Source organism: Mucilaginibacter flavidus (assembly GCF_024055575.1).
Classification (GTDB): domain Bacteria; phylum Bacteroidota; class Bacteroidia; order Sphingobacteriales; family Sphingobacteriaceae; genus Mucilaginibacter; species Mucilaginibacter flavidus.
In genome coordinates this window covers 461,371-576,713 of sequence record NZ_JAMXOE010000001.1, presented here as the reverse complement: position 1 = coordinate 576,713, position 115,343 = coordinate 461,371, and the positions used below count along the sequence as shown (strand labels likewise).

General features: G+C 41.9%; 107 protein-coding genes, 3 tRNA genes and 2 pseudogenes (2 of these 112 only partly in view). 80 read left to right on the top strand and 32 right to left on the bottom strand.

The genetic code is table 11. From position 1 onward, the window contains the following. The 13 genes from NAF19_RS02630 to NAF19_RS02570 form a co-directional block, all read left to right on the top strand. A protein-coding gene (locus NAF19_RS02630) for a glycoside hydrolase family 2 TIM barrel-domain containing protein (protein WP_252788191.1) crosses the window boundary here: on the top strand, positions 1-2,025 show its 3' portion. The gene continues 735 nt to the left of window position 1, outside the view; only the last 2,025 of its 2,760 coding nucleotides appear in the window; the start codon falls outside the window, past its left edge; the stop codon is at positions 2,023-2,025. Positions 2,026-2,150: 125 nt separating this feature from the next. Continuing rightward, entirely contained in the window at positions 2,151-4,280 is a 2,130-nt protein-coding gene (locus NAF19_RS02625) for a GH92 family glycosyl hydrolase (RefSeq protein ID WP_252788190.1), read from the top strand. Positions 4,281-4,637: 357 nt separating this feature from the next. Continuing rightward, positions 4,638-5,228: an RNA polymerase sigma-70 factor gene (locus NAF19_RS02620; protein ID WP_252788189.1), complete on the top strand. Its 591-nt coding sequence runs from the start codon at positions 4,638-4,640 to the stop codon at positions 5,226-5,228. A 206-nt stretch (positions 5,229-5,434) separates the two neighbouring features. Next, the gene (locus tag NAF19_RS02615) at positions 5,435-6,571 is read left to right on the top strand and encodes a FecR family protein (protein ID WP_252788188.1); all 1,137 of its coding nucleotides are present in this window, start codon (positions 5,435-5,437) and stop codon (positions 6,569-6,571) included. A gap of 198 nt (positions 6,572-6,769) precedes the next feature. After that, the gene (locus NAF19_RS02610; protein ID WP_252788187.1) at positions 6,770-10,081 is read left to right on the top strand and encodes a TonB-dependent receptor; all 3,312 of its coding nucleotides are present in this window, start codon (positions 6,770-6,772) and stop codon (positions 10,079-10,081) included. A gap of 11 nt (positions 10,082-10,092) precedes the next feature. After that, positions 10,093-11,889 (top strand): RagB/SusD family nutrient uptake outer membrane protein, encoded by a 1,797-nt coding sequence (locus tag NAF19_RS02605; protein WP_252788186.1) that lies wholly within the window; start codon positions 10,093-10,095, stop codon positions 11,887-11,889. Positions 11,890-12,182: 293 nt separating this feature from the next. Further along, positions 12,183-13,364, top strand: a complete 1,182-nt coding sequence (locus tag NAF19_RS02600; RefSeq protein WP_252788185.1) for a glycosyltransferase WbsX family protein — start codon at positions 12,183-12,185, stop codon at positions 13,362-13,364. 27 nt (positions 13,365-13,391) lie between these two features. After that, positions 13,392-14,597 carry a glycosyltransferase WbsX family protein gene (locus tag NAF19_RS02595; protein ID WP_252788184.1) on the top strand — a complete coding sequence of 402 codons (1,206 nt, stop codon included), beginning with the start codon at positions 13,392-13,394 and terminating at the stop codon, positions 14,595-14,597. Positions 14,598-14,984: 387 nt separating this feature from the next. Next, positions 14,985-16,163, top strand: a complete 1,179-nt coding sequence (locus tag NAF19_RS02590) for a DJ-1/PfpI family protein (RefSeq protein ID WP_252788183.1) — start codon at positions 14,985-14,987, stop codon at positions 16,161-16,163. Positions 16,164-16,191: 28 nt separating this feature from the next. Then, the gene (locus NAF19_RS02585; protein ID WP_252788182.1) at positions 16,192-16,542 is read left to right on the top strand and encodes a hypothetical protein; all 351 of its coding nucleotides are present in this window, start codon (positions 16,192-16,194) and stop codon (positions 16,540-16,542) included. A gap of 47 nt (positions 16,543-16,589) precedes the next feature. Next, a complete protein-coding gene (locus NAF19_RS02580; protein WP_252788181.1) occupies positions 16,590-17,024 on the top strand; it encodes a DUF2147 domain-containing protein in 435 nt (144 codons plus the stop codon). Between the two features lie 11 nt (positions 17,025-17,035). Next, complete coding sequence (locus NAF19_RS02575; RefSeq protein ID WP_252788180.1) at positions 17,036-17,437, top strand: DUF6010 family protein; 402 nt, start codon at positions 17,036-17,038, stop codon at positions 17,435-17,437. A gap of 258 nt (positions 17,438-17,695) precedes the next feature. Further along, positions 17,696-18,610, top strand: a complete 915-nt coding sequence (locus NAF19_RS02570) for a GlxA family transcriptional regulator (protein ID WP_252788179.1) — start codon at positions 17,696-17,698, stop codon at positions 18,608-18,610. A gap of 502 nt (positions 18,611-19,112) precedes the next feature. Here NAF19_RS02570 and NAF19_RS02565 read toward each other — a convergent pair. Genes NAF19_RS02565 through NAF19_RS02555 form a run of 3 tightly spaced genes read right to left on the bottom strand, consistent with a single transcriptional unit; the run spans position 19,113 to position 20,639 of the window. Beyond that, positions 19,113-20,099: a type II toxin-antitoxin system HipA family toxin gene (locus tag NAF19_RS02565; RefSeq protein WP_252788178.1), complete on the bottom strand. Its 987-nt coding sequence runs from the start codon at positions 20,097-20,099 to the stop codon at positions 19,113-19,115. Then, positions 20,096-20,425, bottom strand: a complete 330-nt coding sequence (locus NAF19_RS02560) for a HipA N-terminal domain-containing protein (protein WP_252788177.1) — start codon at positions 20,423-20,425, stop codon at positions 20,096-20,098. The genes NAF19_RS02565 and NAF19_RS02560 overlap by 4 nt, the downstream gene beginning before the upstream one ends. After that, positions 20,400-20,639 carry a helix-turn-helix domain-containing protein gene (locus NAF19_RS02555; RefSeq protein WP_252788176.1) on the bottom strand — a complete coding sequence of 80 codons (240 nt, stop codon included), beginning with the start codon at positions 20,637-20,639 and terminating at the stop codon, positions 20,400-20,402. Before NAF19_RS02555 ends, NAF19_RS02560 begins: the two co-directional genes overlap by 26 nt. Positions 20,640-21,138: 499 nt before the next feature. Between NAF19_RS02555 and NAF19_RS02550 the strand changes: the two genes are divergently transcribed. The 13 genes from NAF19_RS02550 to NAF19_RS02490 all read left to right on the top strand — a co-directional run bounded on the left by NAF19_RS02550 (position 21,139) and on the right by NAF19_RS02490 (position 45,831). Next, complete coding sequence (locus tag NAF19_RS02550) at positions 21,139-21,726, top strand: RNA polymerase sigma factor (RefSeq protein ID WP_252788175.1); 588 nt, start codon at positions 21,139-21,141, stop codon at positions 21,724-21,726. 98 nt (positions 21,727-21,824) lie between these two features. After that, positions 21,825-22,817, top strand: coding sequence for a FecR family protein (locus NAF19_RS02545; protein ID WP_252788174.1), 993 nt, complete (start codon positions 21,825-21,827; stop codon positions 22,815-22,817). 315 nt (positions 22,818-23,132) lie between these two features. Then, entirely contained in the window at positions 23,133-26,411 is a 3,279-nt protein-coding gene (locus NAF19_RS02540; RefSeq protein ID WP_252788173.1) for a SusC/RagA family TonB-linked outer membrane protein, read from the top strand. 37 nt (positions 26,412-26,448) lie between these two features. Then, entirely contained in the window at positions 26,449-28,050 is a 1,602-nt protein-coding gene (locus NAF19_RS02535) for a RagB/SusD family nutrient uptake outer membrane protein (RefSeq protein ID WP_252788172.1), read from the top strand. A 265-nt stretch (positions 28,051-28,315) separates the two neighbouring features. Continuing rightward, on the top strand, positions 28,316-31,645 hold the full coding sequence (locus tag NAF19_RS02530) for a VCBS repeat-containing protein (RefSeq protein ID WP_252788171.1): 3,330 nt from the start codon (positions 28,316-28,318) through the stop codon (positions 31,643-31,645). A gap of 14 nt (positions 31,646-31,659) precedes the next feature. Further along, a complete protein-coding gene (locus NAF19_RS02525) occupies positions 31,660-32,232 on the top strand; it encodes a hypothetical protein (RefSeq protein WP_252788170.1) in 573 nt (190 codons plus the stop codon). After that, on the top strand, positions 32,213-35,605 hold the full coding sequence (locus NAF19_RS02520; RefSeq protein ID WP_252788169.1) for a VCBS repeat-containing protein: 3,393 nt from the start codon (positions 32,213-32,215) through the stop codon (positions 35,603-35,605). The genes NAF19_RS02525 and NAF19_RS02520 overlap by 20 nt, the downstream gene beginning before the upstream one ends. A gap of 31 nt (positions 35,606-35,636) precedes the next feature. Next, on the top strand, positions 35,637-36,314 hold the full coding sequence (locus NAF19_RS02515) for a 3-keto-disaccharide hydrolase (RefSeq protein ID WP_252788168.1): 678 nt from the start codon (positions 35,637-35,639) through the stop codon (positions 36,312-36,314). A gap of 33 nt (positions 36,315-36,347) precedes the next feature. After that, positions 36,348-38,078, top strand: coding sequence for a GMC oxidoreductase (locus NAF19_RS02510; protein ID WP_252788167.1), 1,731 nt, complete (start codon positions 36,348-36,350; stop codon positions 38,076-38,078). A 50-nt stretch (positions 38,079-38,128) separates the two neighbouring features. Further along, on the top strand, positions 38,129-38,899 hold the full coding sequence (locus NAF19_RS02505; protein WP_252788166.1) for a 3-keto-disaccharide hydrolase: 771 nt from the start codon (positions 38,129-38,131) through the stop codon (positions 38,897-38,899). A 32-nt stretch (positions 38,900-38,931) separates the two neighbouring features. Continuing rightward, positions 38,932-42,282 (top strand): FG-GAP repeat domain-containing protein, encoded by a 3,351-nt coding sequence (locus NAF19_RS02500; protein ID WP_252788165.1) that lies wholly within the window; start codon positions 38,932-38,934, stop codon positions 42,280-42,282. 119 nt (positions 42,283-42,401) lie between these two features. After that, positions 42,402-43,736: a vanadium-dependent haloperoxidase gene (locus NAF19_RS02495; RefSeq protein ID WP_252788164.1), complete on the top strand. Its 1,335-nt coding sequence runs from the start codon at positions 42,402-42,404 to the stop codon at positions 43,734-43,736. A gap of 103 nt (positions 43,737-43,839) precedes the next feature. Further along, positions 43,840-45,831, top strand: a complete 1,992-nt coding sequence (locus tag NAF19_RS02490; protein ID WP_252788163.1) for a glycoside hydrolase family 127 protein — start codon at positions 43,840-43,842, stop codon at positions 45,829-45,831. A 420-nt stretch (positions 45,832-46,251) separates the two neighbouring features. Here the strand turns inward: NAF19_RS02490 and NAF19_RS02480 are convergent. Together NAF19_RS02480 and NAF19_RS02475 are read right to left on the bottom strand one after the other, a co-directional pair. Beyond that, positions 46,252-46,324 (bottom strand) — tRNA-Lys (locus NAF19_RS02480). 112 nt (positions 46,325-46,436) lie between these two features. Beyond that, positions 46,437-47,453 carry a WD40/YVTN/BNR-like repeat-containing protein gene (locus tag NAF19_RS02475; protein ID WP_252788162.1) on the bottom strand — a complete coding sequence of 339 codons (1,017 nt, stop codon included), beginning with the start codon at positions 47,451-47,453 and terminating at the stop codon, positions 46,437-46,439. A 191-nt stretch (positions 47,454-47,644) separates the two neighbouring features. Between NAF19_RS02475 and NAF19_RS02470 the strand changes: the two genes are divergently transcribed. From NAF19_RS02470 to NAF19_RS02455, 4 genes are all read left to right on the top strand, one after another. After that, positions 47,645-47,728, top strand: a tRNA-Leu gene (locus NAF19_RS02470). 92 nt (positions 47,729-47,820) lie between these two features. After that, positions 47,821-47,904, top strand: a tRNA-Leu gene (locus NAF19_RS02465). Between the two features lie 69 nt (positions 47,905-47,973). Then, a complete protein-coding gene (locus NAF19_RS02460; protein ID WP_252788161.1) occupies positions 47,974-48,273 on the top strand; it encodes an acyltransferase family protein in 300 nt (99 codons plus the stop codon). A gap of 220 nt (positions 48,274-48,493) precedes the next feature. Then, complete coding sequence (locus NAF19_RS02455; protein ID WP_252788160.1) at positions 48,494-48,955, top strand: lipocalin family protein; 462 nt, start codon at positions 48,494-48,496, stop codon at positions 48,953-48,955. Between the two features lie 89 nt (positions 48,956-49,044). Here the strand turns inward: NAF19_RS02455 and NAF19_RS02450 are convergent, their stop codons facing one another. Further along, positions 49,045-49,509: a terminase small subunit gene (locus NAF19_RS02450; RefSeq protein ID WP_252788159.1), complete on the bottom strand. Its 465-nt coding sequence runs from the start codon at positions 49,507-49,509 to the stop codon at positions 49,045-49,047. A gap of 487 nt (positions 49,510-49,996) precedes the next feature. On the opposite strand from NAF19_RS02450, the gene NAF19_RS02445 reads away from it, so the two are divergent. The 8 genes from NAF19_RS02445 to NAF19_RS02410 all read left to right on the top strand — a co-directional run bounded on the left by NAF19_RS02445 (position 49,997) and on the right by NAF19_RS02410 (position 54,248). Further along, entirely contained in the window at positions 49,997-50,584 is a 588-nt protein-coding gene (locus tag NAF19_RS02445; protein WP_252788158.1) for a hypothetical protein, read from the top strand. A 209-nt stretch (positions 50,585-50,793) separates the two neighbouring features. After that, positions 50,794-51,090 (top strand): RNA recognition motif domain-containing protein, encoded by a 297-nt coding sequence (locus tag NAF19_RS02440; protein ID WP_252788157.1) that lies wholly within the window; start codon positions 50,794-50,796, stop codon positions 51,088-51,090. Positions 51,091-51,226: 136 nt separating this feature from the next. Continuing rightward, positions 51,227-51,700, top strand: a complete 474-nt coding sequence (locus tag NAF19_RS02435) for a hypothetical protein (RefSeq protein ID WP_252788156.1) — start codon at positions 51,227-51,229, stop codon at positions 51,698-51,700. 61 nt (positions 51,701-51,761) lie between these two features. Beyond that, complete coding sequence (locus NAF19_RS02430) at positions 51,762-52,457, top strand: CPBP family intramembrane glutamic endopeptidase (protein WP_252788155.1); 696 nt, start codon at positions 51,762-51,764, stop codon at positions 52,455-52,457. Between the two features lie 91 nt (positions 52,458-52,548). Continuing rightward, on the top strand, positions 52,549-52,956 hold the full coding sequence (locus NAF19_RS02425) for a hypothetical protein (RefSeq protein ID WP_252788154.1): 408 nt from the start codon (positions 52,549-52,551) through the stop codon (positions 52,954-52,956). Between the two features lie 51 nt (positions 52,957-53,007). Further along, on the top strand, positions 53,008-53,340 hold the full coding sequence (locus NAF19_RS02420; protein WP_252788153.1) for a hypothetical protein: 333 nt from the start codon (positions 53,008-53,010) through the stop codon (positions 53,338-53,340). An 11-nt stretch (positions 53,341-53,351) separates the two neighbouring features. Then, complete coding sequence (locus NAF19_RS02415) at positions 53,352-53,567, top strand: YodC family protein (RefSeq protein WP_252788152.1); 216 nt, start codon at positions 53,352-53,354, stop codon at positions 53,565-53,567. 111 nt (positions 53,568-53,678) lie between these two features. Continuing rightward, positions 53,679-54,248 (top strand): pentapeptide repeat-containing protein, encoded by a 570-nt coding sequence (locus NAF19_RS02410; RefSeq protein ID WP_252788151.1) that lies wholly within the window; start codon positions 53,679-53,681, stop codon positions 54,246-54,248. A gap of 9 nt (positions 54,249-54,257) precedes the next feature. Here the strand turns inward: NAF19_RS02410 and NAF19_RS02405 are convergent, their stop codons facing one another. Next, entirely contained in the window at positions 54,258-54,992 is a 735-nt protein-coding gene (locus tag NAF19_RS02405) for a hypothetical protein (protein WP_252788150.1), read from the bottom strand. A gap of 604 nt (positions 54,993-55,596) precedes the next feature. Between NAF19_RS02405 and NAF19_RS02400 the strand changes: the two genes are divergently transcribed. Next, on the top strand, positions 55,597-56,127 hold the full coding sequence (locus tag NAF19_RS02400) for a hypothetical protein (protein WP_252788149.1): 531 nt from the start codon (positions 55,597-55,599) through the stop codon (positions 56,125-56,127). 685 nt (positions 56,128-56,812) lie between these two features. On the opposite strand, the gene NAF19_RS02395 is transcribed toward NAF19_RS02400, so the two are convergent. The 4 genes from NAF19_RS02395 to NAF19_RS02380 all read right to left on the bottom strand — a co-directional run bounded on the left by NAF19_RS02395 (position 56,813) and on the right by NAF19_RS02380 (position 59,243). Next, entirely contained in the window at positions 56,813-57,736 is a 924-nt protein-coding gene (locus NAF19_RS02395; protein WP_252788148.1) for a hypothetical protein, read from the bottom strand. Further along, the gene (locus NAF19_RS02390; protein ID WP_252788147.1) at positions 57,733-58,488 is read right to left on the bottom strand and encodes a hypothetical protein; all 756 of its coding nucleotides are present in this window, start codon (positions 58,486-58,488) and stop codon (positions 57,733-57,735) included. Before NAF19_RS02390 ends, NAF19_RS02395 begins: the two co-directional genes overlap by 4 nt. Before the next feature lie 49 nt (positions 58,489-58,537). Beyond that, positions 58,538-58,960, bottom strand: a complete 423-nt coding sequence (locus NAF19_RS02385; RefSeq protein WP_252788146.1) for a hypothetical protein — start codon at positions 58,958-58,960, stop codon at positions 58,538-58,540. Between the two features lie 91 nt (positions 58,961-59,051). Further along, positions 59,052-59,243, bottom strand: a complete 192-nt coding sequence (locus NAF19_RS02380) for a hypothetical protein (RefSeq protein ID WP_252788145.1) — start codon at positions 59,241-59,243, stop codon at positions 59,052-59,054. Between the two features lie 258 nt (positions 59,244-59,501). Between NAF19_RS02380 and NAF19_RS02375 the strand changes: the two genes are divergently transcribed. From NAF19_RS02375 to NAF19_RS02345, 7 genes are all read left to right on the top strand, one after another. Beyond that, a complete protein-coding gene (locus NAF19_RS02375) occupies positions 59,502-60,206 on the top strand; it encodes a S24 family peptidase (protein ID WP_252788144.1) in 705 nt (234 codons plus the stop codon). Between the two features lie 164 nt (positions 60,207-60,370). Beyond that, the gene (locus tag NAF19_RS02370) at positions 60,371-60,826 is read left to right on the top strand and encodes a hypothetical protein (protein ID WP_252788143.1); all 456 of its coding nucleotides are present in this window, start codon (positions 60,371-60,373) and stop codon (positions 60,824-60,826) included. A 290-nt stretch (positions 60,827-61,116) separates the two neighbouring features. After that, the gene (locus tag NAF19_RS02365; protein WP_252788142.1) at positions 61,117-61,452 is read left to right on the top strand and encodes a DUF6616 family protein; all 336 of its coding nucleotides are present in this window, start codon (positions 61,117-61,119) and stop codon (positions 61,450-61,452) included. A gap of 222 nt (positions 61,453-61,674) precedes the next feature. Continuing rightward, positions 61,675-62,133: a hypothetical protein gene (locus NAF19_RS02360; protein ID WP_252788141.1), complete on the top strand. Its 459-nt coding sequence runs from the start codon at positions 61,675-61,677 to the stop codon at positions 62,131-62,133. A 61-nt stretch (positions 62,134-62,194) separates the two neighbouring features. Beyond that, positions 62,195-62,968: a DUF5995 family protein gene (locus tag NAF19_RS02355; protein WP_252788140.1), complete on the top strand. Its 774-nt coding sequence runs from the start codon at positions 62,195-62,197 to the stop codon at positions 62,966-62,968. 385 nt (positions 62,969-63,353) lie between these two features. After that, the gene (locus NAF19_RS02350) at positions 63,354-63,791 is read left to right on the top strand and encodes a hypothetical protein (RefSeq protein WP_252788139.1); all 438 of its coding nucleotides are present in this window, start codon (positions 63,354-63,356) and stop codon (positions 63,789-63,791) included. Next, positions 63,792-64,148 carry a type II toxin-antitoxin system PemK/MazF family toxin gene (locus NAF19_RS02345; RefSeq protein ID WP_252788138.1) on the top strand — a complete coding sequence of 119 codons (357 nt, stop codon included), beginning with the start codon at positions 63,792-63,794 and terminating at the stop codon, positions 64,146-64,148. A gap of 415 nt (positions 64,149-64,563) precedes the next feature. On the opposite strand, the gene NAF19_RS02340 is transcribed toward NAF19_RS02345, so the two are convergent. Both NAF19_RS02340 and NAF19_RS02335 read right to left on the bottom strand, forming a co-directional pair. Then, entirely contained in the window at positions 64,564-64,776 is a 213-nt protein-coding gene (locus tag NAF19_RS02340; RefSeq protein ID WP_252788137.1) for a hypothetical protein, read from the bottom strand. A 12-nt stretch (positions 64,777-64,788) separates the two neighbouring features. Beyond that, positions 64,789-65,025 (bottom strand): hypothetical protein, encoded by a 237-nt coding sequence (locus NAF19_RS02335; protein WP_252788136.1) that lies wholly within the window; start codon positions 65,023-65,025, stop codon positions 64,789-64,791. A 298-nt stretch (positions 65,026-65,323) separates the two neighbouring features. Between NAF19_RS02335 and NAF19_RS02330 the strand changes: the two genes are divergently transcribed. The 3 genes from NAF19_RS02330 to NAF19_RS02320 all read left to right on the top strand — a co-directional run bounded on the left by NAF19_RS02330 (position 65,324) and on the right by NAF19_RS02320 (position 67,024). Further along, complete coding sequence (locus tag NAF19_RS02330; RefSeq protein ID WP_252788135.1) at positions 65,324-65,824, top strand: GNAT family N-acetyltransferase; 501 nt, start codon at positions 65,324-65,326, stop codon at positions 65,822-65,824. A gap of 240 nt (positions 65,825-66,064) precedes the next feature. After that, complete coding sequence (locus tag NAF19_RS02325) at positions 66,065-66,463, top strand: hypothetical protein (protein WP_252788134.1); 399 nt, start codon at positions 66,065-66,067, stop codon at positions 66,461-66,463. Positions 66,464-66,661: 198 nt separating this feature from the next. Beyond that, a complete protein-coding gene (locus tag NAF19_RS02320; protein WP_252788133.1) occupies positions 66,662-67,024 on the top strand; it encodes a helix-turn-helix domain-containing protein in 363 nt (120 codons plus the stop codon). A 177-nt stretch (positions 67,025-67,201) separates the two neighbouring features. On the opposite strand, the gene NAF19_RS02315 is transcribed toward NAF19_RS02320, so the two are convergent. Then, on the bottom strand, positions 67,202-67,840 hold the full coding sequence (locus NAF19_RS02315) for a DUF47 domain-containing protein (RefSeq protein ID WP_252788132.1): 639 nt from the start codon (positions 67,838-67,840) through the stop codon (positions 67,202-67,204). 316 nt (positions 67,841-68,156) lie between these two features. Between NAF19_RS02315 and NAF19_RS02310 the strand changes: the two genes are divergently transcribed. The 6 genes from NAF19_RS02310 to phoU all read left to right on the top strand — a co-directional run bounded on the left by NAF19_RS02310 (position 68,157) and on the right by phoU (position 74,026). Then, positions 68,157-69,512, top strand: coding sequence for a hypothetical protein (locus NAF19_RS02310; RefSeq protein ID WP_252788131.1), 1,356 nt, complete (start codon positions 68,157-68,159; stop codon positions 69,510-69,512). 45 nt (positions 69,513-69,557) lie between these two features. After that, positions 69,558-70,607: a phosphate ABC transporter substrate-binding protein PstS gene (pstS, locus tag NAF19_RS02305; protein ID WP_252788130.1), complete on the top strand. Its 1,050-nt coding sequence runs from the start codon at positions 69,558-69,560 to the stop codon at positions 70,605-70,607. A 117-nt stretch (positions 70,608-70,724) separates the two neighbouring features. Beyond that, complete coding sequence (pstC, locus tag NAF19_RS02300) at positions 70,725-71,639, top strand: phosphate ABC transporter permease subunit PstC (protein WP_252788129.1); 915 nt, start codon at positions 70,725-70,727, stop codon at positions 71,637-71,639. Positions 71,640-71,643: 4 nt separating this feature from the next. Next, the gene (gene pstA / locus NAF19_RS02295; RefSeq protein ID WP_252788128.1) at positions 71,644-72,489 is read left to right on the top strand and encodes a phosphate ABC transporter permease PstA; all 846 of its coding nucleotides are present in this window, start codon (positions 71,644-71,646) and stop codon (positions 72,487-72,489) included. Beyond that, positions 72,471-73,229 carry a phosphate ABC transporter ATP-binding protein PstB gene (gene pstB / locus NAF19_RS02290; protein ID WP_252788127.1) on the top strand — a complete coding sequence of 253 codons (759 nt, stop codon included), beginning with the start codon at positions 72,471-72,473 and terminating at the stop codon, positions 73,227-73,229. The genes pstA and pstB overlap by 19 nt, the downstream gene beginning before the upstream one ends. A gap of 107 nt (positions 73,230-73,336) precedes the next feature. Then, positions 73,337-74,026 carry a phosphate signaling complex protein PhoU gene (gene phoU / locus NAF19_RS02285; protein ID WP_252788126.1) on the top strand — a complete coding sequence of 230 codons (690 nt, stop codon included), beginning with the start codon at positions 73,337-73,339 and terminating at the stop codon, positions 74,024-74,026. A gap of 317 nt (positions 74,027-74,343) precedes the next feature. On the opposite strand, the gene NAF19_RS02280 is transcribed toward phoU, so the two are convergent. Then, a complete protein-coding gene (locus NAF19_RS02280; protein WP_252788125.1) occupies positions 74,344-75,639 on the bottom strand; it encodes a hypothetical protein in 1,296 nt (431 codons plus the stop codon). A 109-nt stretch (positions 75,640-75,748) separates the two neighbouring features. Here NAF19_RS02280 and NAF19_RS02275 point away from each other — a divergent pair, with 109 nt between their 5' ends. Continuing rightward, positions 75,749-76,264, top strand: a complete 516-nt coding sequence (locus NAF19_RS02275) for a hypothetical protein (RefSeq protein ID WP_252788124.1) — start codon at positions 75,749-75,751, stop codon at positions 76,262-76,264. 137 nt (positions 76,265-76,401) lie between these two features. After that, the gene (locus NAF19_RS02270) at positions 76,402-76,932 is read left to right on the top strand and encodes a hypothetical protein (protein WP_252788123.1); all 531 of its coding nucleotides are present in this window, start codon (positions 76,402-76,404) and stop codon (positions 76,930-76,932) included. Positions 76,933-76,940: 8 nt separating this feature from the next. Here the strand turns inward: NAF19_RS02270 and NAF19_RS02265 are convergent, their stop codons facing one another. The 6 genes from NAF19_RS02265 to NAF19_RS02240 are packed head-to-tail and all read right to left on the bottom strand — an operon-like array spanning position 76,941 to position 80,336. Beyond that, positions 76,941-77,363 (bottom strand): arsenate reductase ArsC, encoded by a 423-nt coding sequence (locus NAF19_RS02265; protein WP_252788122.1) that lies wholly within the window; start codon positions 77,361-77,363, stop codon positions 76,941-76,943. Next, a complete protein-coding gene (gene arsB / locus NAF19_RS02260) occupies positions 77,363-78,442 on the bottom strand; it encodes an ACR3 family arsenite efflux transporter (protein WP_252788121.1) in 1,080 nt (359 codons plus the stop codon). Before arsB ends, NAF19_RS02265 begins: the two co-directional genes overlap by 1 nt. Next, positions 78,439-78,927, bottom strand: a complete 489-nt coding sequence (locus tag NAF19_RS02255; protein ID WP_252788120.1) for an arsenate reductase ArsC — start codon at positions 78,925-78,927, stop codon at positions 78,439-78,441. Before NAF19_RS02255 ends, arsB begins: the two co-directional genes overlap by 4 nt. 31 nt (positions 78,928-78,958) lie before the next feature. Continuing rightward, positions 78,959-79,384, bottom strand: a complete 426-nt coding sequence (gene arsN2 / locus NAF19_RS02250; protein ID WP_252788119.1) for an arsenic resistance N-acetyltransferase ArsN2 — start codon at positions 79,382-79,384, stop codon at positions 78,959-78,961. A gap of 8 nt (positions 79,385-79,392) precedes the next feature. Next, complete coding sequence (locus NAF19_RS02245) at positions 79,393-79,959, bottom strand: DUF6428 family protein (RefSeq protein WP_252788118.1); 567 nt, start codon at positions 79,957-79,959, stop codon at positions 79,393-79,395. Between the two features lie 47 nt (positions 79,960-80,006). Next, the gene (locus NAF19_RS02240) at positions 80,007-80,336 is read right to left on the bottom strand and encodes an ArsR/SmtB family transcription factor (RefSeq protein WP_252788117.1); all 330 of its coding nucleotides are present in this window, start codon (positions 80,334-80,336) and stop codon (positions 80,007-80,009) included. A gap of 367 nt (positions 80,337-80,703) precedes the next feature. Between NAF19_RS02240 and NAF19_RS02235 the strand changes: the two genes are divergently transcribed. After that, entirely contained in the window at positions 80,704-81,783 is a 1,080-nt protein-coding gene (locus NAF19_RS02235; RefSeq protein WP_252788116.1) for an acyltransferase family protein, read from the top strand. A gap of 352 nt (positions 81,784-82,135) precedes the next feature. On the opposite strand, the pseudogene NAF19_RS02230 reads toward NAF19_RS02235, so the two are convergent. From NAF19_RS02230 to NAF19_RS02220, 3 genes and pseudogenes are all read right to left on the bottom strand, one after another. After that, positions 82,136-82,251, bottom strand: a pseudogene (locus NAF19_RS02230) (transcriptional regulator); the annotation flags it as partial. A gap of 161 nt (positions 82,252-82,412) precedes the next feature. Continuing rightward, a complete protein-coding gene (locus tag NAF19_RS02225; protein WP_252788115.1) occupies positions 82,413-83,246 on the bottom strand; it encodes a CPBP family intramembrane glutamic endopeptidase in 834 nt (277 codons plus the stop codon). A 529-nt stretch (positions 83,247-83,775) separates the two neighbouring features. Beyond that, complete coding sequence (locus tag NAF19_RS02220; protein ID WP_252788114.1) at positions 83,776-84,141, bottom strand: nuclear transport factor 2 family protein; 366 nt, start codon at positions 84,139-84,141, stop codon at positions 83,776-83,778. Positions 84,142-84,238: 97 nt separating this feature from the next. Here NAF19_RS02220 and NAF19_RS02215 point away from each other — a divergent pair, with 97 nt between their 5' ends. After that, the gene (locus NAF19_RS02215) at positions 84,239-85,159 is read left to right on the top strand and encodes an AraC family transcriptional regulator (protein ID WP_252788113.1); all 921 of its coding nucleotides are present in this window, start codon (positions 84,239-84,241) and stop codon (positions 85,157-85,159) included. Between the two features lie 102 nt (positions 85,160-85,261). Here NAF19_RS02215 and NAF19_RS30905 read toward each other — a convergent pair. Next, positions 85,262-85,911, bottom strand: a pseudogene (locus NAF19_RS30905) (NAD(P)-dependent oxidoreductase). Between the two features lie 81 nt (positions 85,912-85,992). Next, positions 85,993-89,079 carry a glycosyltransferase family 117 protein gene (locus tag NAF19_RS02205; RefSeq protein ID WP_252788112.1) on the bottom strand — a complete coding sequence of 1,029 codons (3,087 nt, stop codon included), beginning with the start codon at positions 89,077-89,079 and terminating at the stop codon, positions 85,993-85,995. A gap of 425 nt (positions 89,080-89,504) precedes the next feature. Here NAF19_RS02205 and NAF19_RS02200 point away from each other — a divergent pair, with 425 nt between their 5' ends. Continuing rightward, on the top strand, positions 89,505-91,001 hold the full coding sequence (locus NAF19_RS02200) for a Fic family protein (RefSeq protein WP_252788111.1): 1,497 nt from the start codon (positions 89,505-89,507) through the stop codon (positions 90,999-91,001). Positions 91,002-91,113: 112 nt separating this feature from the next. Beyond that, complete coding sequence (locus NAF19_RS02195; RefSeq protein ID WP_252788110.1) at positions 91,114-92,673, top strand: capsule assembly Wzi family protein; 1,560 nt, start codon at positions 91,114-91,116, stop codon at positions 92,671-92,673. Between the two features lie 27 nt (positions 92,674-92,700). Here NAF19_RS02195 and NAF19_RS02190 read toward each other — a convergent pair whose 3' ends face one another. Further along, complete coding sequence (locus NAF19_RS02190) at positions 92,701-93,612, bottom strand: hypothetical protein (protein ID WP_252788109.1); 912 nt, start codon at positions 93,610-93,612, stop codon at positions 92,701-92,703. Between the two features lie 149 nt (positions 93,613-93,761). Between NAF19_RS02190 and NAF19_RS02185 the strand changes: the two genes are divergently transcribed. Then, a complete protein-coding gene (locus tag NAF19_RS02185) occupies positions 93,762-94,277 on the top strand; it encodes a hypothetical protein (protein ID WP_252788108.1) in 516 nt (171 codons plus the stop codon). 71 nt (positions 94,278-94,348) lie between these two features. On the opposite strand, the gene NAF19_RS02180 is transcribed toward NAF19_RS02185, so the two are convergent. After that, complete coding sequence (locus NAF19_RS02180) at positions 94,349-94,498, bottom strand: hypothetical protein (RefSeq protein ID WP_252788107.1); 150 nt, start codon at positions 94,496-94,498, stop codon at positions 94,349-94,351. 175 nt (positions 94,499-94,673) lie between these two features. Here NAF19_RS02180 and NAF19_RS02175 point away from each other — a divergent pair, with 175 nt between their 5' ends. The 4 genes from NAF19_RS02175 to NAF19_RS02160 all read left to right on the top strand — a co-directional run bounded on the left by NAF19_RS02175 (position 94,674) and on the right by NAF19_RS02160 (position 98,014). Further along, positions 94,674-95,057 carry a response regulator transcription factor gene (locus tag NAF19_RS02175; RefSeq protein ID WP_252788106.1) on the top strand — a complete coding sequence of 128 codons (384 nt, stop codon included), beginning with the start codon at positions 94,674-94,676 and terminating at the stop codon, positions 95,055-95,057. A 109-nt stretch (positions 95,058-95,166) separates the two neighbouring features. After that, the gene (locus NAF19_RS02170; protein WP_252788105.1) at positions 95,167-96,036 is read left to right on the top strand and encodes a carbon-nitrogen hydrolase; all 870 of its coding nucleotides are present in this window, start codon (positions 95,167-95,169) and stop codon (positions 96,034-96,036) included. Between the two features lie 136 nt (positions 96,037-96,172). Continuing rightward, positions 96,173-97,210, top strand: coding sequence for an agmatine deiminase family protein (locus NAF19_RS02165; RefSeq protein WP_252788104.1), 1,038 nt, complete (start codon positions 96,173-96,175; stop codon positions 97,208-97,210). 438 nt (positions 97,211-97,648) lie between these two features. After that, a complete protein-coding gene (locus tag NAF19_RS02160) occupies positions 97,649-98,014 on the top strand; it encodes a LiaF transmembrane domain-containing protein (protein ID WP_252788103.1) in 366 nt (121 codons plus the stop codon). Positions 98,015-98,070: 56 nt separating this feature from the next. On the opposite strand, the gene NAF19_RS02155 is transcribed toward NAF19_RS02160, so the two are convergent. Next, positions 98,071-99,216, bottom strand: a complete 1,146-nt coding sequence (locus NAF19_RS02155) for a hypothetical protein (protein WP_252788102.1) — start codon at positions 99,214-99,216, stop codon at positions 98,071-98,073. Positions 99,217-99,287: 71 nt separating this feature from the next. Between NAF19_RS02155 and NAF19_RS02150 the strand changes: the two genes are divergently transcribed. The 12 genes from NAF19_RS02150 (at position 99,288) to NAF19_RS02095 (ending at position 111,782) form a co-directional block, all read left to right on the top strand. After that, positions 99,288-100,193 carry an SAM hydrolase/SAM-dependent halogenase family protein gene (locus tag NAF19_RS02150; protein WP_252788101.1) on the top strand — a complete coding sequence of 302 codons (906 nt, stop codon included), beginning with the start codon at positions 99,288-99,290 and terminating at the stop codon, positions 100,191-100,193. Between the two features lie 195 nt (positions 100,194-100,388). Next, a complete protein-coding gene (locus tag NAF19_RS02145) occupies positions 100,389-101,228 on the top strand; it encodes a LiaF transmembrane domain-containing protein (protein WP_252788100.1) in 840 nt (279 codons plus the stop codon). A gap of 169 nt (positions 101,229-101,397) precedes the next feature. Further along, positions 101,398-102,435: a sensor histidine kinase gene (locus tag NAF19_RS02140; protein ID WP_252788099.1), complete on the top strand. Its 1,038-nt coding sequence runs from the start codon at positions 101,398-101,400 to the stop codon at positions 102,433-102,435. Between the two features lie 2 nt (positions 102,436-102,437). Beyond that, positions 102,438-103,187 carry a LytR/AlgR family response regulator transcription factor gene (locus tag NAF19_RS02135; protein ID WP_252788098.1) on the top strand — a complete coding sequence of 250 codons (750 nt, stop codon included), beginning with the start codon at positions 102,438-102,440 and terminating at the stop codon, positions 103,185-103,187. 1 nt (position 103,188) lies between these two features. Continuing rightward, positions 103,189-104,367 carry a DUF6794 domain-containing protein gene (locus NAF19_RS02130; RefSeq protein ID WP_252788097.1) on the top strand — a complete coding sequence of 393 codons (1,179 nt, stop codon included), beginning with the start codon at positions 103,189-103,191 and terminating at the stop codon, positions 104,365-104,367. 195 nt (positions 104,368-104,562) lie between these two features. Beyond that, positions 104,563-105,264 (top strand): L,D-transpeptidase family protein, encoded by a 702-nt coding sequence (locus tag NAF19_RS02125; protein WP_252788096.1) that lies wholly within the window; start codon positions 104,563-104,565, stop codon positions 105,262-105,264. 198 nt (positions 105,265-105,462) lie between these two features. Next, entirely contained in the window at positions 105,463-106,527 is a 1,065-nt protein-coding gene (gene namA, locus NAF19_RS02120) for an NADPH dehydrogenase NamA (protein WP_252788095.1), read from the top strand. Between the two features lie 138 nt (positions 106,528-106,665). Next, the gene (locus NAF19_RS02115; protein WP_252788094.1) at positions 106,666-107,526 is read left to right on the top strand and encodes a UbiA-like polyprenyltransferase; all 861 of its coding nucleotides are present in this window, start codon (positions 106,666-106,668) and stop codon (positions 107,524-107,526) included. A gap of 186 nt (positions 107,527-107,712) precedes the next feature. Then, the gene (locus NAF19_RS02110; protein WP_252788093.1) at positions 107,713-108,324 is read left to right on the top strand and encodes a Crp/Fnr family transcriptional regulator; all 612 of its coding nucleotides are present in this window, start codon (positions 107,713-107,715) and stop codon (positions 108,322-108,324) included. A gap of 178 nt (positions 108,325-108,502) precedes the next feature. Next, complete coding sequence (locus tag NAF19_RS02105; protein ID WP_252788092.1) at positions 108,503-109,432, top strand: NAD-dependent epimerase/dehydratase family protein; 930 nt, start codon at positions 108,503-108,505, stop codon at positions 109,430-109,432. Positions 109,433-109,506: 74 nt separating this feature from the next. Beyond that, positions 109,507-109,986: a hypothetical protein gene (locus NAF19_RS02100; protein ID WP_252788091.1), complete on the top strand. Its 480-nt coding sequence runs from the start codon at positions 109,507-109,509 to the stop codon at positions 109,984-109,986. 95 nt (positions 109,987-110,081) lie between these two features. Beyond that, complete coding sequence (locus NAF19_RS02095) at positions 110,082-111,782, top strand: M3 family oligoendopeptidase (RefSeq protein WP_252788090.1); 1,701 nt, start codon at positions 110,082-110,084, stop codon at positions 111,780-111,782. Between the two features lie 62 nt (positions 111,783-111,844). Here NAF19_RS02095 and NAF19_RS02090 read toward each other — a convergent pair whose 3' ends face one another. Further along, on the bottom strand, positions 111,845-112,249 hold the full coding sequence (locus tag NAF19_RS02090) for a DUF2251 domain-containing protein (protein ID WP_252788089.1): 405 nt from the start codon (positions 112,247-112,249) through the stop codon (positions 111,845-111,847). 28 nt (positions 112,250-112,277) lie between these two features. Then, complete coding sequence (locus NAF19_RS02085; protein ID WP_252788088.1) at positions 112,278-112,610, bottom strand: hypothetical protein; 333 nt, start codon at positions 112,608-112,610, stop codon at positions 112,278-112,280. A gap of 256 nt (positions 112,611-112,866) precedes the next feature. On the opposite strand from NAF19_RS02085, the gene NAF19_RS02080 reads away from it, so the two are divergent. After that, positions 112,867-113,529 (top strand): hypothetical protein, encoded by a 663-nt coding sequence (locus tag NAF19_RS02080; RefSeq protein WP_252788087.1) that lies wholly within the window; start codon positions 112,867-112,869, stop codon positions 113,527-113,529. A gap of 119 nt (positions 113,530-113,648) precedes the next feature. On the opposite strand, the gene NAF19_RS02075 is transcribed toward NAF19_RS02080, so the two are convergent. Further along, positions 113,649-114,308 (bottom strand): phosphatase PAP2 family protein, encoded by a 660-nt coding sequence (locus NAF19_RS02075; RefSeq protein WP_252788086.1) that lies wholly within the window; start codon positions 114,306-114,308, stop codon positions 113,649-113,651. A gap of 79 nt (positions 114,309-114,387) precedes the next feature. On the opposite strand from NAF19_RS02075, the gene NAF19_RS02070 reads away from it, so the two are divergent. After that, positions 114,388-115,343: the 5' portion of an amino acid permease gene (locus NAF19_RS02070; RefSeq protein WP_252788085.1), read on the top strand. Its footprint extends 748 nt past the window's final position; 956 of the gene's 1,704 nt are visible here — the first part of the coding sequence; the start codon lies at positions 114,388-114,390; the stop codon falls past the right edge of the window.

Genomic DNA, 115,343 nt, shown 5'->3' with positions numbered 1-115,343 from the left:
AGCAGTGTTCAAAAACCATTATTATGGAGCGCCGAATTCCCCAATTTATACCAGATAGTTGTTACCATTAAAAACAAACAGCAGGTTATCCATCGGGTTAAACAAAAATTTGGTTTCCGCACGGTCGAACTGCGGGCTAATGACGGATTTTATGTAAACGGTGCGCGGGTTATAATGAAAGGCAGCAATCGGCATAGTTTCTGGCCGGAAACAGGTCGCACGTTAAGCCATAACGTCCATTTGCTTGATGTCAGCTTGATGAAGCAAATGAATATGAATGCCGTGCGCATGTCGCACTATCCGCCAGATCGCGATTTCCTGGCTGTTTGCGATTCGCTGGGTTTATATGTGTTGGACGAACTAACCGGCTGGCAGGCAAAGTATGATACGATAGTAGGCCACAAACTGGTTAAGGAATTGGTGGTACGCGATGTAAACCACCCATCAATAGTATTTTGGGATAATGGTAATGAAGGCGGCTTTAATAGGGCATTAGATAATGACTACGCTTTGTACGACCCGCAAAAACGTACCGTAATACATCCCTGGGAAAAGTTTAACGGTACCAATACCAAACACTACCCTGATTATAACTATATCGTAAATGAAGTAGCGAACGGCCAGGAAGTTTTTTTCCCGACAGAATTTATGCACGGCTTGTACGATGGCGGTGCAGGGGCGGCACTTGACGATTTTTGGAGCCAAATGCTTAAGAACCCGCATGGAGCAGGTGGTTTTATATGGGCGTTTTTGGACGAAGCGGTTATTCGCACCGATAAAAACGGCGCATACGATTCTGACGGCAATCACGCTCCCGATGGCATTGTAGGCCCGCACCGTGAAAAGGAGGGGAGCTTTTACACGATAAAGGAAATTTGGTCGCCTGTTTATATCGACCCAAAGCCGATTGACAACAATTTCGACGGTAAAATAATAGTCGAAAACCGGTATTCGTTTACAAATTTGAACCAATGCACATTTTCATGGAAACTAGTTAATTTCCCATCGGCGAATGAAAATACCACAGCCGCAATTGTAAAAGCTTCCGGCAGCACGGCTGCTCCGAACCTTAAACCGGGAAGCGCCGGCATGTTGAAACTAGCCTTGCCTGCATCCTGGCGTAATAGCAATGCGCTTTATCTAACTGCATATGGTCCCGACAAAAAAGAGGTATTCACCTGGAGTTGGGCGATTAAATCTCCTGAAGCAATCCGTAAAACAATAAAGCCGTCGCCAACTTCTCTGGCGATAAAAGCTGAAGAGCAAAATCAATCGCTTGTGGTCAATTGCGATGGTATAAAGTATTATTTTGATAAAACTACCGGGTATATTCAACATGTAGCAAAGCCCGGGAAGGATATTTCACTATCAGGCGGACCTGTTTTGGCCGGGGTTAATACCACCTTGAAGAGTTTTGTTTATAAAGATGTTGAACGGCAATACGTTGTGGAAGCCGAGTACCAGGGCGCAGCAACGCTGCATGTAAAATGGACGTTTGCGCCAGGCCAGCCGGTTAAGCTGGAATATAACTATGCCCAACAGGGCGACGCGGATTTTATGGGCATTACTTTTAATTATCCCGAAGAAAAAATAACCGGCATGAAATGGCTGGGCCGCGGCCCGTATCGTGTTTGGAAAAACAGGATGCGCGGACAACAATTTGGTCTGTGGCACAAAACGTACAACAACGCCATTACCGGCGAAACATGGGGATACCCCGAATTTAAAGGCTACCATGCGGAAGTTAACTGGGTAACAATTGAGAATAACGAATCACCCTTTACTGTTTATACCGACGATAAAAATATTTTTTTGCAAATGTTACGGCCGGCCAAAGAGAAAGATGCGCTGCAAAATAACAATGTTGAACCGTCTTTTCCCGATGGCAACATCGGTTTTTTAAATGCGATTAGTCCCATTGGCACCAAGTTCCAGGCCGCCAAAGTGATGGGGCCGCAAAGCCAAACAAATCACGCCAACGGGGAACAAATAAATGGCACCCTTTGGTTTGATTTTACTCATTAAGCCTTGATTTTTTCTTCAATTCATGATAATTCAACCGGGTTTTTCCCAGAGAGATTATTGCAGGCAAAACCGGGTGACAAACGGCCCCAAGAAGACTAATAATACGCAAAATCAGATCCTATACTATGAAAAAAAATATTTTTTTAATAGCAATACTTTTGCTGACAATTAGTTATTCCAAAGCACAAAAGTCACCTGTTAATTATGTCAATCCTTTATTGGGTACAGCCACCTTATGGGACCCTAAGGATCTTGGTTTTGTGCCCACCCGCCGGTCGTGGGGGGGCGAGGTGTTCCCGGGTTCATCACTTCCAAATGCTATGGTGCAGTTAAGCCCGGTAACCAAGTTTCATAGTGGGTCGGGTTACCAATATGAAGATACTGTGATTTATGGCTTTATCCATACCAGCAAAGGGCACTGGAATTTGTGCAATGTTCCATTAATGCCCGCTACCGGTACTTTTACTCCTGATGACTACAAATCCGCTTTCAGCCACAAAAACGAATCAGCGCACCCTGGTTATTACCAGGTTTACCTTGAGCGTTACGCTATCAACGCCGAATTAACGACGACATTGAGGTGCGCATTTCATAAATACACCTTTAAACCAGATGAACACAAGAAACTGATAGCCGACCTGTCGATGGCTAACGAGAGGATAAAAAGCTGGAACATCCAACAGGAAGGCGATCATGTTTTTACCGGTTTTCAGCAAGGCGGAGAAAAAATATACTTCTACGCAGTTAGCAATCATCAAATAAAAAATATCGATTCACTGAAAAGTGATAAAAGTATACTGCCGGTTATCAATTTTACTGATGCCAATAAACCGCTTGAGCTACAAATAGGTTTCTCGTTTGTGAGCGTTAAAAATGCAAAGGAGAACCTGGAAAAGGAAATGCTGGGAAAAACTTTTACGCAGGTAAGAAACGAGGCTACCCAGACATGGGAACGGTTGTTATCGAAAATTACAGTAACCGGTGGCTCGGAGCGTAAAAAGGGTTTGTTTTACTCATGTTTGTACCGTTCGTTTTTATGGCCGGCACTGCGCAGCGATATCAACGGCGATTTTACCGATATGAGCGGCAAAGTGGTAAATAAAGGTTTTAACTATTACACCGAGCCATCTTTATGGGACGATTATCGGAACAAGCTTATCCTGCTGGGGTTGCTTACACCAAAAGTTACCAACGATGTAATTAAATCACTGATAGACAAAGGCGAGATAAATGGATTTATGCCAACCTTTTTTCACGGTGACCACGCATCTGTGTTTATTACAGGTTCGTATCTAAGAGGGTTAAGAGGTTATAATGTGGATAGCGCCTATAAACTGATGTTAAAAAACGCGACAGTTGAAGGAACCCGGCGGTATGTTGCCGAATACAACGACAAGGGCTACATATCAGAACTTGATGTGGAACATCCCGTGACTACTACAGTAACAAAAGCTGCAGTGACAAAAACCTTAGAATATGCTTACGATGATTATGCTGTGGCCTTGCTAGCTAAAGAATTAAAAGATACAACCAGCTACAAAATGCTGATGAAAAGAACGGGCAATTATAAAAATGTATTTGACCCTTCCACACAGTTTATGCGCGGGCGTTTGGCCAATGGCGAATGGGTAAAGAATTTCGACCCCTATTATCCTTATTTCGAATACATGTACCGCGAAGCCAATGCCTGGCAATCTACCTTTTTCGCACCTCATGATCCTTATGGTTTGGTTGCATTATTCCCGAACAAAGCAGCCTTCGAAAAAAAGCTGGACGATATGTTCACCATACCATGGAAAGGCTATGAGGCCGAGAATTTCTCGGGTTTTATAGGGCAATATTGCCAGGGAAACCAGCCTGACCATAGCACACCTTTTATGTATTACTTTGTCAACAAACAGGAAAAATCGCAAAAAATACTCGATACTATCATGAACCATTACTATGGTATGGGGAAAGATAAACTGGCCTATGCAGGCATGGATGATGCAGGCGAAATGTCATCGTGGTTTGTGTTTAATGCGATGGGGTTTTATCCATTCTCTCCAGCTGATCCTAAGTATATTGTTTCGGTACCGCTTTTTGATAAAGTGAATTTTAAGTTCAGCGGTAATCGGGGCTTTACTATCATCAAAAAAAACAAGGGTAAAAAAATCAGCAGCATCACTTATGGCGGTAAAAAAGTTAAGGGCTATTTTATTGCCGATGCCGATTTGAAAAAGGGTAAGGTATTGGTTATTGACACTAAAGAGTAACGAGAGCAATCAAAAGGGATGTTTTTCCCTTTTTAACTGCCTGATAATATTTAAATACTACCGGAACTAACTAAACCAACTGGGAATCACAGTTGGTTTTTTCCCGCAAAAGAAATGGCGTTGCAAGTGTCTAAGACAGTGCAGGATGGTCATTCAAGATGAAAAAAATACTTTCGTTATAACCAATTATAATTATTTGTAAAGCGCGCCGACTTAGCCATTTGAAGCTTTTGGTTTCATGGTATTTATAAACACTATTGTTTGCGAAGTTTTTGCAGGAAAAGTATCACGATTGATGCAGATAATTGGAGCAATATAACTACCACACATGATAAATTAATTTTACTCCTTACAGGCATGACATCTTCTAATGTTTTTTCCGACCAGGAATTGATGAACCTTTTACAAGAAGGCGATCATGCGGCATTTACCGAAATTTACAAAAGGTATTGGGAGAACATGTTGCTGATAGCGTGGAATAATACCCATGATAAATACCTGGCCGAAGATATTGTTCACGAAGTTTTTATTTCACTTTGGAAAGAAAAGAATAATTTTCAAATCTTAAATGTGGGCGGTTTCCTCGCCACTAAAATTAAGTTCGCTGTATTTAAACATTACAGGAAAGAGCAACGCAGAAGTAAGTTGGCCGAAATGAACTTTAGTTTTTCCGAACTGAGTTTTGATGAAGAAAAACTAGATGCGTTGTTTTTACAGGAGTATATTAACGGAATAGTTGAGGAGTTGCCTGAAAAGTGTAAGCTGGTATTTAAATATAGCCGTCAGTTAGGTATGAAAAACGTGGAGATAGCCACCCAAATGGGTATTTCCGAAAAAGGGGTTGAAGCCAACCTAACCCGCGCTTTAAAAATTATCAGGAACAACCTTGAAACTGCCGGTGTTGTGCTGTTAATTTCGCATGAGCTGCTAAAGTCGTTCAGATTGTAGTTGCAAATTCAATCGTCTCCTAAAAAATCTTAGACCATTTCCATTTCTTTGGCGGATAGCTTTTTGCGATCCGGCGACGATCCGTATTCAGTTAAGCACTCCATCCCGACCCGCTTTTGAGCGCTAATTTAAAATAATAAAAAATCGATATAGGGTAACCGCCTTTTCATGGTCACATGTAGTTATAAACCAATTATATCTGCATTGTGGACAAACAAAGACTTGACTATTTACTGGAGAAATATTTAGACGGCTCTATCACCGATGCTGAAAAACAGGAGCTGGGGGATTTGTATAAAGACGCAAATTTTAAAGATGCTGTGTACCCGGATGATAGGGAAAGCGTAAGCGAACGCATGCTTTCGCGCCTGAAGAATGAAATACAGCAGGAAAAACCAAGTGGAAGTTTTTTTAAGTCGTGGCGGATAGGCGTGGCTGCCGCGGCCGTTATTGCTGTATTTGGCATATATATAATTAACCGGCCGGTTGCTCCTAAAATGATGGCGAAACAATTGCCTGGCGAGCAAGCGATATTACCGGGAACCAACGTAGCAGTACTAACCCTTGGAAACGGAAAAAGTATTTTGCTGAACGGTGGTAATATTGGAAAGCTGGCCGTGCAGGGTGGCACAACCATAACAAAAAATGCAGCTGGCCAAATTTCCTACCAGGCAGCTGTCATTGACCAAAACAATAACGAAACAGTATTCAATACCATTACCACACCAATGGGAGGCCAATTCAGGGTTACATTGCCAGATGGAAGTAACGTGTGGCTCAACGCGGCATCCTCGCTAACATATCCCAGCAGGTTTAAGGGGAACGAACGGCATGTTGAATTACATGGGGAAGCCTATTTTGAGATATTTAAGGATAAAAATTCACCCTTTACCGTTACAGCAGAAGATGCAAATATTAAAGTGCTGGGGACGCATTTTAACGTAATGGCTTACAAAAATGAACCTTCCATTAATACTACTTTACTGGAGGGATCTGTTTCCTTATCCTCCAAAAATGCCCATGCCCTTTTAGTTCCCGGGCAACAGGGCGCCGTGGACAATAAAGCCCCAAATATTACTCTTCAGGAGGTTAACGTTGAAGATGCCGTTGCCTGGAAAAACGGATACTTTTCATTCAGGAAACAGAATCTCCCGGCTGCTATGAATAAAATAGCCAGGTGGTACAACGTGGAAGTAGAATACAGCGGAAATGTAAACAACAAATTTTTAGGGGGCACAGTATCACGTTCTGAAAATATACAGGAACTATTAAATTATTTGGAGTTAACGGGCATTGCGAAATTTAAAATAGACGGAAGGAGGATAAAAGTAATATGTAAATAAGACTACCCGGGAGTGTCTGATAAAACCAGGAACGTTGCACCGCCCCTGGTTCTGCAGCAATGAGAGCTGCATCAGGAGAATTGAAAAGATCGCCAAAAACAATCAATTACCAATAAACCTAACATTCAAATGTATAAAAATTTTACAAACTTTTTTTGTAGGGCTCTCTCCTGCAATAAACCTAACATAATCTTAAAAATGAAACTAACGTTTGTGTTTTGTATATGTGCGTTTATGCACGTTACAGCAGCTACTTACGGGCAAAATATAACGTTGAAAATGAAGAACGTTTCATTTGAGCAGTTGCTGGAAGATTTAAGCCGCCAAAGCGGCTACCATTTTCTTTACGACGAACAATTGATACAAAAGGGTAACCCGGTAAGTATCAACGTAAAAAACAAGCCCTTAGACAAAGTGCTGGTTGAATGTTTTACAGATCAGCCTTTTACTTACGTCGTAAAAAATGATAATATTATTATTACGGGTAAAAATAAGACAACCATTGCTGGCCCACAGGTTGTCAGCCCAATTGCAATTACCGTAACGGGTTTGGTTAAAGATGAAAAGGACCTGCCATTGCCCGGCGTAAGTATCAGGGTAAAAGGTACCAGCCTGGGCACAGTTACCAATGTCGATGGGAAATATTCCATTTCGGGAATAAATAATGATGCGGTGTTGGTTTTTAGTTTTATTGGCTATGCCACTAAAGAAATACCTGTTGCCGGGCAAACCGTAATAAATTTATCGCTTTCGCCCCAGGCCGGTACGCTTAACGATGTTGTAGTAGTTGGTTATGGCACGCAAAAGAAAGCGACCCTTACCGGCTCCGTATCAGCTGTTAAGGGCGACGATTTGGCCCAGGCTCCCGTTGCAAGTACCATAAATACACTGGCGGGAAGGTTGCCCGGGTTAGTGTCATTGCAATCAAGCGGGCAACCGGGCGCCGACCAGGCTGCGATTAGCATCCGTGGTTTTGGCCAGGCACTGTGGATTGTCGACGGTGTTGAATCAAACTTTAATAATATTGATCCAAACCAGATAGAATCGTTAAGTATTCTTAAAGACGGCGCGGCCTCCATATACGGTGCGCGTGCGGGTAATGGTGTTATTTTAGTGACAACCAAACACGGTAAAGAAGGCAAACCTGATATTACTTTTAATTCATCATATATCTTACAAGGCAATACGCTGATGGCAAAACCGGTTAATTCCGCGCAGTATGCTGAAATAACCAACCTGTTTTACACCAACCAGGGGAAACCTGCGCCTTATACGCCGGAGCAAATCCAGAAATTTTCTGTAGGTGGTGACCCTGTTTATCCAAACACAGATTGGCAAAAAGTTGCAACACGCAACTGGGCCCCACAAACGCAACAAAATTTATCTGTACGCGGTGGGACTGACCAAATAAAATATTTTGGTTTTTTTGGTTACGTAAACCAGGACCCCATGTGGAAAAAAAATGGCGGCGATTACAACAGGTATAACCTCCAATCCAATTTGGATGCCAAAGTAAATAATAATTTGTCCATTCAATTGCTGCTTTCGGCGGTAAGCGAGTCAAATTCTCAACCGGTACGCGGCCAGGGCGCAGGAATCAACACATTATGGCAGGATTTATGGAACTCTTTACCTATCTATCCCGCCACATTGCCCGATCCAACTAAATATTCATATGCCAACGGACAGGGAGTGGGCAGTATCGCACTCGTATCAAACGAAGACATTGCCGGTTACGACAAGGTTAATACCCAGAATATGAAGGGGACTTTTATTGCCCTTTACAAAATACCCGGTATTGATGGTTTAAGCGCCAAGGCATTTGTAAATTATGACAAGACTTACGTTACTGATAAAAATTTCTCCAAACCTTATAGCTTTTATACCTACGACTATTCAACCAAGGCCTACACTGTTGCGGGGGCGCTTGGTTCGCAGGCTAAATTAACTTACCAGGAATCGCAGTCGAGAAATGTAACCGGCCAATTCTCATTGAATTACGATCATGTATTTCATAACGACCATCACATTTCGGCGCTTGCGCTTTACGAGGTTATCGATTACAGCTCCAACTATATACTTGCCGGTCGCGATAATTTTTTAACGCCAGCTATAGAAGAGTTACACGCAGGTTCAGTTACAACAGCTATAGCTAACAGCTCGGCAGCTGAAATGGGACGCGCCAGTTATGTTGGTCGATTCAACTACACATACAAAGATAAATACCTGCTCGAATCAACTATCAGGGCAGATGCGTCTGCAAAGTTTCAGTCGAATAAGCGTTGGGGATACTTTCCAAGTGTTTCATTGGGCTGGCGGCTGGACCAGGAAAATTTCATCAAAAACATAAAAAGTATCGACGATCTGAAGCTTAGGGCAAGTTACGGAAGCTCAGGTATCGATAACGTAGGCGATTTTCAGTATCTAACCGGATACCAGTTCGCCGGGCAGTGGCTTATAGGCAATAATACACAAGCGGGCATCGCATCAACAGGCCTGGCTAACCCAAACCTCACCTGGGAAAGAATAAATATTTATAACCTGGGTGCCGACTTTTCATTTTTTAACAGGAAGCTGTTCGGTACCGCAGAGGTATTTTACCGGACCTTATCGGGCATCCCTGCTACCAGGGTATTGTCATTGCCAAATACATTTGGCGCAGTGCTGCCTTCCGAAAACCTGAACAGCCAAAACAACCGTGGCTTTGATTTAAGTTTGGGTACCAGCGGAAGTGTAGGTGGATTAACCTACCAGGTAAGTGCAAATGTATCGTGGACACGCGCAAAATGGAAACATTTTGAGCAGCAGGACTTTACTGACCCTGACCAAAAGAGACTTTATCAGCAGTCGGGACAATGGACTGACAGGACTTTTGGTTACGAAGCTACAGGGCTGTTTACCAGCCAGCAGCAAATTGACAACCTGAAGTTTACGTATCCGGGTGGCAATGCTGCGTTGAGGCCGGGTGATATTGAATACGTGGATGTTAATGGCGATGGGAAGTTGGATTGTCGTGATCAGAAGCAAATAGGTACAGGTACTGTGCCGGAATGGATGACCGGGGCCACCATAAACCTTAAGTACAAAAACTTCGACCTGCAATCGCTTTTACAAGGAGCGTTTAACTATTACAGCACCGTTACTTTATACCATGGCGGGTTAAATTATTCCGATGCATTTTATAAAAATATGTGGACTGAACAGAATAATTCGGCCGATGCAAGCCCACGTATTTCGGGAGCCAGTACCAACGGGTTGTTTAATAATTTGTACTTTAAAAAGGCAAGCTATATGCGTTTAAAAAGCCTTGCTATTGGTTACAACTTGCCAAAGAATATGTTGAGCAAAGCAAGTATCCGCAATGCAAGGATTTATGTTGCAGGCACCAATTTACTCACCATTAATCCGCTTCGAAAATATGAAATTGATCCGGAAGCGCCGGACGGCCAGGCAGGGTACTATTATCCGCAACAGCGAACTATTTCATTGGGATTAAATATTACATTATAAATCAAAATATTATGAAAAAGATTATTTCACTGATCGTTCTGATCAGCTTTGTTACGTGCTATTCTTGTAATAAGGAAGTTTTAAATAAAAAGCCGCTGAATATCATTTCAGATGCCGACGTTTTCAAAGATCCGGCGTTGATAAACGCATACCTTACCCAGGTATATTACGATATGCCCATTTTGGGAAATGATTGTAACGCAAGCGGGTCTTTTGATGGCGACGGAAGCTGGCATGCCTTTGATATCAACGACGTTTCTGACGAGAGTTTTCCTCAGTTCCGGGATTGGAACCCAAGTAACGCGTTTACCTATAAATATGGCAATTTAAATATTAACGGTGGTTTACTTGATTGGTGGGGATACAATACCGTGCGCGAAATCAACCAGTTTCTTGAAAAGCTACCCGCTTCCCCGCTTCCGGCTGATCAAATAAAAGCTAAGTTAGCCGAAGCGAGATTCCTGAGGGCATTCTGTTACTTTTCGATGGTTAAGCGATATGGCGGCATACCGTTGATTACCAAAGTTCAGGATATAACAGAACCCCAGTCGGCGCTTTTTCCGGCAAGGGATACCGAACAGAAAGTTTATGACTTTATTATTTCGGAAATAGATGCCTGTGCAAATGATTTGCCAGAGGTGGCAAGCGGCGACAATTTGGGAAGGCCATCAAAGTACGCGGCTCTTGCTTTAAAAAGCCGCGCAGCGTTGTATGCAGGCAGTATAGCTCAGTTTGGTTCAGTCCAGTTAAATGGAGTTGTCGGGATAGCTGCATCAGCCGCCAAAACCTACTACCAGGAGTCGTACGATGCTTCCCAGGTCATTATAAAGAGCGGCAAATTTGCCCTTTATAATCTCGACGCAAATAAATCAACCAACTTTAGAAATATCTTTTTGGTCAAAAATAACAGCGAGGTAATCTTCGCCAAGCGCCACGACAATGTTAACGAGGCTACCGGCGGAAACGGCTGGGGCGTTGATTTTTTCAATTGTCCAAGGCCGCAAGCCTGGGGCCGCGGTCTGTACGAGCAGGCTTATCTTGAACTGGCCGAGTCGTTCGAGCATGTCGACGGGACTTCGGGAACATTAGACCGCACTGCTGTTGAAAGTAAAATAATGACGACCGATGAGCTGTGGGCCAACAAAGACCCTCGTTTCTATGCAACCTTTTATACGCAGAATACAAGCTGGAAAGGGAATAAGCTCGATTTTCACGCCGGTATCCGCCGTCCCGATGGATCTATCATAACCAATGGCGCCTATAATGGCATTGCTGCAACCGGCGACCAGGATTACCAGGGAACCGGTTTAGGGGTTTTGAAATACCTGGATGAAAGCCACGATAACATGGCCGGCGCCAACAGCGGCTGGGCAACCTCCGCCCAGGATTGGTTGATTTTCAGGTATGCGGAAATACTCTTAAACAGTGCCGAAGCCGCGTTCGAATTGGGAAATACAGCCGATGCCCTCACTGCAATTAACCAAATCAGGAGCCGGGCAGGTATCGCTCTCTTAGGCAGTGTAACACGTGACCAAATCCATCACGAACGCAAGGTTGAGCTGGCTTTTGAAGGGCAGCGCTATTGGGATGTACGGAGATGGCGCAGTGCCGTTCATGATTTGTCAGTTCGCTGGTCGGGTATACGTTATATTCTTGACGGGGAATCAGGAAAATATCAAATACAGATCATCAATAACGTTGATGGGGCGTCAAATATCCCGCAATTCAGGGCCGAAAATTATTATTTGCCATTAACCGTTGGCAGAACATCTAACAATAAAAATTTAGTGGAAAACCCGGGCTACTAAATTCAACAAGGCCAGGTTATGGGTTTGAAAATGTACTTGCAGCGCAAGCTGCTAAGCTAAATTAGAGTTCAAAGCTGGTTTAGTAACAAGAGCAGGTTAATAAGTGAATATTAATACTGGTTAATTGGCGAAAAGCGTTGGGCCGCTATCCAAATAGCGCCCACGCTTTTATTTTAGAATGATCGGCGTGACGGCAAGAATTAGTATTTGATGAGCATTTTATATCTATGGCGATGCAAGACTTTAAGATTTTTAATTTTTTAATTCTACAACCGGGCGCTAATAAAAAAGGAGTGCTTTTTTTATTAGCTGGCGTACTGTTATTATTTGCCGGAAATGGCGTTGCTCAAAACAGCCTGGTAAACCGCAAAAAATACGATGTGGCGGCATTCCTTTATCCCGCCTACGCCAGCGGCGATCCGCGATTACGGCCATTCTGGACTGAGGGCAATGGCGAATGGGAAACCGTTACCACCATGCAGCAACGTAATCCCGGCCATTACTGGAACCGTAAACCGTTTTGGGGCCCGGTGAACGAGGCCGATCCTGCGGTAATGGACATGGAGATTAGCGAAGCCACCAAACATGGGGTGAATGTTTTTATTTTCGACTGGTATTGGTATGATGGCCGCCCTTTTATGGAAACTACCCTTGACAGTGGTTTCCTGAAAGCTGCCAACGTTAACAAAATGAAATTTTACCTGATGTGGGCCAATCATGATGTGCAGAACGCCTGGGATACACGCTTAAATAAATACCACGAAAACAACGTGATCTGGACCGGCAAAGTAAGCCGGGATGAGTTTGAAAAGATCTGCAAACGTAATATTGAAAAGTATTTTAAGCTGCCGCAATATTATAAGATAGATGGCAAACCGGTGTTTATGATTTACGATGTGCCGCAGTTAATAGCCGGGCTTGGAGGAATAGAACAAACTGCCGCTGCGCTGCAATGGTTTAAAGACGAAACAAAACGCGCCGGCTTCCCTGGGTTGGAATTACAGTTAACCATGTGGGCTATCAATACTAATTATAGCGGTTTTGATGGCGGCAAAACTAAAAATGTTGAAAATGCCTTTGTGAAGAAGCTGGGCTTTACCAGCGCCACGCATTACCAGTTTGTTCATTTTACCAATCCTGATGACGACTATATGAATATACTTGCACGCGTAAAAAAGGAATGGGCACGAATTGATACTACATTTGAGTTTAAGTACTACCCACACGTTAGTATAGGCTGGGATAACAGCCCGCGCATGGGCCAGAGCCCGGTTATGCGTAACAACACGCCGGATAACTTTGCTAAAGGTCTCCGGATGGCGAAGGATTATATAGACGCGCATCCTAAACAGGCGCCCCTGATCACCATAAACAGCTGGAACGAATGGACTGAAACCAGCTATCTTGAGCCCGACAATGTTAACGGCTATGGGTACCTTGATGCCGTAAAGAAGGTGTTTTTGGATAATAAATAAACTTACAATTAACTAACAACTAGCAAGATGATAAAAATAAACGGACGCTTTTCTTTAACATTTCTATACACAGTCGTTGCATTTGCGATGGCTATACCGGCATTACACGCCCAATCTGTAAAACATCAGCATTACGATATTGCAGCTTACGTATGGCCGGCATACCAGCCTGAAGCACGGTTTAAAGACATTGGCGTTTTTAAAGATGGCAAAGGCGAGTGGGAAGCTATTTATAATGCAAAGCCAAAGTTTCCGGGCCATAATCAGCCTCATGTACCTTTGTGGGGGTATACTAACGAAGCCGACCCGAAAGTGATGGAGAAGAAAATTGATGCGGCAGTATCACATGGCGTAAACGTGTTTATATACGACTGGTATTGGTATGATGGAAAGCCTTTCCTGGAAAACGGCATAAGTAAAGGCTTTTTAGGCGCACGCAACAGCAACAAAATGAAATTTTATTTGATGTGGGCCAACCACGACCACAACAGTTATCTTGATTATACTGCCACTGATAAGAGTAAGATATACTGGCGCGGCGGCGTGGACAGGGCTACATTTGACACCATGATAGCCCATGTTATTAAAGATTTTTTCAGCAAGCCTAATTACTACAAAATTAATGGTGAGCCGGTATTCAGTATTTATGAGCTGTCCACCTTTATTAAAGGTTTGGGCGGTATAAAAGAGGCTAAGGAAGCGCTGGATTATTTCACCCAAAAAACAAAAGAGGCGGGCTTCCCGGGTTTACATTTGCAGGGCGTTTTATGGGGGGCGATACCCGCCGGGCTATCTGCAACTCCTGGTGATACAACGCAAACACAAAACAACACTGTTTTAGATTTAGGCATTAAAAGCCTTACTAACTACCAGTGGTGCCATTATGTACCTATGGACAGGTATGACAGGTGGGGCGATAAAGCTATTGAAGGCTGGTTCAAATTCAGCAAAGATTTCACAGTTCCGTTCTTCCCGCATGTATCCATCAGCTGGGACCCTAACCCACGTTACCCCGGAAAGAAAGTACAAGGCATGGTCACAAATGCAAACCCTGTCGATTTTAAACGCTTTTTAATAGAGGCTAAAAAGTACTTAGACGGCCATCCAAACCAACCCAGGCTAATTACCATAAACGCCTGGAATGAATGGGCGGAGGGAAGTTACCTGGAGCCGGATAAACAACATGGCTACGCCTATCTTGATGCTGTAAAAGAGGTGTTCGGTAAAAAATAGCTGGAAAATCATTTTAAAAAGGAAAGGCGCAAGAGATTGCGCCTTTCCTTTTTAAATAGTCGGCTACCTTTCGGGCCTTGGTGATCCACCTGGTACACGATTATAATTTAGTGTTGGTTATTTAAAACAATATGAAGTTTTTTCAATTTCCAAAAGATTGTTTGAATAAAATCGCTACAGATGACGGCGGCAAACGGGCTGTGTTTTTTTCAGCGGGGTAATAATAATGTTCGGGCAGCGCCCTGTACGGATACGCAACCAAATAGGAAATAACCTGTTAACTTCCAAGTCCTTAAAGTCATTTATTTCTGTCCGTATCTGACATGTGCTTGTCTGAATAGATGTGTTGATTCACCACATCTTTGTGATGTAAATTATTTAATCACAATGAAAAAATTTAAGAAAGTATTGATCATCTCGATATCGACTATTATTGTAGTCTGTGGCGGTATTGTATTGTTTCTTCAGCCGGTTATTGCATTCGGGCAGTTCTCTCCATATGCGGGTGACAATCGATTTGAATGGAAGAAACCGTTGTACGATGCTACTAAGAAAACAGTGTTCATTATCGCGGACAATAAAGTAACAGAAATGTTCGATATGCTGGCCCCTTATTACATATTTAACGCAACCGGTAAGTTAAATGTTTACATCGTAGCAAAGGAGAAAGCCCCGGTACTGATCAGGAAGGACCTATTTATCCTTCCGCAGTTAACCCTCAAAGAAGCCGATTCGCTGAAATTAGTTGCCGAGGTAATTGTCATTCCGGCTTTATCAAAACGGGATGAAAAACAGGACCCTGATATTATTTCGTTTATCAAGAACCATTTCACGCCGGCTACAAAGCTCCTTGCTGTATGTGACGGTGCCGCAACAGCTGCGGCTACCGGGCTTTTTGACGGCAAGCCTATTACCTGCCATGCCTCTGACTTTAAGATGGTGAAATCGCATTTTAGTAAGCCGGAATGGGTTCAGGACGTGAGCGTTGCTCATAGTGGTAATTTATACAGCACCGCAGGCGTATCAAATGCAGTGGAGGGTAGCCTGATGGTAATCAACGACCTGTTTGGCGACCAGTCAATGCGGGAGGTGGCTGCAAACATCCATTATCCGCACCCTGAAATATTAACAGGCCATCAAAGTATAGCAATAACGTTCGGAAACGAGTTTACCATCGCTACCAAAGTAATTATTCAGCAAAATCGCAAATTAGGAATGCTGCTCCAGGAAGGAATGAATGAATTTCAAATGGTAAGTGTTCTGGATACTTACGTGCGTACATTCCCAAAATCCTTCAAATTTTTTACACTGGCTGGGTCGACAGTCCAAACAAAATATGGACTAACGCTGATACATACCGACGACAACGATCCAAAAAATGTAGACGAGCTGCATATCCTCATGCCTGGAGACCATGCCTCTGTTAACTCGCTTAATGGCGACACCAAAATCATCAGGTATGACCTGAAAAACCAATACCCGATAGACGTTTGCCTTGCGAGAATCAATGAACTATATGGCGAAAAATTTAAAACTGTTGTAAAACTTATGCTTGACTATAATTGATCAGCCCGGCATCTTTAACAATAAAATCATGAAAAAGATATTCATAATAACGCTCCTCATTCTTGGCTCACTGCATTCATTTGCGCAAACAGATTCAGTTAAAGTCGAACAATTTTGCCAGGTAATAGCCACACCCCGGCTGCTAAGCAACAGGGTAACTATTGATATTGATTTTGGGGACGAGAAAAAATTCTGGAGTGATACCAGGCTCAGAACCTGGGAAGGCAAGGTCAAAAAGTTCAATACCATTATTGATGCGATGAATTATATGGGCAAAGAGGGGTGGTCGTTTATCAACGCATACCCTGTTAAATATGGCGACAGCGAGATATTTCATTTCGCTTTTAGAAAACTATTCTATCGAACAGACATCCAATAAACACACAGTTCACCATCAATAATCAAAATATATTAAAACAAAAGATCATGAAAAAATTAATAATATGCTTTCTTTCTGCCTTTATTTTATGTTATCTTTCTTCACGTGTTTCTGCACAGGTAAACCAGAAAACGGCAGATCAGATAACCGGACTTTACTGGTCGCCTAAGAAAGATGCCAAAATTGAAATTTATAAAAAAGGCGAACACTATTTTGGGAGGTCTATTTGGGTAGCTAATCCCCGGAAAGATAACAAAAACCCAAGCGAAGCTTTAAAAACAAGAGAAGTGCTGGGCATAGAATTGCTCACTGATTTTTCGTACGACGACGGCGTTTATGACTCGGGGCGGATATACGATCCAGAAAGCGGGAAGACCTACGATTGCAAGATGAGTCTTAACGGAGACCTGTTGAAGGTAAGGGGTTACATCGGCATCTCTCTATTTGGCCGTACAGAATTTTTTCAACGCATTAAACAATAAAAAATAAGATCATGACTGCAATTATAATAGGTGTTGGTTCGGGCATTTTGACTATTTTAATCATTGCCCTATTGAGATTTTTAGACAAGCAGACATTTTATGGTTTGATATTGACCGGTATCGGCTACCTTTATGTGGGCTTTACCTGGAGGGATACCGGTTCTTTAGTTCTTTGCGCAGGGCAGGCGATACTTTTCAGCCTGATTGCTTATTACGGGGTAAAAAAAAGTATGCTGTTGCTGGCTGCAGGATATTTCCTGCATGGCCTTTGGGACCTGGCTTTTGACCTGTTCCCATACACAAAATTAATCCCACCCCACTATGACCTGTTTTGCTTATCTATTGATTTTACCATGGGATTTTATTTGATTGTTTTAAACTATCGAAATGCAAAGTCTGCTCCTTTGGAATAAATTATCCGGATGAGGGACGATGTTCATCTATCCCAATGGTTCCGTATAAATTTCATGGTCAATACTGGCAGAGAATATATGGCCGGTTTAAGGTATAGGCTACCAAATGCTTTTCGGTATCTTCCTATTATGATGGCGACATAGGGATGGGCGCAGGGATAATTAAACTATTGATTCATCTGTCTGTATCCGACAGGTAACTGTCCTTAGCCGCTGCCGTTTTAGGTAGTACCTTTATGAAAATTGTTTTTTAAAGTTATGAGGAAAATTGCTTTTATAATTCCACCATCCGTCGAACTACTTGACCTGGCCGGCCCCGTACAGGTCTTTACTGAAGCCAAATTTTATGGGTTTGAGGCAGAAATGGAATTTTATACTTACGGGAAAGACCCGGTTTCTACCTCCGGGCTTGGTTTTGGGGAACTCAGGCATTTCAACGAAGCTTCGTTAAAAGAAGGGGACTTTGTTTTTATGCCGGGCATGGATTATGATTATGTCAGCAGCATCGCCTTCGGTGCTGAATTTGCGTTTTTTAAGTGGTTGAAAAAATGCTCAGACAACAAGGTAACGGTTTGTTCGGTATGTAATGGCGCGTTTGCATTAGGTAAAGCGGGATTACTAAAAGATACCCAATGTACTACACATTGGAGAAGGGTAAAGGATTTACAGGAACAATTTCCCCAGGCCAAAGTAGTAGCAGATATACTGTTTATTAAGAGCAACAATGTTTATACCAGTGCCGGGATTAGCGCAGGAATTGACTTGGCGCTTGCTATTCTTGAAGATCTTAGGGGGCCGTTATTTACCCATAAAGTTGCCAGGGGGCTTGTTGTCTATCATCGCAGGAGCGGAACACACAAACAACAAAGTATTTACCTGGATTACAGGAACCATATTAACCCACAAGTACACGAAGTGCAGGATTATTTAATCGATAACCTTGCTGCCGAAAATAATATTGAAACACTCGCTACTTTGGTGAATATGAGCCCCAGGAACCTGAGCAGAGTTTTTAAAGAAAAAACGGGCTCCACCGTATTAGAATATCATACGCTTTTGCGAAAAGAATATGCCAATACCATGCTTAACAATCCGGAATACACCATCGAATATATCGCTGCTAAATGCGGATTTAAAACAGCAAGACAATTACAGCGGATATTGAAAGCTTAATATTGCCCGGTTCAATCTGCGTTGTTTTATGGCGCTATATCTGCCTGTTTTCTAAGGGATTCACGATAAAAAAAGACCCCTCTGAAACTAAAAAATCAGACATTTAGTTAGCCTTATTGTACAGGTAAACCGGAGATGATTCGGAATGGTTTGGTTATTTTTTAGCAGAACTGCCAAAAATGCTTTTTAAACAGAAAAGGCGCAAGAAATTGCGCCTTTTCTGTTTAAATCATCGGTCGGCTTTTGGATCTCTGTGATCCCGCTGGGATTCGAATCAGCAGAGACAAAGCTATTATTGTCAATATATTAGGTCATTAAATTTAAGGCGTATACCGCGAAGTATACCGAATTCTTTAGATCAATTTGATGTTGTTTAATAACGTTATTATTTAATAATACGAGTTATTCTACATACATCAAAGGATAATTAAAATGAAAACTACGTAAAGACGAAAGGTCATAGGTTTACTTCCCAGGCTGTGCCTGGTTCAGATCCTTTTCCCTATATTTTCTGCAATTGCATAAGCCGCGCTTGGTAAGACTGCCAATAGTGCCGCCGGGTCGTTTCATCCAGGAACGACGAAAATGTAAAACGCTCTATTGCTTCGGATTGCGAAAGCATGAATTCCATCATTTCACCAAATACTTTTTCCGAGATACCCGCATGTTCTGCCAACACTCCAAATTGCAGGCCTAACTTACCTTGAGCCATTTTTTTTGGTAATAGACCGTCATCAAGTGCTAAGTCCCGGTCGTTTATATGGACACGACTATTCAATAGGTCATAAGCAGGGCTGAGACGGTAATCGCCCAGGGGCGTTTCCAATAATGAAAAATTCTTGAAGTGCGCATCGCCATTCGAGAACAAATAATTGAAAATTAATAGTTTCAGTAGCTTGGGCGCTTCGAGTTTATATGCCGGCACGAATTTTTCCATCAGCTGGAATAGCTCAAGGTAATTTCCTTCGTATTTATAATGTTCGCCGTGCGTTTGAGGTGTCCTGCCTGCGAGCGAAGCAAAATCATCTTGCGCTAGTTTAGTGCCATCCGGCTTAACGTCGAACCGCTTGGTAATATAGGCAGGCTTGCCATTTTTAAAAAAAATCAGGGCATTTTCGGCGGTTTCAATACCGTAGACCTGGCGGGCGATTTGCATCGTTACATGCTCATTTGCTGGCATCTGATGGGGTTTTCGACCAGCATTTGGAATCGGTTTAAGAATATATTTTCCGCGCTCCCCTTCGCTAATCAGCCTGAGTTTGTTCTTTTCCAGCAAGACCGAGAATTTTTCCTGTACGCCTGAGATGGACATTCGTTTCCTGTTTTCTTCAAATAATTCATCGGTTTCCGGATTAGAAGCGGGTGAATCGTAAGGCAGAATGTGGCTGACCTTTTTGCCATTGAAAACGCGGACGAGGCAAGTACGGCTATAAGTATCGTAACCGGGCGCTAATGTGCCTGGGCAATATTCAATTTCTGGTATACTCATTCGTTTTTAATTTTATGTATGGTTACCGCGCCGATGGTATCGTTTTTTGCTGTAGTGATCAATAACCCGAAATAGTCATCCCGGTCCAGGCGGTTGAGTTTACACACGACCTGCTTGTTGGAGCCTTCCGGCAGCATATTACAAAAAAAAGGGAAAAGAAATTCGGAATGATATGCTTTGTGTCTTTTTGGTAAAGTAAGGCTAATGGCCGCTTTGCCCGGATCGTCGACCCAAGAAGGATCATACGTAAATGAGAACGATCCATCGTCATGTTGGGTTAGTGTACCGGCTGCTTCATCTTTAAATAATACTTGTGCCGTTCTCATTAATTATTGGTCTGGTCTTTATTTTCAAGGTTATTTCGAGGCCCAATGCATCTCCAAGCTTTTGCAACGTTATCAACGTTGGATTTCCTTTGCCGCTTTCGAATTGCTTTACGGTTCTCAATCCTACGCCTGACAGTTCTGCCAAGGTCTCTTGTGTTACCTGGAGTGACTCCCGGCGCTCTTTTATCATCTTTATAAGCTCTTTAAAGTGCATTGTGTTGCTCTATTTAATGCAAATATAGCTACTAATAGTTTAAAAAGCAATAAAAAGTGCATTTAATGGCACTTTTAAAGTTGGATTATTGACTTTAAAAGAGACTTAGGTAAAAAGTGCAGCATATTGCTCTTTTTGTGAGATTGTGAATTGCTATGAAACGTAATTGCAGGCAACAGCGTATCAGGTACGGTATGCTCTTTTATTGGTGTTTAAATAACAATTTTAGTTTTACATAAAAAAAAGCAGCCAAAAACATATAAGTTACTTGAACAAGAAGTTGAGTTTTGCTTTTTGCATATGCACGCCGGCTTGCCAATTAGTGTTTTTTTAACAATTAATTTCAAATTTAATTTGGTTATCAAATTAATAAATTTAAATTAGTACTACAATTATAACCTAATAAATAGTACTGCGCTGCCCATTGAATTTTATTGACTAATTAATTTTCAGTGGAGGTGTGGCTGTACAATGACTATTGTAAATATTTAAATAAATCATGAAGCCAATTGTGTCAAATTGTACTGACGATGTTCTATTATTGGAGCAAATTGAACAGGGCAATAAACATGCATTTAATTTATTATTTGAAAAATATTGGGGAAAAGCCTACGCAGAAGCACATAAACGTTTGAAGGATCCAGATCAGGCAAAAGATATCGTCCAGGAAGTATTTACCCATATCTGGCTCAAAAGAGAAAGTCTTCACATTAATAATTTACCGGCTTATTTAAATATCGCGATACGTAATAAGGTATTTAAACTGGTAGAAAAACAGAAAGCCATCCATCCGTTCTTTGAGATCCTCGAGGATATGCCTGCGACCCATTTGCGGGCTGACGATAGTTTGCTTTGGAAGGAGTTTTTAATATCCTATGAAGCACTTTTAAATGCACTTCCCCCAAAAAGACAAATTATCTTTCGTCTTCACTTTCAAAATGATTTACCCACCAAAGACATTGCAACGCAGTTAGGAATTACCAGGAAAACTGTTCAAAATCAAATCGGAAAAGCTATTGAGAAATTAAAAGTTTCATTATTGCCTTTACTTCCCTTATTGATTATTTTATTGTCACCAATTAGCTGATTCGATCGTTATCACTCCCTGAAAAAATAAAATTTCCCAGGCGATGGGACTTTTGTTTATTAATAGGTCATATCTATAATCAATATAACCTGTTTTAAATGGACAAGCAATATTTTCTCGAACTGTTGCATAAATATCTTAATGATAAAGCAACTGATGAAGAGCAACAATTTTTAGTGAAATATTACGACTTGTTTTCTGCTGAAGCAGATATTATTTCTTTATTAAGTGATGAGCAAAGGGAAAAATTAAAAAAAGAAATAAGTGTATCAATTTGGGAGAATATCGATAAACATATCGAAACTGATAAGAAAACAGTACCCTTAAGGCCCTGGTTTTTAAGAATTACCGCTGCCGCGGCAATAATAGGTATTTGTGGCTTTGGGTTTCTGTTTTTACGTCATAAGGCGGGCATAAAACCTGGCGCGTCATACACAACACATAAGCAAAAGCCCAACCTGTTTCTTGTTCTTCCTGATGGGAGCAGGGTAATCCTAAGCTACGGTAGTAAACTTAGTTATGCTTCATCTTTTGCTGGTTTAGCAAAACGCGAAGTGTATCTTATAGGTGAAGCCTTTTTCGATATAAAACATGATAATTTAAAGCCATTTGTTGTACATGCCGGTAAAGTAGAAACGACTGTATTAGGCACAGCATTCGATGTCAAGGCCATGCCTGGCGATAAGACGATAACCGTAACCGTTACAAGAGGAAGGGTGAAAGTCAGCGATCATAACAGGCTCCTGGGTATCATTATTCCTAATCAGCAAATTACGTTTAATAAGCAAAGATCTGTATCGACCCAAAACAGCATAGATGCCCGGACCAGCACAATTTGGACAGCACAGGGTGATTTGTATTTTGAAAATGTGACTTTTGGTGAAGCTGCTAAGGTATTAGAAGAACGCTTTAAGGTTAAAATATTATTTACCGACCAACTCGTTCAATCAAAATATTTCACCTCTACTTTCGATAAATCTGCGAGTCTCGACCAGGCATTAAAAAGCATTTGTGAGTTCAATGACGCTTCCTATTCTTACGATAAGAAAAAAACTACGATAACAATCAGTAATAAATTTCAAACCAATTAAACTTAAAATATATGATGAAAAATTACCTCACAACCACCAGCGGATTTTATTCCAAAGAAAGCCTTAATGGTTCTCCAACATAAAAAACCCTCCGGAATTTATTTTTAGAAAATGATATCCGGAGGGCGCTATTGCTATTCGACTGCAATCGATTGCATAGCTAAGTGTTTTAAATTTTAACATTCAATCGAAGACATTAATCACTTAAAACAAACTAAAATTATGAATTTTTCCATAATTCCGGCAGAGTCGCGGCATTTTATTAAGTATCCGCTAAGATTTCATCTGCTAATTGACTTAAATATTAAACAATTCATGAGAATCGGGATAATTTCAATGTTCTTATTAGCCGCTTCAGTTCCTGTATTTTCTGTAACACCAGCAAAAAGCCAGGGAATTGAACAGGTGGCAGTAAACATTACTCTTAAAAACGAATCACTCGTAAAAGCTTTTCACAAAATTGAATCGCAAAGCCCTTTTCATTTTATGTATCGAAATGAAGATGTGAAGGATATCCGCAACCTGGAAATTACTGTCAGTAATCAATCCCTCGCGGTATTCCTGAAAACCATTTTATCAAATACTTCGCTTAAATTCAGGCAAATTGATAATCAGATATTAATTACAAAATCAAGTCCTGATAAAACTGCAGCAGATGAAAAAACGGATGGAGTTAATGACCCTATCGTAGCATCCAAAGGGGTAATTAAAGGAACGGTGACCGATTCAAAAGGCGGTCCGCTGCCGGGCGTTACGGTAAAACTGGATGGTGCTGTTTCGCTAAACAAAGCAACTGACATTAATGGCGGCTATAGCTTTGCCAATTTACCGGCCGGCAACTACAAGCTGACTTTTACATTTGTCGGTTTTAAATCGGTAACAAAAACAATAGCCTTAGGAGAGGATCAGCAAAGTGTGATTGATGCAGCATTAACAGAAAGTACAAACAGCCTGGATGAAGTTGTTGTTACAGGTTACGGAACCCAGAAAAAAAGGGAAGTAACCAGTGCAATTACCTCTGTAAGTGCAGCCGAATTTAATAAGGGTAATATCAGTGATGTTGCACAGCTGTTACAAGGTAAAGTAGCGGGTCTTTCTATCGCACGTCCGGGCGGCGACCCTAACGGTGGTTTTGTCATCAGGTTAAGGGGGCTTTCCACTTTAGGTGCCAATACGCAGCCGTTAATAGTTCTTGACGGCCAGGTAGGTGCTGATATTAATACAGTTGACCCCAATGATATAAAAAGTATTGACGTACTGAAGGATGGTTCTGCCGCTGCTATTTATGGTACACGCGGTTCGGCGGGCGTTATTATTATAACAACTATCGCAGGAAAAAGGGGCATGTCAAAGTTTACTTATAATGTTTCTGGTACGGCCGAAACACCAGCTAAATTTACCCAACACATGACGGCTGCCCAGTTTGCGGCCCTGGGTAAGGGTACAAACTATGGTTCGTCTACAGATTGGGATAAAGAAATTACCCGTACGGCTTTATCACATGTACATAATTTAGGTATTTCGGGAGGTGATGAACGTACCGTTTATGATGCAACTTTCAATTACCGTAACAGTGAGGGTGTTGCAATCACAACTGGTTTTCAGCAGTTAAACGGCCGTTTGAATATCACACATAAAGCATTGGACAATAAATTGGTGCTCAATTTAAACATTAACACCACCAACAGGCATTCAGAATATGGTTTCCCCGATGCTTTTAAATATGCAACCATTTTTAACCCCACCGCACCGGTGTATTCTAAAGATCCTTTATATGATTTAACCGGTGGCGGATTTTTTGAATCCAACTTTGTTGATTATTCAAACCCGGTGGCTATGTTATTGCAAAATACCAATGAAGGTTGGACTAAGAAGTTCAACATTGGCGGAACAGCAACCTATGAGATAATGAAAGGGCTGAAAATTTCTACCAAATATTTTAAACAAACAACCAGCAACTATAATTCAGAGTACTCTCCAACCACAGCCTTTATTTCGAGGGGGTTCCCACAGGGTAGTGGTTTTGGCCGTTCCGGTATTTCTGCAAAGTTTGATGGCGAATTTGAAAATAGCTTATCTGAGACTACCTTGTCTTATGAAAAAACAATAAAGAAACTGGAGATCGCTGCTGTTGCCGGCTATTCGTACCAGGATTTCTCTGACCAGGGATTTGACGCCCAGGGCGGTAATTTTGTAACCGACGCCTCGGGTCAGAATTTTGCTGCAGCGCTCGACTTTAAGAATGGCATAGGTGTAGTTGAAAGTCATAAAACTGAAAACAAGCTGATCTCGTTCTTTGGCCGCGTAAACTTAAACTATGATAACATAGCTTTCCTTTCGGCCAGTTTAAGAAGAGACGGTTCAACAGAGTTTGGTACAAATAACAAGTGGGGCCTTTTTCCTGCTGTTAGCGCAGGTTTGGATTTGAGCAGGATACTTGATGTTCCGAGTATAAGCAACCTTAAATTGCGTGCTAGCTACGGTGTTACCGGTGCATTGCCACCGTTCCCATACCTGTCATTGTCTACCTTAACAAACAGCGGCGGTACCTATTACGGGGGCAATGGCGTATACCTGAGCACCTACAGTGGTACCAGGAACCCTAACCCAGGCCTGAAATGGGAGAAAAAAGCTGAAACAGATATCGGTTTGGACTTTTCACTGTTAAAGGGAAGATTAAGCGGAACATTTGACTATTTTAACAGGAAAACTACCGATTTGATCTTTGATGTTACTGTGCCTTCGCCGCCGGCGTTGTTCAACAACACCTGGGAAAATATTGGTGAACTGAATAACTCAGGGGTGGAATTAGCCTTAAGATATGATGCTATTAAAACTTCTAACTTCAGTTGGACTCCGGGCGGTAATATTTCAAGCTACCACGTAGTTTTAACAAAGCTGGTAGATGCATTAAAGGGTTCGTATGTCGGCGCTACCAACCTGGGTACCCCGGGCCAGGAAGCTACGCAGTTAACAAGAGCAGTTGAAGGCCAGCCAATTGGCCTGCTTTATGGCCCCAAATATGTAGGAGTCGACGCGAATGGCGTATATCAGTATTCTGACGGTAAAGGTGGTACTGTTGGATTAGCCAATGCGCCACGCCAGGTTATTGGTAATGGCTTGCCTAAATTTGAGTTCGGTATCACCAACGCCTTTAGATACAAAGAGTTCGATTTTAACTTCTTCCTGCGCTCATCTATCGGTCACCAGTTGATCAATACTTACCGCGCATTTTATGAAAACGCGAATGTTGCGAGCAGCTATAATATCGTAAATACCAAATTTTTCAATCCTAAAGTTACCGATGGTGCCGCGTATAGCAGTTATGATGTTGAAAAAGCAGATTTCCTGAAACTGGATAACGCAACGCTCGGTTATACCTTCAAAATAAATAAAAGCAGCAAACCCGGTATGGTTAGCAGTTTAAGGGCCTATATTTCCGGCCAAAACCTTTTTACTATTACCAACTATACGGGTGTTGACCCTGAGGTTAGATATACTGATGGTGGAAACGTATTAGCTCCGGGTATCGACCGCAGGGAGACATGGGTTTACACAAGGTCGTTTACCCTTGGCGTTAATATTGGATTTTAATTAAAAGATATTTTTCAAATTTTAATACATACAAATTATGAAACATAAATCATTGACAAAATATTCGTTGCTGGTGTTGCTTGCTGCGGCTTCATGTACAAAGTTGGATGAAAAGCAATTGCTCTACGACCAGGTAACAGAGGATAGTTTTTATAAAACAGATAAGCAACTGGCTTCCGCTGTGGGCGCCGCGTATTCGTCTATTTACGGCTATAACGGCTCTTTCTTCAACCTAAATGAGGTAACTACCGACGAAGTTGTTGTGCCGACACGCGGTGCCGATTGGGGTGACGGTGGCCACTGGGTGCGTTTAAAAACCCACAAAACCAACAGCTCCGATTCGCAACCTGCTAACGGCTGGAGCCTTGGTTTCGGTGGGGTTACCACTTGTAACAAAATTTTAGCTGCCCTGGCCGTAAGTAAATCGCCAACGGCCGCTACTTATGTCGCAGAATTAAAATGTTTACGGGCCATTTACTATTACTGGCTGCTTGATTTGTTTGGCAACGTACCTATTACTACCGATTTTTCGGATACCAAACCACCTGCAACAAAAGATCGTGCTGCGGTTTACGCTTTTGTTGAATCAGAATTACTGGCTAATATTGAAAAATTACCCAAAATAGGCACAGGCGATGGCCCGTACTATGGCCGTGTTACTTATTACGTAGCTGAAGCAACTTTAGCCAAATTGTATTTAAACGCGCAAACCTATACCGGCACCCCACAATATGATAAAGCACTTGCCGCTTGCGATGTAATTATTAATTCTGGAAAGTATTCGCTGATGAATAATTATGCCGATAACTTTTCCAGGAATAATGCTGGTTCAACGGAATCTATCTGGGCTATCCCGTTTGACGGGGTTAAGGCCGGCGGCTTCAACATGGATATGGAAACATTGCATTTGCAGAGCCAGGACACTTATCAAATGAATGCCCAGCCTTGGAATGGATTTGCTTCCGTACAGGAGTTTTACCAATCTTACATAGATCCGACACAAAATCCAGGACCACAGGGAACAGTTGTTGGCCTTGACCCCAAAGGGACACCTACTACCGGAACTTTGGACAAAAGGATGTTAAACAATTTCCTGGTTGGTCCGCAGTACCGGGCTGACGGTGTAACGCCTTTAACCGACGGCGGTGCAGACGTAACTGATCCGGATGGCCCGGCTATCACCTTTACCCCGTACATTAACGAATTGCAGCCCAATGCGTGGAGACAATCGGGTGCACGCATTGGTAAGTGGCAGTTTTACAAAGGTATGCAGTCAAGTTTGGATAACGATTTGGCAATTTACAGGTACGCTGATATTTTGCTGATGAAGGCTGAATTATTAGCCAGGAAAAATAGCAATTGGAACGACCCGGTTACGCTTGCACTGGTTAATCAAATTCGCACGGTACATGGAGGAGTTACACCTTTTGCCAGTTTAACTGCTGCAACTTTTTTAGCTGAGCGCGGCAGGGAAATGTTTGCAGAAAGCTACAGAAGGCAGGATATGATCCGTTTTGGAACATATAATGACGCGTACCGTTTCCACGCAGCCGATCCGGATGCTCACGTTAATATCTTCCCTGTACCCGAACCTCAAATTAATGCAAATCCAAACCTCAAACAAAACCCTGGTTATTAAGGAAATGCCCATAATTTGATATGAAATTTTGGGGGAAGCAAGTTATTTATGACTTGCTTCCCTTTTAGATGTTTTATGCCAACCTTTAAAAATGCAGGTAGGCTGAAATATGTAGGAGCCTGCAAAACAACATTAGTGATATAAATGAAAGATAATTCGAATTGTAGAAGCATTGTATTTGGCAGGATCTAATAAGATGAGAGAGGGGATGATTTATGCAATTTTGTTTATAAAGCGGCTTTCAATTAATGTTCCTGTGCTATCCATGGCTTTGGTGGTCCTGGTTGGTTGCGATGCGAATAAAACTAAACAGGCTCAAAGTAATACACTTTTTTCGTTATTACCCTCATCAGCCACCGGGGTAGGTTTTTCTAATATTGTTAATTACACCGAGCAGTTCAATGTTTATACCTACCGGAACTTTTACAACGGTGGAGGTGTAGCCATTGGTGATATCAATAATGACGGGCTGCCGGATATTTTCTTCTGCGGGAATCAGCAATCAAACAGGCTGTACTTAAACAAAGGCAACTTTCAGTTTGAAGACATAACCGAAAAGGCCGGCCTTTCTTCTGCAGGCGTTTGGTCAACCGGCGTTACCTTAGCGGATGTTAACGGGGATGGGCTTCTGGATATCTATGTATGTAAGTCCGGTGATTTTTCCGGGAAAAATAGAAGTAACCAGTTATTCATCAATAACGGTAACCTGACATTCACTGAAAAAGCAGCAGAATACGGCCTTAATAACAAGGGCTTATGTACCCATGCTGTTTTTTTTGATTACGATCACGATGGAGACCTGGATTGTTACCTCCTTAACAACTCGTTTCGTTCTGTGGGAAACTATGACCTGATTAAAGATCAGCGCAATACTCCCGACCCGCTTGGCGGAAATAAATTATACCGGAATGATGGCGGTCATTTTACAGATGTGACCAGTCAGGCGGGAATATACAGCAGTAAAATTGGCTTTGGGTTAGGTGTCACTATTTCTGATGTGAATGGAGATGGCTGGGACGATATTTATGTGTCCAATGATTTTTTTGAACGCGATTACCTGTACATCAATAATCATGACGGAACCTTCAAAGAGTGCTTGCCTGACGTTATCAGGGAATTGAGCCAAAACTCAATGGGGGCTGATATTGCCGACATCAATAATGATGGTTATCCGGATATTTATGTGACTGATATGCTTCCTGAACCGGAAGCCAGGTTAAAAACAAAAACCGCTTTTGAGAACTGGGATAAATATCAATCCGATCTTCAAAACGGATATTACCAGCAATTCCTTCGTAATGTTTTGCAGTTGAACCAGGGGCCCATGATGAATAAGAATTCAAAACAAATGCAAGCAAACTTCAGCGAGATAGGCCGGCTTTCGGGAGTTTACGCAACCGACTGGAGCTGGGGGGCTTTGATTACCGATCTGGATAACGATGGGTTTAAGGATGTTTTTGTGAGCAACGGCATTTATAAAGATTTAACCGACCAGGATTATATTCAATTCATGGCTAATCCACGAGAGGTAAGAAAAATGATGGTTAGCGTAAAAGAGCCCATAAAGAAACTAATCGACAAGATGCCATCGGAGGCGATACCGAATTATGCGTACCGGAACAATGGCGATTTAACATTTACAAATAAGGCAGCGGAATGGGGCCTTGATCAGCCTGGTTTTTCGAATGGCTCGGCGTATGGTGATTTGAATAATGACGGAGCGCTGGATATGGTAGTTAACAATGTAAACATGCCTGCATTTATCTACCGCAACAACAGCAGGAAGCAACATCCGGAGAATAAGTACCTGAAAGTGATGCTGCAGGGCGAAGGCAAAAATAGATTTGGCGTAGGGGCGCAGGTAACGCTCTATTACAACCATACACTAAGCTACCAGGAGCAGATGCCGTCGCGTGGATTTGAATCGAGCGTAGATAACCGTTTGAATTTTGGGTTGGGTAAAACAAAGGAGATCGATTCAATAGTGGTTAAATGGCCGGGCGGCAAGCAGAAAATATTAAAAGGGGTAATGCCCAATCAAACGGTCAGTGTCAAAGAAAGTGAGTCAATGCTGCTAAAGAAATCAGGGAATAAACCCCCGCCTGCAAGACCACTGTTTGAACCCGGTGCAGACAATCATGGGATAGACTTTGAGCACAAAGAAAATGACTTTGTAGATTTTGACCGGGAAAAACTGATCTTCCAGATGCACTCAACCGATGGACCGAGGATAGCTAAAGGGGATGTAAACGGGGACGGCCTGGAAGACTTTTACATCTGCGGCGCGAAAGATCAGCCGGGAGCTTTATATATCCAAACCCCAACCGGCCGATTTAAACGAAGCAATGAAAAGCTGTTTGACCAGGACAAAGCCAGTGAAGACACCGACTGTTTATTTTTCGATGCCGACGGCGATGGCGACCAGGACCTGTACGTATGTAGCGGGGGCAACGAGTTTTCGGCCAACTCGACCGAACTGATCGACCGGCTATACATCAATGACGGCAAGGGGCATTTTACTAAATCGTCGCAGGTACTTCCCTCATATCAGTTTGAGAGCAGTTCGTGCGTAACGGCGGCAGACTTTGACGGTGACGGAGACCAGGACCTGTTTGTGGGTGTGCGGCTAAAGCCTGGCAAATACGGCTATCCCTGCAAGGGCTATATCCTGCAGAACGATGGCAAAGGTATTTTTACGGATGTGACCGATAAGGTGGCCCCGGGTTTAAAAGAGTTGGGGATGGTTACCGATGCCAAATGGTTTGACTATGACCGTGACGGGAAACCGGACCTGGTAGTCTGCGGGGAGTATATGCCCATACGGATATTTCATAATGAAGGGGGGCATTTAAAAGAAGTAACGCGTGAGGCAGGCATGGAGTGGAGCAACGGGTGGTGGAACAGGCTGGAGATAGCAGATATAGACGGCGACGGTTACCCGGATATAGTAGCAGGCAATCACGGATTGAACTCGAGGTTTAAGGCCACCAGGCAAAAGCCTGTAAGCATGTATGTGGGGGACTTTAGCCGCACGGGGGATATAGAGCAGATTGTGTGCACCTATAACGGCGACAAGCAATACCCGATGGTATTAAGGCACGACCTGGTAGGGGAACTGCCCTACCTGAAGAAGAAATACCTGCGGTATGCCCAGTACAAGGAGCAAACGATGGAAGACATATTTGGCACGGACCTGTTACAAAAGATGGATAAGCTGGATGCCTATGAGCTGCGGAGCAGCGTGCTGATGAATAACAGGAACGGGACTTTTACGATGAAGCCACTGCCGGTAGAGGCCCAGTTTTCGACAGTGTTTGCGTTGGTGGTTAAAGACTATGACGGGGACGGGAAAGCAGACATCCTGCTGGGCGGCAACTTTTATCAATCGAAACCAGAGGCAGGGATATACGATGCGAGTTATGGCTTGCTGCTCAAGGGAGATGGCAAAGGAAGCTTCACGGCAATCAAGCCGCAAACAAGTGGCATCGTGATAAAAGGAGCAGTACGGGATATGAAAGAGATAAAGGCCGGAAAGAATAAGCTGCTGATCGTCGCAAAAAATAATGATAAAACAGAGGTGTTAAATTTAAAATGAGATGATGACTAGTTATGAGATATTCTAAATATGTGCTGTTTGTTGTAGGCCTGATTTTCGTATTTGCTTGTAATTCAGACGAGAGAAAATATGATCAGTTAGTAAACGATGAGCTTTCGCGGGGGGTACGAAAAGATACTTTGTTTCAGGGAATAAAATTAGGAATGACCTCAAAAGAATTTTATGCTCACTGTTGGGAAATGAATAAAAAGGGGGTGTTCTTTGCCGGACCAGGTAATATGACGGTTTTATATAAGCTAAATAAAGAATTAAAGTATCCGGCTTCCATGAATTTCTACCCTGATTTTCGGCAAGGTAAGATTTACAAAATGAGAGTGTTATTCAGTTATGATGCATTTGCTCCCTGGAATAAACAAATGTTTGCTGATAGCCTACAGTTAGACGTATTAAACATGATGAAAAAATGGTACCGGGATAAGGACTTTATTACGATGACGGATGCAACGAAAGGGACAATTTTCGTGCAGGTAGATGGTAACCGGAGAATTATTATCGGCAAGTTTAATGACGCCCATGTAAAAGTAGATTATACGGATTTATTAGTAGATGAAAAGATTAAAAAATAAGGCGGATTTTATTTTTCTGGAAAAAAAGATCAGGTATGGCGTGTATAACATGCGATACTGTTTTATATTCTTTTTATTCGCTTTAACCAGTTGCCAAAAAAAGCAAAGCGGCGACAATAATAAGCTTTTTGAACTTTTAAACCCCAAAGAAACGCATATCGACTTCGTTAACCAATTGTCGTATGATGCTGATTTCAATATTTTTACCTACCGTAATTTTTATAATGGAGGCGGAGTAGCCATTGGGGATATCAATAATGACGGGTTGCCGGATATTTTTTTGGTGGGTAACATGGTGCCAAGCCGCCTCTACCTGAATAAAGGTAATTTTCAGTTTGAAGATATAACCGAGAAGGCCGGAATTGCCAAGCTCGGCAAATGGTCAACCGGCGTTACTATGGCCGACGTTAACGGTGACGGGTTATTAGATATCTACGTTTGCAATAGTGGCGATGTTAAGGGCGATCATAAGCAGAATGAATTATATATCAATAACGGTAATCTAACTTTCACAGAAAAAGCAAAAGAATACGGCATTGGAGTAAATGGTTATTCAACCCACGCTGTTTTTTTCGATTATGATCATGATGGAGATCTGGATCTCTTTATACTGAGCAATTCTTTTAAGGCTATTGGCAGCTTCAATCTGCAAAGTAATGAAAGAAATATAAGGGACCCCTTGGGGGGACAGAAGTTATTCCGGAATGATGGGGGGCACTTTACGGATGTGAGTAAACAGGCCGGTATTTATGGCAGTGTAATCGGTTTTGGATTAGGCGTGAGTGTGGGGGACGTAGATGGAGACGGCTGGGATGATATATATGTTTCCAATGATTTTTTTGAGCGGGATTACCTGTACATCAATAACCACGACGGAACCTTTAAGGAATCGCTTGAGGATCAAATGAAAAGTATTAGTAATGCTTCGATGGGCGCCGATTTGGCTGATATAAACAACGATGCCCATCCCGATATTTTTGCTACCGATATGCTTCCTGAAAATGAAGCCAGGGTTAAAATAAATACCACTTTTGAGAACTGGGATAAATACCAGCTTGATTTGAGATACGACTATTACCACCAGTTTACCAGGAACACGCTTCAGTTAAATAACGGTAATGGAACCTTTAGCGAGATAGGTCGGCTTGCGGGAGTTCATGCTACCGACTGGAGCTGGGGAGCGCTGATCACGGATATGGATAATGATGGGTTAAAAGATATTTTTATCGCTAACGGCATTTATAAGGACTTAACCAATCAGGATTATATTCAACACTTATCCAACAGGGACGTGATGGGTAGTGTTTGGACAAGTAAAGGCATGAATTACAAGAAGCTGATAGATAGTATGCCATCGGAGGCGATACCGAATTATGCGTACCGTAACAATGGTGATTTAACATTTACCAATAAGGCAGCGGAATGGGGATTGGATCAGCCGGGTTTTTCAAATGGTTCGGCGTATGGTGATTTGAATAATGACGGAGCGCTGGATATGGTAGTTAACAATGTAAACATGCCTGCATTTATCTATCGCAACAACAGCAGGAAGCAACATCCGGAGAATAAGTATCTGAAAGTGATGCTGCAGGGTGAAGGCAAAAATAGATTTGGCGTAGGGGCGCAGGTTACGCTCTATTACAACCATACGCTAAGCTACCAGGAGCAGATGCCGTCGCGTGGATTTGAATCGAGCGTAGATAACCGTTTGAATTTTGGGTTGGGTAAAACAAAGGAGATCGATTCAATAGTGGTGAAATGGCCGGGCGGCAAGCAGAAAATATTAAAAGGAATAAAACCCAACCAAAGCATCACGGTCAAAGAAAGCGAGTCGATGCTGCCAAAGAAAGCAGCGAGTGAACCTGCGCCTGTAAAACCGCTGTTTGAGCAAAGTGCAGAAAACCATGGGATAGACTTTGAGCACAAAGAAAATGACTTTGTAGATTTTGACCGGGAAAAACTGATCTTCCAGATGCACTCAACCGATGGACCGAGGATAGCTAAAGGGGATGTAAACGGGGACGGCCTGGAAGACTTTTACATCTGCGGCGCGAAAGATCAGCCGGGAGCTTTATATATCCAAACCCCAACCGGCCGTTTTAAACGAAGCAATGAAAAGCTGTTTGACCAGGACAAAGCCAGTGAAGACACCGACTGTTTATTTTTCGATGCCGACGGCGATGGCGATCAGGACCTGTACGTATGTAGCGGGGGCAACGAGTTTTCGGCCAACTCGACCGAACTGATCGACCGGCTATACATCAATGACGGCAAAGGGCATTTTACTAAATCGTCGCAGGTACTTCCCTCATATCAGTTTGAGAGCAGTTCGTGCGTAACGGCGGCAGACTTTGACGGTGACGGAGACCAGGACCTGTTTGTGGGTGTGCGGCTAAAGCCGGGCAAATACGGCTATCCCTGCAAGGGCTATATCCTGCAGAACGATGGCAAAGGTATTTTTACGGATGTGACCGATAAGGTGGCCCCGGGTTTAAAAGAGTTGGGGATGGTTACCGATGCCAAATGGTTTGACTATGACCATGACGGGAAACCGGACCTGGTAGTCTGCGGGGAGTATATGCCCATACGGATATTTCATAATGAAGGGGGGCATTTAAAAGAAGTAACGCGTGAGGCAGGCATGGAGTGGAGCAACGGATGGTGGAACAGGCTGGAGATAGCAGATATAGACGGCGATGGTTACCCGGATATTGTAGCAGGCAACCACGGATTGAACTCGAGGTTTAAGGCCACCAGGCAAAAGCCTGTAAGTATGTATGTGGGGGACTTTAGCCGCACGGGGGATATAGAGCAGATAGTGTGCACCTATAACGGCGACAAGCAATACCCGATGGTATTAAGGCACGACCTGGTAGGGGAACTGCCCTACCTGAAGAAGAAATACCTGCGGTATGCCCAGTACAAGGAGCAAACGATGGAAGACATATTTGGCACGGACCTGTTACAAAAGATGGATAAGCTGGATGCCTATGAGCTGCGGAGCAGCGTGCTGATGAATAACAGGAACGGGACTTTTACGATGAAGCCACTGCCTGTAGAGGCCCAGTTTTCGACAGTTTTTGCGTTGGTGGTTAAAGACTATGACGGGGACGGGAAAGCAGACATCCTGCTGGGCGGCAACTTTTATCAATCGAAACCAGAGGCCGGGATATACGATGCGAGTTATGGCTTGCTGCTCAAGGGAGATGGCAAAGGAAGCTTCACGGCAATCAAGCCGCAAACAAGTGGCATCGTGATAAAAGGAGCAGTAAGGGATATGAAAGAGATAAAGGCCGGAAAGAATAAGCTGCTGATCGTCGCAAAAAATAATGATAAAACAGAAATATTGGTAAAGGCTCCGGGCAAAAAATGAAGCTGATAAATAAAATTTTTAATCCAAACTCATGAAAAAACTATTTTTCGCCATAGGCCTCATTGGTTGTGGTTTTGTTAATGCACAGCAAACCGCAGTAAAAGAAACTCCTCTTTTTAACGGCAAAGATTTTAAAGGATGGTACAGCTTTCTTTCATCGAAAGGGAAAAATAATGATCCCGAAAAAGTTTTCTCGGTAAAAGATGGCTTGCTGCATATTACAGGTAAAGAGTTTGGGTACCTGTGTACCGAAAATAAGTATAAGAATTTCCATTTGGTGGCTGAATTTAAATGGGGCGTAAAAAAATACCCGCCACGAGATGCCGATACCACCAAAAGGGATAACGGAATTATGTTTTATGTGCAAACTGATGCATCAGATAAGGTATGGCCAAAATCCATTGAATGCCAGATACAGGAAGGCGATGTGGGTGACATTTGGCTGATTGACAGTGCTACCGTGGTCACCGATGGGAAGCGGAGTATTCCTCACGATTTTCACCGCATAGTGAAAAAAAAGAACGCGGAAAAGCCTACCGGCGAATGGAACATAGTAGAAGTAACAGCTGATAAAGGTAAAATCACCTACGTTGTAAATGGAGAGGTAGTAAATACGGCCGAATCACCGTCGCTGAACGATGGGCGGATAATTATACAATCCGAAGGTGCGGAAATTTATTACCGCAAAATAGAAATTGCTGAACTATAATTTAAGTCAATATTAAAATCCCAAAATAATCAAATGGCAATCGACTCATTGAATGTAAATACCAAAGCTAAAATTCAAAACACCTATGATGCCATTGTAATAGGCTCGGGGATAAGCGGCGGATGGGCTGCAAAGGAATTAACTGAAAAAGGCCTGAAAGTATTAATGCTTGAACGCGGCCGTAATTATGAGCATATAAAGGATTATGTTACCGCTGCAAAAGATCCATGGGATTTTGAGCACCGGGGGAATGCCACATTACGACAGAAAACAGATAACCCTGTTATATCCCGCGATTGGGCAATGTACGGAACTGCGGCCCAGGAGCCTCTTATGAAGTCGTGGGTAAATGAAAAAGATTGCCCTTACGTGGAGGTTAAACCATTTACCTGGTGGCGCTCATACCAGTTAGGCGGAAGGTCGACCTTATGGGGGCGGCAAAGCTACCGGTGGAGTGATTTTGATTTTGAAGCCAATGCAAAAGATGGCATTGCGATTGACTGGCCCATTCGTTATAAGGAGATGGCGCCATGGTATGATCATGTAGAAAAATTTGCTGGTATCAGTGGTTCTATGGAAGGTTTACCACATCTGCCCGATGGTCACTATCTGCCACCCATGCAGCTGAATTGTGTGGAAAAAGATGTGGCATCACGAATAAAGGCTTTTTACAAGGATCAGCGCCACATGTTTATAGGCCGCGTGGCCAATCTTACCGCACCTATACAAGCGAGGACACAGTGCCAGTTTAGAAACAGGTGTTGGGAGGGTTGCCCTTTTGGGGGTTATTTTAGCACGCAATCTTCAACGTTACCCGCAGCAGTGGCAACGGGTAACCTTACCGTAAGGCCGTGGTCGATAGTAACCAAAATTTTATACGATAAAGACACCAGGAAAGCAACAGGTGTCGAGGTGCTGGATGGAGAAACAAACAAGACCTATGAGTTTTACTCTAAAATTGTTTTCCTTAATGCTTCTACCCTAAACAGCGCATGGGTTTTGATGAACTCCGCAACAGACGTGTGGCAAGGGGGATTAGGTAGCAGCAGTGGTGAATTGGGGCATAATATTATGGACCATCATTACATGCTCGGAGCACAGGGAACGGTGGATGGGTACGAAGACAAATACTATTTTGGCCGCAGGGCGAATGGTTTTTATATTCCACGTTTTGCTAACTTATTTGGTGATAAAAGGGACTTTCTGCGCGGCTATGGTTACCAGGGTAGCGCGAGCAGAGACGGTTGGAGCAGGGACGTAGCTGAAATGAATATAGGTGCTGGTTATAAAGATGCACTTACCGAGCCAGGTGCCTGGCATATCGGTGCAACCGGTTTTGGCGAAATATTGCCCTATCACGATAACAAGATCACGCTTGATAAGGAAGTGAAAGATAAGTGGGGCCTGCCCGTGCTGGCGATGGATGCGGGTTTGAAAGAGAATGAACTTAATATGCGTAAGGACATCATTAGAGAATTGGTTGCGATGTATGAAGCCGCAGGCGTAAAGAATATCACCACCTGGGATAAAAATTATGCCATTGGCCAGGGCATCCACGAGATGGGGAGCGCGCGTATGGGTAAAGACCCCAAAACATCGGTACTTAACGCACATAACCAGGTTTGGGATGCACAAAATGTTTTTGTTACTGATGGGGCCTGCATGACGTCAAGTGCCTGCCAGAACCCGTCACTCACCTATATGGCACTAACCGCACGCGCGGCTCAATACGCGGTGGACGAGTTGAAAAAAGGTAATATTTAATCTGCATAACTAAGAAAGAAATTTGACTAACGAACCTAATTGTTACTAAAATGAAATACAATTTAATATTTACAGCTATACTGACAGGCAGCTGTTTTATAGCGAATGCACAGCAAACTGCAAAACCTGAAGACACAGAAATATGGAAGCCAATTCCAAGGGTTGTTACCCCCGGGAATACTTTCAGGGATGCTCCATCCGACGCCATTATTTTATTTGACGGCAAAAATCTTGACCAGTGGGTGTTAACTAAAGACACCACAGCCAAGGCAAAATGGCTGGTAGCGGATGATATAATTACAGTTGATAAAAGCGTGGGGGATATTCAAACTAAAAGGTCGTTTATGGATTTTCAGCTGCATATTGAATATCGGATACCTTCCGATATAACCGGATCGGGCCAGGCACGCGGTAATAGCGGAATCTTTTTAGCTGCTCTTCCCTGGGGGGCCGGCGGATATGAGCTGCAAGTGCTCGACAATTATAATAATGCAACTTACGTGAACGGACAGGTGGGTAGCATTTACAAACAATCAATTCCATTGGCTAACGCAGCCCTGCCACCAGGCAAATGGCAAACTTATGATGTGGTTTGGACTGCCCCCCGGTTTAATGAGGATGGATCGTTAAAATTGCCAGCCAGGGTAACGGCTTTTCATAATGGCATACTCGTCCAAAATAATTTTGAATTAAAAGGCGATACGCCATACATCGGCCAGCCCACCTATCGAAAACATGGTCCTTCACCTATTAAATTGCAAGCCCATGGAGATAAAAGCGAGCCTATAAGTTATAGAAATATTTGGTTAAGGGAGTTATAAGTTCATTGTGCTTTGAAATACTAACCGTGTTAGTGAAATATCTGATCTGTTTGTTTTTTATTGTAGTTGCTTTAAATGGCTGTAAACTACCAAAGCCAGATGAGGCAACTTTTAGATTATTAACTCCCGGACAAACCGACGTCGATTTTATTAATAAAAATACCGAGACTGATTCGTTAAATATTTTGGATTATTTATATTTCTATAACGGTGCGGGCGTAGCTTCTGCAGATTTTAACAATGATGGCCTGGAGGATCTGTATTTTGTTTCCAACCAGGGCTCTAATAAATTATATCTTAATAAAGGCAATCTTAAGTTTGAAGATATTACTGATAAGGCTGGGGTTGCAGGTACAGGTAACTGGAAAACCGGGGTAACCATAGTTGACATTAATGGCGATGGATTTAAGGATATTTATGTTACTGTAGTGTCTGGATATGGGGATTTTAAAGGGAAAAATCAACTATACATTAATAATGGCGATTTGACTTTTACAGAATGTGCTGCCAAATACGGGCTTGATTTTGCAGGATTTTCAACTCAGGCATCTTTTTTTGACTATGATAAGGATGGCGGGCTGGATATGTTTTTGCTAACCTCGTCAGTACATAGTAATGACACTTATGGCGATTCAACTTCGCGGTTTAAATACAGTCATGATGCGGGGGATCATTTATTTCATAATGATCACGGGTATTTTACCGACGTCACTACAAAAGCCGGGATATATGCAGCTCCGATTGGTTACGGCTTAGGACTAAGTATCGGTGACTTAAATAATGACGGGTGGGATGACATATATGTTAGTAATGATTTTTTTGAGCAAGACTATTGTTATATAAACCAGCGTGACGGAACATTCAAAGAACAGCTTAGAAATTCGTTTGGTCACACAAGTTTATTTTCAATGGGCAACACCATAAGCGATATTAATAAAGATGGTTATTTGGATGTACTTACTACCGATATGCTGCCTGAGGACATTAAATCGTTAAAATCTACTACAAATGACGAGCCACTTGATATTTATAACCAGCAGGTAAACAGTGGATTTTATTATCAATATTCCAAAAATTCGCTTCAGCTAAACGTAGGTAATGGAAAAAAATTTGTTGATATAAGCTTGTATTCGGGTATATCGGCAACAGATTGGACCTGGTCGCCATTGGTGTATGATTTTGACATGGATGGCAGGAAGGATATTTTTTTTTCTAACGGGATAAAGAAGCTTCTTAATGATATCGACTTCCTGAAATACCTTGGCGATCCGGGTAGACCTAAGGAATTTAAAACAAGCAGAATTTTTGACAAGGATAAAATTAAGCTGATGCCGGATGGCAAAACCCATCACTTTTTATACCACGGTAATGAAGACCTAAAATTTAGCGACGTATCATTTCAAAATGATATGAAACAACCAGGCATTTCATCCGGCGCCATAGCCGTTGACCTTGACAATGATGGTGATTTGGAAATCGTTACCAATAATATGGATGAGCCGGCTTCTATATACCAGAACCTGACCGTCGAACATCATAAAAATGCAACACCGCATTTTTTAAAATATGCTGTAAAATATAGTGCAGCCAATCCCGACGGAGTCGGCACCAGGTTTTTTTTAAAATCAGGATCGCAAATAGACCATCAGGAAATACAAACTAGTAATGCCTACGAAAGCACGCAAAGTGCATATCTATATTTTACATTTTTATCTAAAGAGAGCCCCTCCGAACTTTTAATCGTGTGGCCCGACAATTCCTATCAGTTTATTAAAAACTTTAAGCCTAACACAAAACAAATAATAAACTATAATGCCGAATTGATCCAAAAAACAAAGGATTTGCCCAAATTGATCGACGGTTTTTTGAAAGATAGGAAGCAATTTAATAATGAAGAAGTTGCCCCGCAACAGTTAGCAACTGTAAAAATTTCTGACATTACTGATTTTAGTTACTATACATTGCTGCCCCACAGTTATTTGCCTCATACCCCAGCAATTGCCGTAGCTGATATGAATAACGACGGTTTAGATGACATCTACGTGGGAGGTGTAGCCGGCGAAGAAAAGTACCTGCTGGTGGGTAAACGAGCAGGTGGTTACGCAAAAGTAACCGTTCCGCAATTTCAACATGATATTGCCTATTCAGATGCTGATGCTGCCTGGGCTGATGTAAACAACGATGGTAAACCCGATTTGATAGTATTGAGTGCTAATCCGCCGTTTGTCGGAGCCGATAAAATAGCGCAACCTCGTTTATATATCAACAAAGGCAATGGTCAATTTGAATTTAAATCGATGCCCCGGCTAAATAGCCAGGCTTCAAAGGTATTTGTGTTTGATTTTAATAATGATGGTTTGCCGGATATTTTTTTAACCAGTAGCATATCTTACCGGGACTATACAGCGCATATTCCCTCATCCATTTTTCTTAATGCCGGCAAAGGACGTTTTGTCGCTGCGTCCAAAGATCAGTTTTCTCAAATTACGAATATCCAGTACATCACAAATATTACAAGTGGTGATATTGATCAGAACGGGAAGCAGGATATAGTAATAACTTCAGAATGGCAGCCCTTGCATATCTTTTTAAACGAGGGGAAAAAACTATCGGAGTTTAAATCTCCATTGCTCGATAATTTAAAGGGATGGTGGCAATCTGCCATTATTGCTGATGTTGATAATGATGGCAAAGAGGATTTAATCGCGGGTAACTGGGGCTTAAACAATAAGTACAACGTAGCCGCGTCGCACCCATTGTATGCTTACAATACTGATTTAGACAAAGATGGTAAAAATGATCTTTTGCTATCTTATTTTTTCAAGGGTCAATATTATCCTTTCCGACCAAAAAATGACCTGGAACAAGAGTTGCCTTATTTAAAAAAGGAATGGTTGAGCTATTCGAAAATGGCAGATAAGACCACCGCGGAAATTTTTAAAGATAAACTTGACGATAAAGATAAATTAATAGCAAATCAATTCGAAAGTGTCTTCATAAGCGATGTTTTACACGCAAAAGCGTACGAGCCTCTGCCTTATCCGTACCAGCAGGCCCCAATACGTTCGATTGTCCAACAAGGGGATAATCCACATCGATTCTTGATCAATGGTAACTTTTGGGGTGTGGTACCATATGAAGGTAAATATGATGCTTTGGGTTTGGTTGGTCTTAATTATGACCTTGGAAATAAGCTATTTTCTATCCCTGAGTATCTGATCCACCCTTCATTTAATTTTCAGGAAATAACCTTTATTCATCAAATAAAAGGAGCCAATTCCAAAGATTTGATATTGCTTACCTATGACGGTAAGTTAATGCTGGTAAAAGATATTTTTCGTCAATTAGACAATAAAACTCTGACTAATTATCATGGGCCATAGATTTAAATTTCATAATTATTTCTTGGTAGCTGCAATACTTATTAGGACAAACCAATATCATTAAATAAAAATCACTTTTTCATGCAGCGGCTATGTTGTTTAACATCAAATAAATTTCTATGAATCGTATTTTATTTTGGGTTTCAGGGGCAATCCTTTTGTTTTGTTCCTGCAAAAAAGCCGATTATCAAAGTATTACTGATAATCCGGAATTATACCGTGTTACAGAAAAAAAACTAAATGACATTATACTTGAAAATAATTTTCCGCCGGTTATTGCTTCACGTAACTATGCATATGCTAACATTGCCGCGTATGAGGTAATATCTGCCCAGGACCCTAAAAAATTCCGGTCTTTGGCAGGCCAGATCAAACATTTGACTGCTGTTCCAAAACCTGCACGGGGTGTTGAAATCGATTACCCGTTTGCATCCCTGCTTGCGTTTTGCTATGTAGGAAATGCGGTTACATTTCCGGAGGGGAGTATGGATGAATATGTCGGCTCATTAAAACAGAAAGCAATAGATGCGGGAATGCCTTCTGCTATATTTGAGCACTCCGTAAACTATTCAAATGTAGTTGCAAAACACATTATGAAATGGAGTAAAACTGATCATTATCCACAAACACGATCCGCCAGTAAATACACCGTCACCAAAAAGGAAGGTCGTTGGATACCCACACCACCAATGTATTCTCAAGCGTTGGAACCGCATTGGGGAGAAATCAGGCCCTTAATACTCGATTCTGCATCACAGGTGGCTCCTCCTCCACCGCCTTTATTTGATGTAAAGGATATAAACAGCCAGTTCTATAAAGACGTTCTGGAGGTAAAATCAATCGGCACAAACCTCACTGAAGAACAAAAACACATTGCTGATTTTTGGGATGATAATGCCTTTAAGTTAAACGTGGTTGGACATGCTACTTTTGGAACTAAAAAGTTTTCACCAGGCGGGCATTGGATGAATATTGTGGGCATAGCCTCAGCAGCCTGTAAGGCCGATTTTAGCAGCACGGTATGCGCGTATACCGAAACGTCAATTGCCATGTTTGATGCATTTATTAACTGCTGGTATTTTAAATATAAATATAATTTAGTTCGGCCTGAGACAGTTATCACAAAATATTTGGACCCTGACTGGAAAACATATATTCAAACGCCCTCATTCCCTGAATATGTAAGCGGCCATGCGGTTATCTCAGCTGCTGCAGCCGAAGTTTTGACCCGCCAGTTCGGCGATAATTTTGCATACCGCGATACGTCAGAAAGTGAGTTTGGATTAGCGCCCCGAAACTTTAGATCTTTCAGGGAAGCGGCGAGGGAAGCCGGTATATCACGTGTTTATGGCGGTATACATTTTAAAAATTCCTGCATAGTTGGAACACAGGAAGGCCAGCAGGTGGGGCAGCTGGTATTAAAGAAATTACAAATGAAAATTAAAAGGAATTAGCATGTGGAGTAACCTGATAAATAGTGCCAGGCAAAAAATAAGCTATTCTGGTATTGGAAAAGAAGTACAGTTTTAAAATATGTCGTTTAAATAGAAATAAAATATGAAAAAGTTAATGATTGCATCCCTGGTATATTTATTTGGAGGTATGGTTAGCGCACAGGTGAAGGATTATCCTATTCAGCCGGTAACTTTTACACAGGTGAAATTGAATGATCATTTTTGGTCACCGCGTATCGAAACTAACCGCACGGTAACTATCCCAGCTTCTTTTGCACGCTGTGAAAATACAGGCCGTGTTAAGAATTTCGAAATGGCTGCTCAACAGAAAGGAAAATTTTGCACCAAGTTTCCATTTGATGATACCGATATTTATAAAACAATTGAGGGGGCCTCATACTCACTGGCGGTGCATCCTGATCCCCAACTAGATGCCTATGTTGATTCACTGATAAAGGTTGTTGGGAAGGCCCAGGAACCGGATGGATATCTTTATACTGCCCGAACAATTGATCCATTACATCCCCATTTGTGGTCTGGCCCTGAAAGATGGGTGAAGGAAAATGAGTTGAGTCACGAACTATATAATTCGGGCCACATGTTTGAGGCGGCAAGTGCTCACTTCCTGGCTACGTCCAAAAGGAATTTTTTGGATATCGCGCTAAAGAACGCCGATCTGCTGGTTAAAACCTTCGGTCCGGGGAAGAGACATGTTGCTCCTGGTCATGAAATAGTGGAAATGGGACTTGTGCGCCTTTACCGGATTACAGGCAAGAATGAGTACCTGGATTTAGCTAAATTTTTTATCGATGAGAGAGGAAAACGGGCATATGATAAAACCAGTACTGACGAGTGGAAAAACGGCGCTTACTGGCAGGACGATGAACCCGTGGTCGATCAGCATGAAGCGGAAGGGCATGCTGTAAGGGCAATGTATTTATATTCCGGGATAGCCGATGTTGCCGCACTAACCGGAGACAAGCGATATATTGAAACTATTGACAGGATATGGAATAACATGGTTGGCAAAAAAATATATGTCCAGGGCGGCATAGGAGCAGTCCCAAGCGGAGAAAGATTTGGGGCTGATTATGAGTTGCCTAATGCTACGGCCTATAATGAGACATGTGCTGCCATTGGCGATGTATACTGGAATCAACGGATGTTTTTACTGCATGGGGATTCAAAGTATATTGACTTGTTAGAAAAGGTTCTTTATAATGGGTTAATCTCTGGTATCGGGTTAGATGGGAAATCATTTTTTTATACCAATGCGATGCAGGTAGTAAACGGATTTACACATCCCGCATTGGAAGTCGGCAGATCGGGATGGTTTGAGTGTTCATGCTGCCCTACCAATATGGTTCGTTTTTTACCCTCTCTGCCCGGCTATATTTATGCTCAAAAAAATGATAATGTTTACGTTAATCTCTTTATTGCAGGAACTGCTGATCTTAAAGTAAATGAGAAGAAAGTAAAAATAATCCAGGTCAACAATTATCCATGGAATGGTAATTTAATGTTTAAAGTAGAACCGGAGTCGCCTCACAAGTTTAATCTGCTTATTCGTATTCCTGGATGGAGCCGTTCGAAAGCGATTCCGTCAGATTTATATTCTTTTGAAAATGAATCCTCTTCAAAAATCGAAATTAAGCTAAACGGACACCCGCTTAAATATCATATTGAGAACGGCTATGCTGTTATAAACAGAGAGTGGAAAAAAGGAGATAAGGTACAGGTGAATCTGCCGATGGATGTTGAAAAGATTACCGCAAATAAAACATTGGTTGATGACAGGAATAAGATTGCGTTACAACGAGGTCCAATAGTTTATAGTGCGGAATGGAAAGACAACAATGGCAAAGTAAGCAACTTAATGATTCCGGATAACGCAATTTTTAAACCACAATATGAAAAAGATATTTTAAATGGTGTAACTGTTCTAAAAGGCGAAGCAATTAGAAGGGGTGGTTTGAGAAAGGGGACAAAAAAAGTTGTGCTGACCGCGATTCCATATTATTCATGGGCAAACAGGGGGCCAGGTGAAATGACTGTTTGGTTTCCCAGGGCTGGCACAAGCCACGACGGTTTGTAATGTATTATATGTAACAGCCGCAATTTGATTCCTGCTTGAAACAAGCTTTTGACAAATATCTAACCAAAAGGTTAATAGCTATCTGAAAGAAATAGATGACTTGTGCGGCATTTGAAAGACTTTAACTTCTCATATCGCCCGACATACATTTGCCACGCCCGTTACATTGGCTAATGGCGTTCCAATTGAAACTATGAGTAAAATGCTTTGTCAAACTAAGATTGCGACACACTGTAAATCAATTAATTGCTTCTAAAATATTGGTTCAATTCGGTAACCTGATTTCGGCAAAAGGAATAGGTTACCGATTACTTTGGATTACTATGACGTGTATTGATTTATGAAAAGTGGGTTTTAAACGAAAAAAGCCACTTTTTCAAGTGGCTTTTATTGATTTGAGATGGTTTGGTGACCATTCTGTGATCCCGCTGGGATTCGAACCCAGGACCCCAACATTAAAAGTGTTATGCTCTACCAGCTGAGCTACGGAATCATACTTTATCGTTTCCGTTTAAAGTGGTGCAAATATAGGACTATTTAACCGCGTATGCAAGCCTTATTTTAATTTATTTTTTTATGATTTTAAGCGCCTAGTAGCCAGCTTGCTACATTTTTAAAATTCCGATTTTGCCGCCGTTGCCAGCTAACAACACCAGTTTTCCATGTTTGGCCTTGCGGCAAACGTTATAGCTGGTGCTGTCAATTTGCTTCCACGTTTTCCCGCCATCGATAGTGATATTGCTGCCTGGTGTGCCGGTGGCTAGGAAAATATTACCAGTTATGTACTCAACGCACGATTGAAAACCAGCTGGTTGTTTAACCGCTGCATTTAATAATTTGAACGGTTGGGGTATGTAGCTGACCGAAACTGAATCAGTTATTTTGTCCTTTTCATAGTTGCCGCCTATCATTATCCCATTGTTTTTACCTACCGCAACCGAAAATGCCCCCTCGCTGGATTTACCATGAGTTATCGGAAAATTTGAATAGTCCCAAATTTCTTTCTTTTGTGAGTAAGAAATTAACCTCGAATTACTTCCGCCTGAGGCTATAAGTATATTGCCATTAGTAAAACGTAAACAAGTGCCGCTCGCCGCAAACGCCGCTTCACCTGGTAAAGCATCGGGCATATTTTTAAATGGCGCCCATGTTTCACCGCCGTCGTTTGTTTCAAGCAATAAGAATTTATTTTTTATCGGATCGCCTAAAATTAAGCCGTGTTTTGGGGTGTCAAAGTCCATGGCGTCCAAAAAATAGGTGGTATCGGTATTGCGATATTTTTCCTGCCAGGTGGCGCCACCGTCTGTAGTTTTTAAAACCAGCGCAGGGGTACCCGAGCTCATGATAACGGCAGTCTTGTCTGAAAATGCCTCTATATCCCTGAAATCGGCTTTCTCAAACCCTTTTACCTGCGTCCAGTCCCAGTTTTTGCCGCCATCGCGTGTGATGGCGATATAGCCGCGGCTACCGCTTATCCAGGCAACGTTGTCATCAACAACCGATAAGCCGCGAATACTTGTGGACTTGCCGGTTTGCAATTGAACTATGGTTTGCGCTTTTAGCGTTGTGGCAAATATTAAAAATGCTAACAAACAAGTAGTTAGTAAACGGAGTTTTTTCATTTTAACTTGGATATTGAATTATACAATTTACCCGAAATTAATTTTTATAACGCCACCTTGCAACCCATTGCCGATTTTTATATTTAATGAATGGCTTTTTGCATTAAAAAATTATATTTGCATCCTTGTTTAGACAGGAGCATTTGGCAAACGAAATTTCGAAAACCTGCTTGCTCAAATCTTTTCAAAATGCCCGGATGGCGAAATTGGTAAACGTTGCGGTCTCAGAAGCCGTTGAGAATTGTCTCTTGAGAGTTCGAGTCTCTCTTCGGGCACATCCATTAAGTCGAAAGTCTTAAGCTCTAAGTTGAAAGTTTGGAAAACAGACTCCCGACTTCGGACTTAAGACTTCGTACTGTTAAAAAAGGCCCGGGTGGCGAAATTGGTAGACGCACCATCTTGAGGGGGTGGCATTCGTAAGGATGTACGAGTTCGAATCTCGTTCCGGGCACGCTTCATCTGACTGAGCTATGTACAGATGAATTTACTTTCCTTAAATAATCTCCTTTTTCCTTTCTTAATGGCATTTAATAAAACTGCGGTTCCGCAAATAAAAGTCGAGTTGGTTTCCGAAGCAATTGCCGAAAAATATTATCCGTCGTTAAACGGGTTAAGGGGGATCTCGATCATCCTGGTTGTACTATCGCATTTACATCTGTCGGATAACAACGTTTACCAGGCTTGTTTTAATGGCGAATTAGGTGTAAATATATTCTTCGTTTTAAGTGGTTTCCTGATTACAAGCTTATGTCTGAAAGAACAAAAACTAACCGGTGATTTATCATTAAAAGATTTTTACATAAGGCGAATCCTTATGTGATTTTGAGCCCTGTAATTACTGCTGAATAGAATTGATGCTTGTTGCGGAACCATTTTTAATTTGATTTATTTATTGGATAATACATGCCTGTCGGGCGGGAACAAAGCCATACAGCCGTTTCTAAATAGGGTTATTTACTAGTAGCAGGCCGTTTAATTTGCCGCACGGATTGCATTTGTTGGCAAAACAATTGCTACATTTATCTTTTAAAAGCAAGGTTATGAAACACAAATACTTACTTCTGATTTTACCGGCGGTATTGTTGTGTTTGCAGGCATGCAAAAAAGACCCGCCAAACATAAACACAACCATAACGGTGGTTGGCAAGTGGCAAATGACCAAGCACGATTTGAAGCTGGTTAAAGACGGCGTGCAAATAGGCGAAACCATCAGAACATCATACACCAAATACGATTTTACACAATACTTTTCCGATGGCACCGGGGTACAATCGGCCCAGAGGGCAAAAGATGCGCCAAGCCTGAATACTTTTCAATACACGCTGAAGAACAATGTTATTACACAGTATGTAACCGGTGGTGCGGGAGTTGAAGAAACCATAACAAAGCTTACTGAAACCGAATTTGCTATACATTATGAGAGCCAGATACCCGATCCGTCCAGTAGCGGAAAATTTAATACCGAGGTAGACGACTACTATTTTACCAGGGCCAGCTTATAATACTACTGACGGTTAGTCTTGAGTCTTAAGTCGGAAGTCTGAAGTCGAATTCTTGCCTTTTCTGACTCAAGACTTCCGACTCAGGACTATTAACTTAACACTACTTCCTTTTCGCTTCCGGCTGGCCGGGGGCCACTATCCAACACAGTAACCGTTACTGTTTTAGGCCCCTCGGGTTGCTGTTTTGCTTCGCCACGTTCATTCCATCCCATGTTTTTAAGCGCAAATATCGCTCCCGCAGCCGATTGTGCATGCAGCTTGCGTTCGTACGATGCCTCAATGCGGAGGCGGCCCCACTTTAATGTCTCGTTAAATTTGCCGTTTTCGGTATAATTATCAAACGCCTGCAGGCTGGTAAAACCTAAATGCAGGGCCAGGTCGGTAAAGGTAGCCGGTTGCGGCTCGCGGTCCCACATTTTTTGGGTGGGGGCGGGCTGTTCTTTGGTTTCTTTACCCGGTTTGTTTTCTAAATGATATTCGCCCTCAATAAACGAAAAATAATCATTGATTCGGCTGGTGAGGGAAGCCTCACTGGCAAGATAAGGTTGGTTCATGATGTTTTTATGATTAAAATGCCAATTGGCATAACAGTAATGTAAAGATAGAGAAATTAAAATTAAAATGCAAATATTTTTAGCAAAATATTATAAAAGAATTTCTTTTTCGGTTGAGTAAAATTCAATTAAATTAATGGCCAACAAAGTGTTAAACAGAATTGTTACCAGGTAAGGTTAGTTCGACATAAGAATTTGGTATCCACAAGCTTCATCGTGGCCTCACCTAAATCCTCTCCAAAGGAGGGGACTTGAGTTTCGCTCGTCGGAAGTTCCTTTTTAGAACCCTCTCCTTTGGAGAGGGCAGGGTGAGGCGACGACCAGCTATTGTGGTGTCGCCAGCAATTCAAAGCATCTTGTTCTTATATTGAACTCACGTTAAGTAAGGTTAAAAAATGTTAAATTGTTAATTAAATTTGACAGAGAGGCAACTATAGATGTTTTATCTTCGTTAATTAATTTGTAGATTTAACTATTAATTCAAAATATGGGCAACAGAAGGTTTACTTACCTTATTTCTTTCATAATGTTATGCCTTGTGGCGGTGCTTGCATCGTGCCAGAAGGATAGCGACGTGAAAGATAATAGCGTAACCAAAGCCAGCCTTACTGCCGATAGCACTTCATCGCCCACCAATTTTTTAGCTGCCTCAGGTACGCTTAGCATCACCATAAAAGATTCGACCTATTTGTTTGATGCCGCTAAGGATTCAATAGCCTTTATTAATGTGCATGATGATGCCGACGACAGCAAGCGTTATTTCGGCATAACAGCCATAAATAAAGACCATAACATGAGCTTTGGCATCAGCTCGACAGGCTACGCACATGCCGATAAAAGCGGAGATATTGCCGGCGGTCAGTTTTTACTTGGCCCGGGTTATAAAACCGAAGGCTTCCAGTATTCGCTAAGCAAGTACGCCGGCCAAAAAGATTTTGGTACCATCCACATCGATAAATACAACCAGGACAGCGTGCTGGCCAAAGGCACCTTTCATGCCTGGCTCGCTCCCGACGATAAATCAAATGCTCCCGTTTACAAAGTTGAGGGTACGTTTAATTTGAAGCTGAAGTAGGGGAGTTCATAGTTGATGGTTCATGGTTCATAGCCAGAAGGATGATGGCAATTACTCCAATTTCGCTGAATCCGAAATCGGACATGCGACATCCGAAATTCATCATCATCATCCCAACGTAATAAAACCTTTCGCCTTTAACTATTCGGCGTTCACCTGCCCGAAATACGCCTTTTTTTGCGTACATTTGCATAAATTTAAAAACATTGATGAAAGTATTTATTGCAGGCTTGCCACTTGAGGTGGATGAGGCCGAATTATCCGCTGTGTTTGGTGATTTTGGGCCCGTAAGGTCGCTCAGGATTATTAAGGACCGCGAGACAAAAGAGAGTAAAGGTTTTGGTTTTGTTGAAATGGCTAATGATGACGAGGCGAAAGAGGCGATTAGGTGCATGAACGGAGCAAGTTATTATGGCCGCCGTATTACAGTTAACGTAGCTGAAGATAAGGGCCCCGGTTTTACTGGTGGCGGCGGTGGAAACAAAGGTGGTTTCAGGCGCAATTAACAGCCAAATAATAATATTCTTTTTTATTGGGAAAAGCTCTCCGAAGGATCGGGGAGCTTTTTTTGTGCCCCCTGGCCCCCTGAAGGGGGGAATGATTTGCTTGAGAATATTTAATCGTTTTTTATAGTTTTGGTAAATGGAACCTTATCTGCTTGAAAAAGAAATATGGAGTGACCAGGACTTCGAAGAGATGAGTTGGCATGATAATCCAATTTACGCTTTTTGTTTTGATGAAAACTACAAGTTGTACTTAGACATCGATTATATCTTTAAATGGGTGTTGAAGGGTAAAAAATATAAGTTTTGGATGGCACCTTGTACGCTTGTTTTTGAAACGGTTTTTGATTTTGTAATGGAAGAAACGGGACCCTATCAATTGGTGATTTTGGACATTACCAGGAGCGAACCGAAGCCACCCAAAAACGAGTACTACACCGATAACAATATAATAGAGTACGATTGGATTATTGAAACATTACACGGCGAAATATCTTTCAGTTCCACCGGCTTTAAACAACATGTTAGGGCCAAACCGCGAATAAATAGCCAGCAAAAACTTAGCCTGGCTGAGCGGGGTGGGATATCGTTTGACACTAAGCCGGCGCTTTAATTGGCGTAATGAATAACTTACTTTATATTTAAACCTAAACAAACCCAACCCACAATTGTAAATGGATGCAATTCCACTTAAGCGCAGCAATACAATCTTAATAACTGGCATAGTATTCGCCATTTTTTATTTTCCTGCCATTGGTCAGCTGTTTTATCACGACGGGCAATTTACTGCAGCCCGCATAGTGAGTTCCCGGGTGGTGATATGGGGAGAAGTACTGCTACTGTACTTTTATGCTGCCGCGATTGAAAAAAACAAACTGCTGCTTTGGGCCGATAAAAAATATAATGCCGGGTTTTACTTTGCTTCGTTTGGCGCGCTGTATCTTTTAGGTATCGGCGCGGGCATCATATCAAAAGCACCGGCCTTATTTGGTTATCACGATGACCGTAAACTACTGCTACGCCTGATGGGCATAGTGGCTACCAGCTGGCCAATGCTGATACTTACTGCGGTAACTGCCGGCATCACCGAAGAATTAATATTCCGCGGCTACCTGGTGCCGCGGCTGGAGGTGCTTTTTAAAAACAAGTACATGCCGGTAATTATATCATCATTGGCATTTGGCTTAATCCATTACCGTTACCACAGCCTTGGCGAAGTTATTTTTGCCACGTTGTTTGGTGTGGTGTTTGCCATACATTACCAATGGTACCGCAATATTAAAATATTGATTATCACCCATGCCTGTGTGGATTTTGTGTCGCTTTGCATTTTTAAACTGGCGCTGCATTATCATCTGCCTATAAAATAAACTCAGCAGTAAAATGGCAACCTTGTATCAAAAAAGATCATCCTCATTTTTATCAAAAATACTCTACATTAGACCGTAAATCTTAATCACAATGAAACGACTGTTACTCTTATCTATCATTCCTTTTTTCGGTTTAAACGCCTTTGCACAAACTAAAGCATCGCCCGCTATAACCCAGGTGTTTATTGATTCTTTGTCTTCGTACATCGTAAAGATTGCACCGCCGAAATATTCTATAAATATATTATACGTTAGCCCGGTATCAGAAGATGGAAAATTGACCGATCCGAAAATTATGCGGGAGGAAGACCTTGATGATACTGTGGATAATAGCGATGTTGTGGTTAAACTGCGTAAGTTTTTGCTGCGAAGCCCTGCCTGGAAGCCGGCCACCGATGAAACATCAAAAGTGATTGCAAGTAAAATAGCGTTTAAAGTAATTATTAAAAAGGGCGAGATTAAAATAAGCCAGGCTGAACCGGATACAAGGAAATTTTAAAAATGACCCTTAGCCCAAACAATTTTCAATTTTGCTGCTTAAATTTGCAGTATGAAACCCGGCGATAAAGTAATTTGCATTAACGATAAAATTGACCCCGACAAAAGCACGGAGATAAGGCAGGATTTTGAGATATGGATAACCCGCGACAAGGAGTACACCATACGCGAAATACTGGATAACAGCGGTATTGTTACCGGCGTGCTGCTGGAAGAGGTGCACAACTACCCGAAGTTTTTTAAACTGATAAACCGCATGCAGGAGCCTGCGTTCGCTATGTGGCGTTTCCGCAAACTTCAATATGCCAGTAAGCCTGCCGAAGAGGAAAGTGCCGTTGAGGAACTGGTAAAAGAAGCCAAAGAACTTGTTAAAATAGAACGATAAACCCCTTCCCCATGGAAAAGAAATTTGTTTTAGGCGATGTTGTGGTGATGATTGCCGATGGCCCCAAAATGGCTGTTGAAGGTTACGAACTTACCGAAGACCCCACAACCAAAGCGCTGATTGAAAGCGATGAATATGTAACCGTAGTTTACTACACCGGCACCGAATTTAAACGCGACGTTTTCCACCAGGATCTGTTGTTGTTTATTGATGAGGTGGTGGAGTAGTTCGGAAAGTCCGAAAGACGGAAAAGTCCGAAAGTCCGAAAGACGCTTCGCAGGCGGGATATTGATAGTGGGGGCAATCACTAATTCACTAAATCACAAATTCACCAATTAATGGGCTCCGTTCACGACGATAAAACTTTTGAAGACATCAGCTACGCAGGCACGACGGTAAGCGGCTGCGAGTACAATGGCTGCACGTTTAAAAAGTGCGATTTCAGCAATAGCAACTTTGCCAATAACAAGTTTATCGATTGTGTTTTTGATGGCTGCAACCTAACCATGATGAAGCTTACCAAAAGCACCCTGAGCAGTGTTGAATTTAAAAACTGCAAAGTGCTGGGCGTAAACTTTACCGACTGCATCGATTTTTTGTTTAGCGTCGGCTTTGCCGGCTGCATATTGGATTACTCGTCATTTATGCTGAAAAAGATGCTGAAAACCCGGTTCAGTAAATCAACTTTAAAAGAGGTCACCTTTACCCAGGCCAACCTCGCCGGCTCCGTATTTGACGACTGCGACCTGAATGGCGCCATATTTAACCGCACCGACATCAGCAGCGCCAACTTTATCACCGCCTACAACTACGACATCGACCCTGAAATTAATATCGTTAAAAAAGCGGCCTTCTCGGCACAAGGCATACATGGGTTGTTGAGTAAGTATCAGTTGAAGATAGTTTAGCAAAACCTGTTATAACGTCGTATAGCTATACAACACATAAAAATTCGGTTGCCCCACTATGGATTCTTTGGTTGGATATCCGTTCCCGTCGAACTGGTACACAAACCCGCCCGATAAATTATTTACATAAGTACTGTATGAGCCAACGTAAAGCAGGTACGAAAAGTAGTAGTTGGGTTTCACGGCCGAAAATGGATTTTTACCCTCGTCATAAATTGCCGGGCCGCCTACTACCGTTGCCGGCGAATCATCGGCTATTTTAAAGCCTTGTACCGAGCTTACGTTCCCCCGTACATCGTAAGTAAAAGCGTTGTAAAATGCACCGCGGTAAAGCCTGGCAACCTGGTTTTTGCTGTTAAGTCTTAAAGTGTCCAAAAAGGTTAGCAAGCCATCACCGTTATGCTCGGTTACAATTGCCTTACCGGCCGAATAAGCAAATGAATATTTGGTACGCAGCTTGCCGGTTGTAACATCATAATTATCCACTTCGGAGGGTTCATCAGCACCGTCATATTTATACACATCAGCATTTATTGCAAGGCCATGGTACATCATGGCATGTGTGGTTAAGTGGTTGCCGGCATCGTAAGTGTAGAGGTCGGTATCGGCATGTATCAGGTCGTAATGGGTTATTTGCTGTTTAACAAGTTCGGTAGCCGAACCGTACGTAGTTTTGCCGCTTGAGCCCTTTTTACAGGCACTAAAAGCAATCACAATTACCAGCAGCAGGAACAATCGTTGCATAAGGGGTATTTTGGTTTGTTAAAGATAATTATTTATTGAAAATGGAACTTGTTTTTATAATAACAGCGGGAATTCTAAGGCGGGCAAATTGATTCTAAAAACTTATTCCTAAATTTATCCCAACCAGCAAGTGACTTTTTTACAAACTAAAAACCTAATCAAGTGCAAAGCTTCCCATTTAAAAAGATATTCTTCGCGACCACGTTCTTTATAATTCCGTTTTCAATTTTAGCAGGTTTTTTAGCTCTTTTCAATATTGTACCTGTAGAATTCAATAACAGGCCAAGGACGGGCTTGGTGGGATTTATCATCCCTATTTTATTTATACCTTTTTTAGGATTCATGTTAAGTGGCTTAAACTGGGTGGTCTTGAATTTTGGATACTGGTTTTATTCTTTGTTTTTTAAACCTGATAGAAAATCAGACTGAGACACGACCCGTTTTATTCTAATTTATTGCATTATAGTGTTTTACAATAATCAGCATTGCTATGCATAATGCTGCCAGCAGGGCTGTTGCCAGCCAGGGGGTGGGGTGTTTAATTAATTGCATGTTGTGTGTTATTGATAAGGATTTTTAACTTTAGGGCTTATAACCCATCACAATGGATTTTTTACTTCGCTTAAAGCACTGGCAATTATTTCTCTTGATGACGGTACCATCATACTTTACGACGTTTTTGGATTCTGCAGGCATTTGGAATTTTGTGTTTTTTGTTTTTTATATTGGGTGGATTTACACCATTGGAATGAAGATGAATTCGTTTCTCCCGTCAGATATCAGGCCCGGCACCAAGTTATTTAAAGTGCATTGCTTGCTTTTGGTGGGTATTACCTTATTTGCATACAATCTATCTGCCTATTCACAATTTTCCCCTTTCGATTCAATCTATAACGCAGTTTTTTTTACTTGTTTTTTATTGATTCTAATCTATCTACAGCTTAGCATTTGGATGTTTGCAGCCCGTATGCTCGAGTCGATGATTGAGGGGGAAATAGTTAACCGTAGCGACTCGTTAAAGGCTTTTTTTTGCCTTTGGATGTTTCCAATAGGGGTATGGTATATTCAGCCTGCCGTGCAAAGGGTATTGGCAAAATATGAAACGCCGGATGCTTTCACCGATTTACCAGCATAAAAATGCGGCTGGAAACAGGTAACGTGAAGTGCTGCGTGAAACTCGCCCGCTTGTTATTGCGAGGAACGAAGCAATCGCGAACTTTGCAGAGCCGCCTTGAATAGTTCGCGGTTGCCGCGCTACGCTACCCCATGGCAGATAATCTATTGAACGAGTGGTGGCATGTCACCCTGAGGTACTCGAAGGGCGAGCGTAAAGGCCAGTGCCCGCGTGCTAAGTAAGTCGTACAGGCCATTGCGCTCATGCTTCGAGTGCCTCAGCATGACACCCCTTTTTGTTATTTCGCCTTCAAGTGCCCCCTCAGTATTTTACAACTCGCAATGACAAGTTTTATAAATTTATTCACCTAAAAATATATCCCGCCTGCCCTCAATCAAACCCTGTATCGCTTGTATCGCTGTAGTGACTCAGTTGACGATACAGGTGATACAAAAACACCCTCTCCATGCGTCATTGCGAGGAACGATCCGCCAGCTGGCGGACTACGCGTGCAAATCAAGGAGCAAAATGCTTGTGGTAACCTATCAGCCGCTGCAAGGTCCCTTTATACTATAAGGTTCATGAATGTCCTTCGTAGAGGTTGCTTCGTTCCTCGCAATGACGGGGTGGTTAGGTTGCTTCGTTCCTCGCAATGACGCGGCGGGAATGGTCGCAATAATATAATGTTAAGCTCGCAATGACGAGCTTATTTTTTTTGTTGTAAAAAAGCGTCCCGCCTCCCATCAATCAATTCCGCCAAATCTTCGCCTTCCAAAATAATATTATTCAAAAAAGCATCCAGCGCCAGTTTTTTGGCCCTCATTTTTACAAGGGTGAGCTGTTCTTCGGTTACCGGCGTGTGTTCTGTAATGGCATTGCGGTAAGCCTCAATATTTTTTTTAATGGCGGCGCGCTCAATGTAGGGTACCAGCAGTTGTTTGTATTTAAGCTCGTCAATCAGTTCGCGGGTGGCATCGGCCATCATTTCGTTTTTTTCGCGGATGGTAAATGAAAGCAGCTTTATGCTGTCTAAAAAATTATAAACCGATGTAGCCATTGCCGATACGTCCTTTTTGTCCTTTTTACGCTTCAATGCCCGCAATGCGTTCTCCTTTGCTGTTTCAAACTGCACCTGCAGGGTAGGGGCATGCCTGGGCGCATCATCGCAAGGCAGGGCCTTAACCAGCCCGGTGCGCTTGTCCGACAGCAGGCACTGCTCAATAAAACGCTCAAACGTAACCAGGCTCAGCCCATAATACTCGCCAAAGCGGTTGCGCACGCCCTGCCATATTGCCTCCGGGATTTCGTTCAGCCTTATAGATGGGTAGCGTTTAATAATGTTGTCTGTAAGCTCATTCACCAGGTAATTGCGGTCGGCCTCGCTTATCTCTTTTGTGCCGGTATCTATAAACGCTTTGGCAATGCTCATCAGCACCACAGCGAATACATCTTTTTTAGGGAGATGGTTCACCGTCTGCTGCTTTAAAATAGCCACCCCGGCGTTACCCGCTTTTACCGGCACGCCTGCCTGTACGGTTGTGCGTGCGGGCACCTGCCCGTTCGTGTTTTGCTGCATTTGCCTGGCGCTCTGTGCTAATAACCCGCCTATGTTCGATTCACCCCCGCTCATAAAACATCCTCCCGCATTTTAACATCTGCAAACTTCATCGCCACCGCGAACCCTCTTTGCGGCTGTTCGAAACCTGCGCCACCTGTTTTTTCTTTTTTGGCGCAACTTTTTTCTTTTTGTTTTTGCCCCGCTGCAAGGTGTATAGGCAGCCAATAATAAAAGTTGCGGGCTATTTGCTCAATAGTTTTGTTGTCGAGATCGCCGAGGTCAATTTTTGAGTCGTAAAAAGTTTTAAAATGCGCAAGCATGGCATTATTGTCGAGCCCGAACCTGTCTTTAAGCATTCGGTTATTCATGGTTTCAACATAAAAAGCAAAAGCTTGCTCACAGCTTATTACTACTACTTGTTTTGGTTTTGGTTTATTGTTTTTATTTAGTGTAACGCTACCTGCAACAAAACCCGGATCAGCACCTGTATCACTACCTGAACACTTAACTGCTGTATCTGGCTGATTTCTATCACGATACATAGCTTCCAAATCGGTTAGTTTATAGGTTACGTTTGCGGTGCCGTTTTTTGGGCCAAAAGTTAGCAAACCTGCCTTTTTTAACTTGCTGCGGCTCCTGAAGAAAGTAGCCCTTGATAGGTGCAGATCTGCCAGTACCTTGGCGTTGTTTCGTTTAAACGGGTTCACCCAATTGGTGCTGTTGCAAACCTCCAGCAGGTAAAAGTAAAGGGCGGTATCGGTAGCGTTAAAATCGTGCTTTTGGTGCAATAGCCAAAAGGCTTTTATTTGTGTAATGTAGTTCATCTGAATATTATTGTTTAAATATGTTTAATATGCTAATTGGCATAATATATTAATATAAAACCATGTCTTCGCCCAGGGTTTGCGTTTCAATCAGCTGGGTGAGCAGGGTTTTAAGTACGGTTTCCCGCGCCCATAGCTGTTCGGTACGGCTGGCATCATCGAGGTACCAGTTAAGCGGGGCATTAATTTCGATGCGCGTTTTGTAAACGTAGTTTTTTGAATGATGCATTTTCGAACCCTCGTAGCTGTTCAGGTTTTCCTCTTTAATAAGCCTGGCAAATTGCTTTGCGGGGATATCCACCTGCAGGCATTCGTCCAGCGTGTTTTTAAAATCGTGCTTATCTTCCAGCCAGAGGGTTAATGTGTCCTCGGTAAGGTCGTGGTCGGCAATGGTAATGCGGTTGTAGTCATAATCAACTGCAATGATGAGCCACCACAGCTTGTCGGTTAGTTTTTGAGATATTTTTATCATGGTAATTAGCCCCCCGGCCCCCTAAAGGGGGAGCGTTTTAATTTAGTATAGCCTTCGTCAGGGATAAAGACTTTTTTCATTTGCTCCCCCTTCAGGGCGCCGGGGGGCTTGGCAGCCATCCCTTGATGTATTTCTGTATAGCCGCAATTTCGTTCCGGTACTTTTCGCAGGTGTATTGGTACGCCCGGTAGCGCAGCAGCTGCTCGGTTTCGCCGTTATGGTGCTGGGTACTGGTTTGCTGATTATTGATTGTTATGTTTATTGCTGAATAGGCCAGGTGCATGGTGTTAGTCGGTAAAGTCGGTTAGCCCCCCAACCCCCTAAAGGGGGAGCATTTTTCATTTAGTGATTGCCATTGGGTAGGGAATAGGCTTGATGCTAATTACTCCCCTTTAGGGGCCGGGGGCATATTCTGTATATTCTTTAAACATTTGTTGGGATTTAATAATTATTGTAGTACTTTAGAAAAAGATTACAATGCAAATATAAAGAAAAAAATGTATATTTGTAAAGAAAATAAATTAAAATATTTATCAACATTATGAACGAGAAGCCAATTAAAAACAAAATAAAGTTGATCAGGCCCGAGACGCTGGAGTTTATTATACTTTATAACCAGCTTCGTGGTAAAGCTTTTAACGGAAATGCCGAACTGGCCGAGGTGCTGGGGTTTAACTCAATAAGTTCAATTACAGAAATAATAAAGAGTCGGCAAAACATTGATCCAGAAAAACTAAAGATATTTAAAGAAAAATACAGCGAATACCTTCCCGGCGGAAAAAATACAGTAAAATCTGAACAGCCAACAGGTCCGCGTGCAAAATTTGAAGGTATCCCGATGTATGAAATTATTGCAACGGCCTCGGGTGTTGAGGTTTACAGCGATATTAATGATAAAGAACCTATGGGGCACATGAACTTTCCGGGTATCGAGGATTGTGACTTTGCCCTGCCGGTTTGGGGGCATTCCATGTATCCCTATTTAGAGAACGGCTGCTGGGTGGCCTTAAAAATAATCCACGACCGTAAAATACTGCCCGGCGAAGTATATTATATTGAATGGGGCGACTACCGCATGTACAAGCGCCTGCTTGCCAGCGACAATGAAGACGAAGTAATCGCCCATTCAGACAACATTACCGAAATTGTTGGCGACAGGCTTAAATATTCGCCGTTTGTTATAAAGATTGAAGAAATTAAAAAGTTGTGCCTGGTAAAGGATATTCATAAGAAGCATAATCATTGAGGGGGGAAGTCCGAAAGATGGGAAAGCTCGGAAGACGGGAAGATAGTAAAGTCCGAAAAGTCAGAGTGGATGAAGATTAGGCTTTCATCGAATTGAAGTCATTTCTTGTAGACTTCAATTTTGTCCACAATTGTAACTGGTCGCTACGATAAGATATTAAATAAATGAAGTACTTAAAGTACATAATATTACTGTTGATCTTTATGTCTTTGGTCTTTTTATCGCGCAAAAACGATAAAAAACAAGAAATTAAAGATGCGCATTTGCTGCACAATGGCATCAAATTTACTGGTAAAGTAACAGGTATCAAAACTTCCCAAAACCACGCTTTTGGAATAATTCTGCTGGAATTGAAAAATACGAATACGCCAAAATTTACAAAATCAACATCAACAATCGAATTCCCATATAAGATATTTGGAGACAATGCTGAGTTATATACCCGCGTTCCGGATGGCCTAACCGTTGGTGATTTGGTTTCTGTTAATTCTGACCTTGTGACTGCCACTTATTTTTACGTAGCTGAAAAAGAACCGCACGAGGGATTTATAAATATAATACACGATTCAACTGACATCGAATTCATACATGAAAATAAGATCGCAGCTAACTCTAAATAGTAAAGCATTGGTGATCTAACTTTGCAGTTGCCACATTATTATTGATTTTGGAGGATATGATATTATTGAGTATAGGTCGGGCGGCAGAACGATGACAAGTGCGGCATATTCAATTGTTGGTTATTTGAACAGCCCTATACGTGATTTTCCTATCTTTCGGTCTTTACCGACTTTCCGGACTTTACTGACTTTCTATAGTAGTAAAAAAGTAGTATTTCCATAACCAATAGTGATAATCCAATTTTTATTCAATAATATTGATAACCCCTTCACTATTAAACCCTAACAGCATGAAATACTACATTGAAGCCTGGAACGCCAAACAAGCGTGGCTCGACTTAGATCAGCAACAACGCGGCGAATACATTTCACAGCTTGGCCCCGCAATTCAACAATTAACCGAACAGGGCGTTGAAATAATTACCTGGGGTGTAAATGACCCGGACACCGATAAGCGCCTCCCGTTTGATTTTTTTGCAGTATGGACGTTCCCGTCCGACGAAATGGCTAAATCATTTGAAGGCCTGGTTGAAGCCGCCGGCTGGCACAACTATTTCGACCAGCAAAATATGAAAGGCGATCCGGCAAGTCCGCAGGATGTTTTGGGGCAATTGATAGGGTTGTAGGGGGAGGAGTCTGAAGTCTGAAGTCTGAAGTCTGAAGTCTGAAAGTCAAAAAGATGAATTGCTGATAAAATAAGCGCGGCTTCTGCATAGCGATGGGTTTTAAACCCATCGCTATCGGAAAGGCCGCGTTTGATTTGTAAACGCGATTTTCCTGAAAAGCCAGGTATCTGCTTTTAACTTATTTCCCTATCTTCGGACTTTACCGACTTTTCCGACTTCAAAATGGAACCCATTAAATATCCATACAGCTTAAATTATAGTTTGGCCACATTTGTGGTGATGCTGGTGTTAATGCTGATGCTGTTTTCGAACGTAGCCGCCAGTCACAGCAATGCTGCCTGGTTAATTTACGGGGTGTTTGTTTTGGTGTTTGTAGCCGTAAGCGTATTGCTGATAGTTAAAAGGCTGTTGCCCGCCGCACAAGGCCAAACCGCGCTCGAACTTAATGAAACCTGCATAATTGATTATCTCCGCAATATTACTGTCGACTGGAAAGATGTGAAAAGCGTCGAACTTATCCGCGGTCGCAGCTCGTCGCTTATACAACTCAATTTGAAATGGGTGAGCGATTACGGCAGCGAGATTGCCATCCCCCTGCGTTTTGTAAAAGGTAAGGACAACGATATTTATAGCCAGGTGCAGGCGTATTTAGCACAATTTGGCAGCGATATCATATTATAATATTATTTTTGACTGAAGGGCAGCTGCTTAGGCTGCTTAATACTTACCTGAAACCCTCACCATGGCAGCTACTACTATTGATGAAGTAATTACCCAGTTAGAAGCTATTATTACCGACAGCATTAACACCAACAACCGGATGGGTTATTTTGCTGCCTTATATTATAAGGTAACCGCCGCCGTGCGCGATGGTATTGCCAAAGGGCAGTTCCAGGATGGCGCCCGGATGGAAAAGTTTGACGTTACGTTTGCCAACCGTTATTTGGATGCTTTGGCCGCATGGAAGGCTAACCAGCCAATTTCAGGATCGTGGCGGGTAGCGTTCGAGGCTACCAAAAGTTCATCGGCACTGGTGCTGCAGCAGTTATTGCTGGGGATGAATGCCCACATTAACCTCGATCTTGGTATTGCTGCTGCCGAAGTATCGGGCGGGCAAATGGATGGCGTACAAGGCGATTTTGACGCCATTAATACCATTATATCAGCCCTGACTTACCAGGTGGTGAATGATATTGACAGGATGTCGCCGCTGTTATCGCTGCTGGGGCTGCATTATAATAACCAAACATCAATATTGATACAGTTCAGCATTAATAATGCCCGTGATGGCGCCTGGTGCTTTGCCGAAGAACTGGTAAAAAAGCAAGGCACCGACTACACCACCTGCATAACCCAGCGCGACCAAACAATCACCAAACTCGCCGGCGGCCTGATACACATGGAGGGCTTTATGCGCTTTACGGTTTGGCTCATCCACCTGTTTGAATGGAAAAACCCGGCAAGGATTATTAAGGCTTTGCATGAGGATAGCAGGATGAAGATTGTGGTGGGGTAGGGTTAACAGAATAGGACTAACAAAATAGTGTCAGCATTTATTTTGTTAAGATTGGGTATCTTTGGTATATAAGCTAAAGTAATTTTCTTATCTGTAACAATTAAACCTTTTTGTTTGTCATATAGTCATAATGTGCAAGAAACTACACAACAAAGTATCTCATATTTACGTAAAAAATCTGTTAGCATTTTTATGATGCAACTATAACTTACTAAGAAAATGTTAACAAATATTTTTTAAAAGTATACACGGTATGTTTTTTGTGATACATTTGTAAGACGGATTTAATACTAATATGTAATAATTTTACATTTCATCAAATAGTTTTAAAAAAACTATAATGTTTAATTACTTCATATACTCAACACAATTAATCATTTTTAAAATGCTAACCGCTGACTCATATTTATATCGAAGCGAAAAATCGTTATTGATTTTATTTCGTATTTGGGTTTACAACAATCTTAAAGCATTTGCTGATAGGTTAGAGCATAGTCTTGTGAATGATTTTACCTCCGGCTGCGAGATATTGGAAAAAGATTTTGTACGTATTACTAATCTTAGTTCTCAAGAAGCAGCTAAAGAGTTAAAGTCGTTTAAAAAATTAGTCTCTTTCATTGAAAGGTTAGATAGGTCTATGATTAATACTAAAAGTAGGAAAATGCAAATTGCATTCAAACCATTTAAAAAAATGGTTTATAAAACAGAGGCTCGTTTGCATAAGATCGCTTATCAAGAACACGAAAGTTTAATAACAGATGAAGTTTTAAAACAGCAAATATCTGATTTTGGCCGTAAGTCTATACTTTCTACATATAATTAAATGTCTTTTAAGAAAGGGGATATAGTCTCATTAAATTTTGAGATGCCAAAAAAACACGATGAATATTTAGAACATCCCGCTGTTATTTTATCTTGTGACGAAGTTTATAATAAAGACAAGTGTTATGTCTGCGTAATGATTTCTGGCACCCCAAGTATTGATAGATTTAGCTTTGTTTTAGATGACAGCATGTATGAGAAAAAACATACTGGTAAAAAATCTCAAGTTAGATGTCATTTAATCCTCTATGTATTAGAAAAATACATCCTTGAGCCTACTCCATTTAATAAATTAAAACCTCAAGCAATGGAAAGGCTAATTGCACACATTGTTGACGCAACATTTGATGCCGCTTAATTTTTAGTTTCATTATTTATTTAAGGTTGGCTAAATAATATGTGGCTGGCTAATATTAAAAAATAGAAGAAGTAACTATCCATTTTGTATTCCATTATTATTTTAATTAATACATTAAAAGACAAGGATCAGAGAAAAAAAAGAAATTATCTCATAGCTTGAGAAACCGATTAGCCTATAGCCATAGGTTTTTTGTTGTGATTTGATTATTTGTAGATTTTTGATAGACCTTACTTGCAATTATGCCTTGAAAAGCAACTGTAAATTGCATCCAGAGCAATTCACGCAAATAATAGTCTGCCCGAAATGTTTCCAGCGGGGACAGTTCACAAAATCAACATAAAACTATTTGGTAATTTTAATGAATAAACCGCACGGATATATATACACCGATGAGTTCATTTTCTGTCCGGAATTAACTAATCGGGTAAATTAATTTGATTTCATCTATCAAATATTGTTGCAAATCTTTATCAATTATCCGAACACCAATAATGCAGCCATTTTCAAAAACTGGCTCAACGTAATCATATATTGGTTTACTCCCTATTCCAAATGATTCACTAAACTTATTCATTACTCCCTGCATTATAATTTGATAGCCTTGTATCGTTTCATTGTCTTTCATATACCCTAAGCATTAATTACCCTTTACGAAATGTTCTATTAGTAACGTGATAGTTGCACCCGCTAATGCTCCAAGCAGTACCAATACAATTTGAAACATTCTATCTGATTGTCTCTCCTTCAGTCGTTGCAACTCCTTTGCATGTAATGCATCATCCATTTGTTTAGATGCGTTCTCAATCGCGGCCGTATTGATATTGTGGATATTTTCTTGACCAGACATTATTCTATTAATATAATCACTACTCATATTACTTGGTTTAATTGTTAAGCTAAAGGTAAACAACGCTTTTAACAATTTAGTCCGAACATTTGTGAACAATCAACAAGAAAAATTCAGTAACACTTTATCCTTATTCAATCCCTTAGGTCAAAAAAGTGCCTTTTAACGATCATGGCTTACGTTATTTTCTTTTTTAAGTTAATTTCGAAAGGTAAGACATACCTGTTTTTATTAATGGTAAACATATTTGCATTGGTTATTTTTGTAGCAATTTGTAATCGATGATAAACACATCGATCCTGAAAATCTTTTAAATCTTTAAATCGTGTTAATTCGCCTTGCCACCCTTACCGATATCCCCCAAATAATGCTGCTAATTGCTGAAGTTGTGCCATTAATGAATGCGGCCGGCAACATGCAGTGGGACAATACTTACCCAAATCCTGCTGTTTTTGAGAAAGATATAGCCCTAAACCAGCTTTGGCTTGCCGAAATTGACGGCGATATTGCAGGCATAAGCGCCATCACCACCGACCAGGAGCCGGAATATGCCGAAGTTGGCTGGGACATTAACGAAACGGCGATAGTAACGCACAGATTGGCTGTTAGTCCGCGGTACCAGGGTAAGGGCGTAGCCGTGGGCCTGATGTTACAAGCCGAACAGGTGGCCATAAATAAAGGCATCAGTAAATTACGAGTAGATACCAATACCAATAACCAGGCTACCCAAAAGCTTTTCCCCAAGCTGGGCTACCAATACGCCGGCGAAATAGGCCTCGGCTTTAGGCCGGGCATGCGGTTTTTGTGCTATGAGAAGGAACTTTAGTTCATGGTTGATGGTTCATAGATCATAGCCGGAAGAGGTGGAGAACCAAGAACCAAGAACCAAGAGTCAAGAACCAAGATAAAAGGTATGTGCCAATTGTAGCTGCTATGAACCATGAACTATCAACTATGAACTTCCCCAAACTTTTTTTTAAATAAACGTAACTACTTAAACCTCACTATCGTAAAAGAACATCAATCACCGAATGTTTTGGCTAGGTAATTGATAAATCTTAAAACGATGGACATATTTTTTTTCTTTCTGATTGCAGGGGTAACAATCATAGTAATGATTTTAAAGTTCGATAAAAAGCAAAATGTAAAAGTTACAGCGGTTTTGCGCGAGAGCAGAAGCATACCTCCAATGTTCCTATTAAAGGCAACAGAACAAAAAATACAATCGTTAAAAGCCATTTTGCGTTATGACGATGCGCCTTTAAATATGGCGGCCGCATCAACAATGGCAAATCTTTATAATAACAAATCAGAAAGTTTAAGGCTGTCGAAAGTACAGGAGCTTAAAGTGCTTTCAGCAAAATATAATAACGGGCAAATTTCAATTGAGGCTTACAATGCAAGGCTTGATGAATTGCTTGACCTGGTACATCAGCACAGCAGCGAATTTGTGATGGTGGGGTAATTTTTTTAGTTGGTTAAGTTGGATTAAGTTAATTGAGTTTTTTAGGTGAAAGGCCGCAGGTTTAAAAACAACTTGCGGCCTTTTTGATTTTAGGTTTTCGACAACTTAATCAACCTAAACAACTGAATTCAACCCAATCAAGTTAAAAGAAAACTAACCCTTGACTATTCCGCATCTTTGTTTATTATTGCAATCAAAATGTCTGACGAAGCAATAGTAAAACGGTTAAAGGTAATTGTAAAAGAGCATGGCGGCCAGCTTGCACTTGCGGGTGCAATTGGTGTCGACCAGGGGTTTATCAGCAAAGTGATAAACAAAAAGCAGGACGTTAGCTATTACCTTATCCGCAAGCTGTGTTTCCAGCTCAAATACTCGCCCGAGTGGCTCATACTCGGTACCGGCGAAAAGAAGATCAACAAACCCGAATCGGCCAAACTGATTACCGAAATACAGATGATGCGCACCGAGCTTGATATACTGCACGCCCGCATGCGTGCCTACGAGCTTGAGTTGAAAGACTTAAAAGACCAGGGCCTGGTAGGGGAGCAAAAAGCGGGATAAAGTCAAAACCCAAACGAGACCGTCATTGCGAGGAACGAAGCAACCTCTGCGCGTGCAAATCAACGATACAAAACTTTTTGGTGACCTAAAAGCGGCTTTAAGGTCAATATTAAGATTTAGGTTCATGACTGTCCTACGTAGAGGTTGCTTCGTTCCTCGCAATGACGCCTTTATAGATTACCTGTTTATCAAAACCACTTCCAGCACATCAGCTGCGCTTTTGCATTTGTTTACCGTGTTTTCTAACGATTGCAGTATCTCGCGGTATTTAATTACGTTAATGGGGTCCTTATCATTTGCAAACAGGCTGGCTACTGCGTTGTAGTAAATCCGGTCGGCCTGGCGTTCGTAGAGTTTTACCTGGCGCAAGGCAATAAGTATTTCATTGTCCGCACGATGTTTTCTTAGCAGTGCAACGCTGTTTTGTATTTCGGCACAGGCCTTTTGTATGATGCCGGTAAGTTCACTAATAGGGGTACTTATATCGGTTATGTTATAAAGGTTTATGCGCGTGCTTGCTTCCTTTATCATATCGGCAACATCGTCAATCGCGCCGGCCAATACATGTATATCGTTACGGTTTAGGGGGGTAAAAACAATCCTGTCAAGCGCCAGGTAAATTTTGTGGGTTATCTCATCGCCATAGTGTTCCAGTTTATCTGCCTGTTTACACAACTGGTCCCGTGCTTCGCCTGGCGCAGTTTCAATAACCGCCAAAAGCAAAGTTGCCATATTGTGTGCATTTTTTGCAGCCATATTAAGCTTGGCGTAGAACAATTCGCGGTTTGGCAGAAAATCCTGGATTAAAACCCTCATAAACAGTTATATTATTAGGAAAACCCAAAAATACGGCTGTATTGTTAAGTGTATATTAAACAGAATAGGCGCAATGTTAAATCTGTGTTATCAATTTTCGTATAACGAAAAGTCAATGTAAGTGCTTAAAAATCAGTTATTTGTTATTTTTTAAAATCCACCAAATTGCGTTTTTATAGCGTTTTTCGATGCTTTTAAGGTTAAGTTAACATTTAAATAATATCATCAAAGATTAATGATCTGTTAACATTAAGATAATGCTGCTGCCCCACTTTTGAGGCAAAATTTATTTAATCCTTAATTGATTATGAAAACAATGTTTACAAGACTTTTTAGTATAGCAGCCGTAGCAACGTTAACACTGGGTGCTATCACTGTTAAAGCGCAAACAAATTCACAGGTTCTAGCCGCCGCTCCGGCCGCAAAAACTACTACTACCGATGCAGGCACTACTGCACCTGCCGAAGTAAAGAAAACTACTAAAGCTGCTGAAGATACTTCATGGAAACCACAAAGAAGAATTTGGGGTTATGTATTTGGCGATTTGTATTATAATGCACACGCTGATGCAACCAACAGAGGTAGCGAAAATCAGTACAACGGTGTACCTAAATACCGTAACGCTTTCCAATTCCGTCGTATCTACTTAGGTTATGATTATGAAATAACCAAAAAATTCAAAGTAGAATTGTTATTGGCTTCTGAGCCTAACGCTAACACTGGTTCTTTTGCAGGTGCTACTAATACAATCCAAAACGGCGACAACCTGGTTGACGGTAAAATGGCCTTCTGGATCAAAAATGCAAACTTAAGGATCAGAGACCTTTGGAACGGAACCGACCTTGTTATTGGTGAAATGGGAACTCCCGGCTTTGCATTGAATGAGCCCGGAACAAACGGTCCTACTTCATTATCAGAAGCAACCTGGGGTTACCGTTCAATTGAGAAAACCATAACAGATATCCACAAAAACAACTCATATGATTTGGGTGCTGCTTTACAAGGAACGTTTGACCCTGCTGTTAAAAACTTTGGTTACGTATTTATGGTGGGTAACAACAGCACATCAAGCTTATTATCTGCAGCTAATAATAACACAGGTTTCTACAAAATTTTCTACGGTGATTTGTGGGGTAAGTTTTTAAACAAAAAGCTTTACGTAGATATCTATGCAGATTATGTTAAAACATCTCCTTCGTCTACACCAATTCCTGACGGACAGAACCATAACATGTTCAAAATTTTTGCAGCATACAATACCAAACCAATTACAATTGGTGTTGAGGCATACACTCAGAAATTTGCAAGCGGCGTTAGCAAAGCTGGCACTCCTGAAAATGCTACTGCACAAGGTTTCTCAGTTTTTGCCAAAGGAGCAATTTCAAAGACACTTAACTACTTCGCACGTTTCGATGCTTATCAGCCTGATACTAAATTCGATAAAACTGCTTCGTACACAGTTAACACTAACTACGGTTCATACAACCCAACCGTTAAAGAAAATTTCTACACTTTGGGTTTAGATTACCAACCAGCTAAAGGCGTTCACTTTGAGCCAAACATTTGGTTAGTTAACTACAAAGACAATAGAGATGCATCAACCACAGGTTACGTTGCCCCTGACCACAACCTGGTTTACAGAGCTACTGTTTACTACGTATTCGGTAAATAATTAATAGGTAACCAAGGAACAAAAAACTCAAAACTCAAAAACAAAATGAAAGTAATTAAAAGTTTAAAGGTAGCTGCCGTAGCAATCGCTGCAAGCGCACTATCGTTATCGGCTTCGGCTCAGGACAACACCCTGCTAGGTGCAGGCAGTACATTCGTGTACCCATTGTTCTCGAAAATATTTGCCGAGTATGCTGCTAAAACAAACATTAAAGTTAATTACCAGTCAATTGGTTCAGGCGGCGGTATTTTGCAGCTGACTAACAAAACTGTTGATTTCGGTGGATCAGATGCTCCGTTAAACGCAGACCAGGCTAAAAAAATTGCTGCTCCGGTATTGCATATTCCAATGGCATCGGGCGCAGTTGTAATTACTTACAACGTACCGGGCCTTACAACAGGTTTGAATTTGAACGGTGCTGTGTTAGGTGATATTTACCTTGGTAAAATTACTACCTGGAACGATCCTAAAATTGCTGCACTTAACAAAGGAACTAAATTGCCTGAAACAGGTATAGTTGTTATCCACCGTTCTGACGGTAGCGGTACCTCTTTCATTTTCACTGACTTTTTAACGAAAGTTAACCCTGAGTGGGCTTCAAAAGTAGGTAAAGCATCTGCTGTTAACTGGCCAGCCGGTTTAGGCGGTAAAGGTAACGAAGGTGTTGCCGGTTTGGTTAAACAAACTCCGGGCGCTATTGGCTACAACGAGTTAGCTTACGCTCTTCAAAACAAAATGACTTTTGCTGATATAGCTAACAAGACCGGTAAATTTATTACCCCAACATTGGAAACTACTACAGCATCAAGCAACGTTGAGCTGCCGGCAAATGCTGAGGTATCGTTAACAAATACTGATAACCCTAAAGGTTACCCTATCACCAGCTTTACCTGGGCTTTAATTTACAAAGAGCAAAAATATAGCGACCGCAGTGCTGACCGTGCTAAACAACTGTTAAAGTTATTATGGTACAACATTCACGATGGTCAGAAAAATTGCGCACCTTTAAATTATGCACCGCTTTCAAAGTCAGCTTTAAAAGTTGCTGAGAAAATTTTGAAATCGGCCACTTATGATGGTAAAGCGATTTTATAGTTAATTTAGAGCCAAGAATAAAGAACCAAGAGTCAAGAGAAAAGAAGCAGGAGTTAATCTTGATTCTTGACTCTTGGCTCTTGACTCTTGAATAGAGAATAACAAATCCCCAATTTTGTGAAGAATAAAAGATTAGACCTCTCGTACAGCCAAATGAAATGGGAAACTATTTTCAGGCGGCTATTGATATTTATGGGTGTTGTGCTGGTGCTGATAGTTGTTGGCATTTTAATAACACTGATAAAAGAATCCATTCCATCTGTTAAGTCTTCAGGCTTCGGGTTTTTATGGAGCAAGGTTTGGGACCCTGTACAAAACATATACGGGGCTTATCCTTTTTTAATAGGCACGCTGTTAACGTCATTTATCGCCCTTCTTCTATCTATACCATTTTCATACGCGGTATCAATTTACCTGGGCGAGTATAATCCTAAAGGCTGGTTATCAAACCTGTTGAAAAACTCCATTGAGCTTATTGCAGCTGTTCCATCAATTATTTACGGTTTTTGGGGATTGTTTGTGCTGGTGCCTATAATCAGGCAAATTGAGACCAAAATAGGTGTTGCGCCTTACGGTATCGGTGTTTTAACTGCATCGTTAGTATTGGCTGTAATGATAATACCTTATGCAGCTTCGTTAGGCATTACGCTTATCCGCATGGTGCCTTCGGCATTAAAGGAAGGGGCTTATGCATTAGGCGCTACACGTTTCGAGGTTATCCGCAGCGTGGTTATGCCTTATACCCGCACAGGTTTATTTGCAGGGGTGCTGCTGTCATTAGGCCGCGCACTTGGCGAAACTATGGCCGTTACCATGCTTATTGGTAATACCCCAACGCTGGCGCATAACTTTAAGGATTTAATTTTTGGCCCCAGCAATACCATGGCCAGCGTTATAGCCAACGAATTTACCGAAGCCGACCACGAGCAATACTTGTCGGCACTGGTTGAACTTGGCCTGGTGCTGTTTTTTGTTACCGTGATTATTAACCTTATTGGTAAACGTATAATCACCAGGTTTACTAACAACTAATCTTATGGATGCACGAATAGGAATAAGAAACACCAAAAGCATGTTGTTTAAAGGACTGATAGTTTTTCTGGCCTTTTTAATTACGCTGCCCCTTATTGTTGTGTTGCTTTATATAATAAAGCAGGGGGTTACACAAGTTAACTGGCACTTTTTAACCCATGTGCCAACGCCGGTAGGCGAACCTGGTGGTGGTATTGCCAACGCCCTGGTAGGTAGTTTATTGATGGTTGGAATGGCATCGGTAGTATCGATACCGGTTGGAATACTTACAGGTATATATTTAAGCGAAAACCCGCATACCAAGCTGGCTTACTGGAGCGGCCTGTGTGTCGACGTTTTGCAGGGCGTACCATCAATTGTGATAGGCATAGTAGTTTACCTGTGGATAGTAAAACCGCTGGGCTCGTTTAGCGCCATTGCGGGTAGCTGTGCACTTGCAATTATGATGCTGCCCATCGTAATCCGGTCGACCGAGCAAACGTTACGTTTATTGCCGCCATCGTTAAAAGAGGCCGCCTTATCATTGGGCGTACCGTATCACCGGGTAATAATAAAAGTTATTGTACCTTGTGGTTTCGCGGGCATATTGTCGGGCATAATGCTGTCGGTAGCGCGTATAATTGGCGAAACTGCACCGTTACTGTTTACCGCATTGGGCAACTCTTACTTGTCGTACGCGGTTACCAAGCCGATGGAAAGCTTGCCGCACGTTATATACACTTACGCTACCAGCCCCTATGACGATTGGCACAATTTGGCCTGGGGGGCATCGTTCATACTATTAATGTTTGTTTTAATATTAAATATAACCACAAAACTGATTACAAGAAAATGGAACATACAGTTGTAAGTGCATCAAAATTTAATGCATGGTTTGGCGATAATCACGTTGTTAAAGATGTTAGCATCGGGATTGAAAAAAACCAGGTAATCGCAGTTATGGGGCCGTCCGGCTGCGGTAAAACCACTTTTTTGCGCTGCATAAACCGCATGCACGAGCTTATACCCGGTGCAACGGCAAAAGGATCGTTAAAGTTGTACGACGACGAGGTTTATAACATGAACCCGATATACGTTAGGTATAAAATAGGCATGGTTTTTCAAAGGCCAAACCCTTTCCCGAACCTTAGCATTTATGATAACGTTGTTGCCGGTTACAAATTGAACGGCCTTAAAATGGCCAAGGCCGACTTGGATAACATAGTTGAAAAATCATTAACATCGGCCGCTTTGTGGAAGGAAGTTAAAGATTCGTTACATAAAAAAGGTACTTTTCTATCGGGCGGACAACAACAGCGTTTGTGCATAGCCCGTGCCATTGCCATGGAACCCGAGGTGATTTTGTTTGATGAGCCAACCTCAGCGCTCGACCCTATATCTACCTCCAGCGTTGAACAGTTGTTTCATGAGCTTAAGGAAAACTACACGCTTATTATAGTAACACACAACATGCAGCAGGCTGCCCGTGTAAGCGATAAAACAGCGTTTTTTTACTTAGGCGAACTGGTTGAGTTTGACAACACCAAACAAATGTTTACCGCGCCAAGCGATATACGCACACAAAATTATATAACAGGAAGGTTCAGTTAGCCCCCCAGCCCCCTGAAGGGGGAGCAAAGGAGAGTTAGCTTAAGAAGTTAAATTATTAATATAAACTTAAAAATTCCTCGGCCAACTGGCGGAGGTTAGGGGGCAATATGACACCATTAGAAAACGAAATTACCGCGGTTAAAAAAGAACTGGTTAGCATGTGGATACTAGTTCAGTCGCAGTTGAACAAGGCTAAAGAGGCCATGGTACAATTTGACAAGGACCTGGCCCGCGAGGTTTTGATAAAGGAAAAAAGGGTAAACTCCTTTGAGCTTAAGATCGACAGGGATTGCGAAAATATCTTCGCCCTGTACTGCCCTGTTGCGGTTGATTTGAGGTTTTTGCTTGCAGCATTAAAAATAAATACCAACCTGGAGCGTATAGGTGATATAGCTGCAGGTATTGCATTGTATGTGGTTGAATCGTCGGTAAATTTTGAGGTTAAGACATTGGAGAGCACCTCGCTTTTGCGCATGTATGACGAGGCGATAAATATTTTGATTGACACCCGCACCGCATTTGAAAAAGAAGATACCGTGTTGGCGCGCAGCATATTTAAACGTGATGATGTGCTTGATGCTATTAACGAAGGTGCACCGGTAGCTATTGCCGAGGTAATTAAAGCTGATTTAAACAGCATACCCGAGGCACTTTATATTCTATCGGTTTTCCGCAAGCTTGAGCGTGTTGGCGACCAGGCAAAAAACATTGCCGAAGAAATTATATTTTACGTAGAGGCCAAAATATTAAAGCACCTGGAAAGCAGCCAGAAAAGCTTCGACGAAGAGGAAGATTAGGTTTGATTTCGGATGTCGGATTTTCGATTTCGGAATTTTGATTTTCAACTATTAAAAAGCGAAAGTCCTTTTTTTAAATCCGAAATCGAAAATGCTAAATCCGACATTGAAAGATATTAATTAGGTTGATTGATTAATAAATGAGGGCAAGGCGGATAGTGATATTCGCCTTTGTTGTTTTTAGACGATAGACGATAGTCCATAGACGATAGTCAGTTAAAAGTACATGGTAGGTAATTACCGGATAAAAGGTTTTCAGTGCAACTTATCAATGGGTAAATTGCAGCTACCTTGGTCTATGGTCCATCGTCTATGGTCTACTTATTATACGGCAACTCATTAATCCAATGAAACCCGCGGTTAATCAGGCGGAATTTGGTTGCATCAATTTTACGGAGCGTTACGTTGATGGAATCCTTTTTCCAGTTGCCTTTTAAAATTAAAATATCTGGTTTGGGGCTGGTATAAGTTAAGTGGTATTTATGTACGGTATCAGCATAGGTATTGGCAACTATAGTATGCTTTTTTATATCCGGCTTAAAGCTGATGTATTTCATACTGTCAGTCATCAGTTTTATTTGTGCGCCCCCTTCGTAGCTTACCATCAATTTGCTCCAGCGGGTAGTGTCGGTTGTAAGCGGTTTTAATGTATCACGGTTTTTTATAAAGGTTTCTACATTATACAAACCATATAGTGGCGGTTTGGGGGCTTTTTCACCATATTGTTTTTCTGACGAAAGCGCCTGGGTAAAATCCAATATCAACGTGTAAGCAATCAGCAACACCTTAAGCGTGGTAAGCGTAATGTTTTTCCATTTTGCATTGAACCGGTGCGGTGTGAGGTTTGACGGCCTTGCATCGGCGTTTTTAAAGAAGAAGTTTATCAGCCGCGTTGCATCCCTCGTCATCAGGAAAAGGCACATTACCACCAGGGCCGTTGATAATAGTTTAACCGGCACATCAAAACAGTAATTAATAGCCATAATATTACCCGCCACTACAAAGCCGACAATAGCCCCAAGGGTACTGGTCTTCCTGAAAAACAGCAGCAGCCCGACGGAGATTTCAGCAAAGCCTGTAAAGTAATTAAATCCAACTGACTGCCCCATGTATGTCCACGCCAGCCCCATTGGTGACATATCGCCCACAGGTTCAATCAACCTTCCAAATGATGGTCCGGGGAATTGCAGTTTTATCACTTTAAAAAATCCATAACCCAGCATGGTAATTCCCACATAATAGCGCACCACTACGGTGAGCCAATAAAACAGCTTGTTATAATTGCTGGTGTTACGGCCTGTAATTGACCATATAATAGTGCCGATGGCGGTTACTACGGTTATAAAGAGTAAGATAAGGTAGTCGTAGGTAGTATCGCCGCTTCCTGTTGGTACTATAACCACGGGTTTTGATAAATGCAATACGTGCTGGGCTACCCAGGGTATGAAAATGTGAAAAGCATTGATGTATATATTAGATACTAAATCATAATAAGGCAATACGCCGTTGGGATTAAAAAGAACATAGAGTACAAAAAATATCATAAAAAAGCGGAACGCAATTTTTTGAATGTTTGACCAGTGTGCAGGTTCGGCAGTTGCGGCAATTGTCATAACGGCTTTTAAGGTTGTTAATGGTGATAATTCGTCTCTAAAATAAACAAATTACGTTTCAATAACAGCGTGGGTTGAGTATATTTAAAATAATTTAACATTATATACAATGAGAAATACACCACTTGGTTTCGTTATTGAGCGTATTAAGATAACAGTTTTGGCGCTGGTGCTGCTAGCCTTTTGGAGCTGCGGCAACCCGGATACAAGTGCGTTACAGGCAAAAGTGGATAGCCTGAACAAGCAAGTAGCCCAAACCTATAAACCCGGCTTAGGCGAATTTATGCTGGGCATACAAATTCATCATGCCAAGCTTTATTTTGCAGGTAAAAATAAAAACTGGGAACTTGCCGAATTTGAAATGGGCGAGATAAAGGAGGCCCTTGATGACATTAACAAAAACTGTACAGATCGGCCCGAAATAAAATCGCTGCCTATTTTATCTCCTGCGGTTGATAGTGTAAATAATGCCGTTAAAGCAAAAAGCCCGCAGCGTTTCGAAGCCGGCTTTGCGCTGTTAACCGGGGCCTGCAACAGCTGCCATCAAACTACCCATCACCAGTTTAATGTTATTAAGGTACCCGATACCCCTCCGTTTAACAACCAGGAGTTTAAAGTTAAGTAACGCCTTAGTCTACAATATTTTATAAAATAATATTTAACGTGCTTTGTAGCGAAACGCCTGATACAGCCGTATTGACTTTAACAACCTTATTTACCTGCCGGAACTAAAGGCGGCAATAAACTTAAAGCACTAAAAAAATGAAAAGGTATACGCTGTTACTCGCAATGTGCATAGCAATTGGCTTCTATGGCTGCAAAAAAGACATTGGCTCCGTTAGTTCAGGGGAACTTGTAGGCAAATGGCACCAAACCAAACTTAACCTGCATGAAACAATAGGTAGTACTGTTGTGCACGATACCACATTTATGGAGGATAGCTTTACCAGTGCCGATTTTTACCAGTTTAACATTGGCAAAACGGCTACAATTTCAAAAAGCGGCAATTTTGGCTTTGGCGGTAAAATTATAGCGATAAATGCCGATGTGCTTTTTGACTGGGTAACGCATTATACCTATAGCGTCGCCGATTCAACCTTAACATTAAAAGTAACCGATATACCGGCCCAAATTACAATCAACAGTAACGGCCTGCCGTACAACCAATCGCCAACTGTTGTGCAACTGGATAATAGCCATTTGGTTTTACGCAACGTGTACAACTACAACCCAGCATCGGCAGGCCAGGCTCCGTCCGCTTTAACTACTACACTTTATTTTACCAGGGAGTAAAACGCCGGTTAAATAGTATTTAAGTGCTGATTGATAAACTCTTTTGAATAGGTCTTGATCATTTCGCGCACTTTCCTGAACTCATCCATCACCTGTTCAGCGGTTCCTGTCGCTTTTGCCGGGTCGGGGAAGTTATGGTGGAAACGTTTTACTGAGCCGGGAAAGTAGGGGCAGTTTTCGCTTGCATTGTCGCAAACGGTTATCACGTAGTCAAACGGGATTGCCAGGTATTCATCCACATTGTTTGATGTGTGGCGGCTTATATCAATGCCATCTTCGGCCATAACCTGTATTGCTTTGGGGTTTACGCCGTGTGTTTCGATGCCGGCGCTGTAAACAACGGCCTTATCGCCTGCAAAATGCCTTAAATATCCCTCGGCTAACTGGCTGCGGCAGCTGTTGCCGGTGCATAGTACTAATATATTTTTCATTAAACGGTTTCTATTTTAGGTTGATAATATTTTTTACGCAGCCAAAATGCCACGTTTACCAGGGCTATTAATGCCGGCACCTCAACCAGCGGACCGATTACCCCGGTAAAGGCCTCGCCGCTGTTTATGCCGAATACCCCAATGGCCACAGCAATGGCCAGCTCGAAATTGTTGCCCGTAGCCGTAAAGGCTATTGAAGTGCTGCGCGAATAATCGGCGCCGAATGATTTGCCGATAAAAAAACTGAGCAGGAACATTATGGTAAAGTACACCACCAGCGGTATGGCTATACGCAGAACATCAAGCGGGATATGTACTATTAAATTGCCCTTAAGGCTAAACATTACCACAATGGTGAACAGTAAAGCAATAAGTGTAATGGGCGATACAAACGGAACGAATTTATTTTGAAACCATTCTTCGCCCTTTATTTTAATCAGCGTATACCGGCTGATTACCCCGGCGGCGAAAGGAATGCCCAGGTAAATGCCCACACTTTTTGCAATTTGTAAAATGGTGATATTAACCACAAGGCCCTTAAAGCCAAACAGGGGCGGTAAAACAGTTATAAATACCCAGGCATAAACGCTGTAAAGCAACACCTGGAAAATACTGTTCAGGGCTATCAGGCCGGCTGCATATTCTCTGTTCCCTTCGGCAAGCTCGTTCCAAACTACTACCATGGCAATGCACCTGGCAAGCCCAATCAGTATCAGCCCTACCATATACGCAGGGTAAGCATGCAGAAAGGTTATTGCCAAAACAAACATCAGGATAGGCCCAACAATCCAGTTAAGAACCAGCGATGCGCCTAACACTTTGGTATCTTTAAACACTTCGCCCATGTTTTCGTATTTTACTTTGGCCAGGGGCGGATACATCATTAATATTAAGCCAATTGCCAGCGGGATGTTGGTGGTGCCGCTTGAATAAGAGTTTATAAAAGCTGACGACGACGGCACAAAATACCCCACAGCTACACCCAGCGCCATTGCAAGGAATATCCATAAAGTTAGGTACCTGTCTAAAAAACCTAGTTTTTTTCTTTCGGCCACGGGGGCACAGTTAGTTACACTCATGATTGTTTTGTCCAGTATTCCATGTGTTTTGCCTCCTCTATAAAGGCCAGCACAGCTTCTTTTATTTCATCTCTTACCTTACGAATTTGTTCCAGTATTTCATCTTCGGTACCTTTAAAAGTTGAAGGGTCCGGAAATGACCATCCTAACCTTCGTACTACGCCTGGAAATATTGGGCAACCTTCAGCACTGGCTTCATCGCAAACAGTTATTACCGCTTGAAATAATCTGCCTTGCCTGAACAAATCAAATACTTCCTGTGTTCCCTTTTTACTTAGGTCGATGTCAATCTCCTGCATTACCTTAACCACGTTGGGGTTCATTTTTCCGGCTTCTAATCCGGCGCTTTCGGCGTGGAGGATACCTTCGCCGTATTTGTTTAAAAAAGCCTCTGCCATTTGGCTGCGGGCCGAGTTATGGATACATACAAAAAGTATGTTACGCTGTATCGCGGTTTTTCCTCCGGGTTGTTGATTAGCGCTCATGGTATTGTTTATTTTTTATGTTGATTTTAAACTACAGGGCTTTCCGCATCACAATTGCCGATTGCGGGCAAACGTGGCTAAACTCAGTTGATTGCTGCACTTCTGCCGGCACATCTGCCCGGGTTATTTTATCGTAACCTTTACGGCTAAAATAATCAGGAGCGGTTTCCGTAAGGAGGTAAATGGCTTGCAGGTTTTTTGAGGCAGCAAGCGCTTCAATTTCTGTAAGCAAAGTATTTGCCAGGCCGTGGTTGCGGTATGCTTTATCAACAGCCAGTGAACGCAGTAGGGCAAAGTCACCATAAATTTCTAAACCAACTACACCCGTAACTTCATCATCCTGTTTGGTAACCAGGAAGGTCTCCAGCGTTTCGGGTAAGTCGGCAGTCGGCAATTTTTCGGCTGTTAGTAAAGCTATGATGCTTTCCCTGTAGTTATCAGCTTGTTCTGTTTTCATTATATTATTTAGCAGCAGCCACCGCCGGGTGTGCAGCATGCTTCGGCCGCTACGGCAAGGTTTACTAATTGAACTTTTGGTTTCTCTACTGCCGGGGCACAGCATTCGCTTTCTGCCGTAGTTGTGCCGCAACTACCACCGCGACCGATAGCTTTGCATTGAACAGTATCGGGACGCAAATCAACCAGCAAATTGCCATTGCTAACAGTAATTTCATTAGGGTACATCTGCCGCGTATCAAACTGTGAATTGCCGAATTCGATTTTCACGGTAGCGTTTACATCAAGCGGTAGTTTTTTCTCAACCACGTTGATGATCGACAGCGCTTTTGAAACTTTCATTGCCCGTTCCTGTTGGGCAGCCTGTGGCTCATAAAGCTGAACTATTATCTCGGTCCAGTTATTCATAACGCCGCCGCAATCAACCGATGTGATGGGGGTTTGTTTAATTTCGGTGATATGATACGAAGCATCTACCCATTTATTTTCTGCGTATTGAAATTGCAGGTCGAGGTCGGGGTTTGCCAATAAGGTTTCCTTAAAAGCGCCCCAGGTTAGTGATGTTGTATTGTTCATGGTTATTTTGTTTATTGCAATATTACGATGGATAGTTTCAAATTTTTTTAGCAGCAGTTAGCCTTTACATCAACCAAATTTAAAAAGCTGTTTAGTTGTTGTTTCAGCAGTTCCCAGTTTTTTGGCTCAATACAATAACAAACGCTTACGCCTTCAATGGTACCTTGTATCAGTCCCGCAGTTTTGAGTTCTTTTAAATGCTGCGAAATGGTAGCCTGCGCCAGGCCAAGCTCGATGGACAGATCGCCGCAAATACAGGCATTGGCATTTATAATCTGCTGCAAAATGGCAATACGTGCAGGATGCGCCAACGCCTTAAGCATTACTGCAAGCCGGTTCTGTTCGTCGGTAAATATTTCAGTTTTTGTTAAGCCCATTATTATATCGCAATATTACGATTAATAGTTGGAAGATTGCAAATTTATTTTGAGGTTTTTTGGTTGGCGGGTATTTGCAATGATATTTTACGGTATATGCAATGTCAAAAGGACGCAGAATAGAGTACTGTTTCGCTAATCGATGCCGGTTTAAAGAAAATAAATTGGTTTTTTGTTTGATGAGTTTGGTGAACGGTGGAAACAAAGTCTCCGTGCATAGTGGTTGGTAGTTAAAAAACTAGGAACAGCGGTTCTAATCACAGCTATCTTTTTCAAATCGTTTTTTTAACATTAATATCCTCAATGAAAAATAAAATCCAAATCCGGGAAAAACAATATATTTAAAAGCCTGTATAGTATGTATCGTATGGCATCAGCACAAATAGTCCCTCAGGCCTCCTCCAAAAGGAACTTTTCTATCGATTATCTTAAATCTTTTTTGGTGTTAGGAATGGTATTAGGGCATACTATGCAACTTTTATGTAGTGTAGCTGCAAGCAACATGATACGTAATTTAATATATTGCATTACACAATATATCAACCTGATAACATTCTCCGGTTTTTTTTTCTGTTTTGGTTATGCTAATTATCTCAGTTACTTTACCAAAGAGCGAAAGGAAGTAAAGAGTAAAATTATAAATAATGCCGTCCGAATTCTCCTCGCTTATTATATATCGGCCTTTGCTTATATCATCTTCTTTGCTGATTTTGATTTTTCATTTCAACAAACCGTCCAGATTTTAATATTTTCCAAAATTCCGCCTTTCTCGGAGTTCTTGTTATCTTTTTTCGTAATAATAATTTCGTCATTTCTATTTTTTGACCTTATAAAAAAGATATCCGCAAGCAATCTTTTATTAATTATTGCAATTGCTGTTTCTTTGATGTCAACTATAGTGGTCCCCTATAAATACATTAACAATAACCAGTTAGGCTTAATTATAGGAACCAATCAATTCTCAGCTTTTCCAATGCTCCAATATCTTTGGTTCTTTTTAGCGGGCGTCTGGTTTGCCCGTGATAATATTAAATTCCGCTGGAGTGTTTTGGTCGTCTCATTTTTACTTTCCATGCCTTTTGTTGTATATTGTTTAATAACGCATAACTTTCCAGATCGGTTTCCACCGAGTATTTATTGGATCGCCGGATCGGCTTTTCCATTATATTTGTATTATATGTTTTGTATTTGGGTAGAGAGACGGTTTGCTCAAATACATCCAGTTTTATCCATAGGCCAAAATACTTTATTTTACCTTCTGCTAAGTAATATCTTTTTGTTTAGCTTAAAAGTTAAATTAGTCAATAGAATCATAGGTTTGGATAGAACCATTTTAATATATACTTTGGTTATGATGGTTATATATTTCCTGACCAAACAAGTCTCAAATTTCAAACAAAACGCAATGCCGGCTATTAAAAAAGTTGCCACTGTCGACGATAAATAAAAAGTTAGGCGTTGATTGAATATAGAGCAAGGAATTGCTGGCATAAACACAATCCCTCACAGCGCCCTTCCTTTATCGTGTTACTCTTACGCATAATTCAATCGTAAGCCTGCGTGAGCTTTATAATTATTTATTAAATCATGCGCCATAAGTGCGTCAAATTCAACCTTAAAGCCTGTTTTTACGAAACGGACAGCAAAAATTCACTTGTTCACTCAACCCAACAAATTTAGTAGCGAACACATTTTAAAGCCTGCATTTAAGACCTTTATAAGTGATTTAAGGCAAGAAAAAAGCCTCCTGGTGCTTACAGAGGGCTAAGTGCTTAGCGCGCCCAAGCTGGCTCGATCGACAAATCGCCGCAGATGCAGGCATTGGCATTTATAATTTGCTGCAAAATGGCAATGCGTGCAGGGTGCGCCGGCGCCTAAGCATTACCGCAAGGCGGTTCTGTTCGTCGGTGAATATTTCAGTTTTTGTTAAGCCCTACTTTTGAAAGTATGTAAGTTCGGGTCTCGCTCCCCTTACTTTTCAATAGAGTCTTGAATTTAAGGATTTGGAGCTTTTCTTGTTTGTTATTTTGCGCGAGTGTGGACACTCGCAATTATTTCTCAGTTAAGCTCAGACGTTTAACCAGGCGGGACATTACAAATGGGAGCCTTATATCTTGTTTTTGCTTGTCCAAGAAAGGCTTTTGTCTTCCAAGAGATGCCTGTAGCTGCAATTGTAAAGAAAATCATGGTGTAAATAAAAGGTCGCAACTCACCTGTTGGCACTTTCCCAAACAAGGCAAATGTGGCATTTATTGCCGCATGGAAAAAAATTGTAATCAATAAACTTTCTGTCTTATTATAAAGCCACACAAACAAAATGGTAATAGGCACCGTGCCTATGATGAAGTAAACTAAAAATAGTTGTGTTCTGCTTCCTTCAGGATTATGTGTTAAATACATAGGAATATGCCAAATTCCCCAAATAAGTCCTAAAATAACAGCAGCCGTCAGCGGACGAAATTTATCTTGAAGGATTGGCAGTAAAAAGCCGCGCCAACCTATTTCTTCCCATAAGGGGCTAAATGGTATAAAAATAAAAAACAGAATCAGAGGCAGATACCATTCTGACAGGTCAAGTGGTTTATGTAATATGTAAAGATAAATGCAAAGAGAAGGAACAACGCATACTACTGGTATCAATAGTGCAAAAAGATACCATCTATAATTTACGCGCCATTTTAAAATTTTTGTTAATAACGTTTTAAGACCTGCTTCTTTACAACGGCAAATTATTATAGATAAGGCGACTATTCCCGGGCTTAAAGTTGAAGTGATCTCTACCCATCTTGGAACTGAAAATTTAATTTGATGATGTGCTGCAAGTGCTAAAGGTATATTTATTGCCCAAGTTATCATGAAAGTAAAAAATATGAATATTAGTGCGGTTCGTATTGTAGGTTTATCATCCATTGGTTAATCTTGAAAATATCTGTTAAAGCAATGCAATTTAACTGTAATAGGCAATTATCCAATCGCTTTTCCCAATTTCTGGTTATGGTATGGTTTTGACTTATATATTTATTTAGCTTTCGAAACTGTGCTTTGTGTTCATCGACCTCGGAAGTCGAACGTTGCTTACTGGGCTTTTTTGTTTGTCTTTATCTCTTAACTAGCGGAGTTTACTTGTTGGTAGTGAGGCGATCTTTAAAAATAGCAATATAACTTACTGGCTTTCGTTAATTTTATTCACTGTATATTCTTTCGGACATCGTTCAAACAGTTTAATTGAGTAGTTAAAAATTTTAAAAGGTGTACAAATTGAGTAAAAGGGTTTGATTGACTTCGGGGTTCTTTAAAATACAACCATGTACTTCTTTGCGCCGGATGCTTTCTGCCAGACGGTTCGACTGTAGTCTTTACCCGGCATCTATCGACCAGAACGCGGACATAACTCCGGGTTCCAGCCGATAGTTTATATTCAATCAGTTTTCACTTATCGCTAATAAAAAAACGTTTCGGATATTATCTTATCGTCTTTTACGCCGAAAACTGCAATTTCTGCTATCTGTAATCTCTGGCCATTTTTTAAGGTCATGTCCCTGCCCATGGCCAAACTGAAGTAGCTGCCTCCAACAACCGGTTCGGTGCTGAAAAAGCTGTGCACTTCGGCTATAGTTTCCTGCCTGGCTTTTGATTTGGCCAAAACCGCGTCAATACCGGTGGTTATAGTAGGCACGCCCATCGCTAGGGCATGTTCGGGTTCGGTGCAAACAATGTCGGTACTATAAAGCTGTTGATAAATTTCTGCTACCTGCCTTTGTTGAAAAAGTTCGTAGTAGCGATTGGCTAATTCCTGTGTTGTCATTTTTTTCTGATTATTAATGACACAAAGCTAGTCTCTGGTTCAATACTTAAAGTGTTAAAAAGTGTTGTATATTTGCTTAATCGTATCAATTTAACCAATGGATGCTTTAAGTACTGTATTAGAAGCCACGCGACTCAGGAGTGTTGTTTATAGTAAATTTCCGCTGTCGGCCCCGTGGGGACTGGATGTTATAAAGGACCAAAATTCGCAGTTCTGGCGGCTGGTGAGCGGCAATTGTACTGTTGGCTCGCCTGATGGCAGTATAATAGAATTGCAGGAGGGTGACCTGGTATTTGTGCCTAACGGCAGCGCCCACTGGTTAGCAGATAAAGCTACAAGTTTACGTATGCCCTCGCCCGAATTTGTTAAGGCCCGCCGGGCCGGGATCCCTGTTTTTAACAGTGGGGGCGATGTAACTACACTTATAGCGGGCCATTTTGAATTTGATTACCAGCCCCTGCACCCTTTTTTAAAGGATCTGCCGCCAATTATTCACATCAGGCAATATGTAACAGAAAACCAGCTTTTATTAAAGCAGGTTGCACAATTAATGTTGGCAGAACTTAATAACGAAAGGCCCGGAAGCGGTGTAATGCTAAAAAGCCTGTCGGAAATTATGTTTATCAATATCATAAGGGCATATTTAGAGCAGGCTGCCCCCGGCACTGGCTTTCTTTCTGCATTAAATGACCCAAGGATCAGCAAAGCGCTAAAACTGATGCAGGACTCACCCCACACCGATTGGACGCTGGAATCTCTTGCATCGGAGATCGGCATGTCACGTTCTGTTTTCTTTAACCAGTTTAAAAAATTAGTGCACGAAACACCGCTAAGTTACCTTACCAACTGGCGCATCCGGCAAGCCCAAAAGTTATTAACGACGAACAACAGCAATATATCCGAAATTGCAGCGAACGTAGGCTATCAGTCAGAATCAGCTTTTAACCGGATCTTTAAATCGAAAACGGGGCAGACTCCCGCGATGTACAGGAGAAGTAAACTTTCCCAATTGAAATAAGACACAGGATAAACCTCGATTTCATAACACGATATAAATAGTAATTCTCAAATCGCGAATTGAGAATTATTGTATTCGCGGTATCAAAAACGACTGACGACTTTACGATACAACCGGGCTTTGTTTTACATACAAATTGTTTTTCAGGCAATCGACCATAAACCTGGCGACATTTAGCCTGCTGACGGTTAAACCCGGTTTAGGCGAATTGTTGAGGCTTACCACAACATCCCTGATTTTAGTTGAATTTGTTAGGCCGGCGGGTCGAACTGCCGTCCAATCCATATTTGAGTGTTTCAGTATTTCTTCCTGTACCTCATGATCGCGGTATGGGTAGCTGATGTTGCTGTGGTCAATAAGCCACCTAAACCAAAACGGGATATCTTTTTTGGTTTCGCTTACGCCCAGGCTGTTGTTATAACTATACGTTTAATATTAATCTCGCCAGCAGTTGCAATAATATTCTTCATGCTTGCCGACAGGAAATCTTTTGGCGTACGCAATTTTGCCCAGGGGAAATCGGAGGTACGGGATATATTCAGCGAACTTAAAATAGCATCACAACCCTGCATAGCCTTTGCCAGATCATCTTTTACAGCAGGAGTGCCCTCAAAAACCGATACCGACGGCGGGTAAACAGGCAACTTGCTTTTATCACGAACTAACACGTGTACTTCAAAGCCTAACTTTAATGTTTCGCTAACAAGGTGCCGGCCGGTTCTGCCTGTCGCACCAAGGATGAGTATGTTCATAACCGTTTGTATGTCGGCAATATAAATAAAAAACGGCCCTGTTTTCGCAGGGCCGTTTAGCTTTATTTAGTGCAACAATATTTATTGTTGAGGCTGCCTTTGCAACACTCCGCCAAATTTATTGGTGTAGTCCTTCATCTCGTCACTAAATTTCTTAGTTAATTGCGTTTGGTGGCTTTCACCTGTGAATTCAACCATCGCATTAAGGAACGACACGCCGTATTGTACCGTACGTATATCAAATGCGCCGGAGTTATCTTTCATCAGGTAATAGTTATAATCAAGCTGATCGATAAGGTAATCGTTTACGCTGGTCATCAGTTTATTACCCAAAACGTTATCGTGCAGGTTATAGCTGGTTTGCGCCATAAATATTTTGCGGTTGGCAACTTCAATGCCAGGGGTCATATCCGGCATTACGTCGTCAAACTTATGCAGTGCTTTCAGGGCAAGATCAGGGTGACCGTCTTTAACCAGTCCGTCGGCAAGGTCAAGGAACGTGGTAACCATAACCGGGTAAAACATGGTGGTCGACTCGTGGTCTAAATACTTGGCAGTTTTAAAATTGCCGAATTTAAACTTGTTCATAATGTTATCATACATCACCAGGCTATTTATTTTGCCTAACTGGTCGCGGGTACTGGTATCCGGTTTAAGCGGCAACAAACGATAGGTAAAACCTTCTTTATATAAGTACTGCTGCAAGCCAATCAGGTTTTCGTTACCAATGGTAGTAGTAAAGCAAATAGGCCTTTTCCAATTATTATGTGCCAATATATCCAACATGGCCAGGTTTTCTTTGGTTACATAGTTCGATGTATATTTCCATTGCATAACTGTAGCCAGTTTATCCTTTTGCTCAGGAGTTATTACATTGTTCTTTAAAACATCATCAGGGTTAATAGTGATTTTAAAGTTTTTTGTAGGCAGGTAATTCTCATAGCTGCCACCCGGCTGAAACTGCACCTGTGCGGCCCTGTTGTCTGACGATATAAAATCAAAAACTTCCTTAACTTCTGTTGGTTCGGCTATTTTTTGGTCGTTAAAGTAAATCACATCGCGTACACCTTCTTTGTATTTATCGTAAGGCATAGTTATTGGCAATGGCTCCGATTCGTTCATTTTACCCTGCATCTGGTGAATGTACCAGTCGCCGGTAAACAGGCTGAGGTTAACAATACGCACATCAGGGCGTATGCCTTCCACTTCCTGGTCGTACCATAACGAATAGGTGTCATTATCGCCATAGGTAAATAATATAGCGTTTTTCGGGCACGATATCAGGTAATTATAAGCCATATCATGCGGCGTCATTTTGGTAGAGCGGTCATGGGCTTTCCATTCCTGCTTTGCCATAACAACCGGTGCTGCCAGCAGGCAAACGCCGGTAGCCACAACTGCAGCAGTTTTAGCATTTGCTTTTAAGCGGATAAGCTCGGCTAATGCCACCACTCCCAGGCCAATCCAAATGGCAAATGCGTAGAAAGAGCCAACGTACGAGTAATCACGCTCGCGCGGCTGTATACTCGGCTGGTTTACGTATAATACGATGGCCAGGCCTGTAAAGAAGAAAAGCAGCAGTACTACCAGCGCATCGCGTTTTTTACGCTGAAAATGGTAGGCCGCGCCCAGTAATCCAATTATTAATGGTAAAGCATACAGCGGCGTATAAGTTGTTCCCAGTTGAATGCCCTGCCCCTTTATTTCGGGCCCGCCAACTACCGATTTTGGCAAATGTTTGCCGCCGTCAAGAATGCCGCTGGTCCAGTTACCATCAACACCTGCTGTGTTTTGCTGGCCATCCAAATCGTTGTAACGGCCAACAAAGTTCCATAAAAAGTACCGCCAGTACATCTGGTACATTTGCCAGCTAACCATCCATTTCATATTATCGCCAAAAGTTGGTGCTGCGTTTTCGTCCATTTGCAGCCATTGGCGGTAAAACTGGGGGTCCTGCCCGTCGCTGCTGTACATACGGGGTAAAAAGGTGGTATGGTCGTACTGGTAGGTTGTTCTCTTGCCAGCATCCTCATATTTGGTTTTGCCTTTACGGTAGATGGTACTCCCTTCATTTTGAATCGGGTTGCCATTTTCGTCGGTTTTAGGTTTGGCGTCAAAATACTGGCCAAACAGCAAAGGGTTTTCGCCATACTGTATACGGTTTAAGTATCCGTACAAAATAAATGCATTATCGGGGTGCGAGTTATCCAAATTGGTGCCTGCAGCAGCCCTGATTGGGATATAGGCAAACGAGCCGTAACCTAAATAAACAAAGGAAACGCACAGAAACGCCAGGTTCATTAATGGCTTTTTATTGCGAATGCTGTACATAATACCAGCAACCAAAATGCCCACAATTATCAGGAACCAAACCATAGCGCCGCTCCAGAAGCCAAGGCCTAAATTGTTTACAAAGAAAAGGTCGAAATAGGCAGCTATTTTAATGGTATAGCCACGTATGCCGTATTGTACAAAAACAAGTATCAGAACACCTATTAAAAAAGTGCCAATTGCACCACCTACGTTAACATTGCGGCCGCGGCGGAAGTAATAAACCATGGCAATTGCCGGTATGGTTAGCAAGTTGAGCAGGTGAATACCTATTGAAAGGCCTATTACATAAGCAATAAATACAAGCCATTTATCAGCACCCGGCTCGTCGGCATGGGCATCCCATTTCAGTATTGCCCAAAAAACAACAGCAGTACACAGCATTGAAAGTGCAAACACGATGGTTTCAACAGCCGAAAACCAAAATGTATCGGTATAAGTGAAGGCAAGTGCACCTACCAAACCGGCGCCCATAATAAGTATAGTACGGCTTTGGTCGTCTGCTTCACCCGGCTTAGGTGCAAGCATTTTTTTAGCAATGGCTGTTATGCTCCAAAACAGGAACATAATAGTTGCGCCACTGGCAATGGCCGAGCCCATATTTGTAAAATAAGGCACCTTTGCATTATTGCCGAATGATAACAGCGAAAACACTTTACCAAGCATGGCAAACAAAGGGTAACCGGGCTGGTGAGCAACCTGCAAACGGTACGCGCAGGATATGAACTCGCCGCAATCCCAAAAGCTTACCGATGGTTCGAGCGTTAAAATGTAGGTGATTGAAGCTATGACGAAACAAAGCCAGCCTAAAAGATTATTTATTTTATTGTATTGCATGGATTACAAATAATGGTTTATTGCAGGGTAAATATCAGGTTTTTTAACACTTTTTTCACTAAAATAGCTTCAGCTTAACATCTTTTAACACATTAAAAGGCTGCATCGCTTTAAAAGGTGCAAATATGGTAAAAAAGTCGGGAAAGTCGGTAAGCCGGGAAGTCAGGAAAGACCGAAAGACAGTAAAGTCGGAAAAGACAGTAAAGACTGGAAGTTGGTAGAGCCGATAAAGTCTGGAAGTATATAGAGAGAGATGTCCTTTGATATAAACTGGGCTGGTTTTTATCTCGTCGCTCCTGTTTTAGTACAAAAAAAAATCTACATGAGTGGGTTTTTAATCTAAAAAATTCTACATTTCGCTTGTCTTAATCTAAAAAAATCTACATTTTATTTGTTTTAATAGAAAAAAATCTACAAATTAGCATATGTCAAAACAGTTAATAGAAAAAAATCTACATCCGCAAATAGATGAAACTATTTTTGGCAGCTCTGATAAAGCGCGTTCCCAGCAAATAAGCAGGCTGGAAAAGGCCGGCAAAATTAGAAAAATTGCGCCGCGGATTTATACTTCGAACCTACTTGATGAACCTGAAATAATCATAAAAAGAAACTGGTACAAAATACTTGCCCATCTATTCCCCGGGGCATTGTTAAGCCACCGCAGTGCACTTGAATTTAAGCCATCTTCATCCGGAGAAATTTTTGTCACCTATAAATATACCAAAACCCTGGTATTGCCAGGTCTCATCGTTCGATTACAAAAAGGCCATGGCCCGGTAGATGGCGACACCTTTTTTTTTAAAGAATTGCATGTTTCACAGGAGGCAAGGGCCTTTCTTGAAAATTTGGAAGCCACGAGAAAAACCGACAATACGCCAAAAACACTATCTAAAACAGCCGTTGAAGATAAGCTGGACGCTATTATAAGGATACGGGGGGAAGAAGGGCTAAATACTTTAAGGGACGAGGCGAGGATTATTGCCGGGAAACTTGGTATGAATAAAGAATTTGAGCAGCTAAACAAAATAGTTGCCGCGCTGCTTTCAAGCAATAGCAAAGTTGTACTTTCATCGTCGATCAGCAAAGCCAGGCTTTCGGGGTTCCCTTATGACCCTGTGCGGATAGATTTGTTTGCCCATCTTTATGAACAACTTGCAGTAGATGAATACCCGGAGTTTGATGATAAAAACAAGACTGTCCACTCTTATCAAAATTTTGCATTTTATGAGAGTTACTTTTCAAATTACATAGAGGGAACAATTTTTGAAATTGAAGAAGCGAAGGAAATTATCCTGACAGCCACTCCCATGCCTTCACGGGATGAAGACTCGCATGATATATTAGGCACTTATCAAATCGTATCGAACAGAACGGAGATGAGTCGCGTGCCCGAAACGGCTGATGAATTGCTCACCTTGCTTAGGTACAGGCACTCAATTTTAATGAGTGCAAGGCCGTCAAAAGCCCCCGGCAATTTTAAAGATAAAAATAACAGGGCCGGCAGTACTGAGTTTGTGGATTGGCAGCTTGTGGCCGGCACGTTAAAAAAGGGATTTGAACTATATTCTATTCTGCGAAGTTCCTTTGCACGGGCCGCTTTTATGATGTTTATGGTTAGCGAGGTGCACCCCTTTTTAGACGGTAACGGAAGGGTAGCCCGGGTTATGATGAATGCAGAGCTAACGTCGAAAGGCTTATCTAAAATTATTATCCCGACTGTGTATAGGGAAGACTATATGGGGGCGTTAAAAAAGCTAACCAAACAAGCAGAACCGGCTTCTTATATCCGGATGCTGTTACGCGCCTACGAATTTAGCGCAACTGTTTACAGTGACGATATGAATACGATGGAAGCGTATTTGAAAAAATGTGATGCTTTTGAAGAACCAACTTTGGGCCGCTTAAACTACCAGAAAATATAAAAGACAACGACTATTAGTTATAATCGCCCCTAAAAATCCAACCAAATCAAATTTTTATTTCATCACAATTAATAGTTATTTTGGTGCGGTGTAAAATCCAGCCTGCCAGCTTATGAAAAAACTAATAATACTGCTTGTAATCACATATTTTTCAATCAATTTAAGCAAAGCGCAGTCTGTTTATATTCCTTACTCTTACCAGCTCGACCAGAAATTTAATTCGGATATTTATTCGGTAAAAAGTTCACTGCATACATCGTTAAAGCCTTTTTTAATCGACAGCACATTAGCGCCAACTTACAACGCCATTATGAACCGCGGAGTTGACAGCAGCCGCAAAACCTGGATAGTGCGTAAGATATTTAACGAACACGTTTTCGACGTGAAAACAAAAGACTACACCTTTTATGCCGACTACCTGCCCGACCTGATGATGGGCCGCGATGTTAATGATAAGATCAATACTTATATGAACACCCGCGGTTTTCAACTTGGGGGAACGATTGGCAGCAAGGTGTCGTTTTACAGTAGCGCGTTTGAAAATTCGGCCAGGTTTGCCGGCTATTATAATGATATAGTAAACAAATATGCGTTTGTACCTGGCCAGGCTTATAACCGTAATTATAACGGCATTGCGCTGGGCAGCCAGGACTGGTCGTACGCAACGGCTGTGATTTCGTACACGCCCATTAAACAATTAAACATTACGCTTGGTACCGACAAAACTTTTATTGGCGATGGCTACCGGTCGCTGCTGCTGTCGGACTTTGCCGCCAACTACCCGTTATTGCGGTTAACCGCAAACATTGGCAAAGTACAGTATATGGTAATGTGGGCGTACCTGGCCGATATAAACGCCGTGCATTTTGACAATTACGGCAGCAACCGCCGTAAATGGGCCGCTTTCCATTACCTTGACTGGAACGTAAATAACCGGCTGTCATTAGGCGTATTTAATGCCGTAATAGCGCAGGAAGCCGATGATAACGGTACCCAGCACGGGTTTGATGCCAATTTATTTAACCCCTTATTTTTTGCCAGCTCAATAGGGCCAAAGGCTCAACCGGATAATGTGCTGGCAGGGTTTACCGGTAAATATAAAATATTTGATAAAACCGCTGTTTACGGGCAGTTACTAATGGATAATACCAATACAGACGGTTACCAGCTGGGCGTACGTGGTGCCGATTTGTTTAATGTAAAAGGATTTAACTATTTGGTTGAGTACAATACCGTAAAACCTTTTGCCTACACCAGCCCGCAAATAATTACAAACTATACCGATTACAGTGAACCCCTTGGCGACCCGTTAGGTGCAAACTTCAGGGAGTTTATCGGCATACTGAATTACTCGATAGGCAATTTTGATTTTATGGGCCAGGTTAATTACGCCCAATACGGCCGCAACCCGGCAGGACAGAATTATGGCAACGAGTTAACCTATACATCAACTTCAGCATCAACCACCGAAACAAAAGTAGGGCAGGGTATACCCACTAAGTTTTATTTTGGCGAAGCAACGGCATCATACCTTATCAACCCGAAATATAACCTGCGCTTTGAACTGGGTGGCCTGGTACGCAAAGAAAGCAACGACCTGGGCGTCCGTAACACGGTACAGGTAACTTTTGGCCTGCGCAGCACATTCAGGGCTATTTATCACGATTTTTAGGCAAGGCTTTAGCCTATTTTTTACCTGTTAAAATTTTAGCGCCACGCCTGTTTCAAAATAAAATATGCTTGTGCTATCTGATAGCCGGGCGGTTATGGCTTTTGGCAGCGTGTTGCCGACAACGGCATAGGTTGGCGTAAATTGAAAAATAAGGCTCCCGGTTTTATATTCTACGGGTATTGACAACTCGTAATCAAGTATTTTGTATTGACTAAGCTGGCTGGTATATTGCGCTATAACTTTGTTTTGGGCGGCGGTGCGTTTTGCATTTTTGATGTTTTTGCGCTGTAAATAAGAATCGTAAAAATTTTCGGTACCGGTGTTTAAGGTTATACTGGGCGAGACAAGAAACAAGTCGCTGTCACCGAAAACACCATTCACCATAAAATCGTGGCTTATTCCCAGGTTTAAAAATATATCATTATTAATGCCTTTGGTGTTTAAATTATAATCGGCGCTTAATGCTGTAGTTAATATATCTCCAAAATCGTAGCTTAAATTGGCGTTAAACGTGCTGCTTATTGACGAGCCGACCTGGGTACTTGCTTTATTATAAAACAGCTTGCTATACGATGCCCCGGCCGAAAGATCGTCGGTAATATCAATGTTGTAGCCCGCAGAAATATCGCCGCCGTCGAGCTTTTTTTTCTTTTGCTGGGGCAGCACGTTAAGGCTGGCTGAAAAATAGATACCCGCTGCCAGCGTGTATTTTACCTGCGGAATAATAGCCGGTGTGCGTACGGTATCTGCCCGGCCCATAAAAACATTATTATTTGAGTAGTTGACACCAATCTTTATTGAAGAGACGCGGGAGTTGGTTTTATCATCGGGCTTAACTTTTTCGGCATCACCAGGTAAGGAACCTGTTTGGCAAAAAGCTGTAGCAGTAAATACAAGAAATAAGATCGTAGAAATTAATTTAGGGTGAGGTTTTAACATATGATATTATAATAATAGGGATATTTTTAGTTATGACGGTTTAATGTGTAAAAAGGTTTAATATTTCGAACATTAAATATGTATTTTCCGTTAAACCTTTTAATTTTAATCGCGTCAATAATACTCATTTAAAAAAACAACTTAACATTATGAAGAAATTAGTCCTATCAGGTGTTGCCATGATTTTTACAATTGCAGCATTTGCACAAACCAGTACCCCTGTAGCCGCTACGCCCACCCCGGCTGAAAAAACACAAATGCAAGATTTGCGCAAAGATGTGCGCGCGTACGACAAAGACAAGGCCGACGCTAAAGCTGCTAAAAAAAGTGGCGACCTGGCGACTGCCAAAGCAGACCTAGCCGCAGCAAAAACTGAAAAACAAGGTATTAAAGCTGATGCCAAGATACTTAAAAGCGAAGGCGTTGACCACCCTGTAGCGCTGGCTGACAAAGAAATTAAAAAAAGCGATATAAAAGAAGTTGAAGCTGATGTTGCAAAAATAAAAACCGACAAAGCAACTGAAGAAAAGGACAAGGCAGCAAACGATGCGACAGCACTTAAAGCCGATAAAGCAGCCTTGAAGGCAGACCGTAAAGCACTAAAAAAAGCTATGCACGAGGCCCGTCGCGATGGTGTTAAACATTCAGCGCACCACGCCAAATAATATTAAAAAAATTTATAAAATATCCGGGGCGTGTAATAGCGCCCCTTTTTTGTTTGAAAATTTTAGCGCTGTTATCTATTCCTAATCCTTATCCGGCGGGCAAATATTAAACCAAGCGCTGCTCCGACCCCCATACCCACGGCAAGATTGTTAACTGCCAGGCCTATTGCAGCTCCAATAACCAATCCACCGGCAAAAAATAACAGCTTGTTTTTGAACATTATGATAAAGGTAAGCTTTTGTTACCAATTCACTTCATGGGCATAATTTGCCGCCAAAATCAAATAAAAGTGCGCAGGTGCCGTTATATATTAACTAAATAATTAAACCGATTGCTAACTTATAAGTCTGTTACGTATAGCCGAAAAACATACCCAACCAAACTTCTAACTAACTATGCGAAAACGGATTTTAATGCTCGACGACAACCAGGACGTGCTGGATATTGTAAAGGAAGCGCTATCATACGAACGATTCGAGGTAACCATCACTTCGGAGACTGAAAATATTATTGAGAATATACAAGCCCATATGCCCGACCTGTTGATGCTCGATTATAAAATGAGCGGCACAAGGGGCGATGAGATTTGCCGGGAGGTGAAGGCCCATCCACAATTAAGCAATATACCTGTAATAATATGCTCGGCTTATTTAAATAAGGACGATTTGCTGGCCTGCGGCTGCGATGCCATTATAACCAAACCTTTCGGTTTGGAAGAATTGGTTGATACGGTGAACGGGTTGATTTTTAGTGATCAGAGATTAGAGGCTGGAGATTAGTTAAAGGCGGCCTTTTTATCTTGAGACTTAATCTTCATTTTACAATCTAATCACCAAACTCTAACCTCTAATCTCTAAAATTCCTTATTTTTGCGCAAATTTTAGCGGGATGAGTAAAGTAAACGTGGGCATTGTACAAATGACGTGTACAGCCAACAAACAGGAAAATTTAGATAAAGCTATTGTTAAAGTGCGTGAAGCCGCCCAAAAAGGCGCGCAGATAGTTTGCCTGCAGGAGCTTTTTACATCGCTTTATTTTTGCGATGTAGAAGATTACGATAATTTTAAACTGGCCGAGGCCATTCCCGGCCCATCGAGCGATGCGCTTTCTGCTGTGGCTAAAGAACTTGGCGTGGTAATTATTGCCTCGTTGTTTGAAAAACGCGCACAAGGCATTTATCATAATACCACCGCAGTTTTAGATGCCGACGGGGTATATCTTGGTAAATATCGCAAAATGCATATCCCGGACGATCCCGGTTTTTACGAGAAATTTTACTTTACCCCGGGCGATTTGGGATACAAAGTTTTTAAAACCAAATTTGCCACTATAGGCGTGCTTATCTGCTGGGATCAATGGTACCCCGAAGCTGCACGTATTACAGCCATGATGGGCGCCGAAATATTATTTTACCCTACGGCCATAGGCTGGGCCACCACGCAGGACGAAGCAACCAATGTTGAGCAATATAACGCCTGGCAAACCATTCAACGCTCGCATGCGGTAGCAAACGGCGTGCATGTGGTAAGTGTGAACCGCGTTGGCGAAGAAGCCGGCGTTAAGTTTTGGGGTGGTTCGTTTTTTGCCAATCCATTTGGTGCTTTGATACACCAAACATCAACTGATGACGAGGAAGTAGTGGTTGAAGAGTTGGATTTAAATAAGTCGGATTATTACCGCAGCCACTGGCCTTTCATGAGGGACAGGAGGATTGATTCGTATCAGCCGATAACCAAAAGATTTCTGGACGGGGATTAAAACCCACGCGTCATTGCGAGGTACGAAGCAACCTCTAAACTGTACAGAGCGAACTTTGAAAGTTGGCGACTTGTCCTTAGTAGAGGTTGCTTCGTACCTCGCAATGACGGGCGCATAAAATTACATATCATCACCCATGACTACTCCGAAGCAAGACAATTTCCACTTCCCCGCTGAATGGCACAAGCACACTGCTACTTGGCTTAGCTGGCCACACAAGGAGGCTTCGTGGCCTGGTAAGATAGATTTGATATACCCAAGGTATTGCGAGTTTATTAAAGTTATAAGCGAAGGTGAGTTGGTGCGCATCAACGTAAAGGATGAGCAGATGGCCGCTTTTGCCAAGCAGCAATTATTGGCTGCCGGGGTTGATTTAAAACAAATTGAGTTTTTCGAATTTGAAACCAACGATGCCTGGTGCCGTGATCATGGTCCTGCATTTTTGATAAATACTGAAACCAAACAAAAGGCCATTGTTGATTGGGATTATAATGCCTGGGGCAATAAATATCCGCCGTTTGATTTGGATGATGTTATTCCAACAAAAATAGGGGAGCGGTTTGGTCTGCCGGTTTACCACCCCGGTATTGTAATGGAAGGTGGTTCGGTTGATTTTAACGGGGCCGGTACTTTAATTACCTCAACAGCCTGTTTGCTTAATAAAAACCGTAACCCGCATTTAAATCAGCAGCAAATTGAAGAATACCTGCAAAATTATTACGGCGTTGAGCAGGTTTTATGGGTAGGCGAGGGCATTATTGGCGACGACACCGATGGCCATATTGATGATACTGTACGTTTTGTAAATGAGGATACGGTTGTTACCGTTATTGAAGAAGACAAAAACGACGCTAACTACCAGTTACTGCAGGATAACCTTGAGATGCTGAAGAAAATGCGCCTGCCGAATGGTAAAAAGCTTAACATTGTTGAGCTGCCAATGCCGCGCGAAGTGATATATGAAGACCAGCACCTGCCGGCATCGTACGCTAACTTTTATATTGCCAACTCGGCGGTGGTTATGCCTACCTTCCGCTGCGACAGGGATGCTATAGCTCTTTATATTCTACAGGGTTGTTTCCCTGACCGGAAGGTTGTGGGTATCGATTCGACCGATATTATATGGGGGCTGGGCAGCTTTCATTGCTTGAGCCAGCAGGAGCCGGAGGTGTAAGAGAAGTAACTTTCAGGTTTCCTTTTTGTTTCTTTTTTCTACAATTTATCGGTCACACAAGGCCTTTTATTCATCAAGTGTAAATTAGATTAACCTGTAATTATCTCACTATCAAATTTTTATACGATATAATCAAATAAGATCAATCGTTTGATCTTATTTGGTTTTTATATGGACCGGTAAGCTTTCGCCGCCTGAGTGCAACAGGGCCAAAGCCTTAGATCGATAAACGGGTGTCACCCTGAGGTTCTCGAAGGGTGAGCGCAGAGGCCTTTGCCCGCATGCTTCGAGTGCCTCAGCATGACACCCCTTTTTAAACCTTCCATTTTCACCGACACTTTTTAGCCGCTTACCGATTTCTGTTAATACCTCGCCAATATTCCGTTGTCCACGCCTTAATACTGCCGTAATATTGGGTAAGATTTAAAACTAAAAACAATGGAAACTAACATAAATAACCCCGCAAAATATAATGGTAAAACAATGGCCGGTATCATCATCATTATTATTGGTGGTTTATTACTCATCGACCAGATGAACTTGTTTTGGATACCAGATTGGGTAATTAGCTGGCCCATGGCTATAATAGCTTACGGTTTGTATATGGGCGCTAAATATAATTTCAAAAAAGCAATTTGGGTGTGGCTGATAGTGTTTGGTACAGCCTGTTTGCTAACCGATAACATTAACGATGCCGACAGGGTTGTGTGGCCGATGGCCATAATAGGCTTGGGTGCATGGATGGTGATGAAACACAGCAGGCACGCCGATGACCAATACCACGAGCCAATTTACAAAGCATAATTTAAAGATTTTTCATAGCGGTTGAGAGCTGCCCCGGGTAACTGGGGTGGCTTTCTTTATTTATACAGCGAATACCATGGGATATTCAATAATCCGTTTTTTAAGTAGACATTAATTGATCCGCCTTCGATATAGCTGTTGTAAGTAGCATGCGAAACTTCAATATCCCTGGGCTTTTGGTCACCATCCCAGGATGCAAGCTTTAAATGGTAATGTGCACCTTTGTTATGCTCTATCCACTTATTATAAACTGATGTTTGAATTAGTTTGGGGCTTGATTTATCAAAATCGCAGTTGATATGAATTGTACTTCCGTAACCATATAAAAGCCCGGCAATCAGCATAATTATGATTTGGCCTTTTACCGGCAGCGCATCGTTGACGCTGGTTTTAAAAAACAAAAAAAACAGCGTCGCTGCAATTCCAAAAAATGGTAGCCAGGCGTTTTGATGGTTATATATTTCGAATTCGGACAATGCCGATATAAACAAAATAAAAACAGGTGGCAATACACCCACCATAATGAATGGATAAACGCTTCGCTTGCTGTTAGATACGAATTTTATCAGCGGGTTTAGCCCGGTAATCAAAACTCCGGCTAACGGGTAGCCCATTAATAAATAAACTACAAAATTATTTTGGGACGCTATTCCAAAGGCGCCAAGCACCACGCCAATAATGCTGTAAACAACTGCTACTATTTTTGCTGCAGTAAGTTTGCGCTTACGTTCAATTTCCGTAGCTCCCAGCCTTGGGTCAGTTAATACTTTAGCCTGCTGATCTTTTAAAGCTGCTGCGTCAAGGTCGGCGAAGTTCTCTTTAAGCCAACTCGTCAAGTCTTCTGAATCAGGATAATCGATGTAATTGTTTATTGTGATTTTTTTGTAGTCATCTGAAATCGGGATTATTGAGATGTATTTTTCGCCAATACTTACGCCCTTCACATTTATTGTAAGCAATTTCCGTTTGCCTGTGATATTTATTTTCACAATATAATCCGCGGATATGATGACTTTGCTGATGAACTGGCTTATTACCACCAATATGCCGAACAGTGTAGATAATAGAGGGAATAATATTAAGGCAGGCTGGTCCTTAACCTGTGATTGGATAAATCCGATATCGACAAATAGGGCAAACCCCACGGCCATCGCACAATAAAATATTTTCCAATAAAATGACCGGGTAAATTCTACTTCCATCAATAAAAATTGTGATAGGCTAAATATATTAAAAACCATTAATTTGTACCCGTAAATATTAATCCCGCGGCATGAATAAAGATTTACGAGCGATTATCTCGCTGATACTGATTTTGGTATCAGCAAAATTCTCATCGGCACAAAACAAAATAGTTGTTTTCCAGTCCGATTTTGGTTTAAAGGACGGCGCCGTTTCGGCAATGAAGGGCGTGGCTATGGGTGTTTCGCCTGATTTGAAGTTGTTCGACCTTACGCACGAGATTCCCGCTTACAACATCTGGGAAGCGGCCTACAGGCTGGAGCAGACCGTAAGGTATTGGCCCGCAGGGACAGTTTTTGTATCGGTAGTTGACCCCGGGGTTGGCACTGCCCGTAAATCGGTGGTGTTGAAAACAAAGAGCGGCCATTACATTGTAACACCTGACAATGGTACCTTAACGCTGGTAGCGCAATCATTAGGTGTTGCCGAAGTAAGGGAAATTAATGAAGCTATAAATCGCCGTAAGGACTCGCAAAAATCATACACCTTTCATGGGCGCGATGTATACGCATTTACAGCCGCTCGGCTGGCTGCCGGCGTTATCACCTATGCGCAGGTTGGCCCGGTATTGCCGGCAAAAGTGGTGAGCATATCTTACCAGCAGGCGGTAATAAATAGTAAAATTATTAAGGGCGATATCCCGGTGCTTGATGTGCAATACGGCAACGTTTGGACCAATATTTCGGGTACATTATTCAATAAACTAAACCCTAAATATGGCGATATAGTACACGTAACCATCTACAATAAAGGCAAGCAGGTTTACAAAGGCGATATGCCCTACAGCCAGACTTTTGGCGAGGTGAAAGAGGGTAAAACACTGGCTTATATCAATAGCCTTTTGCAGCTTTCATTCGCCATAAATATGGGTGATTTTGCGAAGACTTACCACGTAAAAAGCGGTGCCGATTGGAGTGTTGAAGTGGGGTTAAATTGAGTGCAAATTTAAGCCTTCAGTCGGGTTTGTCATCAACGCCTCCTAGTTTTACAGGGAAAAAGATTAAGCCTGTCAACTTTTTCACCGACACTTTACATTATCTTACCGACATCTTTAAATATACCACCAATTTTTGTTTGCCATACTTATAATGTTACCTTAGTTTTGGATAAGATTTAATTTGCTAATAATATAATGGACAACGATATAGTACAGCCCCAAAATCCCCGCAATGGCAAAGCCCTGGTTGGGATTATTTTACTGGTCATAGGAGCCATGCTGCTAATCCGGCAGCTAGATTTCTTTTTTATCCCGGGTTGGTTATTTAGCTGGCCGATGTTTCTGATAGGTTTAGGCCTTTACATCGGTGCAAAATCCAATTTTCATAAGCCATCGTCATTTATACTGATAGCCCTTGGTACTTTATTTTTGATAGGAGAGAACGTCAATAACTCTGGTCGTATTGTTTTCCCGCTTGGAGTTATAGCTTTTGGTTTATGGATGATATTAAGACGTCATCATCATTTTGATAAAGAAAACTGGAAGAAGGATTTTAAAGGAAACTGGGGCAAATGGGACGGCAGCACTTATGTGCCACCAACTCCCGTTGAGCCAACCGTTGACTATACCACTACAGGCGACTACACTAACGCAGGTGTTCCTCCTGGCGGTCCTTCACCATACCCGCCAACAGGCGACGATTATTTGGATACCGTTTCGGTGTTTGGCTCGGTAAAGAAAACCGTGCTATCGAAAAACTTTAGAGGTGGCGAAATTGTAAACGTTTTTGGCGGGGCGGAGCTTGATTTTACCCAGGCTGATATCAACGGAAAAGTTATCATCGACATCACCCAGATATTTGGCGGCGTAAAAATGATTGTTCCACCACACTGGCAGGTAGTACCTGATATTGCCGCTGTATTTGCAGGGATAGAGGACAAGCGGATGAAGAGCACCGCAAGTGTTGGGAGCGAGAAAATATTAGTGTTGAAGGGAGTTTCGATCTTCGCTGGAGTCGACATTCGCAGTTATTAATGGAAGTCCGAAAATGCGAAGTGTTTAACGGCCTTCGCAAAACGTTAAAAAACGAATAATTAACTAATTGACAATTAACTAAACTGATTCCGGCCTATTCTGTCTTTTCCGACTATTCTGTCTTTACTGACTTTTCGGACTTTACCGACTTTCCGGACTGCACCAAAAAATGGCTATCACAAACCACATAAGTACACCACGCCTTTATGCTGCCTTTGCCGCCTGCGGATTGGTATGGGCCGGCCTGCAAACTTATGTGGTGCATAGTTTTGGTTTTATTTGGTACATCGCATCTACCGAGGGTTTAGTTTGCTCTATATTATTGGCATCGGCCTGCTGGCTCATCAATAATAACCTGCGCTACTATCAGCCCGAAAAAGGCAACTACCTGAACATATTGATTTGGATAGCTGCACTTGGTGCCATATGCACATTTGGCGCAAGGTGGATACTTCCGTTTTTGGCCACTGGTCCGGCATATACCAACTTTTTATTAAACTCGTTAACCATACGCTTTTTCATTAACTTTTTGGCGATAGGGTGGGTGGCCATGATCAGCATGCTGTATTACACCCAGCTGGACCAAAAGGAAAACGAAAAACGCAAAGCCGAAGCGGAACAGCTGGCCCGCGATGCGGAATTATATAACCTGCGCCAGCAATTGCAGCCCCACTTTTTGTTTAACAGTTTGAACAGTATAAACGCCCTGATTGGTTTTAAACCCGACGAGGCGCGCCGGATGATACACCAGCTATCGGACTTTTTACGTGGTACATTAAAAAAGGACGACCAGCAGCAGGTACCGTTAACCGAGGAACTTACCCATCTTAACCTTTACCTTGATATTGAGAAAGTTCGTTTTGGTCACCGCCTACAAACGGAGATAAGTTGCGACAAGAGTTCGGGCGAGGCGGTACTGCCTTCGATGCTTTTGCAGCCAATTGTTGAAAATGCCATAAAATTTGGCCTGTACGATACTATTGGCGATGTGGTGGTAAGTATACGTGCCGAAATGGATGGCAACTACCTGATACTGATGGTACAAAACCCATACGACCCACAGACATCAAGGCCGCGTAAAGGCACCGGTTTTGGCCTCCGCGGGGTACAACGCCGACTTTATTTGCTTTTTGCACGAAATGATTTGATGGAAACTCATGCAAATGATAATATATTTACAACTATTATTAAAGTACCGCAGTTATAAATATGAAACGTGCCTTAATTATTGACGATGAGCCTTTGGCCCGTATGGTTGTATTAGAGTATTTGCAGGCTTATCCGCAAATTGAAGTAATGCAGGAATGCAATGATGGTTTTGAAGGCCTCAAAGCCATTCAGCAATACCAGCCCGACTTAATTTTCCTGGATGTGCAGATGCCCAAAATAAACGGGTTTGAAATGCTGGAGCTGGTTGAAAACCCACCCGCTGTTATATTTACTACAGCATTCGACGAATACGCCATTAAAGCATTTGAGGCACACGCGGTTGATTACCTTTTAAAGCCCTTTAATAAGGACCGTTTTAACAAGGCAATAGACAAATACCTTTCTTCCTCGGTTTCCGAGCCTGCACCTGCAAAAAAGCATACCGAGGATTTGCTCGAAACCGCATCGCACTCGCCGGCGCAGCATGAGCGTATTGTGGTGAAAACCGGTACCAAAGTGAAGATTATCCCTGTTCAGGATGTGTTGTACCTGGCTGCCGATGACGACTATGTTAGCGTTTACACTGCAGAAGGCTCGTACCTGAAAAACAAAACCATGAACTTCTTTGAGCAAACACTCGACCCTAAATACTTCGTGAGGGTGCACCGTTCATACATCATAGCCATTCAGCAAATTACCCGTATCGACCCTTATGAAAAGGACGCTCACCTTGCTATACTAAAATCTGGCGCTAAGGTGCCGGTTAGTAAAACGGGATATGTGAAATTGAAGCAGGTGTTGGGGATATAGGGTGATTTCGGATGTAGGATGTTCGATTTCGGATTTATTTAATTCAAATTCTCCAATTATGCTGTCCCGGCTGCTGATATGCTTGTTTCTTTTAATAATATTCCGGCCTTGCTATGCCCAGGAAAAAGGAGTTCCTAAAAACTTAAAGCAAGCAGTGCGGATATTAGAAATAGATTGTCCTGATGTTTTAAAAAGCACGATAAGGCGTACCCGTAATGATAGTTTAATAAATCTTTGTTATCCGTGGGGCGATTCTCAAACAAGCTATAAAACAGTAGAAGAATGGCTAACCGGGGATAATGAAAATGTCAAACTTGATAAATACCTAATTGGCAAGGGCATTTCTGATAATAAACATAAGCAAACAATCGTATTAATAGCATTCAAAGAGACGCTTTTCAAGCGGCCGGTAAACGAAGACGCAATAATTAAGCCTTACCTGGATATTGAACTAAAGGGGGCGAAAGAAGATAGGATACGTTACACAACCGATAGTTTAAGAGGCTTTTACATTCCCAAAGATTTACAAGACTGTTTTAGAAAACTGAATCAATTTTTCGACGATACCACAAAAGCGAATATAAAAAAATTATCGGAACGGGAATTTGCAAGCAGGTACCATAGGAGTTTCGGCATGTGGCTTAGAAATAATTGGGGATTGTGGGGAGGGTCCAGACTTTCTCAATATTTTCATGAATTGGGAATCGATTTCGCAGAAGATATGAGCGGGATAATTTTCGATAGTTATCATAGAGATTTACTGGGGACACAAATTAAACTTGCGGAACAGGTTAAGTTTTATAAAGATTATTGGGAAACAGCCAGGCAAAGAGCATTAAAAGATAAGCAGGAGGAATTTGCCAATTATAAGCTTGGTGATACCGTTAAGTACGATTATCCGTATGGTTATGTATCTAAAAAGCAAGAAGAAGACGCTGATAAAGAGAGTTGCATTTCGAAGGGGATAGTAGTTCAAAAAGATTCAAAGAATTTTTTCATTAAAGTTAAAGTTATAACCACCTGTGATATAGACGGAATAATTTCGTCTGACAATAAAGATTGGCTCACATTCAACAAGGTAACTAAAAAGTGGGAAAAGGAAAAAAAACGGGTAATCATAAAATCTAAAGAAACCGCTGAAGTATGGTTTAGGTACAAGGATTGGAAGTATAATGAGTGAGATTTTATAAGCTGACAAATAATTTACTCTCCAAATTATCAATTTACCAACCCTCCGGTAAAGCAGGACTTTGCAGCAATTTAGTTTTGGGGATTGACTTAAAGGGCGACAGGTATATTCTTTTAACTATTTTTTTAGTTTAAATCATAATATTACTGAAAGGCAATCGTTTACGATTGAAATAAACCTTTCGTGATGCCTAAAATATTTATCCTGTTGTTGATGAGCGTGCTGCTCATCAAACCCAAAAATAATTTGCCCGATAGCCGCCGCGCCAAAACCGTGCGTGAAACCGTTTGGCCAAAACTACAGGCGGAGTTTAAAAGTAAGGGTTTAAACCCTAAATCTCCTATTTATATAAGGCTATTTAAAGATTTGTATTTGCTGGAGGTTTGGGTTAAAAAAGGTAATAAATACCAACTCTTTAAGCCGTACACCATTTGTACCTATTCCGGCGGCTTAGGTACAAAAATTGTGGAAGGCGACAATAAAAGCCCGGAAGGGTTTTATACCATCGGGCCGAAGCAACTAAACCCGGTGAGCAATTATCACCTGGCCATGAATGTGGGTTACCCCAACAAGCTGGAACGTTTAAAAGGCTATACCGGTAATTCTGTTATGATACATGGCAATTGCCTGTCGGCCGGGTGTTATGCCATGACCGATGCCGGCATTGATGAGATATACACCCTTGTTTATAACGCGCTTAAAGCCGGACAGCAAACCGTGCAGGTTGATATTTTTCCGTTCCGGATGGATGGGGAGCACATGAAAAAATATGCAGCCAGCCGCTCAATACCATTTTGGAAGACGATTAAACCGGGGTATGATTTTTTTGAGAAGAATCATGTACCTGCGATGGTGGGGGTTAGGGCGAGGGAGTATGCTTTTAATTAATTCTTTAGAATAATTGTAATTGCGAGCGAGGAACGAGCGCGGCAATCGCGAACTATGCAGAGCGGCCTTGATTAGTTCGCGATTGTTTCGTTCCTCTCAACGACAAGATGGCGAAGTTCGCATCATCCCGCCGTAAAAATCACGTTCCAATGTGAAATTTGTCGCTGCGCTCTCCCATCTTTGCAAAAAAAACGAATCATGCCACATCTATTCTCTCCTATAAAAATAAAAAATATCGAGTTCAAGAACCGCCTGGTGGTATCGCCCATGTGCGAATACAGCTGTGTTGACGGTTTTGCCAATAACTGGCACTTAGTGCATTTGGGCAGTCGTGCCGTTGGTGGTGCAGCTTTGGTAATTGCTGAAGCAACCGCTGTTTCGCCGGAAGGACGTATTTCGCACGGCGATTTGGGCATCTACAAAGACGAACATATTGAAAAGCTGAAAGAGATAACTGATTTTATACATCAAAATAGCTCGGTAGCCGGCATACAACTGGCACATGCCGGGCGCAAGGGCAGTCACGAATTGCCATGGTTGGGTAATGCATGGTTGGCACCGGGACAGCTAAATGGCTGGCAAACGGTAGCCCCAAGCCCGGTTCCGTTTGCTGCGACCGAAGATGCACCACTGGAACTTGATAAAGCCGGTATTGAAAAAGTAAAAGCTGATTTTAAAGCGGCAGCCGCGCGTGCTTTAGCTGCAGGTTTTAAAGTGATTGAGATCCATGGGGCGCACGGTTATTTGATTAATGAATTTTTATCGCCATTAAGCAATCATCGCACTGATGAGTATGGCGGTTCGTTTGAAAACCGGATCCGTTTTTTGCTGGAGGTTATTGAAAGTGTAAAGGAAACCTGGCCCGAAGAAAACCCCTTGTTTATCCGCATATCATCGAGCGACTGGACGGAAGGCGGCTGGACTGCCGATGATTCGGTAGCACTTGCCAGGATTTTAATTAATAAAGGTATCGACCTGGTTGATTGCTCATCTGGTGGCAACGCATTAGCCAGGATACCATTAAAGCCGGGCTACCAGGTTGAGTTTGCGGAAAAGGTGAAGAAAGAAGCCGGAATATTGACCGGCGCAGTTGGATTAATAACCGAGGCCAAACAAGCCGACGACATCATCCAAACCGGCCAGGCTGATTTGATAATGATGGCCCGCGAGTTTTTGCGCGATCCATATTTCCCGCTGCGTGCTGCGCACCAGTTAGGTCACGAAGTAAAATGGCCCGTTCAGTACGAAAGAGCGAAATGGTAATGATTTTTAATTAATTTTGAATGTTCCTCTTCAACTTGTCATTGCGAGGTAGGAAGCAACCGCGAACTTTGCATAGCGCTCTGTATAGCATGCGGTTGCTTCGTACCTCGCAATGACAAAGAGGCTTAGTTTAGATACATGAAAAAGTACCTGTCATTAGTTACGTTTACGCACACCATTTTTGCAATGCCATTTGCCTTTATCGGCTATTTTTTGGCAGTTACTACCACCAGTTTCCGGTTCGACTGGGAGAAGCTGGTGATGATGATTTTGTGCATGGTTTTTGCCCGTAATTCGGCCATGGCGTTTAACAGGTACCTGGACAGGGATATCGACTCAAAAAATCCGCGCACCAAACAGCGCGATATTCCATCAGGACGGATAAGCCCGACATCGGCTTTAACATTTACGATAGTTAACTGCCTGCTGTTTATAATTACCACCTGGTTTATAAATAATTTGTGCTTTTACCTTTCGCCGGTGGCATTGCTGGTGGTGTTGGGTTATAGCGCCACCAAACGGTTTACAGCACTTTGTCACCTGGTGCTGGGTTTGGGTTTATCGCTGGCGCCAATTGGGGCGTATTTGGTTATTACGGGGCAGTTTGCTTTAACACCGCTGTTTTTCTCGTTCGCAGTGTTGTGTTGGGTAAGCGGCTTTGATATTATTTACGCCCTGCAGGATGAAGATTTTGACCGCAGCGAAAATCTGCATTCCATACCCGCTTGGCTGGGCAAGGTAAATGCCTTAAGGTTGTCTACCTTTTTACATGTGCTATCGGCCTTGTTTGTTATTGCGCCTGTATTTTTAACGCCGGTTGGGTTTGGCTATCTGTATTATGCCGGGATAGTTTTCTTTTGCGCAATGCTGATTTACCAGCATTTACTGGTGAAACCCAACGATTTAAGCCGGGTTAACTTTGCATTTATGACTACGAACGGTATTGCAAGTGTAGTGTTTGCGGTGTTCTTTTTGTTGGATAGGTTGTGGATTAGATAGTCCATACCAGTCCGTTATGCCGAATTTATTTCGGCACCCCATTAGAAAGGTAGTCACGCGCGAAGTAATGCTTGCAATGCGTAGCGCAGACACAGTATGTGAGGTGCTGAAACATGTTCAGCATGACGTTTTTTTTTAATTTGCGATAAGTATCCGCACATTTGCATATCCGCACATCAAAAACCTATGGATGAACTCAAAGCACAAGCCATCTTCCGCGAACAACTTAAAAAGTACGTTGAGTTTAACGAGGCTGAATGGATAGTTTTTGCGCCATACTTGTCGTTTGTTACCCTGAAAAAGAAAAAAAACTTTATTGAACCCGGCATTGTGTGTAAAGATGTGGGCTTTATTGTAAAAGGCTCGGTGCGGTACTTTCATGTTAAAGACGGCGAAGAAATCACCGGCTATTTTAGCTTCGAAAACGAATATGTAAGCTCGTATAAAAGCTTCCTCACGCAAACGCCATCGGTGCATTATATCCAGGCACTCGAGGATACCGACCTGATAACCATCACCCAAAAAAACATGCAGGCCATGCTGGCAAACCCCATGCTTGGCTATAAAATGGAACGCTTTGGCAGGCTGCTGGCCGAACATTACTTAATTTGCTACGAAGACCGCGTTTCATCCTTCATCACCAAAACACCCGAAGAGCGCTACATAGACCTGCTCAGCATAAGCTCCGGTCGCGAAATACTGCAACGAATGCCACAGCATTACATAGCCCACTTTTTAGGCATTACACCGGTTTCTCTATCCCGAATCAGGAGAAGGATTATGGTTGAATCTAAATAATTTCGGATATCGGATGTTCGATTTCGGAATTGAAAATTTTAGTAAACCTGACTTCTTCGCCCTTCAAATAAATCCGACATCGGAAATCCGACATCCGAAATTAACAAATCCTTATCTTTTGTTAACGTTTTCGCCTGTAAACTACCTGTACCTTTGATTAAATCAAAAACGAAACATTATGCACACTATATTAGGAGCCGGCGGCGCAGTAGCAAATGCACTTACCCGCGAATTAGAAAACATTAACGAAACCATCCGTTTGGTTAGCCGTAAACCAATTGAAAGCAACAACAAAAACGTAAGCTGGAGAAAGGCGGACCTGCTTAATTATGATGAACTGATAGCAGCCTCAAAAGGTTCGACAGTTATTTATCTTACTGCAGGATTGGTTTATGATAAAAAAGTTTGGGCTGCCCAATGGCCGGTTGTTATGGACAATTTTATCAGGCTGGGCAAAGAAACCGGCGCACGCCTGATATTTTTTGATAACGTGTATATGTACGGCCTGTTTGACGGACCAATGAAAGAAGACACGCCCTACAAGCCCAGCAGCGTTAAGGGAGGCATCCGCGCAAAAATTGCTGAAAAGCTAATGGCCGAAGTTAAAGCGGGTACCATCCGGGCCAGTATTGCCCGTGGCGCTGATTTTTATGGTACCGACAACATGAACAGCTTTGTTGATATGATGGTGCTTGACAAATATGCCAAAAGACAATCCGCACAATGGATAGGCAAACCTGATAAGCTGCACAATTTTAGCTACATACCTGATATGGGTAAAGGCATGTTTTTACTGGGCCAGCACCCCGAAAGTGATAACCAGGTTTGGCACATGCCAACTGCTCCTGCCATTACAGGTAAACAGTTTGTTGAAATGGCGGCCCGTATTTATGGCGTTGCTCCAAAATATATGGCGATAAATAAATTTATGCTTTGGCTTACCGGTCTTTTCCAAAAAGTGGTAATGGGCGTTGTGGAAATGTATTACCAATACAACCACAATTATATTTTCGATTCATCGAAATTTGAAAAGGCATTTAATTTTAAGCCTACGAGCTATGAGGAAGGGGTGAAGTTGATGTCGGAGACGTTGTATAAAAAGAGTTAGTAAAGTCGGGAAAGTTAGTAAAGTCCGAAAGTATGCAGCTTCTTTATTAGATTTATGGCATCAAGAAATATTAAATGTTAGACATTTTTGGATTTAGTATCGAAGTGTACTTTATACTGGCAATTTTAGGGTTGCCGGTTTTCTTTATTTGGCGCCGGATATTTAAAAACCGGGACATGCAAAGTCGGACGAAGAGAATTATTACCTGGATTGCAACAATTGTTTCAACGCCGATATTATATGTAGGGATTATGCTGCTTATTTTTATGGCGATGGAGTATTATCCAAAACACGATTTTGATAGATCCGCATGGGTAAATGATAAGGATGAGCGGTATGAGTATAGTGACGATATTATCGATAGCAAGATGTTAATCGGCAAATCAAAAGCAGAAGTACGGAAAATTTTAGGCGACGACGGTAATGTAAATGATAGTAACGACTGGTATTACTCCCTCGGTTTTAGACCAGAGCTTTTTAATATCGACCCGGATTCGATGGAGATAACTTTTAAAAACAATAAGGTTATTAGTGTTCAACAGCATAAGCAATAAGTTTGAAAATCGTCAAAATCATTAATAATATTCATTAATCTCTTTGATTATCATCTGCACATCTGCACATTTGCACATCTGCAAATAAAGTACACATGATCCACAAAAAAACACGCACTTATATACCCGAAGGCTTTGAGATTAAATGGGAAAGCCTTGAACCCCTTTATACCGAACTGCGCGACCGCGAAATAAATTCAGTGCCAGAACTTGAAAAATGGCTGTACGACCGCAGCGAGGTTGAGGCTGCTTTGGAGGAAGATTTCGCCTGGCGCTATATCCGCATGACCTGCGATACCAACAGTGAAGAGCTGCTGCAAAAGTTTCAATATTTTGCTACCGAAATTGAGCCGAAAATCGCCCCTTACAGCAACGAGCTAAACAAAAAGCTGGTTGCGAGCGAATGGGTCGACAAGCTTAACCATGATAAATATTTTATTTACCTGCGCGGCGTAAAAAAATCCCTGGAGCTTTTTAGGGAGGAGAATATCCCGCTGCAAACTGAGATACAGGTTGAACAGCAAAAATACCAGTCGATAACCGGCTCGATGTCGGTGCATATTGGCGATAAGGAGTTTACACTGGAGCAGGCCTCGGTATTTTTAAAGGATACCGACCGCGCCAAAAGGCAGGAAGTATGGGAGAAGATAACCGCCCGCCGCCTGCAGGATAAGGACAAATTGGACAGGCTTTTTGATAAGCTGCGCGAGCTAAGGCACAAAGTTGCGCTTAATGCCGATTTTGAAAATTTCAGGGATTATATGTTCCAGGCGCTGGGCAGGTTTGACTATACCCCGCAGGATTGTTATGCTTTTCACGAAGCTATTGAAAAAGAGATAGTACCCATCCTGCGCGAACAGGCCGAAAAACGCAAAGAGGCTTTAAACTTAAGCGCACTAAAGCCATGGGATATGGATGTTGATATATCGGGCAAACCGGCGTTAAAGCCATTTAACAGTGGCGAAGAACTGATTGAAAAATCAATCCAATGCTTCGGCAACATCAACCGCTATTTGGGCGAGCGACTGGAGATAATGAAGGATAATAACCTGTTTGATGTGGAGAGCCGCAAAGGCAAGGCGCCAGGCGGTTATAACTACCCGTTATCAGAAACCGGCGCGCCGTTTATTTTCATGAATTCGGCCAATACTTTCCGCGACCTGACCACCATGGTACACGAAGGCGGCCATGCGGTACATACTTTCCTGACTGCCGATTTGGAGTTGAATGATTTTAAACATTGCCCAAGCGAGGTTGCCGAACTGGCCTCGATGAGCATGGAGCTAATATCCATGGATAACTGGGATGTTTATTTTGACAATGAAGAAGACCTGAAACGCGCCAAACGCGACCAGCTTTTTGATGTGTTGAAAACATTACCCTGGGTAGCGGTTGTCGACCAGTTTCAACATTGGATATACACCAACCCCAACCATACCGATACACAACGTACGGAAGCCTGGCTGCAAATATACGAGCCATTTGGGGCAGGCTTTGCCGATTGGAGCGGATACAAGCAAGCCGAAAAAAACCTGTGGCAAAAACAGCTACACATTTTCGAGGTGCCGTTTTATTATATCGAGTACGGCATGGCCCAGTTGGGTGCTATAGCCGTATGGAAGAATTACAAGGAAAACCCGGAGAAAGGGTTACAGCAATATTTGGACGCCCTGAAGCTTGGCTACACCAAAACCATTAAAGAAATTTATGAAACCGCCGGCATTAAATTTGATTTCAGCGCTGCCTATGTGAAGGAACTGGCGGAGTTTGTGAAGGGGGAGATGGATAAGTTGTAATTGAAATTAGCAATAAATTGAGAAGCGGTTGCACTGTAAAGGCATCCGCTTTTTTATGTGTATCAATGTTCGTTAAGCAATTTCGCAATCAATTCATCGGTTAACTTTCGACTATCAGTCTGTGCCCACTCCCCATTACTGTCGGGGAATGCGTTTCTGCAATAACCAGATTTATTTTGGAAGTCGAACATTGCATGACAATAGTGGTTAATCATTAGCGAAGCAATTTGCCCGTCGTCAGTCCAGATAATTTGAATTAACGATGGCTTATGCTTATCGACTACATTGGCCACATTATAGATATGGACGGCGTCAAGGATCTTTTGACTTTTCCGATTATTTAAAGCGTAAAAATAACCGGTTGTAAGATCGTCTTCAAACACTACAGCAAAAGGTGATGTTGGTGAAATACTGCTAAAAAAAGTGTCTTCGCCAACAGTAAAGGTTTCTTCTAAATCTAAAATCATATAGGAAATTAATTGCAGATATTATTAATCAGTCTTTTGGTGAATTTAATTTGAGCAGTATGTATGATAAAACAGCACATGTCGCGGGGATTAAAGTAATTGACAAATTAATGCCCGTCATGTTGACGCGGTAGGGTATTGTGCTTGTTGCAAAAAACACCAAGACAACTGCAAGGAAATAAACTCCCGCCAGTATGGCTTTTTGTTTGCTGTTTAATTTGATAAAAATCAGGACTATTAAGAATATGATAATAGCAATGATTTGAATAAAGAGGGTGAAAATCACTTCTTCGCCGTGAGCGAAAAGCATTAACGGCATTATAAGAAAAATAGTAAAAATAGCTGCCTTTAAATTTTTCATTTTAGAGATATCATTGGGTTGTTGATGGATTTTATTTTAGCACAACCAACATACAAAATTGTGCGGAACATAACTGAGGCGTTTTTTTGAATAGCATCGAAATTCAAGGGCACCCAGCGGGTAACTAATTTGTTTACAACTTTTGTCGGAGGTTAGTTTGTTGTTTTTTAATTGATTATGTCACTTAAATATCAATTCATACCCACTATAATATCAGTAAATCAAACCAAAACCAATTTTATGAGTTTAATACAGTATGAAAAAGATATTATTGAGTTTCGCCCTTATATTATATGTTATAACGGCGTTTAGCCAGGTAAAAGTTCAGCCGGTGAAGGTTGATAGCCTTGTTACAGTATCGCTGCCGGTAGGTTTTCAAAAAAAGGATACTTTGGGCCAACACATTTATTCGGCCAATGCCACGTATGGTTTTATGACCGTGATTGTGGCGCCTAATGAAAAAAATAATACGCCGCTTAAAAAAGAAACCGATTTGAATGCGGTGTTGAAAAAATACATCGCCAGCATACAGGGCCAGTCGGGTGCTTATTCAAGCGCGATCCGCCAACGGGATACCACTATAGGAACATTAAAGGCCAAATTATTTACCTTAAAAAATGATGACGGTACAGGCAATCTTCAGATGGTAAACTTTACGTTGCTGTACACCCAGGACGTAACCTATACTTTTGAATATGTATACCCCGATTTAAGAAAAGAATTGGTGAAAGACGAATACAAGGCCTTTGCATCTTCAATTAAGCTGTCGCCGCAATTACAGCGTAACGATCAATATTTATCAAACGCCAAAGGCCTTTCGCCCGTGCTTAAAGTTGCCATTTTTGGTGGCGGCGCAATTGTGCTGGTGTTGATAATTGTTACGATAGTACGAAGAAGAAAGAAGCTTTCGTTAAGCTAAGATGATTTCGGATGTCGCAATTTCGATGTCGGATTTAGAGAAATTTAAAAAAGACCTATAGTCCTAAGTTAGTATTCCTGGTCCCGGTCATATTTGACTGTCGACTTCAGACTACCGGCTTAGGACTTTTTCAATAATCCCCTGTTCCATTTAGGCGAGTGAATGAATTGTTTGCTATCGATATAGCTTATCCACAAGACAGTCAAAACCACCCCAAGCGCCGAACCTACGGTAACATCTTCAAAAAAATGTTCGCTAAGGTACATCCGCGAATAGCCTACCGCCACTGCAACAAGAAACAATAGCCAACCCCAGTTTTTATTTTTTAAAAGATAAGTAACCAGCAACGCGGTTGAAAAAGCAGTTACCGTATGCCCCGAAGGAAAACTGTAGTATTTGAGCAGGTAAACATCTTTTACCTGGTGTATCCGGCTAAGTTCATCCTGGTAAAGCAAAGCTGGCCGCGATGCGTCGGCAATATATTTTACAATTTGTACTGAAAGTGAAGTTATTGCGTAGGTAGTGGCCATTAAGAAGGCGGTACGGTAATTAAATAATACCAATATGGCCGATAGGGCTATTATTGTCCACCCGTTGCCCAGGTCGGTTATATAAGGTGCAATTTGGTCGGCAAAATCGGAATATAGCCCGTTTACAGCAAAATATATTTGGTGCTTGGTAAACAGCAGCTTAATAACTATGCATATCGCCATCAGGATAAGATAAGGTATAAAAAATGGCCTTGCTTGTTTTAAAACATCATTTATTCCTATCTTCATCGTGCAAAATAAGCATATACTTATTGAATAAAGAAAAAATGGTTATGTTTACAAGGCTGACCGTAATAATTAATAACTGATGTCGAAAAGTTTATTCCGTAAAAAAAATATCCATAAAATATTGGCCGATGTAGCAAGCGGCTTTAGCGATGCAGAACATTCAGGGCACTTAAAAAAAGAACTTACCGTAAAAGATTTAACCCTGATGGGCATAGCCGCCGTAGTTGGGGCGGGGATATTTTCTACTATCGGCCTGGCATCGTTTAACGGTGGCCCGGGGGTAACCATCCTTTTTGTACTAACCGCGGTAACCTGCGGTTTTTCGGCTTTATGCTATGCCGAATTTGCATCACGGATACCAGTTGCAGGCAGCGCTTACACGTATGCCTATGCATCATTTGGTGAGTTAATTGCCTGGATAATAGGCTGGGATTTGCTGATGGAATATGCTATAGGTAATATAGCGGTTGCCATTTCATGGAGTACCTATTTTGTAAACCTGCTCGAAGGTTTCCACATCCACATGCCGGAATACCTTACCATGGATTATTTTACCGCATTTAAAGCGCACGAACAAGTGCAAGCCTTAACCGCGGCACATAAACTTGGCGAGATAACCGATACTCTTAAACAAGGTGCCATAGCCTGGGCAAACGCACCCGGCTCCGGCAGTTTCAGGCTGATTGCCAATATTCCTGCGTTGCTTATTGTTGTTGCAATTACCTACCTGGTTTATATAGGCATACGCGAAACCAAGAAAGCTACCAACGCGATGGTGTTTTTGAAGATAGCCATTGTACTCGTTGTAATAGCCGTTGGCTTTTTTTACGTTACGCCAGCCAACTGGCACCCGTTCATGCCTAACGGTTTTGGCGGGGTGATGAAGGGGGTTTCGGGCGTGTTTTTTGCTTATATCGGGTTTGACGCGATATCAACCACGGCCGAGGAATGCCAGAACCCGCAAAAGGATTTGCCCAAGGGGATGATTTACTCCCTTATTATTTGTACGGTACTTTATATTTTAATTGCCCTTGT

Coding starts and splice junctions, on each gene's coding strand:
- NAF19_RS02625 (WP_252788190.1), top strand. CDS start 2,151: ATGAAAAAAAATATTTTTTTAATAGCAATACTTTTGCTGACAATTAGT.
- NAF19_RS02620 (WP_252788189.1), top strand. CDS start 4,638: ATGACATCTTCTAATGTTTTTTCCGACCAGGAATTGATGAACCTTTTA.
- NAF19_RS02610 (WP_252788187.1), top strand. CDS start 6,770: ATGAAACTAACGTTTGTGTTTTGTATATGTGCGTTTATGCACGTTACA.
- NAF19_RS02605 (WP_252788186.1), top strand. CDS start 10,093: ATGAAAAAGATTATTTCACTGATCGTTCTGATCAGCTTTGTTACGTGC.
- NAF19_RS02595 (WP_252788184.1), top strand. CDS start 13,392: ATGATAAAAATAAACGGACGCTTTTCTTTAACATTTCTATACACAGTC.
- NAF19_RS02590 (WP_252788183.1), top strand. CDS start 14,985: ATGAAAAAATTTAAGAAAGTATTGATCATCTCGATATCGACTATTATT.
- NAF19_RS02585 (WP_252788182.1), top strand. CDS start 16,192: ATGAAAAAGATATTCATAATAACGCTCCTCATTCTTGGCTCACTGCAT.
- NAF19_RS02580 (WP_252788181.1), top strand. CDS start 16,590: ATGAAAAAATTAATAATATGCTTTCTTTCTGCCTTTATTTTATGTTAT.
- NAF19_RS02575 (WP_252788180.1), top strand. CDS start 17,036: ATGACTGCAATTATAATAGGTGTTGGTTCGGGCATTTTGACTATTTTA.
- NAF19_RS02570 (WP_252788179.1), top strand. CDS start 17,696: ATGAGGAAAATTGCTTTTATAATTCCACCATCCGTCGAACTACTTGAC.
- NAF19_RS02565 (WP_252788178.1), bottom strand. CDS start 20,099: ATGAGTATACCAGAAATTGAATATTGCCCAGGCACATTAGCGCCCGGT.
- NAF19_RS02560 (WP_252788177.1), bottom strand. CDS start 20,425: ATGAGAACGGCACAAGTATTATTTAAAGATGAAGCAGCCGGTACACTA.
- NAF19_RS02555 (WP_252788176.1), bottom strand. CDS start 20,639: ATGCACTTTAAAGAGCTTATAAAGATGATAAAAGAGCGCCGGGAGTCA.
- NAF19_RS02550 (WP_252788175.1), top strand. CDS start 21,139: ATGAAGCCAATTGTGTCAAATTGTACTGACGATGTTCTATTATTGGAG.
- NAF19_RS02545 (WP_252788174.1), top strand. CDS start 21,825: ATGGACAAGCAATATTTTCTCGAACTGTTGCATAAATATCTTAATGAT.
- NAF19_RS02540 (WP_252788173.1), top strand. CDS start 23,133: ATGAGAATCGGGATAATTTCAATGTTCTTATTAGCCGCTTCAGTTCCT.
- NAF19_RS02535 (WP_252788172.1), top strand. CDS start 26,449: ATGAAACATAAATCATTGACAAAATATTCGTTGCTGGTGTTGCTTGCT.
- NAF19_RS02530 (WP_252788171.1), top strand. CDS start 28,316: ATGGCTTTGGTGGTCCTGGTTGGTTGCGATGCGAATAAAACTAAACAG.
- NAF19_RS02525 (WP_252788170.1), top strand. CDS start 31,660: ATGAGATATTCTAAATATGTGCTGTTTGTTGTAGGCCTGATTTTCGTA.
- NAF19_RS02520 (WP_252788169.1), top strand. CDS start 32,213: ATGAAAAGATTAAAAAATAAGGCGGATTTTATTTTTCTGGAAAAAAAG.
- NAF19_RS02515 (WP_252788168.1), top strand. CDS start 35,637: ATGAAAAAACTATTTTTCGCCATAGGCCTCATTGGTTGTGGTTTTGTT.
- NAF19_RS02510 (WP_252788167.1), top strand. CDS start 36,348: ATGGCAATCGACTCATTGAATGTAAATACCAAAGCTAAAATTCAAAAC.
- NAF19_RS02505 (WP_252788166.1), top strand. CDS start 38,129: ATGAAATACAATTTAATATTTACAGCTATACTGACAGGCAGCTGTTTT.
- NAF19_RS02495 (WP_252788164.1), top strand. CDS start 42,402: ATGAATCGTATTTTATTTTGGGTTTCAGGGGCAATCCTTTTGTTTTGT.
- NAF19_RS02490 (WP_252788163.1), top strand. CDS start 43,840: ATGAAAAAGTTAATGATTGCATCCCTGGTATATTTATTTGGAGGTATG.
- NAF19_RS02475 (WP_252788162.1), bottom strand. CDS start 47,453: ATGAAAAAACTCCGTTTACTAACTACTTGTTTGTTAGCATTTTTAATA.
- NAF19_RS02460 (WP_252788161.1), top strand. CDS start 47,974: ATGGCATTTAATAAAACTGCGGTTCCGCAAATAAAAGTCGAGTTGGTT.
- NAF19_RS02455 (WP_252788160.1), top strand. CDS start 48,494: ATGAAACACAAATACTTACTTCTGATTTTACCGGCGGTATTGTTGTGT.
- NAF19_RS02450 (WP_252788159.1), bottom strand. CDS start 49,509: ATGAACCAACCTTATCTTGCCAGTGAGGCTTCCCTCACCAGCCGAATC.
- NAF19_RS02445 (WP_252788158.1), top strand. CDS start 49,997: ATGGGCAACAGAAGGTTTACTTACCTTATTTCTTTCATAATGTTATGC.
- NAF19_RS02440 (WP_252788157.1), top strand. CDS start 50,794: ATGAAAGTATTTATTGCAGGCTTGCCACTTGAGGTGGATGAGGCCGAA.
- NAF19_RS02435 (WP_252788156.1), top strand. CDS start 51,227: ATGGAACCTTATCTGCTTGAAAAAGAAATATGGAGTGACCAGGACTTC.
- NAF19_RS02430 (WP_252788155.1), top strand. CDS start 51,762: ATGGATGCAATTCCACTTAAGCGCAGCAATACAATCTTAATAACTGGC.
- NAF19_RS02425 (WP_252788154.1), top strand. CDS start 52,549: ATGAAACGACTGTTACTCTTATCTATCATTCCTTTTTTCGGTTTAAAC.
- NAF19_RS02420 (WP_252788153.1), top strand. CDS start 53,008: ATGAAACCCGGCGATAAAGTAATTTGCATTAACGATAAAATTGACCCC.
- NAF19_RS02415 (WP_252788152.1), top strand. CDS start 53,352: ATGGAAAAGAAATTTGTTTTAGGCGATGTTGTGGTGATGATTGCCGAT.
- NAF19_RS02410 (WP_252788151.1), top strand. CDS start 53,679: ATGGGCTCCGTTCACGACGATAAAACTTTTGAAGACATCAGCTACGCA.
- NAF19_RS02405 (WP_252788150.1), bottom strand. CDS start 54,992: ATGCAACGATTGTTCCTGCTGCTGGTAATTGTGATTGCTTTTAGTGCC.
- NAF19_RS02400 (WP_252788149.1), top strand. CDS start 55,597: ATGGATTTTTTACTTCGCTTAAAGCACTGGCAATTATTTCTCTTGATG.
- NAF19_RS02395 (WP_252788148.1), bottom strand. CDS start 57,736: ATGAGCGGGGGTGAATCGAACATAGGCGGGTTATTAGCACAGAGCGCC.
- NAF19_RS02390 (WP_252788147.1), bottom strand. CDS start 58,488: ATGAACTACATTACACAAATAAAAGCCTTTTGGCTATTGCACCAAAAG.
- NAF19_RS02385 (WP_252788146.1), bottom strand. CDS start 58,960: ATGATAAAAATATCTCAAAAACTAACCGACAAGCTGTGGTGGCTCATC.
- NAF19_RS02380 (WP_252788145.1), bottom strand. CDS start 59,243: ATGCACCTGGCCTATTCAGCAATAAACATAACAATCAATAATCAGCAA.
- NAF19_RS02375 (WP_252788144.1), top strand. CDS start 59,502: ATGAACGAGAAGCCAATTAAAAACAAAATAAAGTTGATCAGGCCCGAG.
- NAF19_RS02370 (WP_252788143.1), top strand. CDS start 60,371: ATGAAGTACTTAAAGTACATAATATTACTGTTGATCTTTATGTCTTTG.
- NAF19_RS02365 (WP_252788142.1), top strand. CDS start 61,117: ATGAAATACTACATTGAAGCCTGGAACGCCAAACAAGCGTGGCTCGAC.
- NAF19_RS02360 (WP_252788141.1), top strand. CDS start 61,675: ATGGAACCCATTAAATATCCATACAGCTTAAATTATAGTTTGGCCACA.
- NAF19_RS02355 (WP_252788140.1), top strand. CDS start 62,195: ATGGCAGCTACTACTATTGATGAAGTAATTACCCAGTTAGAAGCTATT.
- NAF19_RS02350 (WP_252788139.1), top strand. CDS start 63,354: ATGCTAACCGCTGACTCATATTTATATCGAAGCGAAAAATCGTTATTG.
- NAF19_RS02345 (WP_252788138.1), top strand. CDS start 63,792: ATGTCTTTTAAGAAAGGGGATATAGTCTCATTAAATTTTGAGATGCCA.
- NAF19_RS02340 (WP_252788137.1), bottom strand. CDS start 64,776: ATGAAAGACAATGAAACGATACAAGGCTATCAAATTATAATGCAGGGA.
- NAF19_RS02335 (WP_252788136.1), bottom strand. CDS start 65,025: ATGAGTAGTGATTATATTAATAGAATAATGTCTGGTCAAGAAAATATC.
- NAF19_RS02325 (WP_252788134.1), top strand. CDS start 66,065: ATGGACATATTTTTTTTCTTTCTGATTGCAGGGGTAACAATCATAGTA.
- NAF19_RS02320 (WP_252788133.1), top strand. CDS start 66,662: ATGTCTGACGAAGCAATAGTAAAACGGTTAAAGGTAATTGTAAAAGAG.
- NAF19_RS02315 (WP_252788132.1), bottom strand. CDS start 67,840: ATGAGGGTTTTAATCCAGGATTTTCTGCCAAACCGCGAATTGTTCTAC.
- NAF19_RS02310 (WP_252788131.1), top strand. CDS start 68,157: ATGTTTACAAGACTTTTTAGTATAGCAGCCGTAGCAACGTTAACACTG.
- pstS (WP_252788130.1), top strand. CDS start 69,558: ATGAAAGTAATTAAAAGTTTAAAGGTAGCTGCCGTAGCAATCGCTGCA.
- pstA (WP_252788128.1), top strand. CDS start 71,644: ATGGATGCACGAATAGGAATAAGAAACACCAAAAGCATGTTGTTTAAA.
- pstB (WP_252788127.1), top strand. CDS start 72,471: ATGGAACATACAGTTGTAAGTGCATCAAAATTTAATGCATGGTTTGGC.
- phoU (WP_252788126.1), top strand. CDS start 73,337: ATGACACCATTAGAAAACGAAATTACCGCGGTTAAAAAAGAACTGGTT.
- NAF19_RS02280 (WP_252788125.1), bottom strand. CDS start 75,639: ATGACAATTGCCGCAACTGCCGAACCTGCACACTGGTCAAACATTCAA.
- NAF19_RS02275 (WP_252788124.1), top strand. CDS start 75,749: ATGAGAAATACACCACTTGGTTTCGTTATTGAGCGTATTAAGATAACA.
- NAF19_RS02270 (WP_252788123.1), top strand. CDS start 76,402: ATGAAAAGGTATACGCTGTTACTCGCAATGTGCATAGCAATTGGCTTC.
- NAF19_RS02265 (WP_252788122.1), bottom strand. CDS start 77,363: ATGAAAAATATATTAGTACTATGCACCGGCAACAGCTGCCGCAGCCAG.
- arsB (WP_252788121.1), bottom strand. CDS start 78,442: ATGAGTGTAACTAACTGTGCCCCCGTGGCCGAAAGAAAAAAACTAGGT.
- NAF19_RS02255 (WP_252788120.1), bottom strand. CDS start 78,927: ATGAGCGCTAATCAACAACCCGGAGGAAAAACCGCGATACAGCGTAAC.
- arsN2 (WP_252788119.1), bottom strand. CDS start 79,384: ATGAAAACAGAACAAGCTGATAACTACAGGGAAAGCATCATAGCTTTA.
- NAF19_RS02245 (WP_252788118.1), bottom strand. CDS start 79,959: ATGAACAATACAACATCACTAACCTGGGGCGCTTTTAAGGAAACCTTA.
- NAF19_RS02240 (WP_252788117.1), bottom strand. CDS start 80,336: ATGGGCTTAACAAAAACTGAAATATTTACCGACGAACAGAACCGGCTT.
- NAF19_RS02235 (WP_252788116.1), top strand. CDS start 80,704: ATGGCATCAGCACAAATAGTCCCTCAGGCCTCCTCCAAAAGGAACTTT.
- NAF19_RS02225 (WP_252788115.1), bottom strand. CDS start 83,246: ATGGATGATAAACCTACAATACGAACCGCACTAATATTCATATTTTTT.
- NAF19_RS02220 (WP_252788114.1), bottom strand. CDS start 84,141: ATGACAACACAGGAATTAGCCAATCGCTACTACGAACTTTTTCAACAA.
- NAF19_RS02215 (WP_252788113.1), top strand. CDS start 84,239: ATGGATGCTTTAAGTACTGTATTAGAAGCCACGCGACTCAGGAGTGTT.
- NAF19_RS02205 (WP_252788112.1), bottom strand. CDS start 89,079: ATGCAATACAATAAAATAAATAATCTTTTAGGCTGGCTTTGTTTCGTC.
- NAF19_RS02200 (WP_252788111.1), top strand. CDS start 89,505: ATGTCAAAACAGTTAATAGAAAAAAATCTACATCCGCAAATAGATGAA.
- NAF19_RS02195 (WP_252788110.1), top strand. CDS start 91,114: ATGAAAAAACTAATAATACTGCTTGTAATCACATATTTTTCAATCAAT.
- NAF19_RS02190 (WP_252788109.1), bottom strand. CDS start 93,612: ATGTTAAAACCTCACCCTAAATTAATTTCTACGATCTTATTTCTTGTA.
- NAF19_RS02185 (WP_252788108.1), top strand. CDS start 93,762: ATGAAGAAATTAGTCCTATCAGGTGTTGCCATGATTTTTACAATTGCA.
- NAF19_RS02180 (WP_252788107.1), bottom strand. CDS start 94,498: ATGTTCAAAAACAAGCTGTTATTTTTTGCCGGTGGATTGGTTATTGGA.
- NAF19_RS02175 (WP_252788106.1), top strand. CDS start 94,674: ATGCGAAAACGGATTTTAATGCTCGACGACAACCAGGACGTGCTGGAT.
- NAF19_RS02170 (WP_252788105.1), top strand. CDS start 95,167: ATGAGTAAAGTAAACGTGGGCATTGTACAAATGACGTGTACAGCCAAC.
- NAF19_RS02165 (WP_252788104.1), top strand. CDS start 96,173: ATGACTACTCCGAAGCAAGACAATTTCCACTTCCCCGCTGAATGGCAC.
- NAF19_RS02160 (WP_252788103.1), top strand. CDS start 97,649: ATGGAAACTAACATAAATAACCCCGCAAAATATAATGGTAAAACAATG.
- NAF19_RS02155 (WP_252788102.1), bottom strand. CDS start 99,216: ATGGAAGTAGAATTTACCCGGTCATTTTATTGGAAAATATTTTATTGT.
- NAF19_RS02150 (WP_252788101.1), top strand. CDS start 99,288: ATGAATAAAGATTTACGAGCGATTATCTCGCTGATACTGATTTTGGTA.
- NAF19_RS02145 (WP_252788100.1), top strand. CDS start 100,389: ATGGACAACGATATAGTACAGCCCCAAAATCCCCGCAATGGCAAAGCC.
- NAF19_RS02140 (WP_252788099.1), top strand. CDS start 101,398: ATGGCTATCACAAACCACATAAGTACACCACGCCTTTATGCTGCCTTT.
- NAF19_RS02135 (WP_252788098.1), top strand. CDS start 102,438: ATGAAACGTGCCTTAATTATTGACGATGAGCCTTTGGCCCGTATGGTT.
- NAF19_RS02125 (WP_252788096.1), top strand. CDS start 104,563: ATGCCTAAAATATTTATCCTGTTGTTGATGAGCGTGCTGCTCATCAAA.
- namA (WP_252788095.1), top strand. CDS start 105,463: ATGCCACATCTATTCTCTCCTATAAAAATAAAAAATATCGAGTTCAAG.
- NAF19_RS02115 (WP_252788094.1), top strand. CDS start 106,666: ATGAAAAAGTACCTGTCATTAGTTACGTTTACGCACACCATTTTTGCA.
- NAF19_RS02110 (WP_252788093.1), top strand. CDS start 107,713: ATGGATGAACTCAAAGCACAAGCCATCTTCCGCGAACAACTTAAAAAG.
- NAF19_RS02105 (WP_252788092.1), top strand. CDS start 108,503: ATGCACACTATATTAGGAGCCGGCGGCGCAGTAGCAAATGCACTTACC.
- NAF19_RS02100 (WP_252788091.1), top strand. CDS start 109,507: ATGTTAGACATTTTTGGATTTAGTATCGAAGTGTACTTTATACTGGCA.
- NAF19_RS02095 (WP_252788090.1), top strand. CDS start 110,082: ATGATCCACAAAAAAACACGCACTTATATACCCGAAGGCTTTGAGATT.
- NAF19_RS02090 (WP_252788089.1), bottom strand. CDS start 112,249: ATGATTTTAGATTTAGAAGAAACCTTTACTGTTGGCGAAGACACTTTT.
- NAF19_RS02085 (WP_252788088.1), bottom strand. CDS start 112,610: ATGAAAAATTTAAAGGCAGCTATTTTTACTATTTTTCTTATAATGCCG.
- NAF19_RS02080 (WP_252788087.1), top strand. CDS start 112,867: ATGAAAAAGATATTATTGAGTTTCGCCCTTATATTATATGTTATAACG.
- NAF19_RS02075 (WP_252788086.1), bottom strand. CDS start 114,308: ATGAAGATAGGAATAAATGATGTTTTAAAACAAGCAAGGCCATTTTTT.